A 114,737-nucleotide genomic window follows, 5' to 3' on the forward strand; every position below is an offset into this window, starting at 1 on the left:
AGCGCGGCGGCGATCAGCAGCGCCCAGGTGCGCATGAGACTGTCGGGATTGCGCGAATGAAGGTGCGCGCCGCACCGTGAACAGTGCTGCGCCGTGACGGAACGAATGCGCGGCTCGACGCGTCCGCACGCATGGCAGCTGACGAGACCCGCGCTTCTCGCGGTAACGTATTTCATGGCGTGCTCACCCTCGACGTGGTGCCGGCGGCACGACCGGCGGCAAGGCGGACGGTTCCGCGCCAAGCACCTCGGGCGGCGCGGGCGGTCCCGCGACCGAGTTGAGCGCGGCCGCCGCGCTGTCGGCGGAAGTGCGCGGCAGCGGCCGTTGGTCGCGGGCGCCCAGTTCGTCGGCGAGGTCCCACAGAATGCGCGGATCGAACGTGACCACCACGGCGAGCATCAGCGTGAGCACGCCGAACGCAAACAAGGCCGCTTCCGGAATCACGCGCGCGAGACTCACCATCTTCACGATGGTGATCAGTATTCCGAGCATGAAGACTTCGATCATGCCCCACGGGCGCACGAATTGAATGGCGCGCAGCACCCGGTTGAAGGCGTGCGGCACATAGCCGGCGCGTAACGGGATCAGCACGTAGAGCAGCGCGACGAGTTCGGTCAGCGGGAACAGAATGGTCGAGCAGAACACCATGACCGCGACGATCTGCATGTCCTCGTCCCATAGCGCGATGAGCGCGCCGAACAGCGTGGTCTGCGAGGTGATGCCGTTGGTTTCGAGTTCGACGATCGGGAAGCCCTGCGCGATCAGGAAGGTGATCAGCGCGCCCAGCGTCATTGCGCTGACGGCGTCGAGCCGGCGGGAGATGCCGCGATAGAGCGTGGCCCCGCAACGCGGACAGCGCGCGACCGTGCGCCCGACGAGCCGGGGTTTGCGGAACAGCGTATCGCATTCATGGCACGCAATCAGGTTGTCATGTTCCATAGGGCAGAGGGCTGACAGTGTGAGGGGAAGCGTGCAATGCCCGTTTCTTTGGCAGGTCTGATCAAAGTGTGGAGCAATAGTACCAAACGCGCCCGGCCGTCGCATCGGCCATTGTGCTGAGCCGCGTGGCGAGCTGCGATCGTGAACCGCGGCGGCTTTCGGGCGACGGTCAATGCTACATCGTGCGGCATCGAACCGGTATAGCTCTGACAATCTCCGTCCCTAATTGTTCAATGTGCGCGGCAGATGCGGCGAATTCCCAGGGAGGCGTCTCCGGCGACCCTCTGCCAGTTTTTTCCGATTGGGGTAGCATGGCCGCCTTGGTGCGTGCCACGGCAGGCAGGATGCTGCCGTCTGTGCCGATGCCTTACGCATGGCCAGCCGGAATATCCGCGCGGGCTGCGCCGTTAACCTCTCTTAGCTTGCGTCGACCTGTCATGGCACTCAATCCTTCATTCGGCAGCCGGGAGTCGTACACGCGGACTGCCATTGCCTTGCACTGGCTGATCGCGTTGCTGATCGTATGCGGCTTCGCGCTCGGTTGGGTGATGACCGATATCCCGGGTTTCACGCCGACCAAGCTGCGCTACTTCTCGTGGCACAAATGGATCGGCGTGACGGTGTTCGCGCTCGCCGTCCTGCGCATTCTGTGGCGCGCCACGCACTCGGCCCCTGTGATGCCGCGCCGCATGCCGGCCTGGCAGCGCGGCGCCGCGCATGTCGTGCATCTGCTGCTGTACGTGCTGATGATCGCGATCCCCGCGTCGGGCTACCTGTACAGCTCGGCGGCCAACGTGCCGGTGGTCTACCTCGGGCTGATTCCGCTGCCGCGCCTGATCGCGCCGGACCCGCACCTCAAGGAACTCCTGAAGAACGTGCATATCACGCTCAATTACACCTTGCTCGTGCTGGTCGCGCTGCATGTCGCGGCTGCGCTCAAGCATCAATGGCTGGATCGCGACGGCCTGCTTTCGCGCATGCTCCCTTTCCTCAAATAAGGACAACCATGAAGGTCTCGTTTTATCGCTACATGCTCGCCGCCTTCGCCGCGGCCTCGTTGACCGTGGCCGGCAGCGCCCTCGCGCAGGTGGACGTCGCGAAAAGCTCGGTGACTGCGACGTCGAAGCAGATGAACGTGCCGGTGGAAGGCAAGTTCGGTAAATTTACCGCGCAGGTCAGGTTCGATCCGGCAAAACCGGCCGAGGGTTCGGCGCAGTTCAGTATCGACGTGGCCAGCTACGATCTCGGCGACGAAAGCTACAACGACCAGGTGCGCGGCAAAGACTGGTTCGACGCCAAGACCTATCCGAGCGCCACCTTCGTCTCCAGCGCGATTGCGCCGGCCGGCGGCAACCAGTTCAAGGTGACCGGCAAGCTGACCATCAAGGGTAAATCGCAGACGGTGGTGGTACCGGTCACGGTAGCCCAGCAGGGCGCAATGCAAATTTTCGACGGTTCGCTGCCGATCAAACGCTCGCAATTCGATATCGGCACCGGCGAATGGAAGGACACCTCGGTGGTCGCCGATGAGGTGGTCATCAAGTTTCATATCGTTGCAGCACGCAAGTGACGCTTGCCGCGCCACTCGGGCGCGCGGCTTTTTTCAGGAACCTGGGAGCACGAATTGAAAACATCCATGTTGATCGCCTTCGGGGCGCTGGCTTCTTCTTTCTCATTGGGCGCGTTCGCGGCCGCTGATACCTATCAGCTCGATCCGACCCACACGTATCCGAGCTTCGAGGCGGATCACTTCGGCGGCCTTTCGGTGTGGCGCGGCAAGTTCACCAAGAGCTCCGGCACGGTCACGCTCGACCGCGCGGCGAAAACCGGCACGGTCGACGTGACGGTCGATCCCGCCTCGGTTGATACGGGCAACGGCAAGCTCGACGAGCATCTGAAGTCGGACGCGTTCTTCGACGTCGCCAAATATCCGTCGGTAACCTACAAGGGCACCGATATCAGGTTCGACGGCGACAAGCCGGTGGAAGTGATCGGCAACCTGACGATTCGCGGCATCACCAAACCGCTGAATCTGAAGATCGAGTCGTTCAAGTGCATGCAGCACCCGGTGCTCAAGCGCGAGGTGTGCGGCGTGGAAGCGAGCGCGCATTTCAACCGTGCCGACTACGGCATGGATTTCGGCGTCAAATATGGCTTCAGCATGGATACCAAACTGCATATCCAGTCCGAAGGCATCAGGCAATAGGCGCTCAGTGCTTCTATCGCGTTCGGCTGCCGGATCGCGCGGCCGTTGCGTCGCAACAAAAAAACCGCTTCGAACTCGCTTTGGCGACGAAGCGGTTTTTTGTCGTTCGCACGAAACGCCGGAAGCCTTATGCAGCGGTGCCGCGCAATTTCGCACTCGCGCCGTATTAATTTTTCGGGTACATAGAGCGCAGGCACCGCATTGGTTGTGCGCGCATCCAGTCGGGCATTCAGGCGTGAAGCCGACATCAATAATATTTTCGCGCGAATCGGAGATCTGCATGAACGCAACGACAGCAGCAAGCCTCACGGGAAGCCGGCAGAGTTCGTGGCGCGCGGTGGTCGCGGCCTCGATCGGCAACGCGTTGGAATGGTTCGATCTGGTGGTGTACGGTTTTTTCGCGGTGGTGATCGCGAAGCTGTTTTTCCCGGCCGGTAACGACACGGTCTCGCTGCTTCTCACGCTCGGCACGTTCGGCGTGTCGTTCTTCATGCGGCCGCTCGGCGCGATCGTGATCGGCGCCTATGCCGACCGTGCCGGCCGCAAGGCGGCGCTCACCCTGTCGATCCTGCTGATGATGGCCGGCACGCTGATCATCGCGATTCTGCCGACCTATCAGAGCATCGGTCTCGCCGCGCCGGTGATCCTCGTGTTGGCGCGTCTGATGCAGGGCTTTTCGGCGGGCGGCGAGTTCGGCAGCGCTACCGCCTTTCTCGCGGAACACGTACCGGGGCGGCGCGGTTTTTTCGCGAGCTGGCAGGTGGCGAGCCAGGGGCTCACCACGCTGCTGGCCGCCGGCTTCGGCGTGCTGCTCACCGGCCAGCTCTCGCCGGAGCAGATGAGTTCCTGGGGTTGGCGCGTGCCGTTCTTCTTTGGTCTGCTGATCGGGCCGGTCGCCTGGTATATCCGCACGAAGCTCGACGAGACGCCTGAATTCCTCGCGGCCGAAACGACCACGACGCCGCTGCGCGATACCTTCACCAGCCAGAAATTGCGCCTGCTGATCGCCATCGGCGTGGTGGTGCTCGGGACGGTGTCGACCTATCTGGTGCTGTTCATGCCGACTTTCGGCGTGAAGCAGTTGGGACTGGCGCCCTCGGTGGCGTTCGCGGCGATCGCATTGACCGGCTTGATCCAGATGGTGTTCTCGCCGCTGATCGGCCATCTGTCGGACCGGCATGGGCGCACCACGATCATGCTGGCTTCGGCGTTGCTGCTGCTTGTCCTGATCTACCCGGCTTTCGTGTATCTGGTTGCGCATCCGACCTTCGGCACCCTGATCGTCATGCAGATCGTGTTCGGCTTTCTGATGACCGGGTATTTCGCGGCGCTGCCGGGTCTGCTTTCGGAGATGTTTCCGGTGCAAACGCGTACGACCGGCATGTCGCTCGCCTATAACATTGCCGTGACGATTTTCGGCGGTTTCGGGCCGTTCATCATTGCGTGGCTGATCAGCGTGACGGGCTCGAAGGCCGCGCCGAGTTATTACCTGATTTTCGCCGCGGCCGTGAGCCTCGTTGCGCTGATCGCGGCGCGGCGCAAGCTCGGCTTTCGCTGAGGCCGGCGCCGTGCGTTGCGGCTGCGAGATGGCGCAGCGCGACGGCTGAGCAGGGCCGGAGGGCGGCGGTAAACGCAAAAGGCCGGTTCAATCATGAACCGGCCTTTTTTGTTGCGAGGTCTGACGCTACAACAGGATCAGACTTGCGCGCCTGCGTTCGGATCGTCCGCGTCGGTGCGTTCCTTCCTGTCCTTGATCAGATCTTCGCGCTTCACGCCGAACCACATGGCGAGCGCCGCGGCGACGAACACTGACGAGTAGATACCGAACAGAATACCGACCGTCAGCGCGAGAGCGAAGTAGTGCAGCGTCGGGCCGCCGAACAGGAACATCGAGAGCACCATCATCTGCGTACAGCCGTGGGTGATGATGGTTCGCGACATCGTGCTGGTTATCGCGTGGTTGATGACTTCGATCACGCTCAGCTTGCGTTCGCGGCGGAAGGTCTCGCGAATCCGGTCGAAGATAACGACCGATTCGTTCACCGAATAGCCGAGCACCGCAAGCACCGCGGCCAGCACCGACAGCGAGAACTCCCACTGGAAGAACGCGAAGAAGCCGAGAATGATGATCACGTCGTGCAGGTTCGCGATCACGCCGGCCACCGCGTACTTCCATTCGAAGCGGAACGACAGGTAGATCACGATGCCGATCACCACACAGGCGAGCGCAAGCAGGCCGTCGGTGGCGAGCTCCTTGCCGACCTGCGGGCCGACGAACTCGACACGCTGCAGTTGCACCTGCGGGGTATCGGCCTTCAGCGCGCTCATCACCTGGTCGCTCTGTTGCGCGGACGTATAGCCCTGCTTGAGCGGCAGACGGATCAGCACGTCGCGCGAGGTGCCGAAGTTCTGCACCTGGGCGTCGGCGTAACCGAGCTTGCCCAGCGTGCCGCGCACCGGTTCGAGCGGCGCGGCGCCCGGATACTGCACTTCGATCACCGTACCGCCGGTGAACTCCACCGACAGATGCAGCCCGCGATGCAGCAGGAAGAACACAGCAGCAAGGAACGTTAGCAGCGAGATGGCGTTGAAAATCAACGCGCGCTGCATGAACGGAATGTCTTTGCGGAAACGGAAAAATTCCATGGTCTTGTTTTCTCCGGGACTCAGCGGGACGAACCCGGTTTCTGCGGTGTATTCGTGGAACCCGGCGATGAACCCGGCGTACCGGTCGACGACCCCGGCGCATTGCGGCGGCGTACGGTCGGCTTGCCGGCGCGTGCCTGCGCGACCGCGGCTCTCGCCTTCGACGGCTTGGCGGCGACCGCGGCGACGGCTTGCGCGGTGTCGGTGGAGGCGTCTTCGCTACCGAGGTAAGCCGCCGAGCCTGCGGGCGCCGTATCCGGACGCCACACCTGGCCGATGGCCAGCGACTTCAGCTTCTTCTTGCCGCCGTACCAGAGGTTGACGATGCCGCGCGAGAAGAACACCGCCGAGAACATCGACGTGAGAATGCCGATACAGTGCACGATCGCAAAGCCGCGCACCGGCCCCGAGCCGAATGCGAGCAGCGCGATACCGGCGATCAGCGTGGTGACGTTCGAGTCGAGAATCGTTGCCCAGGCGTGCGCGTAGCCGTTCTGGATGGCCAGTTGCGGCGGCGCGCCGTTGCGCAGTTCCTCGCGCACCCGCTCGTTGATCAGCACGTTCGCGTCGATCGCCATACCGAGTGCGAGCGCGATAGCGGCGATACCCGGCAGGGTGAGCGTGGCCTGCAGCATGGACAGCACCGCGATCAGCAGCAGCAGGTTGACCGACAGGCCGATCATGGAGATCACGCCGAACAGCATGTAGTACGCGATCATGAAGACGGCGATCGCCGCGAAGCCCCACACCACCGAGTGGAAGCCCTTCCTGATGTTGTCCGCGCCGAGGCTCGGGCCGATCGTGCGTTCTTCGATGATGTCCATCGGCGCGGCCAGCGAACCAGCGCGCAGCAGCAGCGCGAGGTCGGCGGCGCCTTGCGGCGTGGCCTGGCCGGTGATCTGGAAGCGGTCGCCCAGTTCCGACTGGATGGTCGCCACCGTCAGCACTTCGCCCTTGCCCTTTTCGAACAGCACCATCGCCATAGGCTTGCCGATGTTGTCGCGCGACACGCTGGCGACCGCACGGCCGCCGGCCGAATCCAGACGGATGTTGACGGAAGGACGTTGATGCTCGTCGAAGCCCGCCGACGCGTCGATAATCCGGTCGCCCGTGAAGATGATCTGCTTGCGCAGCAGTACCGGCGTCTGGTTGCCCTGCGTGAACAGTTCGTCGCCCGGCGGCACCGGATCGGACGGGTTCGGATGCGTGTTGACCGGGTCGGCCAAGCGCGCTTCGAGCGTTGCCGTGCGGCCGATGATGTCCTTCGCCTTCGCCGTGTCCTGCACGCCCGGCAGTTCGACCACGATACGGTCGGAGCCTTGCTGCTGGATCACCGGCTCGGCCACGCCGAGTTCGTTCACGCGGTTATGCAGCGTGGTGATGTTCTGCTTGAGCGCGGCGTCCTGCACGGCTTTCTGCACTGTCGGCGTGAACGTGCCGACCAGTTGCACGCCGCCGTCGGGACCGGTTTGCGAGGCCCACTGGAGTTCGCTGATGCTGCGGCCCAGTTGCTTCGATGCGATGTCCGCCGTCGCCTGGTCGGCGAAATTGATCACCACCGTCTGGTTCACGCGGTTCACGCCGCCGTCGCGGATATTGCTGTCACGCAGGAGCGTGCGCGCGTCCGAAGCGTCCGAATCGAGCTTCTTGTTCAGCGCGCCGGCCATGTCGACCTGCAGCAGGAAGTGAACGCCGCCGCGCAGATCGAGGCCGAGGTACATCGGCAGCGCGTGCAAGGCGGTCAGCCAGCGCGGCGACGCGCTTTGCAGATTCAGCGCGACGATGTACTGCGGGTCGCTCGGGTCGCTGTTCAGCGACTTCTGCAGCAGGTCCTTCACGCGCAGCTGCGTGTCGGTGTCCGGCAGACGCACGCGGATGTTCGCGTTGGTCGCCGAGTTGTCGAACGTGACGTCGTCCGGCTTGATCTGATTCGCGGCGAGCGCGGCTTCGACAGCCGACAGCGTGGTCGAGTCGAGCTTGACCGTTGCCTTGCCGCTCGACACCTGCACCGCCGGCGCTTCGCCGAACAGGTTGGGCAGCGTGTACACGAGGCCGATGACCAGAGCCACCAGCATCACGGCATATTTCCAGAGGGGGTAACGATTCATGAGTGGTCCAACGGGAAGGTTGGCTTGGAAGCGATGCGTCCGGCGATGAGCGCGGGTGATTCAGCGTTGTTCCGCCAGAACCGCCGGCGAGGCCGCGCCGGACGCGAGAGAGCAGGCCTTACAGCGACTTGATCGTGCCCTTCGGGAGAATCGTCGTGACCGACGCTTTTTGCACGGTGATTTCCGTGCCTTCCGAGATTTCGACGCCGACGTAAGCTTCGCCCACCTTGGTCACCTTGCCGACGATGCCGCCGTTCGTCACCACTTCATCGCCTTTGGCCATCGCGGCGAGCATGTTGCGATGTTCCTTCTGGCGCTTCATTTGCGGGCGAATCATGATGAAGTACAGCACGCCGAACATCAGGATCAGCGGCAGGAAGCTCATCAGGTTCGATTCAATGCCACCTGTTGCTGTGCCTTGGGCGAAGGCATTGGAAATGAACGACACGTTGGTCTCTCCGTTATAAGTCAAAACGATCAAAAAAATCAGCCGGTTATTCTACCACTGGCCCGACGCGCGTCGGCGCGGCGAATCGGCTTTGCGATCAACCGTTTAAAGCCTGCTTCGCCGTCTTTACCGCCGTCCGCGAAAGTTAATTGTAAGGTTTTCTTCGCGAGGCCGACGGATTCTTCGGCTGAATCCGTTACCCCGCGCTGTTACGGCGCCTCGGCGGTGCCGCGCGCGCGGTTCTCGTGAAAGCGTTTGCGGAACGGCTCGAACATTTTCGCGTCGATCGCGTCGCGGATTTCCTGCATCAGTTCGAGGTAGTAGTGCAGGTTGTGGATCGTGTTCAACTGCGCACCGAGGATTTCCCCAACACGATGCAGATGATGCAGATAGCCGCGAGTGAAATTTCGGCACGTGTAGCAGCCGCATTGCTCGTCGAGCGGGCGCAGCGAATTCCTGTGCGCGGCGTTGCGGATCTTGATGTCGCCGAAACGCGTGAAGAGCCAGCCGTTGCGCGCGTTGCGGGTCGGCATCACGCAGTCGAACATGTCGACGCCGGCGGCGACGCCCGCCACCAGATCTTCCGGCGTGCCGACGCCCATCAGGTAGTGCGGCTTGTTGGCCGGCAGCTTCGGACCGATGTGGTTCAGCACGCGCATCATGTCTTCTTTCGGTTCGCCGACCGACAGCCCGCCGATCGCCAGACCGTGGAAATCCTTCTCCGCGAGTCCGGCCAGCGACTCGTCGCGCAGGTCTTCGAACATGCCGCCCTGAACGATGCCGAACAACGCGTTCGGATTGCCCAGCCGGTTGAATTCGTCGATCGAGCGCTGTGCCCAGCGCATCGACATGCGCATGGAATCGGCCGCCTCCTGGTGCGAGGTCGGCACGTTATGGGTCGCGTACGGCGTGCATTCGTCGAATTGCATGACGATGTCCGAGTTCAGCACTTTCTGGATCTGCATCGACACTTCGGGCGACAGGAACAGCTTGTCGCCGTTGATCGGCGACGCGAACGTGACGCCATCTTCGGTGATCTTGCGCAGATCGCCGAGCGAGAACACCTGGAAGCCGCCCGAGTCGGTCAGGATCGGCTTCTTCCAGCCCATGAAGCCATGCAGGCCGCCGTACGCTTCGATCGTTTCCAGCCCCGGACGAAGCCACAGATGGAAAGTGTTGCCGAGGATGATCTGCGCGTGCATTTCCTCCAGCTCGCGCGGCTGCACCGCTTTCACGGTGCCGTAGGTGCCGACCGGCATGAAGATCGGCGTTTCCACCACGCCGTGATTCAGGGCGACGCGGCCGCGGCGGGCCTGGCCGTCGACGCCGAGCAGTTCGAATTTGAGGCCGTTTTCGGGACGCTCGTGGGTCGCATCTTGCGACAGATGACCGTCGGTCATGAAATAACTCCTGTGCAACCGGAGAACAGTCCGGCGCAAATGTTGAACGCCGCCGGAAGGTTCGCGGCGGCAGAGGGAACGACGAAAACCTTGAAGCGGCCTGGTCCGCTGCCGCGCGTCACGCGTCGCGCCGCGTGAGCAGCATTGCGTCGCCGTAACTGAAAAAGCGGTAACGCGCTTCGATCGCGTGGCGGTACGCCTCGCGAATCGTCTCGACGCCGGCGAACGCCGACACCAGCATCAGTAACGTCGACTTGGGCAAATGGAAATTGGTCACCAGCCGGTCGACCACGCGGAATCGATAGCCCGGCGTGATGAAAATGTCGGTTTCCGTACTGGCGGCGGCAAGCGGCCGGCCCGCGGCTTCGGCGTCGCGCGCTGCGGCTTCGAGCGCGCGCATCGAGGTCGTGCCCACCGCGATCACGCGGTTGCCGCGCGCGCGGGTCGCCGCGATTTTGTCGGCGAGCGATTGCGGCAGGTGATACCACTCGCTGTGCATCTTGTGCTCGGCGAGGTTTTCGACCCGCACCGGCTGGAATGTGCCCGCGCCGACGTGCAGCGTCAGCGTTGCGCGCTCCACGCCGGCGGCGTCGAGGCGCGCGAGCAGCGCCTCGTCGAAATGCAGGCCGGCGGTCGGCGCTGCGACGGCGCCGGGATTTTGCGCGAACACCGTCTGATAGCGGGTTTCGTCGGTCGCGTCGGGATCGTGCTCGATGTAGGGCGGCAGCGGCAGGCGGCCGAATTGCTCGATCAGCGTCAGGCAGTCGGCGGGGAAATGCAGCGTGTAGAACGGCTCGACGCGCTCGCCGACCGTGACGTCGAAAGCATCCGCCAGGCGGATGGTGGTGCCGGGCTGCGGGCTCTTGCTCGCGCGAATCTGCGCGAGCGCCGTGCGTTCGCCGGTGAGGCGCTCCACCAGCACTTCGATTTTGCCGCCACTGGCCTTCTGGCCGAGGAAGCGCGCCTTCAGGACTTTGGTATCGTTGAAGACCAGCAGGTCGCCGGCTGCGATGCAGTCGGGCAACTCGGCAAAGCGGCGGTCGATCAGGCGCGCCGGGCCGGTGGCGCCGGCCGGGTTGTCCACCTCGAGCAGACGGCTGGCGCTGCGCTCGGGCAGCGCGACTTGCGCGATCAGCTCGGGAGGCAGATCGAAATCGAAATCGGAAAGCGTCAACATGCGAACGACTGGGAGCGAATTGGGACTGAATTGAGCCGAAGGCGGAGCCGGGCGGCTATGATTGCGGGACGCCTGAGCGGCCCGCGAGAGTGCGCGCCGTATGGCGGCGAACCCTTTGACAGCCGATATTGTACTTGCGAAGCAGCCCATGCCTTTGTCCGACCGCCGATTGCCCTCCGCTAACGATGAAGTGAGCGCCGAGCCCAAGCGCCGCGTCTCGCGAGGCAAGACGGTGGCTGCCCAGGCGGGCGATGTTGGCGCGGGGGTGGTGGTGGACCGCGAAAAAGCCGCGCGTGAAGGTGAAAAATCCGGCATCCATCCGGCTGACAAGCCGGCTGACAAACCGGCCGATGAACCGACCGACAAGCCGACCGACAAGCCGACCGACAAGCCGGACAACATATTCGGCGACAAACCCGCCGGCAGATCTGCCGCGAAAGCCGCCGCGAAAGCCGCCGCGAAATCAGCAACGAAGCCCGCAGCGAAGTCCACCGACAAGCCGGCCGCCAAACCCGCCGAAAAAACCGCCGACAAGCTCGCCAAACTCGGCCTGACTCGCGACATCGATCTGGTCCTGCATCTGCCCATGCGTTACGAGGACGAGACCTCGCTGACGCCGATCGGGCATCTGCTGCCCGGCGGCATTGCGCAGACCGAAGGCGTGGTGTTCGACAACGAGATCGCCTATCGTCCACGCCGCCAGTTGCTGGTGAAACTGCGCGACGACGCCGGTGACGAACTCGTGCTGCGCTTCCTGAATTTCTACGGCTCGCAGGTCAAGCAGATGGCGATCGGCGCGCGGCTGCGGGTACGTGGCGACGTGCGCGGCGGTTTCTTCGGCATGGAGATGGTGCATCCGGCCGTGCGCGTAGTCGACGAAGACACGCCGCTGCCGCAGGCGCTGACGCCGGTCTATCCCAGCACGGCAGGCGTGACGCAGGCATATCTGCGCAAATCGATCGACAACGCGCTGTCGCGCACCTCGCTGCCGGAGTTGCTGCCCGAGCCGGTCGCGCGTACGTGGTTGGAGCCGCTCGGCGTGCCGTCGCTGATGGACGCCGTGCGCACGCTGCATCATCCGGGTGTGCAGTCCGACGAGACGGCGTTGATCGACGGCACGCATCCGGCCTGGGTGCGTATCAAGTTCGAGGAACTGCTCGCGCAGCAGATGTCGCTCAAGCGCGCGCACGAGGAGCGCCGCACGCGCGCGGCGCCGGCCATGCCGCGCCGCAAGCTCGGCGACGAATCCGCGCTGGTGGCGCGCTTGCTGAAGGCGCTGCCGTTTTCGCTGACGGCGGCGCAGGAGCGTGTGGGCGGCGAGATCGCGCTCGACCTGACGCAGCCTCATCCGATGCAGCGGCTCCTGCAGGGCGACGTCGGCAGCGGCAAGACGATCGTCGCCGCGCTGGCCGCGGCCCAAGCTATCGACGCCGGCTATCAGGCCGCGCTCATGGCGCCGACCGAAATTCTCGCCGAACAGCACGCGCGCAAATTGCGCGGCTGGCTGGAGCCGCTCGGCGTGAGCGTCGCGTGGCTGGCCGGCAGTCTGAAGACCCGGGAAAAGCGCGCCGCCATCGAAGCCGCCGCGCTCGGCACGGCGCAACTCGTGATCGGCACGCACGCGATCATTCAGGACGCGGTGGAGTTCGCGCGCCTCGGGCTCGTGATCGTCGACGAACAGCACCGCTTCGGCGTGGCGCAACGGCTTGCGCTGCGCGCCAAGGCGCAGAACGCCGCCGACGGCGCGCGCGACTTCCAGCCGCATCAGTTGATGATGTCGGCCACGCCGATTCCGCGCACGCTCGCGATGACGTATTACGCCGACCTCGACGTTTCGACCATCGACGAATTGCCGCCCGGGCGCACGCCGATCCTGACCAAGCTCGTATCCGACGCGCGCCGCGAAGAGGTAATCGGGCGCGTGCGCGAGGCCGCATTGACGGGGCGCCAGGTGTACTGGGTGTGTCCGTTGATCGAGGAAAGCGAGACGTTGCAGTTGCAGACCGCGGTCGAGACTTATGAGACGCTGGTGGCCGCGTTGCCCGAGCTGAAGGTCGGTCTCGTGCATGGGCGTCTTGCGCCGGCCGAGAAGGCTGCGGTAATGGATGCGTTTACGCGCAACGAGGTGCAGTTGCTGGTGGCGACTACGGTGATCGAAGTGGGCGTCGATGTGCCGAACGCGTCCTTGATGGTGATCGAGCATGCCGAGCGGTTTGGGCTTGCGCAATTGCACCAGTTGCGCGGGCGGGTGGGGCGTGGCAGTGCGGCTTCGGTTTGCGTGCTGCTTTACACCGGGCCTTTGTCGATGACTGCGCGGGCGCGGCTTCAGACCATGCGTGAGACGACCGATGGTTTTGAGATCGCCCGGCGGGATCTGGAGATTCGTGGGCCGGGGGAGTTTTTGGGGGCGCGGCAATCGGGCGCGGCGATGCTCAGGTTTGCCGATCTTGAGAACGATCAGTGGCTGATTGAACCTGCGCGGGAGGCGGCGGCGGCTTTGCTCGAGAAATATCCGGAGGTGGTGATGCAGCATCTGGCGCGGTGGTTGGGGGCGCGGGAGCAGTATTTGAAGGCATGAGGTTTCCGGTCGCTCTTTTGCCTGCGCGGCGTTTTTTTGAGTGTGTTTCTTTGGTTCTGGCCGAGAGAGAGCACACCCAGAGGCCCCCCACTCCCCCAAAAAGTTGGCGAACCGACCCTATAGGTGTATAACTAGAACCTATCAAACTCACCGCACTGATTGGTCCCCCAATGACCCTCACCGAACTGAAATACATCGTCGCGGTTGCCCGCGAGCGGCACTTCGGCCGGGCCGCCGAAGCGTGTTTCGTCAGCCAGCCGACCTTGTCGGTGGCCATCAAGAAGCTCGAAGACGAGCTCAACGTCCAGATCTTCGAGCGCGGCACCAGCGAAGTGAGCGTCACGCCGATCGGCGAACAGATCGTCACGCAAGCTCAACGTGTCCTCGAACAGACGCTCGCCATCAAGGAAATCGCCAAACAGGGCAAAGACCCGCTGGTCGGGCCGCTGCGCCTCGGCGTCATCTACACGATCGGGCCGTACCTGCTGCCCACGCTCGTCAAGCAGATGATCAAGCGCGTCCCGCAAATGCCCTTGATGCTGCAGGAAAATTACACGCTCAAGCTGATCGAACTGCTCAAACAAGGCGAAATCGACGTCGCCATCATGGCGCTCCCGTTTCCGGAAACCGGCCTGATGCTGCGCCCGCTGTACGACGAACCCTTCGTGGTCGCGCTGCCGTCCGGTCATGCCTGGGAAAACCGCCAGAAGATCGACGCCGACGATCTGAAGCAGGAAACCATGTTGCTGCTCGGCAGCGGCCACTGTTTCCGTGATCACGTGCTGGGCGTCTGTCCGGAACTGATGCGCTTTTCGCAAAACGCGGACGGCATCCAGAAGACCTTCGAGGGCTCGTCGCTGGAAACCATTCGCCACATGGTGGCGAGCGGTGTCGGCATTACCGTGCTGCCGCGCATGTCGGTGCACGAAGTCAAGCCGCATGCCGGCGGCATCGACGCCGGGCTGCTCAGCTACGTCGCTTTCGACGAACCCGTGCCGGATCGCCGCGTCGTGCTGGCCTGGCGCAAGAGCTTCACGCGCATGCCCGCTATCGACGCCATTTGCGACGCCATCAACGCCTGCGATCTGCCGGGCGTCAGGAAGCTCGACTTGCCCGTCGCCGTCAACTGACGGCCGCGCCCGCATCCGGCCGGTTCGCCGCGCATCGCCAGGCGGCAACCGGTCCGAGGCCATCCGGGCGTCGATAGCCGCCATCCCTATCGAATAGATAAAATTAATCAAACACGTTAATTCGATAGCGTTGTTATAGTGTCCTCCAGGGATCACCCGATTCCACAAGACCCGGAGGAAATCATGACGCAACCGAACCCGCAGCAAGTCCAGGCCCTCGCCGCCCAACCGGCCGCCGCGTCCGGTGGTTTCGCCATGTCGATGCTCAGCGTGCGGACCGTTGCGTTGTCCCTGCTGGTCGATCGGGCCTTGTCCGCATGACGCATCACGCTTGACGCGTGAGCCTCTGGCATCAGTGCACAGCGCCTCTTCCACACTCTGTTTCGATAAAAGCCATCCAGGAGTCACGCATGTCCGAACACAAGCTCACCAATGCCGCCGGCGCACCCGTCGCCGACAACCAGAATTCGATGACCGCCGGCGCGCGCGGTCCGGTCGTCCTGCAAGACGTCTGGCTGCTCGAAAAACTCGCTCACTTCGACCGCGAAGTGATTCCGGAACGCCGCGTTCACGCCAAAGGTTCGGGCGCGTTCGGCACGCTGAAGGTCACGCACGATATCTCGCGCTACACGAAGGCGAAGGTGTTCGCGCAAGCCGGCAAGGAAACGCCGCTTTTCATGCGCTTTTCGACGGTTGCCGGCGAGCGCGGCGCGGCCGACGCCGAACGCGACGTGCGCGGCTTCTCGATCAAGTTCTACACGGAAGAGGGCAACTGGGACGTGGTGGGCAACAACACGCCGGTGTTCTTTATCCGCGATCCGCTGAAGTTTCCGGACTTCATCCACACGCAAAAGCGCGACCCGTACACCAACATGCGCAGCAATGTGGCCGCGTGGGATTTCTGGTCGCGTCATCCGGAGTCGCTGCATCAGGTGACGATTCTGATGAGCGACCGCGGGATTCCGCAGAATTTCCGTCAGATGCACGGCTTCGGCTCGCACACGTACTCGTTCATCAACGCCAACAACGAGCGTTTCTGGGTGAAGTTCCACTTCAAGTCGATGCAAGGCGTCGAGAACTTTACCGATGCAGAAGCCGCACAGGTGGTCGCGCAGGATCGTGAAAGCGCGCAACGCGATCTGCTCACGAACATCGACCAGGGCAACTTCCCGAAATGGCGCTTCGCCATTCAGGTGATGCCGGAAGCGGAAGCCGCCACGTATCGCTTCAATCCGTTCGACATCACGAAAGTGTGGTCGCAGAAGGACTATCCGCTGATCGATGTCGGCACGATCGAGTTGAATCGCAATGCCGCCAACTATTTCGCGGACGTGGAGCAGGCGGCGTTCACGCCGGCCAACGTGGTGCCGGGCATCGGTTTCTCGCCGGATCGTCTGTTGCAGGGGCGTCTGTTCTCGTATGGCGACACGCAGCGCTATCGCCTCGGCGTGAATCACCACCAGATTCCGGTGAACGCCTCGCGTGTGGCGAGCCCGCATTCGTTTCATCGCGACGGCGCGATGCGCACGGACGGCAACCTCGGCGGCAACGTGAATTACGAGCCGAACCGCTTCGGCGACTTCGCGCAGGACGCCAACGCGTCCGAACCGCCGCTCGCGGCGGGCGCGGTGGATCGCTACGATCATCGTCTGGACGACGACTACTACACGCAGCCGGGCATGCTGTTTGCGCTCTTCGATGCGGCCCAGCGCGAGCGTCTGTTCGGCAACATCGCACGCCATATCAACGGTGTGCCGCAGGAGATCGTCGCGCGTCAGATCGAGCATTTCCGCCGCGCCGATCCGGCATACGCGGAAGGCGTGATCGCAGCGATTGCCAGGCTCGCGGAAGGCGAGACGAAGTAAGCGCATCGAGCAGTTGAAGCGATGCAGCAACGCGGGACGCATCTGCGTCCCGCCGGTATCGATACGAACCGAAGGAGCACGATCATGATGCAGATGATGATGGCCACGCTGGGCGGCACTTCAGCCGCACGCGGCGCGCAACAGCAGTACGCTTTGATGGCGCGCAAGGCAGTGGGTTTCGCGATCGTCACGAGCGGGCTCGCAGTGATCGCCGCGCAGGCGCTGCAACACGCCCTGGGCGGTTGATGCAGGCCATGCCGCGGGTGCGGCAAGTGGCCACGCGTCATACGGGCGCAGCAGCTTTCTACGCTAAACTGTCGGGCGTTCGCTATGCCGGGTTTGCTATCCGCAGACCGTCACTTGCCGATCGGTTCGTATCACTCTTCAAAGGAGTCATCATGGCCAAAAAAGAAGCTTCAGCAGCGGTACAGCACGTCAATATCGGGATCAGCGACAAGGATCGCAAGAAGATTGCGGAAGGTCTGTCGCGCCTGCTCGCCGACACCTATACGCTGTACCTGAAGACCCATAACTTCCACTGGAACGTGACGGGTCCGATGTTCAATACGCTGCACCTGATGTTCGAAACGCAATACAACGAGCTGGCGCTCGCGGTCGATTCGATCGCTGAACGGATTCGCGCGCTGGGCGTGCATGCGCCGGGCAGCTACAAGGAATTCGCCAGGCTGTCGTCGATTCCGGAAGCGGACGGCGTGCCGGCGGCGGAAGAAATGATCCGCCAGCTGGTGGAAGGTCAGGAAGCCGTGGTGCGTACCGCACGCGCGATTTTCCCGTCGACGGAAGCCGCCAACGACGAGCCGACCGCCGACCTGCTGACGCAACGCATGCAAACGCACGAAAAGACCGCGTGGATGCTGCGCTCGATGCTGGCTTAAGCATCAACCTTAAGCATCAAGCGCACCGGGCATCTCGCCCGGATTTCAGCGTGGCGCGTCGCTCCGGCGCGGGCGTCGAGACGTCATGCAAACAAAGCCTCCCTGCGCGGGAGGCTTTTTTTCTGCGCAGCCTTGTCCGACCTGCTTGCGTCGCGGCGGCCCGCCGTCCGCATCCCGTAAAATAGCCGCACCGTCTCGCACTTTCACCGACTCCGCCCATGTTCGCCCGACTTCCCCTGTATCTGCGCCTCGTGCGCATGGACAAGCCGATCGGCAGCCTGCTGCTGCTATGGCCGACGCTCAACGCGCTGTGGATCGCGTCGGACGGTCGCCCGTCGTTGCCGCTGCTGGTGATCTTCACGGTGGGCACGGTGCTGATGCGCTCGGCGGGTTGCGCGATCAACGACTACGCCGATCGCGATTTCGATCGTTACGTGAGGCGCACGGAGAACCGTCCGATCACGTCGGGCAAGATCAGGGCGTGGGAAGCGGTGGCGCTGGCGGCCGCGTTGTCGCTGCTGGCATTTCTGCTGATCCTGCCGCTGAATGCGCTGACTAAGGAACTCTCGGTGGCGGCGCTCTTCGTCGCCGGTTCGTATCCGTTCACCAAGCGCTTCTTCGCCATTCCGCAGGCTTATCTGGGCATCGCGTTCGGTTTCGGCATTCCTATGGCGTTCGCCGCGATTCAGAACCACGTGCCGATGCTCGCGTGGGTGATGCTGCTGGCCAATGTGTTCTGGTCGGTCGCGTACGACACCGAATATGCGATGGTCGACCGCGACGACGACATCAAGATCGGCATCCGCACTTCGGCGCTGACGTTCGGCCGCTTCGACGTGGCCGCGATCATGCTCTGCTACGCGGTGACGCTGGGGATCTACGTGGGCATCGGCGTGCTGCTCGGTTTCGGCGCGCTGTACTGGCTGGGCTGGGCGGCGGCCGCGGGCTGCGCGATCTATCACTACACGCTGATCCGAAATCGGGAACGGATGGCGTGCTTCGCCGCGTTCCGGCATAACAACTGGCTGGGCGGCGCGCTGTTCGCGGGTATCGCCGCGCATTACGCGGCGACGTGGTTCTAGTTTTTCCGCAGGGCTTTGCGCCGGCTTTGCGCCGGCTTTGCGGTGCTTCATCACTAACGCCGCGGCGGCCTGAATCGAAGCGCCGCGGCGTTCAGTCCTACTGTGCTGCCTGCGCGCTTACTGCTTGCCGAATTCGTCGCCCATTTCCCGCGCACGGGCATTGGCCGCGAGCGCGCCGCGCACGATCGCATCCTTGATGCCGCTCGCGTCGAACGACGCCAGCGCCGCCGCCGTGGTGCCGCCCTTCGACGTCACGCGTTCGCGCAGCACGCCCGGCGGCTCGTCGGAATTCGCCGCCAGTTGCGCCGCGCCGGTGAAGGTCGCGACGGCGAGCGCACGGCCCTGCGCTTCATCCATGCCGAGCTGGCGGGCGGCTTCCTGCAACGCTTCGATGAAATAGAACACGTAGGCGGGCCCGCTGCCCGAGATTGCGGTGACGGCGTCGATCTTCGCTTCGTCGTCGAACCAGACCGTTTCGCCGACTGCGCCCAGCAGTTGCGACGCGAGCGCGCGGCCCGCTTCGTCCACGCTGCCGGTTGCCACGAGACCGGTCACGCCCATGCCGATCAACGCCGGCGTATTGGGCATGACGCGCACGATACGGCTGTGACCGTTCAGCCAGCGCGACATGTCGCCCATGCGAATACCGGCGACGATGCTCACGACCAGTTGCGACGCGTTCAGATGCGGCGCCACCGCCTCGGCGACGCTCTTCAGGATCTGCGGCTTCACCGCCAGCACGACGGCGTCGTACGCGGCCAGCGCGGCATCCGCGGCGGCGCCGGTCCGGATGCCGAACTGCTGCTCATTGCGTTTGCGCGCCTCTTCGTTGGGATCGATTGCGTAGAGGTCAGCGGCTGCGACGCCACGTTTGATGAGGCCGCCGATCAACGCGGCGGCCATGTTGCCACCGCCGATAAAAGCAATTTTCATGATGTTCCGGATGAAGTGCCGTGAAGAGCCAACGGAGCCTGAAAAGGTTCGCGAAGCTCAGTTAGAGTAATCTCGCGCGCCGAAGATCGCGGTGCCTACGCGCACGATGGTCGCGCCTTCCAGTACGGCGGCCTCGAGGTCGCTCGACATGCCCATCGACAGCGTATCGAGTGCGAGTCCGCCGTCGCGCAGACGCTCGAACAACTCGCGCAACTGCCGATGCGGCACGCGTTGCTCGTCGATGCTCCCGGCCGGTTCGGGAATCGCCATCAGGCCGCGCAGCTTAAGCTTCGGCAGTGCGGCGATCGCCTGCGCGACCTGCGCCGCCTCGGCAATGCCGACGCCGCTCTTCGACGCCTCGCCGCTGATGTTGACCTGTAGACACACGTTCAGCGGCGGCAGATTGTCCGGCCGCTGCTCCGAAAGCCGCTGCGCGATCTTCAGCCGGTCGACCGAGTGCACCCAGTCGAAATGCTCGGCGACGGGGCGCGTCTTGTTCGATTGCAAAGGGCCGATGAAATGCCATTCGATCGTGGCGCGCAGATCGGCGAGCGCCTCGATCTTGGTGATGGCTTCCTGCACGTAGTTCTCGCCGAACGCGCGCTGGCCGGCAGCGTAGGCGGCGCGCACGTCTTCGGCGGGGAAAGTCTTCGAGACCGCGAGCAGATGGATCGAACGTGTATCGCGTCCGGCCACGTGCGCGGCCGTGGCGATGCGCTGCCGCACCGCTTCGAGGTTGTGAATCAGATCGGGCATGACGGATCCGGAAGTCCAGCGAAAGTCGATTACCCGATTATACGGACAGCATGTGCTCGACCAGTTCGATCCAGTGCGCAACCGGCGTGGACGTGCCGCTTTGCAGATGCGCAATGCAGCCGACGTTCGCCGACACGATCACCTGCGGCTCCTGCGCCTGCAGCCGTTCGAGCTTCTGATCCCGCAACGCATACGAAAGCTTGGGCTGCGTCAGCGAGTAGGTGCCGGCCGAGCCGCAGCATAGATGATTGTCGGTGGGCAGTCGCACTTCGACACCCAGCGCGCCGAGCAGGTGCTCGACCTTGCCGCGTATCTGCTGGCCATGCTGCAGCGTGCAGGGCGGATGAAACGCGACCGTATGCACCGAGCGGCGCCGCGTGACGGAAACCAGCGATTCTTCGAACTCCGGCAGGATCTCCGCGATGTCGCGCGTCAGTTCCACCACGCGGCGCGCTTTTTCCGCATACGCCGGATCGTCGCGCAACAGGTGCGCGTATTCCTTGACGGTCGCGCCGCAGCCGGACGCGTTCATCACGATCGCTTCCACGCCCTGTTCGACGTACGGCCACCATGCGTCGATGTTGGCGCGCAGGTCGTCGAGGGCGTCGTCGTTGTAGCCCAGATGCAGACGGATCGCGCCGCAGCAGCCGGCATCCGGCGCGATCAGCGTTTCGATGCCGAGCGCGTCGAGCACGCGCGCGGTCGCGACGTTGACGTTCGGCATCATCGACGGTTGCACGCAGCCCGCGAGCAGCAGCATCTTGCGCGGATGCTTCGCGGTCGGCCATTCCAGCGGACGCTGCCGCGCGGGCACCTTGTCGCGCAGCTTCCTCGGCAGCAACGGCCGAAAATGCTGACCGATACGCATGGTCGGCGTGAACAGCGCGCTGCTCGGCACGAAGCTCGCGAGCATCCGGCGCATCAGCCTCTGGCCGAGCGGACGCGTGACTTTTTCTTCGGTGATCTTGCGGCCGATCTCCACCAGCCGGCCATATTGCACGCCGGAGGGGCAGGTCGTTTCGCAGTTGCGGCAGGTCAGGCAGCGGTCGAGGTGGACCTGGGTGCTGCGCGTGACCGGTGCGCCTTCCACCATCTGCTTGATCAGATAGATCCGTCCGCGCGGGCCGTCGAGTTCGTCGCCGAGCAGCTGATAGGTCGGACAGGTAGCCGTGCAGAAACCGCAATGCACGCAGTTGCGCAGAATGCCGTCGGCTTCGTCGCCATCGGGCGTGTTGCGCATGAAGTCCGCGAGGTTGGTTTGCATCGCGTCGCTCAGAAGTCGGGGTAGAGACGGCCGCGATTGAAGATGCGGGCCGGGTCGAAAGCGGCTTTCAGGCCGCGATGGATTTTCATGAGCGGCGCGGGAAGCGGGGTGAACACACCGGCGCCACGGTCGTAGCCGTGACCGGTCCGGAATATCGTCGCGTGGCCGCCCGCCTGCTTGGCGCTGATGCGCACGGTTTGCGCGTCGGTGTCGGTGATCCACCAGCGCTGGCCGCCGCCCCATTCCATGAGTTGCGCACCGGGCAGTTGCAGCGGCTCCGTGATGGATGGCAGCGCGAGGCGCCACAGCGCCGCTTTCGGCGGAATGGCGGAGAAAAACGAATCGGTCTGTTCGCGCAGGCCGGCCCAGAAGCGCTCCGCTTCGACCGCATCGACCACTTCGCCGCCCAGCGAGGTACGCGCCGACTTGACCGCGGCCTCGGCGCCCGCGAGGCGCACGGCCAGCGTGCCATGACGCCAGGCACTCGCGGTAATCGGCAGCGGCCGGCCGCCCCATTCGTTGAGCTTGCGGACCGCGTCGGTGCCGTTCATGTCGAATTTGAGCGTGGCTTCGGCCTGCGGCAACGGCAGCACCTTGATCGACAGTTCGAGGATCAGCCCGAGCGTGCCGAGCGAGCCGGCCATCAGGCGCGAGACGTCGTAGCCGGCGACGTTCTTCACCACCTGGCCGCCGAAATGCAGCGTTTGCCCCTGGCCGTTCATGATCACGGCGCCGAGCACGAAGTCGCGCGCCGCACCGGCCGACGGGCGGCGCGGCCCGGCAATGCCCGCCGCGATGCAGCCGCCGAAGGTGGCCTGCGGCCCGAAGTGCGGCGGTTCGAAGGCGAGCATCTGATGGTGGTCGGCGAGCGCGGCCTCGATCTCCAGCAGGGGCGTGCCCGCACGCGCGGTGATGACCAGTTCCGCCGGATCGTACGCAATGATGCCGCGATAAGCGCGCGTGTCGAGGATGTCACCTTCGAGCGTCTGGCCGTACCAGTCTTTGGTGCCGCCGCCACGGATGCGCAACGCGCGCCCTTCGGCGCTGGCCGAACGTACACGTTCCGACCAACCGGCGACGATGTCGTCCTCTTCCATGGTGTCCTGCTTCGTTGTGTTTCGGTTGATTGTACCGGGCGGGGGCGCTCTCGCAACCCGGAGCGGACCCGTATCGGGTAATCAGGGTGAAAGCAGGAACAGCGGCACCGGCGCGGGTTATGCGCAATGCGTCGGCGGGTACGGCAATGTTAGAAACGCGGCAGGTCCGGATGCGGCAGCAAGCCGCCGCGTACGTGCATCTTGCCGTATTCGGCGCAGCGGGCGCGCGTGGGAATGCCTTTGTCGGGGTTCAGGAGGCCAGGCGCGTCGAAAGCCCGCTTGACCGCGTGGAACGCGTCGCGCTCTTCGGGCGAAAACTGCACGCACATGGAATTGATCTTCTCGATGCCGACGCCGTGCTCGCCGGTCACCGTGCCGCCCAGTTCCACGCATGCTTCGAGAATGTCGCAACCGAACGCTTCGGCCCGGTGCCACTCGTCCCGGTCGTTGCCGTTGAACAGGATCAGCGGATGCATGTTGCCGTCTCCCGCGTGGAAGACGTTGATGCAGCGCAAGTTGTAGATCTTCTCCATCGCCTCGATGCGCGTGAGCAGCGGGCCAATACTGCGGCGCGGCACGGTGCCGTCCATGCAGTAATAGTCGGGTGAAATGCGCCCGGCGGCCGGGAAGGCGTTCTTGCGCCCCGACCAGAAGCGCAGCCGTTCGTTTTCCGAGCGCGAAATCTGGATGCGCGTGGCGCCGTGTTCGCGCAGCACCGCGGTCATGCGCACGATCTCGTCGGCGACTTCGTCGGGCGTGCCGTCCGATTCGCACAGCAGGATCGCCGCCGCGTCGAGATCGTAGCCCGCGTTGACGAATTCCTCGACGGCGCGCGTGGCCGGCTTGTCCATCATTTCCAGACCCGCCGGGATGATGCCCGCCGCAATGATGCCGGCAACCGCGTCGCCGCCTTTCACGACGTCGTCGAAACTGGCCATGATGACCTGCGCCGTTTGCGGCTTGGGGATCAGCTTGACGGTGACTTCGGTGACGATCGCAAACATGCCTTCGCTGCCGATCAGCACCGCCAGCAGATCGAGGCCGGGCGCATCCGGCGCGAGCGAGCCGAACTCGACGATTTCGCCTTCCATCGTGACGGCGCGCACGCGCAGCACGTTATGCACCGTCAGACCGTATTTGAGGCAGTGAACGCCGCCGGAATTCTCCGAGACATTGCCGCCGATCGTGCAGGCAATCTGCGACGACGGGTCCGGCGCGTAATACAGGCCGTAAGGTGCGGCGGCTTCGGAGATGGACAGGTTGCGCACGCCCGGCTGCACCGTGGCGGTTCGCGCGTACGAATCGACCTCGACGATCTTGCGCAAGCGCGCGAGCGACACCACCACACCGTGGCGGATCGGCATGGCGCCGCCGGACAGGCCGGTGCCCGCACCGCGCGGGACGATCGGCACGTCGAGGCGGTGGCAGATCTGCACGATGCGCTGCACCTGCGATTCCGTCTCCGGCAACGCGACCGCGAGCGGCAGACGCCGGTAGGCGGCGAGACCGTCGCATTCATAGGCGACGGTGTCTTCTTCGCGATACAGCAGACAGTGGGTCGGCAACACGGCCATCAGCGCCTGCACGACTTCGCGCTGGCGCTGGGCGAGTACCTCGGCGGTCAGTTCAGCGGGTGCGTTCATGTGACCTGTCTCCTCATGCCTTTCAAGTCCGGCGCGGCCGGCTTTCTGATGCAGCCGCGCCTGACCATGCCTCAAGCCGCCCAGGAGAAGATCTTGCCCGGGTTCATCAGATTGTGCGGATCGAGCGCGTGCTTGATCGAGCGCATGGTGTCGACCGCGACTTCACCGTGTTCTTCGAGCAGGAAGCCCATCTTGTGCAAGCCGACGCCATGCTCGCCCGTACAGGTGCCGTCCATGCGCAGCGCGCGCTCCACGATGCGATGGTTCAGGCGCTCGGCTTCGACCAGTTCTTCCGGCTTGTTGGGATCGATCAGGATCGCAACGTGGAAGTTGCCGTCGCCGACATGGCCGACGATCGGGCAGGGCAGAGGCGACGCCTTCAGGTCCTGTTCCGTTTCCTCCACACATTCCGCGAGGCGCGAGATCGGCACGCAGACGTCGGTCGTGACCGCGCGGCAACCGGGCTTCAGTTGCAGCATGGCGAAATAGGCGTTGTGGCGCGCATTCCATAGACGGCTGCGGTCTTCCGGACGCGTGGCCCATTCGAAGCCCTCGCCGGCATTCTGCGCGGCGACCTCCTGGACGAGTTCGGCCTGCTCTTTTACGCCGGCCTCGGTGCCGTGGAACTCGAAGAACAACGTGGGCGCTTCACGCAGCGTCAGATTCGAGTGGCGGTTGATCGAGCGGATGGCGAGCGAGTCGACGAATTCGACGCGCGCAATCGGTACGCCGATCTGGATCGTTTCGATGACCGCGCGAACCGCGTCGCCCATCGACGGGAACGTGCACACCGCCGCGGACACCGCCTCCGGCTGCGGATACAGGCGGACTGTGATTTCCGTAATCACGCCGAGCGTGCCTTCCGAGCCGACGAACAGGCGCGTGAGGTCGTAACCCGCGGACGACTTGCGGGCCCGCGTGCCGGTTTTGATCACGCGGCCATCGGCCAGCACCACGGTCAGCCCGAGCACGTTTTCGCGCATCGTGCCGTAGCGCACAGCGTTGGTACCCGACGCGCGCGTGGCCGACATGCCGCCGATGCTCGCGTCCGCGCCGGGGTCGATCGGGAAGAACAGACCCGTGTCGCGCAACGCCTCGTTCAACTGTTTGCGCGAGATGCCGGGCTCGACGGTGACGGTCAGGTCTTCGGCGTTGATCGACAGCACCCGGTTCATTTCCGACAGATCGATCGATACGCCGCCTTGCACGGCGAGCAGATGCCCTTCCAGCGACGAGCCGTTACCGTAAGGAATGACCGGGACGTTGTACTGGCCGCACAGTTTGACGACGTTCTGCACGTCTTCGGTAGTGCGTGCGAACACGACTGCGTCGGGCAGTTGAGGGTCGAACGGCGATTCGTCGCGGCCATGATGGACGCGCACGGCTTCGGACACGGACACGCGCTCGGCGAACGCGGCCTTGAGCGCGCTCAGCAGCTCGGCGGGAAACGGACGGCGCAACGGGGCCGGCGGCACGGGATGGTTCACGCATGTCTCCTGATATGTGGGGCGATACCGGTTTGCAGCAAGTGCTTCATTTTACGCCGATCGCCCGTGGGCCGGCGTTGAAGCCGGTCGACGCTTCTATAATGGCGGCGACTTCACGATGCGCGCAATATGGATAAACGCGGTGCCGGATGAGCCACACCGGGGCTGGGCCGGGGCCGCGATGGGCCTGCGTTAGGCAGGTGGGCCGCGTTGGTCACCGCCTCTGCCGCATTGAACCGCGTATCGTCACTGAATGCATGGGAGACATGATGGGCAACCGCTTGAGCAAGATCGCCACCCGCACGGGTGATGACGGCACCACGGGCCTCGGCGACGGGAGCCGTGTGCGCAAAGACAGCGCGCGGATCGCCGCGATCGGCGACGTGGACGAACTCAACTCGAATGTCGGTGTGCTGCTGTGTGAAACCTTGCCGGACAAGGTGCGGGCAGCGCTGGTCACGATCCAGCATGACCTGTTCGACCTGGGCGGCGAGTTGTGCATTCCCGGCCACACCATGATTACCGACCGGCAACTCGCGCAACTCGACGACTGGCTCGCCGACTACAACGCGGCGTTGCCGCCGCTGAAGGAGTTCATCCTGCCTGCCGGCTCGCGCGCGGCCTCGCTCGCGCATGTGTGCCGCACCGTGTGCCGGCGTGCTGAACGGGCGATCGTTGCGTTAGGCGAACACGACACCATTAATGCCGCGCCGCGCCAGTATGTGAACCGGCTGTCCGACCTGTTGTTCGTGCTCGCGCGCGTACTCAACCGCGCGGACGGCGGTACTGACGTGCTGTGGCAACACGAGCGCCGCGCAGGCTAGCGCCGAGCCGTGGCAATACGCGCGTGACAGTGCGACGACGCATGCACGATCACATGCATTGGTGAGTCTTGCACGTCAGCCGACTGCCAGCGTGACCGGCTTGCCGATCCGGCTCATCATTTCCACGAGCGTGTCGATGGTGAATTTGGTGGTTTTCTTGTTGACCACGTCGGACACGCGCGGGCGCGACACCATCAGAATCTCGGCCGCCTCGGCCTGCTTCAGATGATGCTGCTCGATCCAGGTGGACAGTTCCGTCATGAGCTGCTCCTTGAGCAGCCGCGTGTCATTGATCTGTTTTTGCGACGCTGCATGCAGTTGCTTCGCCTCTTTGGCGGAAAAGCCGAGTTCGAGGAACAGATTGGCACCGGGCCTGGTTACGTGACGAATTTTGGTGTCGATCGTCATTTTTCAGTTTTCCTATTGTTAATGATGGCGCGATACCGCGTTTCGGCAATCTTCCTGTCGTGCGGACCCAGCCTTTGCGTTTTCTTCTGGAAGCAATGCAGCACGTAAAGCGCTTCCACGAACTTGGTCACGTACATGACGCGAAAAACACCGTCTGCTTCCCTGATGCGAATCTCGCGTGTTCCGGGGCCGATCGAGTCAAACGGTTTCCAGTCGTCAGGGTCGAGGCCAGCCTGAATCTTGCCGAGTTGAAACCCCGCTCGACGACGCATTTCCTCGGGAAAGGCGAGTAAATCGTGATAGCTGGAGCCGAGCCAGCGAATTTCTTTTTCCTGCTCCATAGCCGCCTTTCATGTACAAAATTTTATACCCAACATTCATCCCGGTCAAGTCGTACTCGACCCGGCCATGAGTCGTTACGGTACAGAGGCGGTTAAGGGAGCGCCATTCGTCCGTTCGGCCAATAAAAAACCCGGCTCGCCGAGCCGGGTTTTTTTGCATCCACTGCTGCAATCAGCGCGGCTTCAGTTGCCGCTGCCGCGTGCCACACGGCGCTGCTTCACCGCGTCGGCGAGGCCTTCCAGCACGGCGACACTTTCGTCCCAGCCGATGCACGCGTCGGTGATGCTCTGGCCGTACGTCAGCGCGCAGCCTTCCTGCAGATCCTGGCGGCCCGCCACCAGATTCGATTCCACCATCACGCCGACAATCCGTTCGTCACCCGAAGCAATCTGGCGGCCGATATCCGCGCACACCGGAATCTGATTCTCGTGCTTCTTCGAGCTGTTCGCGTGGCTCGCGTCGATCATCAGGCGCGCGGCGAGACCGGCCTTGCCGATGTCCGCGCACGCGGCGTTGACGCTGTCCGCGTCGTAGTTCGGCGTCTTGCCGCCGCGCAGGATGATGTGGCAGTCCTCATTGCCCGCGGTCGACACGATTGCCGAGTGGCCGCCCTTCGTGACCGACAGGAAATGGTGCGGCTGCGAGGCGGCCTTGATCGCGTCGACCGCGATCTTGACGTTGCCGTCCGTGCCGTTCTTGAAGCCGACCGGGCACGACAGGCCCGAAGCCAGTTCGCGGTGCACCTGCGATTCGGTGGTCCGCGCGCCGATTGCGCCCCACGAGATCAGGTCGGCGATGTACTGCGGACTGATCATGTCGAGGTATTCGGTGCCGGCCGGCAGGCCGAGTTCGTTGATGCGCAACAGCAACTCGCGCGCGGTGCGCAGGCCTTCGTTGATCTTGAAGCTATTGTCCATGTACGGGTCGTTGATGAGACCCTTCCAGCCAACAGTTGTGCGCGGCTTTTCGAAGTACACGCGCATCACGATTTCGAGCTCGCCGGCAAAGCGCTTGCGCTGCTCGACCAGACGGCCGGCGTATTCCATCGCCGCCTTCGTATCGTGAATCGAGCACGGTCCGATGATCACGATCAGGCGATCTTCCATGCCGTGCAGAATGCGATGCATCGAGGTGCGCGAGTTATAGATCACGTCGGACACCGTTTCGTCGCAGGCGAATTCACGGATCAGGTGAGCGGGCGGCGTGAGTTCTTTCAATTCGCGGATGCGGACATCGTCGGTGTTGTGCGGGGGCATGTTGTTCTCCAATCGGTTCGTAGCGTGTTCGCGCAGGCAGTCAGGATTGCGATGAAGCGGCGATGCCAGAGCGGACAACCATCAAAAATAAAGTTTCAAAGGCATGAGGCGAAAAAAAACCGCCAGACTGGCTGGCGGTTTTTCGGGAATTCTCGGTGTTCTGCGTGCACTAACACCCCTCTCGATCCGCCAGCGGTCTGAGATGCCAAAAAAAGTAAAAGTAAAACTTGGCGGACATGACGAATGAGGTCGCAGGTCAAAAAGGGTGAGTGACTTTATAACCCGGTCAGGCTGCACTTGCAAGCTACCGGGCATAAAAATGCGGGAAATCCGCATACTTCGCGCAATGTATGCACGAAGTATGCGTTTGTAACGAATCAGGCAGTGCCGCCAACCGTCATCCGGTCGATCCGCAGCGTGGGCTGGCCGACGCCCACCGGCACGCTCTGGCCTTCCTTGCCGCACACGCCCACGCCCGAATCGAGCTTCATGTCGTTGCCGATCATGCTGACGTATTTGAGCGATTCCGGACCACTGCCGATCAGCGTTGCGCCCTTCACCGGATACGTGACCTTGCCGTCTTCGATCATGTACGCCTCGGAAGCCGAGAACACGAACTTGCCGTTGGTGATGTCGACCTGGCCGCCGCCGAAGTTCACCGCATACAAGCCGTTCTTCACGGAGGCGATGATTTCCTGCGGATCCTTGTCGCCATTGAGCATGTACGTGTTGGTCATGCGCGGCATGGGTAGCGCGGCGTACGACTCACGGCGCGCATTGCCCGTGACCGGCATCTTCATCAGACGCGCGTTCAGCGTGTCCTGGATGTAGCCCTTCAGGATGCCGTCTTCGATCAGCGTGGTGCACTGGGTCGGATTGCCTTCGTCGTCGATATTGAGCGAGCCGCGGCGGTTCGGCAGCGTGCCGTCGTCCACCACGGTCACGCCCCTGGCGGCCACCTGTTCGCCGATGCGCCCCGCGAATGCCGACGAACCCTTGCGGTTGAAGTCGCCTTCCAGACCGTGGCCGATCGCTTCGTGCAGCAGTACGCCGGGCCAGCCCGGTCCGAGCACGACGGTCATCGCGCCGGCCGGCGCCGGACGGGCTTCGAGGTTCACCAGCGCCGCATGCACCGCGTCGTCGACATAGCCTGACAGCACCTCGTCGGTGAAATAGGCGTAGTCGAAGCGGCCGCCGCCGCCGCCGCTGCCGATTTCGCGGCGGCCGTTCTGCTCGGCGATCACCGTGACCGACACGCGCACGAGCGGCCGGATGTCGGCCGCGAAGCCGCCGTCGCTGCGCGCGACCAGCACTACGTCGTATTCGCCGGCGAGACCCGCCATGACCTGCTGGATGCGCGGATCGCGGCCGCGCGCCATCTTTTCGATGCGCTCGAGCAGCTTGACCTTGGCGGTCGCGTCGAGCGAATGCAGCGGATCGGCCGGCAGATACAGATCGCGCCCGGCAATGCCGGTCAGCGACGAGGCCACCTTGATCTTCTGCTTGCCGCCGCCCGCCCTGGCGATCGAACGGGTGGCGAGCGCCGCCTGGCGGATCGCTTCGGGCGACAGGTCGTCCGAATAGGCGAACGCCGTGCGGTCGCCCGACACGGCGCGCACGCCGACGCCCTGGTCGATGCTGAAGCTGCCGGACTTCACGATGCCTTCTTCGAGACTCCACGCTTCGCTGCGCGTGTACTGGAAATACAGGTCGGCGTAGTCGATCTTGTGCGTGAAGATTTCGGCGAGCGTGCGGGTGAGCAGGGCTTCGTCGAGACCATAGGGCGTCAGGAGGATGTCCTTGGCGGTGGCGAGATTACGGATACCGGGTTCGATGATGTTCATGCGAAGTATGTTCTGCTCGATACGAAGGATTCGGTTAGCGCGTCTGTCACTCACAAATGAGTCCAGGGCGCCGCACTTTCAATGTCACACGAGTGGGTTGATCAATTGGGTCAGGTGAGTCAACTGAGCACACGATGACGCCAGGCGGGCAGACTCTGTCGCACTTCGTCGATGCGCGCACGCTCGAGATTGCCGGCGACCACGCCTGCGCCCTCGTCGCGCAGCGCGACGATTTCGCCCCACGGGTCGATCAGCATGCTGTGGCCCCACGTACGGCGGCCATTTTCATGTTTGCCGCCTTGCGCCGCGGCCAGCACGTAACACTGGTTTTCGACCGCCCGCGCGCGCAGCAGCATTTCCCAATGCGCGCGGCCGGTCGTGTAAGTGAACGCCGACGGCACCACGATCAGCGCGCAGTCGCCCATGCGCCGGTACAGCTCCGGAAAGCGCAGATCGTAGCAGACCGACAGACCCACGCGGCCGAACGGCGCCTCGAAGCTGCGCACTTCGCCGCCGGGGCAGATGGTGCGCGCTTCGTCGAACGATTCCGCGCCCTTTTCGAAGTTGAACAGGTGGATCTTGTCGTAGCGCGCGGCCTCGTTGCCCTGCGGGTCGAACACCAGCGTGGTGTTCAGCACGCGCGAGGCTTCAGGCGACATCAACGGCAGCGTGCCGCCGATCACCCAGATCTGGTGGCGGCGCGCGGCGTCGGCGAGAAAGCGCTGGATCGGTCCGTCCTGATAGGGTTCGCGCACGGCGAGCTTGTCCGTGTCCTTGAAGCCCATGAAGCAGAAGTACTCAGGCAGCAGGACGAGTTGCGCGCCTTCGGCGGCGGCCTCGGCGATCAGACGCCCGGCTTCGGCGAGATTGCGCTCGCGATCCGGTGTGCTCACCATTTGCAGCGCGGCGACACGGAAGGCGCTTTCCAGGGAACCGCTGGACACGGTTGAAGAGACCTGTGTTTCGCTCATGAGCGTTTCGGAAAACTCCCGGCAAGGCGGCGGCGCGAACCGCTTGCGCCGCGTACGTCGTTCAAGACTGGCTGGGCCGCTCGTGCGGCACGGCGCCCGTCTGACCGGGGAAAGGGTCGGATACAGGCTCAGTGCGCTTCCACGGTCGAAGCCGGAGCGTCCATCTTACCGCGATCGCCCTTCACCCGCTCGACGTGCGGTTTCGACCACGAGCCGGTGATCGCATACTCCCGCGCGAACGCGTGCGAGACCGACTGGCTGAACGCCAGATCGGCCACCAGCGCGCCCAGCCCGAGCAGCGGATTGATGACCGTGGCGGCGATCACCGCAGCGCCGGCGCTGACGGTCGGCACGATCTGGACGTGCAGATCCTGGGTCTCCTGGGCGAGATCCACCGAGCCTTTCATCTCGGCCCGCGCCGGCGCGGTGACCATCTCGAAGTTCTCGGTGCGGCCAATGCCGTTGTGAATCTGCGCGGTGCCGGTAACGTGCTCGAACGGCAGGCCTTCGCCGATCACGTCGCGGAAGTTCAGCGTGGCGAAGCGCGCGAGGCTTTGCAGGCTGAGCACGCCCAGCAGCTTGGCGACGCCCGGATCGACCTTGAGGATCTGGCCGTGGCGCAGATCGACGGCCAGATTGCCGTTGAGCGTCGGGTAGTCGATCCGGGTCGGGCCGCCTTGCCACACCATCTTGCCCGACAGCGAGCCAGCGCCCGCCTTGAGCGTGCGCGGCTGGCCGAACCGTTCGAGCAGCGCGCCGGCGTCCTTGATGTCGAGCTTGAAATCGAACACGGTGCGCCGCGCTGTGGCTTCGTCGGCGCTGCTGCCGAGGTCGGTCGAGGTGCGCCAGTTCGCGGTCGCGCTGAGCGTAGCCGCCGGGTTGGTGATGTCGAGCTTGTCGAGTTGCCAGACCGGCACGCCGTCTTCGTCGAAGTTGTGCGCGTCGACTTCGAGACGGCCGACGTTGTGGTCGCGCACGATCAATTCGTTGACCACCAGATCGATGGACGGCATGTTCTGCGCCGGCGCCGACATGACCTCGCCGAGCAGGTCCTTGTCGGTGGCCGACGGAATCACCACGCGGGCAAAGCGCGCCTGCAGCGTGCCGGGCGACTCCCTGGTCGGGCCCGGCAGCCAGGACACGTGGCCGGACACCTGATTCGACGCGATGTTCGCCTGCCACGTGCGATCCGCGTGCGAGGCGCCGACGATCACGCTGTCCCAGTGACGCTTGAGCAGCGTCAGCGTGCCGACGTGCAGCGCGAAGCGGCTCGGCAGGAATTGCGCGACGGTTGGATTCGGCGTGGCCGGCGCCGGCGTGACGGAGGCCGGAGCGGGCGCGTCTTTGGTGCGTATTTGCGTGACCAGCGCACGCCAGGCGTCCGCGTCGAATGTGTCCAGATCGACGGCGGCGATCACGCCTTCGGACGGCAGGTCGGCGGGCCGGTTCACGCCGACCGCGCCGCGCACCACGGTCGGCGGCGTTTTCGGCTGGTAGCGCAGCAGATAGGCGGCGGCGAGCGGGCCGAAGGTGAGGTCGGCGCGCTCCAGTCCCGCTTCGCCCGGCGCGGCGGACGGGCTGACGGCGAAGCGCAGCGGCATCGGCGCGCCGACCGGCTTGTTGAACGGCGCGGGGAAGTCGAGCGCAAGGCCGGTCAGATCGGAATTCGCCGTCACTTCGGGCAGCCGTCCCTTCGCGCCGCGCACGTTGAGCGCGTAGGGCGCGCTGCCGCTCATGCGCGTCAGCACCTGTGCGCCCGGGCCGTGCAGATCGAGTCCGCGCGCCGCGTCGACGGCGATATGGCCGCCCAGGTCGAGCGCATAGGTGCCGTCCTGCTTCAGGCCGCCGTTCGCATGCACGTCGCCGCCGAGGAATTGTCCCGAGAGCCGGTCCACCTGCGCCGTGTGCTCGGTAAACCGCACCTTGCCTTTCAACTGCGACAGCGGTGGCACGTTCTCGACGCTCAGGCGGTTGTTCTGGAAGCCGACCGCGCCCTCCACGCCGATATGCGGCTTCGGCGTGCGCGGCACGGTCAGCTTGAGCGCGAGCGAGGCGGGCCCTTCGGCGCGCACCTTGTCGGTCTCGTGCTTCGCCATGATGCCGAGCGAGCTGGCGTTCACGTAGTCGAGCATGTCGGCGAGCGGCCCGTGGCCGTCGCCCTTGATGACGAGGCTCGACGCCCGGGTGCCGAGGTCGTCGATCCTGCCGTTGACGCCGGTGAGCGCGACCTGCTTGTAATGCGCCCGGTCGATGTCGAAGCGCATCACGTTCTGCCTGAGTTCGAATACGCCGTCGATGCCGTCGAGCGCCGGCCATACGTTCGGCGTGCCGTTCCTCATCTTGCGCGGCGGGTACGGCGTCGGATCGAACTTGCCGCCCTTGAACGGCGCGACGATATGGAACAGTCCGGCGCTCGGGTCGCGCGAATAGGGGAATTTGGTCAGGTCGCCGTGCACCTCGATGGTCGCGCCGTGCGACATGCCGGCCTGCAAGCCGTGGCCCAGATAGATGCGCAGCTTTTCGCCGATGCTGGTCGGCAGATAGCGGGCGATGCGCGTCACCTGAGCGCGCTGGAAGTCGGCTTTCAGATCGAGCGAACCGCGCCCGTGGCCCGGGTTGCTGTAGTCGGCGGTGGCGGTGGCCGCGACGTCGGCGTTCGAAACGCCGAAATCGGCCAGCTTCACGGTGAAGGCCGGGTGGTTCTCGCCCGGCGCCTTCGGCGTGATGGTCCAGTCGGCGCGGCCATGCAGACGGTCGAGCTTCAGACGCGGGTCGTCGAACACGCCCGGCAGCGTAATGGCGACGTTGGAGGTGTCGAGCAGGGCGGTGCCGTGGGTTTCGTCGGCGTCCACGCTGCCCCACAGATTCTCGATGCCGGGAATGCCCGCGCGCGGGTGATTCAGCGGCGTGAGCCCCGGCGGCGGTTCCTGGGCGGCGACACTGATGCCTTGCAGATCGCCCTTGAAGCGATAGCGCTCGATCGGCTCGGCGCCGCTCGGCTGATGGTCGCTGCCCGCTTCGCCCGACTCCGGTTTGGCGCGCTCGACTTCGATCAGATAATTGGCCACCAGGCCGCGCGGGTTGTAGCGCACGAGATTGTTCAACAGACGCCGCGACAGCGGCAACGCGCGGCTGAATTCCGCGAGGATGCCCAGGTCGACCCGGTCGCCGCTTACGCTGACCAGTTGCCCGTGTTGCTGCGAGGCGGTCCGGTAGCGTCCGTTCAGCGTGGTGAGCGCGAGCGTGCGCGTGAGCGGCGTGCCGTCGTCGAGCGGCGGCTGGCCGAGTTCGGCGTGAAACTGGCTCAGTTGCAGTTTGTAGTCGCCTGCCTCGGCTTCGAGGCGCCACATGAAACTGGCGACCGGCACGAGCAGCTTCGGCTGGGTCGGACGCACCCGCATGGCGACGTCGGCGCCGGTGAGTTGCCCGCTTGCCGACTTCATGCGGCCATCGGCGAAGTCGATCCAGATTGCATTGTCGATGCGGCCGGCAAACGTCTCGATCGGGAAATTGACGTAGCGCGCGAGGGTCGGCAGATCGACCGGGCCGGTCGACACGTACACCTGGCCAGTCCAGTTGATCGGCTTGCCGATTGCGGAGAGCGGCGCGTGTCTGAAATGCGTGCGGAAATCGAGCGGGCCGTTCAGAACATGCCCTTCGGCGGGCGCCTGCAGCGCCAGCCGGTGATCGTAGCCGTCGTTGAGAATCGCGATCCGGATATCGCGCAGGGCCAATTCCGGCGCGGCGTGCTCCGCATCGCGCCAGCGCAGCACGCCGCCGCGCACCACGATCGCCTGTTGGCGCAACAGCCAGGTGGTCAGCACGTCGTTGCCGCTGTGGCGCGTGGGCACCGGCACGCCAGCTACCGAGAGCACGCCGTCGCTGCTACGTGCCACCAGCACGTCCGGCTGATCGACGATCAGGCTGGACAGCGCCGGATGAAACTGCCAGAGCGACTTCCACGAGAGCGTGGCGGTGGCGTGCGGAATCGTCAGCGCGGTCTTGCCGTCGCGGTCGCGGATCACGAGATTGGTGACGTCGAGGCCGGGCTGGAAGCCGCTCCAGTACGGCGCGAGCTTGCCGATGCTGAACTGCGCGTGCAGTTTCTCCGAGACGATGGCTTCGATGCGCGGGCGGAACGAGTCGGCGCGCGGCAGCACCACGTAACGCAACGCGAGAAACAGCCCGGTCGCTACAAAGTACAGCACGAGCGCGATCGCGAGGACCACGTGAAAGGTCCGGCGCAGCACGATGTGGTCGCTTCCGCTCACAGGCCGGACCTGCCCGGTTTCGTGAGGGTCGGCGGATTCGTTTCGCTCGGACATGCTGCGGCGGGTGGGCGTATGGTAGTTTTGCAAATTGACGACGAAATGTAACACACGGGAAAGCGTAGACGGACTTCCTGCAAACCCTGTCTGCATGCCGTCTCGCGACGTGCGCGAGGCTGCTGCGCCGGTGTGCTACTGCGAATTGAACAACGCTTATCAAGCAACGAGCGAGCCAGACCCTTGAAGACCGACGCCACTCTCCTGAGTTCCAGCTATTCACACTACGCGGCGCGCGCCGCCGCCGCCCGCCCGCAACTCGTGGCGCAGGTGGCGGCGCTCGCGTCCGCGCCGCTGACCCGCGAGCGTATCGACGCGCGATTCGACGCGTTGTGCGCCGAGGCCGCCGGCGCGAGCGGTGCGCCATTGAGTGAAGATGCACTCAAACGGGCGTTGCGCCAATTGCGCACGGAGGTATTTTGCGCCGTGATGGAGCGCGACCTGGCGGGCGAGGCGGACGTCGCCGAAGTCACCGGCGCGATGACCGATCTGGCGGAAACGACGATCCAGCGGGCGCTCGCGGTTCTGTCCGCCGAACTCGAAGTGCTTTACGGCGAGCCGCGCGGACCGCACGGCGAACGGCTCTCGCTCGGCGTGGTGGGCATGGGCAAGCTGGGCGGGCGCGAACTGAACGTGTCGTCGGATATCGATCTGATCTTCATTTATGAAGAAGATGGCGAGACCGCGGGCGGCCACCGCTCGCCGATCGCCACGCAGGAGTTTTTCACGCGCCTCGGCAAGCGCCTGATCGGCGCCCTCGCCGAAGTCACCGCCGACGGCTACGTGTTCCGGGTCGACATGCGGCTGCGGCCGAACGGCGACTCGGGTCCGCTCGTTTGCAGCCTGGGCATGCTCGAAGAGTATTTCTACGTGCAAGGCCGCGAGTGGGAGCGCTACGCGTGGATCAAGGGCCGTCTCGTGTCCGAAGGTACGAGCGACGCGGCGCAGCGGCTGCAGAAGCAGCTCGACGCGATCGTCACGCCGTTCGTCTACCGCCGCTATCTCGACTTCGGCGTGATCAGCGCGATTCGCGCGCTGCATCTGCAGATTCGCCAGGAGGCGCAGCGCCGTGCCTCCATGCGGCCCGACAAGGCCGACGACATCAAGCTCGGGCGCGGCGGCATCCGCGAAATCGAATTCAGCGCGCAGGTGTTCCAGTTGATCCGCGGCGGCCAGGACGCCGGCTTTCGTGTGCGGCCGACGCTCGCCGTGCTGCGTCACGCGGCCACGCACGGGCTGATCGACACGTCGGTCTGCGTGAAGCTCTCGCAGGCCTATCGCTTCCTGCGCGAACTCGAACACCGTCTGCAATACCGTAACGACGCGCAAACCCATGCCATGCCGGTCGATCCCGAAGAGCGTGTGGCGCTCGCTCACGCAATGGGTTGCGACGACTACGCGGCGCTGATGGCAAAGCTCGATGCGCATCGCGAATTCGTCGAACAGCAGTTCGATCAGATTTTCGCCGACAAGGTGAGCGGCCGCGACGGCTGCGGCGCACCCGAAGACGGCGCCGCCGCGTGGGTGTGGAGCAGCGCGCTTGCCGACGACAGCGCGGATGATGTCCTGCAGGCGCGCCTCGTCGAACTCGGCGTGGCCGAGCCGGGCGAACTGCTCGCGCGGCTGCGCGCGGTGTGGCAGTCGTCGCGTTATGCGGGGCTGGCCGAGCGCAGCCGGCAACGCTTCGACATCGTCGCGCAACGCGCGCTCGAAGCCGCGCGCACGCTGGAGCCTGCCGAGCGGCGCGGCGATACGGTGGCGCGCTTCTTCGACCTGCTCGAAGCGGTGAGCCGGCGCGGCGCCTATCTGGCGCTGCTGACCGAATATCCGCAGGCATTGCACCACGTGCTGTCGGTGCTCGGCGGTTCGCGTTGGGCGGCCGGCTATCTGATCCGCCATCCGCAACTGCTCGACGAACTGCTCGACGACGAAGCGATGGACAGTCCGTTCGACTGGCCCGAATTCAAGCGCACCTTGCGCCTGCGTCTGGCCGCCGCCGACGGCGTGGAGCAACAGATGGATCTGCTGCGCCACGCGCACCAGGCCGAAGTGTTCCGCATTCTGCTGATCGATCTGGCCGGCAAGCTGAGCGTCGAGCATGTGAGCGACCGCCTGTCCGAACTCGCCGACGCCGTGCTCGACGTTACGCTCGAAGCCGTCTGGAGGCAGTTGCCCAAGCGCCATCGCGACGTGCCGCGTTTCGCGGTGATCGCGTACGGCAAGCTGGGGGGCAAGGAACTGGGCTACGCATCCGACCTCGACGTGATCTTTCTCTACGACGATACCGACGAAGCCGCAGCCGAGGTCTACTCCACCTACACCCGCCGCCTGATCACCTGGCTCACGACCGCGACCGGCGCCGGCACCCTGTTCGACGTGGACTTGCGGCTGCGGCCGAACGGCGAATCGGGCCTGCTCGTCACCGATCTGGACGCGTTCCGCCGTTACCAGCTGCGCGAAGGCGACGCGGCCAATACGGCGTGGGTGTGGGAGCATCAGGCATTGAGCCGCGCCCGTTACTGCGCGGGCGACGCCGGGATCGGCGCGAAATTCGAGGCCATCCGCGAACAGGTGCTGACCACGCCGCGCGAGGCGGCGCCGCTCGCGAAGGAGATCGTCGAGATGCGCGAGCGCGTCGAGGCCGGCCATCCGAACCATACGGCGCTGTTCGATCTGAAGCATGACCGCGGCGGGATGGTGGATATCGAATTCACCGTGCAGTACTGGGTGCTGTTGCATGCGGCAAGCGACCCCGAACTGATCCGCAATACCGGCAACATTGCGCTGCTGCGCGAAGTGTCGCGCTTCGGCCTGATGAGCGAGGCGGAAGCGGAGACGGTCGGCGCGGCTTATCGCACCTACCGCAAGCTGCAGCACAAGCTGCGGCTGGACGGGATGGAGAAGGCGCGGGTCGAGCCGGCGCTGGTGGCCACGGAGCGTGAGGCCGTGCTGGGGTTGTGGAAGCGCGTGTTCGGGTGAGGGCGCGGGTTGATCCGCGCCCGGGCGGCGGGGATATCCCCCGTCCCGTGAACGACTAGGCCGCGAGCATTTCCTTCGCGTGCTTGCGGGTGGTCGGCGTGATCTCCAGGCCGCCGAGCATCCGCGCCACTTCTTCGATGCGGCTCGCCTTGTCGAGCGAGGTCACGCTGCTGATAGTGCCGCCTTTGCCGTTGCCCGCCTTGGCGACCTGGAAATGATGGTCGCCGCGCGCGGCGACTTGCGGCAAGTGCGTCACGCACAGCACCTGGCGCTGCTGGCCGAGCTGATGCAGAAGCCGTCCGACCACTTCGGCGACGCCGCCGCCGATGCCCGTATCCACTTCGTCGAAAATCAGCGTGGGCGTGGGACTGGCGGCGCTGGCGATCACTGCCAGCGCGAGGCTGATCCGCGCCAGCTCGCCGCCCGAGGCGACTTTGGCGAGCGGCCGCAGCGGCACGCCGGCATGACCGGCGACACGGAATTCGACCTGTTCGAGCCCATGTGCGCCACCTTCGGGCTGCGGCACCAGCGCGACTTCGAAGCTGCCGCCTTTCATCGACAGTTCCTGCATGCCCGTGGTGACCGCCGCGCCCAGCGCCTTGCCGGCCTTGGCGCGCGCCTTCGACAGCTTCTTCGCTTCGGTCAGGAAGTGTTCTTTGGCTTTGGCTTCGGCCGCGTGCAGGCTGTCGAGGTCGGCGGCCGCGTCGAGCGCGGCCAGTTGCGCGCGGCGTGCCTCGTGTTCCTCCGGCAGCGTTTGCGGCTGTAGACGGAATTTGCGCGCAGCCGAGTGCAACGCGTCCAGACGCTTTTCGACTTGTGCCAGCCGGTCCGGGTCGAGTTCGAGCTTTTGCGCGTAATGACTCAGCGAGTAGGCCGCTTCCTGCAACTGGATTTCGGCCGGTTCGAGCGCGGCGAGTACATCGTTCAAGGCCGGATCGACTTCCGCCAGATCGCGCACCTTCGAGACGATCGAGGACAGATGCGTGATCATCGCCTCGTCCGATTCGGACAGCGCACCGAGCGCGCCTTGCACGCCGTCGATCAGATTGGCCGAATGCGACAGCCGCCGGTGCTCCGAATTGACCTCTTCCCACTCGCCCGGCTGCGGCGCGAGCTTGTCCAGTTCGGCGAGCTGCCAGGCAAGGCGCTCGCGTTCCAGTTGCAGCTCGCGGTCACGCGTTTGCGCGTGCTCGACCGCCTGAACCTTCTCGCGCCATGCCCGCCATGCCCGCGTAACGGCGGCTGCCGTGTCGGACAGTCCGGCGTGAGTGTCGAACAGTTCGCGTTGCGCGTCTGGGCGCATCAGCAACTGGTGCGCGTGCTGGCCATGAATATCCACCAGCATTTCGCCGACCTCGCGCAACTGCGCGAGCGTCGCCGCGGTGCCGTTGATGAACGCCCGCGAGCGGCCGTTGCCATCCACCACGCGCCGCAGCATCACGGTGCTGCCGTGATGCCCGTCGCTGCCCGTCGTGCCGAGCGCCTGCTCGTCGAGCCATTGCTCGACCTGCGCATGGGTCTCGAATTCCGCCGTGATGTCCGCGCGGCTTTCACCGGTGCGGACCACGTTCGCATCGGCACGGGCGCCGAGCGCGAGCGCCAGCGCGTCGATCAGGATCGACTTGCCGGCGCCGGTTTCGCCGGAAAAAACAGTGAAGCCGCTGTCGAATTCGAGATCGAGCGCGGCGACGATGACGAAGTCGCGTATCGAGAGGTGGCGAAGCATGGAGGTGGTCTGATGAGCTTGGTGGTCAGGGTTCGGCAGCGGCGGCGTTCGCGTTCCGGTGTCCTCGCCGCTCAGGGCTTGGGGTCTTCTTCGTGCGACGGGTATTCGTTCCAGTGCAGCTTCTTGCGCAGCGTGGCGAAATAGCTGTAGCCGACGGGGTGCAGCATCGGCACCGTATGACGCGAGCGGCGCACTTCGATCGTGTCGCTCAGTTCGAGCGAGGTGAACGACTGCATGTCGAAATTGACGTTCACTTCGCGCCCCGAGACGATCTGGATGCTCACCTTGGAATCGTCCGGCAGCACGATCGGACGGTTCGACAGCGCGTGCGGAGCAATCGGCACCAGCACGATGCCCTGCAATTGCGGATGCAGAATCGGCCCTTGCGACGACAGCGCATAAGCGGTCGAGCCGGTGGGCGTGGCCACGATCAGACCGTCCGAGCGCTGGTTGTACATGAAGCGGCCGTCCACCGAGACATGCAGCTCCGCCATGCCCGAGAAGCCGCTGCGGTTGACCACCACGTCGTTGAAGGCCAACGCGTGATAGATCGGATTGCCGTCGCGCATGATGCGCGCTTCGAGCAGCACGCGTTCTTCGCGTTCGAAATTGCCGGCCAGCATTTGCGGCACGATCTCGCGCATGTCGGAGATCGGAATGTCGGTGATGAAACCAAGCCGCCCGTGGTTGATGCCGATCAAAGGCGTGCGATACGGCGCGAGCTGGCGGCCGATGCCGAGCATGGTGCCGTCGCCGCCCAGCACCACGGCCACATCTGCGCGCGCGCCGATCTCGGCGGGGCGCAGCGCCGGGTAGTCGGTGACGCCGATCTCGGCGGCGGTGTCCGCTTCGAACACGACCTCGAAGCCGCGCTTCGCGATGCACAAGGCGAGCGCGGTCAGCGGCTCGGCGATACCCGGCGTATTGTTGCGCCCGACGAGCGCGACGGTCTTGAACTGGCTGGTCACTTGCATGCCGGCATTACACCATAGGTGGGGCCTGAAAAGAACCGCAGACAGACCCGGTGGCGGCCCGGCGTGCGTGGGCTGCCGGCGCGTCTCGCGATTATCGTTAGAATGGTGAAGCCTTGATGACATGCGCGCCGGTTAAAGTGCGGCGGGGTGCCGGCAACCGGGCGGCCCGCAAGGTGGTCCGCGGCGCGCCGGGCTGAACGCCGGCCATTGTGCCGGACCGGAGGCAACGTGCCGCAGCGGCAAGCGGCGGCGCGTTCGTCAGGGATGGGCGCCCCTAGCGCTCGCGGTAGTCGTGCCCTTGAGCTAAAATTTTCCGTCATGCTAGATCCTCGCGCACAAACCCTCCTCAAAACGCTGATCGAGCGCTACATCGCCGAAGGTCAGCCGGTCGGCTCGCGCACGTTGTCGCGCTATTCGGGCCTCGAACTGAGTCCCGCAACGATCCGCAACGTAATGTCCGACCTCGAGGACCTGGGGCTCGTGATCAGTCCGCATACTTCCGCGGGGCGCATTCCCACGCCGCGCGGCTACCGCCTGTTCGTGGACACCATGCTGACGGTGGAGTCCGCCGCTGACGAAGAAGCGGTGATGCGTACCGTCAAGACCACGCTGCAGGCGGGCGAGCCGCAGAAAATCGTTGCCGCGGCGGCCAGCGTGCTGTCCAACCTCTCGCAGTTCGCCGGCGTGGTGCTCACGCCGCGGCGCAGCCACGTGTTCAAGCAGATCGAGTTCATGCGTTTGTCCGACAAGCGCATTCTGCTGATCATCGTCACGCCGGAAGGCGACGTGCAGAACCGCATCATGGCGACCCAGCGCGATTTTTCGCCGTCGCAGCTGGTTGAAGCCTCCAACTACATCAACGCGCACTTCGCGGGCCTCTCGTTCGACGACGTGCGCCGCCGCCTGCGCGAGGAAATCGACGAACTGCGCGGCGACATGACCACGCTGATGCATGCCGCCGTCACGGCCAGCACGGACGAAGCCGACACGGGCGAGACCGTGCTGATTTCCGGCGAGCGCAACCTGCTCGAAGTGGCCGACCTGTCGTCGGACATGGCGCGCTTGCGCAAGCTGTTCGATGTGTTCGACCAAAAGACCAGTCTCCTTCAGTTGCTCGACGTGTCGAGTCACGCGGCGGGCGTGCAGATTTTCATTGGCGGCGAGTCGAATCTCGTGCCGATCGAGGAAATGAGCGTGGTCACCGCGCCTTACGAGGTGAACGGCAAGATCGTCGGCACCCTGGGCGTGATCGGACCGACCCGCATGGCCTACAACCGCGTGATTCCGATCGTGGACATTACCGCGCGCCTGCTTTCGCTGACCCTCAGCCAGCAGTAAATAGTTTCGGCTTCCGGTGTCGGCTGTTCCAGCCACGAATAATGCGTGACGGCGCACGGCTTGCCAATTGGCCGAATGGCCAGGGGTGTCCGGCGGACCGGTGCATGCACCACGCCGCTATAATGGTTCTCACCTGAACCGACACTCCGCCTGAGCGGGTTACCTCTGCTGCCTATGCGCTTCGACCTCGAGCGGCCTTCACAGAACGCCACGTCACACCGTGTCGCCGTGCTGCTGATCAATCTCGGCACGCCCGACGCGCCGACGCCGCGCGCGGTCCGCCGCTATCTCGCGCAGTTTCTGTCCGATCCGCGCGTGGTCGAAATTCCGGCGCTGCTCTGGCAGATCATCTTGCGTCTGCTGATCCTGCCGTTCCGGGGCAGTGCCTCGGCCAAGAAGTACGCTGCGGTGTGGATGCCCGAAGGCTCGCCGCTGCGCGTGTATACAGAGAAGCAGGTGGAGGGCTTGCGCCATCTGCTGCAACTGAACGACTACACGGTGCTGGTCGATTACGCGATGCGCTACGGTACGCCGGGTATTCCGGCCATGCTGAACCAGCTCAAGCTGGCAGGCGCCGAACGCGTGCTGCTCATGCCCATGTATCCGCAGTATTCGTCGTCCACCACCGCCACCGCTTTCGACGACGCCTTTTCGGCGCTCAAGCGCATGCGCAATCAGCCGGAAATTCGCACGGTGCGCCAGTACGCCGATCATCCGGCCTACATTGCGGCGCTTGCCGCACAGGTGCATCAATATTGGCATCAGCATGGCCGGCCGGATTTCGCCGCGGGCGACAAGCTGGTGCTGAGTTTTCACGGCGTGCCCAAACGCACGCTGGATCTCGGCGACCCATACCATGAGCAATGCCAGCAAACGGGCGCGCTGCTGATGCAGGCGCTCGAACTGACGCCGGTGGAGTGCCGCATTACGTTCCAGTCGCGTTTCGGCAAGGCCGAGTGGCTGCAGCCGTATACGGCGCCCACGCTCAAGGAACTGGGCGCGGCGGGCGTGCGGCGCGCCGATGTGTTCTGTCCGGGCTTTACTGCCGACTGCCTTGAGACCATCGAGGAAATCGGCATGGAAGTGCGCGATGAATTCCTGCACGCGGGCGGCAAGGATTTTCATCGGATTCCCTGCCTGAATGCGTCGCAGGCCTGGATTGCCGCGCTGGGCGAAATCGTCGCGCAGAATCTCCAGGGCTGGCCGGTGCAGGCGCTGCCGGTGCCGCATACGACAGGAGCTTGAACAGGCTCATGAATTACGGGATCTCAACCGAAGCGGGCGCGAAACTGCGCATCGACAAATGGCTTTGGGCCGCGCGCTTTTTCAAGACGCGTTCGCTCGCGGCGGCGGCCGTCGAGAAAGGGCATGTGCGCATTGAGGGCGCCAGCGTCAAGCCGGCCAAAGACGTGCGCGTCGGCGACCTGGTCGAGATCGAGATCGAGCGGATTGTGTGGCAGGTGGCGGTGCTGGGCGTGTGCGACGTGCGCGGCCCGGCGAGCGTCGCACAGACGCTTTATGCGGAAACCGAAGAGAGCAGGGTGAAGCGGCAGGTCGAACAGGAGCGGCGCAAGACGTATCGCGAACCGGCGGCCGCATTGCACGGCCGGCCGACCAAGCGCGACCGGCGCACTATCGACAAACTTTCAGGTGGGGGTTGAACAGCTGTTCCATGGTCGCGTGCACGCCGCCGTATTCGGTAGTGTGATCGTTGACAGCCCCGGACATGCAGATGGTCGTGGTGCCCGCAATCAGTACCAATGCGACCACCGAAATTGCAAAGGTCAGTTTCACGGTGCTCCCCTAAGGAGATTCAGGATAAAGACGGGCGAATCGGGTGGAATTGCAATATGTCGGAAAGGCTTACGTCAGATTAGGGTTAACGCGTCTTTTCCGATGCTTTGTTGGAGCATAGGCCACTTGCAGTCCGCACTCAATCTCAATCTGATTGCGCCGCAATAATGGTTGTAACCGGGCATTTCCGCCGTCCGGCCGTGATACGAAAAGATCCGGGAGAACCGCTTGAAATGGTCCTTTCCGGCCTCATCTGCCGTGTTGATTTGCGGTGACTCGCGAAGTTGTCTGTCGCGATTTTGCAACGCACAAACCGCGCCAGGTTTTTGCGCTGCCGTTACTGCCGGCTTTTATCTCGCTTTCACTTTTTAACGACTTTCAGCGACATGGAAAACACGCAAGAGAACCCGACGAGCCAGAATCCCAAGCCCGCCGAAGAAACCGCGCGCCAGGCCGCCGAGGCCGCGGCACCTCAACAGGAAGCAGCGGCGAACGCGGCGACCGACTCGCCGGCGAGCGCCGAGCAGGCTGCACTCGCCGAGGCCCAGGCGAAGATCGCCGAGCTGCAGGAAAGCTTCCTGCGCGCCAAGGCGGAGACCGAAAACGTGCGCCGCCGCGCTCAGGAAGACGTCGCCAAGGCCCACAAGTTTGCGATCGAGAGCTTTGCCGAGCATCTGCTGCCGGTGATCGACAGCCTCGAAGCAGCCGTCGCGCACTCGTCCGACGATCCTGCGAAGGTGCGCGAAGGCGTCGAACTCACGCTGCGCCAGCTTACCGGCGCGCTGGAAAAGGGGCGCGTCGTCGCCCTGAATCCGGTGGGCGAGAAGTTCGACCCGCATCGCCATCAAGCCATTTCCATGGTGCCGGCCGACCAGGAGCCGAACACCGTGGTGGCCGTGCTGCAAAAAGGCTTCGTGATCGCGGATCGGGTGCTGCGTCCGGCACTCGTGACCGTCGCGGCCCCGAAGTAAGCGCCGCCGGTCTTTCGTAAGCCGTTTCGTCCGGCAGGCGCCGTCATGGCCAACATTCCCGTCGACTCCACCGCGTTCGCGGTGTTCGGCATGCAGGAGTTGAGCGCCGCGTCATTCGACGCCGCGCTCGCCGAAGCAGGGGATGAACTGGCCGTGGTGTTTTTCTGGGGTCTCGACTGCTTCAACTGCGAGATCGCCAAGAAGGCCATGCTGGCGCAGCCGGACGCGATTCGCGCACTCGGCCTCAAATGGTTTCACAGCAACGTTTACGAGCATCGCGAACTGGGCCGGCGCTTCATGCTGCATGGCGTGCCCACATGGTTCTTCTTTTATCGCGGCAAGCGGCTCGGCCGGGCAACCGGCTGGCACGGCCTCGGGCAATTCCAGGCCGCGGTCGCGGCCGCGCGGGAGAAGATCCGGGCAGGCAATGCAGCAAATGCTGCCGGTGGGCACATTGAGGCGGCAGATTCGGGCGGAAGTTCGCCCGATTGAAAAAAATTAAAGACCGCATCGCAAAAGAGGTCTTGAAAACGATGCGGACGCACTTATGTTGAGTGCAGGTTAGGAATTGAGAGCGGATCGCCTTACCGCCAGCTGGGCAAACAAGGCGATTCCCGCAGCGATCAAAGTCAGGAGATTAGTAAAAATGGGCAAAATCATCGGCATCGACCTCGGCACGACCAACTCGTGCGTGGCGATCATGGAAGGCAATTCGGTCAAGGTGATCGAGAACTCGGAAGGCGCGCGCACCACGCCGTCGATCATCGCTTACATGGAAGACGGCGAGATTCTCGTCGGCGCGCCTGCGAAGCGCCAGTCGGTCACGAACCCGAAGAACACGCTGTACGCAGTCAAGCGCCTGATCGGCCGCCGTTTCGAAGAAAAAGAAGTGCAGAAAGACATCGGCCTGATGCCGTACAAGATCATCAAGGCCGATAACGGCGACGCATGGGTCGAAGTGCGCGACCAGAAGCTCGCTCCGCCGCAAATCTCCGCGGAAGTGCTGCGCAAGATGAAGAAGACCGCTGAAGACTATCTCGGCGAGCCGGTCACCGAGGCGGTGATCACGGTTCCCGCGTACTTCAACGACAGCCAGCGTCAGGCAACCAAAGATGCAGGCCGCATTGCCGGTCTGGAAGTGAAGCGGATCATCAACGAACCGACCGCCGCTGCTCTGGCTTTCGGCCTCGACAAGAACGAAAAGGGCGACCGCAAGATCGCGGTGTATGACCTGGGTGGCGGTACGTTCGACGTGTCGATCATCGAAATCGCGGATGTCGACGGTGAAAAGCAGTTCGAAGTGCTGTCCACGAACGGCGATACGTTCCTCGGCGGTGAAGACTTCGACCAGCGCATCATCGATTACATCATCGGCGAGTTCAAGAAAGAGCAGGGCGTCGATCTGTCGAAAGACGTGCTCGCGCTGCAACGCCTGAAGGAATCGGCTGAGAAGGCCAAGATCGAGCTGTCGTCGAGCCAGCAAACCGAAATCAACCTGCCGTACATCACGGCCGACGCATCGGGTCCGAAGCATTTGAACCTGAAAATTACGCGTGCGAAGCTGGAAGCGCTGGTTGAAGAGCTGATCGAGCGCACGATCGAACCGTGCCGCGTGGCGATCAAGGACGCAGGCGTGAAGGTCGGCGAAATCGACGACGTGATTCTGGTCGGCGGTATGACCCGCATGCCGAAGGTGCAGGAAAAGGTCAAGGAGTTCTTCGGCAAGGATCCGCGCCGTGACGTGAACCCGGACGAAGCCGTGGCCGTTGGCGCCGCGATCCAGGGCCAGGTGTTGTCGGGCGACCGCAAGGACGTTCTGCTGCTCGACGTGACCCCGCTGTCGCTCGGCATCGAAACGCTCGGCGGCGTGATGACCAAGATGATCAACAAGAACACCACGATCCCGACCAAGCACTCACAGGTCTACTCCACGGCCGACGACAATCAGGGCGCCGTGACGATCAAGGTGTTCCAGGGCGAACGCGAAATGGCAGCCGGCAACAAGCTGCTGGGCGAGTTCAACCTGGAAGGCATTCCGCCGGCACCGCGCGGCACGCCGCAGATCGAGGTGAGCTTCGACATCGACGCGAATGGCATTCTGCACGTCGGCGCGAAAGACAAGGCGACCGGCAAGGAAAACCGCATCACGATCAAGGCGAACTCGGGTCTGTCCGAAGCCGAAATCGAGAAGATGGTGAAGGACGCCGAAGCCAACGCCGAAGAAGATCACAAGCTGCGTGAGCTGGCCGATGCCCGCAATCAGGGCGACGCGCTGGTCCACAGCACGAAGAAGGCGCTCACCGAATACGGCGACAAGCTGGAAGCCGGCGAGAAGGAAAAGATCGAATCCGCGCTGAAGGATCTCGAAGAAACGCTGAAGAGCGGTTCGAGCGACAAGGCCGCGATCGAAGCCAAGATCGAAGTGGTGGCCACCGCCTCGCAGAAGATGGGCGAGAAGATGTACGCGGACATGCAGGCTGCGCAAGGTGCTGAAGCCGCGGCAGCGGGCGCGGCGGGTGCGGGCGGCGCGGGTGCATCGGCGGGTGGCGCGAGCCAGCAGCAGGACGACGTGGTCGACGCCGAGTTCAAGGAAGTCAAGAAAGACTAAAGCCAGGTCGCATTTCGACCGTAAAGCCGCACACGGCAACGTGTGCGGCCCGGCTGCGCAAGGGAGTGCGCCCAACCGGGCGACACGAACGTGCGAAAGCGGTTATCGCGCCTGGCGAGCCTTTCGGGGCTCTCCGGGCACATTTGTTTTATGGAGGGCGTTGTTTTCAGGCCGTGTCGAAGGGGCCTGATACAGCGGCCGGACGAGTCGTGAGACTCCAGCATTCAAGAGGAGCCACCGCGTCGCATTGCGCGAGTGGCGTTGAACCGATATGGCGAAACGGGATTACTACGAGGTTCTGGGCGTCGCAAAGAACGCGAGCGACGACGAAATCAAGAAGGCTTATCGCAAGCTGGCGATGAAGCACCACCCTGACCGCAATCCGGGCAACAAGGATGCGGAAGGGCATTTCAAGGAGGTGAAGGAAGCCTATGAAATGCTCTCGGACTCGCAAAAGCGTGCCGCGTACGATCAGTACGGCCACGCGGGTGTCGATCCGAACATGGGCGGTGCCGGCGCACAAGGTTTTGGTGGTTTTGCCGATGCATTCGGCGATATTTTCGGCGACATCTTCGGCCAGGCGGCCGGTGGCGCCGCACGCGGCGGTGGCGGCCGCGCGGGCCCGCAGGTGTATCGCGGCGCCGATCTGCGCTACAGCATGGAAATCACGCTGGAACAGGCCGCGCACGGCTACGACACGCAGATTCGCGTGCCGAGCTGGGTGTCGTGCGAGGTCTGCCACGGTTCGGGCGCCAAGCCCGGCACCAAGCCGGAAACCTGCCCGACCTGTAGCGGTTCGGGTTCGGTGCGGATGTCGCAGGGTTTCTTCAGCATCCAGCAAACCTGCCCGAAGTGCCACGGCACCGGCACCTACATTCCCGACCCGTGCGGCCATTGCCACGGTGCCGGCAAGGTGAAGGAAACCAAGACGCTGGAAGTGAAGATCCCGGCAGGTATCGACGACGGCATGCGGATCCGTTCGGCCGGCAACGGCGAGCCGGGTATCAACGGCGGGCCGTCGGGCGATCTGTACGTCGAGATTCACATCAAGCAGCATTCGGTGTTCGAGCGCGACGGCGACGATCTGCACTGCCAGATGCCGATTCCGTTCACCACTGCGGCACTGGGCGGCGAGATCGAAGTGCCGACACTCGCGGGCCGCGCCAGCTTTACCGTGCCGGAAGGTACACAATCGGGCAAGACGTTCCGTCTGCGTGGCAAGGGCATCAAGGGGCTGCGTTCGAGTATTGCCGGCGATCTGTACGTGCATGTGCAGGTCGAAACGCCGGTCAAGCTCACCGAGCCGCAGCGCGATCTGCTCAAGCAGTTCGAAAAGGCGCTCGTCGAGGGCGGCTCGCGGCATAGTCCGCAAAGCAAAAGCTGGTTCGACCGGGTGAAGAGCTTCTTCGATTAATGACAGTTTGAACTTGGCGGTCGGTATGACGGCAGATGAGCACAGCGCGGTTTTTGCGTTGCTCGACGATTGCGACGCAACGGCGGCGCGCCCCTCGAGTCGTCTGTACACGGGTTTTGTGCATGAATGGGTGTGTACGCAAGCCGCGCAGCTCGAAGCCGTATGCGAGAGCGTGGCTGCGCAAACGCGGCGTGGCTTGCATGCCGTCGTACTGGCCGACTATGAGTTCGGACGGAATCTTCTCGATATAAAGTCGCACCGGTCTCCGAAAACGCAGCGTGGCGATGCCACGCTGCGTTTTTTATTGTTCGAACATTGTGAAAAGCGTTCGCGCGAACAGGTCGACGCGTGGCTAATGGCGCGCGACGAAGGCGCGGCCGAGCCTTCGGTGGCGGGCACGGCCAACGTGCGCGCAAGCGTCGATCCGGCGCAGTTCAACGCGGCGATCGGCGCGATCCACGCGGCGCTGGAGGCGGGCGATTCGTATCAGGTCAACTACACGTATCGGCTCGGCTTCGATGTATTCGGCTCGCCCACCGCGCTATACCGGCGGCTGAGGGCGCGTCAGCCGGTCCGGTACGGGGCGCTCATCGCATTGCCGGACGGTGACTGGGTGCTGTCGTGCTCGCCGGAACTGTTCGTTGAAAAGCAGGGCTCGGTGTTGCATGCGCGGCCGATGAAAGGCACGGCGCCGCGCTCGGACGACCCGGCGGTTGACCGGAGCACGGCCGAATTCCTCGGCAACGATCCGAAAAACCGCGCCGAAAACGTGATGATCGTCGACCTGTTGCGCAACGATCTGTCGCGCGTGGCCCAAACCGGCTCGGTCAAGGTGCCGGCGCTCTTTTCGGTCGAGCCCTATGCGACGGTCTGGCAGATGACCTCGACGGTGCATGCGGAACTGCGGTCCGGCACCTCGTTTGCCGGGCTGCTGCGCGCGCTGTTTCCCTGCGGATCGATCACGGGTGCGCCGAAGCATCGCACGATGCAGTTGATCGATGAACTCGAAAGCACGCCGCGTGGGCTCTATACCGGCGCCATTGGCTGGCTGGATGGGCACTCGGCGGCCACCGGCGCCACGGGCGCACACACACCCGCTTCCGCTGCGAACGAAACCGCCTGTGGCGATTTCTGCCTGTCCGTCGCGATTCGCACGTTGACGTTGAGCCGCTCGGCGCAAAACGGCCAGCTGGAGGGCAGAATGGGCATTGGTGCGGGCATCGTGCTCGACAGCGTCGCCGCCGACGAATACGCGGAGTGTCAATTGAAAGCCCGATTTCTGACCAACGCCGAGCCGGGCTTCGAGCTCTTCGAAACGATGTATGCAACACGCGAAGAGGGCGTGCGGCATCTATCGCGCCATCTGGCGCGACTCGCGTCGAGCGCTGCGGCGCTCGGCTTCAAACTCGAGGATGCAAACGTCATGGGTGCAGAGATCGCGGCGAAGTGCGCGTCGCTGCCCGCGAATATTCCGCATCGCATGCGCGTTGCGCTGAGCAAAAACGGCACGGCGCAAATCACCGCGGCCGTGCTGGCGCCGTTAGGTGAATCGACTGTAGGCGTGTTGCTTGGGCCCGATCATGCGTTCCCGGCAACCGACGCCGGCGACCTGCTGCTGCGCCACAAAACCACTCGCCGCGCCGAATACGATCGCGGCTGGCGCGAAGCCGAAGCGAAGGGCGCGTTCGACACGCTGTTCTTTAACGCGCAAGGCGAGTTGACCGAGGGCGGCCGGTCGAATGTCTTCGTGAAGTTGGCGGGGCGCTGGTGGACCCCGCCGCTTGCGTCGGGCGTATTGCCCGGCGTGATGCGCAGCGTTCTGCTCGACGAGGCGTCGGACCTGCACGCGGCCGAACGTGTGTTGACCCGCGCCGATCTGCAAAACGCGGAGGCGCTGATGGTGTGCAACGCGCTGCGAGGCGCCGTGCCGGCGCGGCTCGTGGACTGACTGAAAGCGTATTAGACGCTGCGGGCGGACGGCGCAGGCCTCGCCCCGCCAGCGTTTCAGCCACGAAGAACCTGTAGCAGTCGGTTCATCCAACCGGTCAGACGCGCGTGCCATGTGGACTCCCGCACGTCATGCGGTACCGTGGCGTGGTCGCGGATTTCCGCGACGTCGATCAGGCAGAACGGGCTCATGGTGCTCTCTCCTCTCCTCGGCTCGCGGACGGCGCCGCGTTAGAAGGTAGACGAAGAAAGACGGCCGGCTTTGCATGAGATGAGATCCCGGATGCAAACCAGAACGGGCGCGAACATGCCCGTTTTGTCCGATTCCCTATCGATTGAAACTCAGAACGTGTGCTCCGGTCCAGGAAACGAACCGTCCTTCACTGCGGCGACATACGCTTCCACGGCCGCCAGAATACTCGGCTGCCCCTGCATGAAATCCTTGACGAAGCGCGGCCGTTTGCCGGGGAAAATGCCTAGCATGTCGTGCAGCACCAGCACCTGACCCGAGCAATCCAGACCCGCGCCAATGCCGATCGTCGGAATGCGCAATTGCTTCGTGGCGTCGCTGGCGAGCAGCGTCGGAATCGCTTCCATCACGATCAGTTGCGCGCCGGCCGCCTGCACGGCGAGCGAGTCGCGCAGCAACTGCGTCGCGCCCGCCTCGGTCTTGCCTTGCACCTTGAAGCCGCCGAATGCGTGCACGGATTGCGGCGTCAGGCCGACGTGCGCGCACACGGGAATCGAGCGCTCCACCAGGAAGCGCACCGTGTCCGCGAGCCATTCGCCGCCTTCGAGCTTCACCATCTGCGCGCCGGCCCGCATCAACTCGACCGAGCTTCTGAAAGCATCTTCCGGCGTGCCGTAAGTGCCGAACGGCAAGTCGGCCACGATCAGCGCCGCGGGCCGCGCGCGCGCTACACTAGCCGTGTGATAAGCGATGTCGGCAAGCGACACGGGCAGGGTAGTGGTCTGGCCTTGCAGCACGTTGCCGAGCGAGTCGCCGATCAACAGCACGTCGACACCCGCGCGATCCAGCAGCGCGGCGAAGCTCGCGTCGTAACAGGTGAGCATGGCGATTTTTTCGCCGGCGTCGCGCATTGCCTGCAGTTTCGGCACGGTGACGGCGTTCCGGCTCGCTTCCTGCAAATAGGTCATGGGTCAATCCGTTGAGAAAAAAGAGGTGGCCGTGCCGCTCAGAGCGACGTGCCTTTGACAAAGAATTCCTTGCGGCCGCGCATGGTCTCGATGCGTTCGGCAAGCAGCGCAAGGTCCGCGTCCGAGTCGAGCGGATTCAGGTGTTCGGCGTTGACCGTCAGCACGGGCGTGCGGTCGTAGTGATAGAAAAATTCGTTGTACGCATCGCACAGGGCGTGCAGATAGGCGTCGGAAATCTGTAGCTCCATCGGCACCGCGCGCTTCTGGATGCGCGCGAACAGCACCTCCGGGCTCGCCTGCAGATAGACCACGAAGTCCGGCGCCGGCGCGCTGACTTCGAGCCGCGCGGCAAGCGCGCGATACAACTGCCACTCGTCTTCCTGTAGCGTCAGACGCGCGAAGATGTCGTTCTTCTGCGTCATGAAATCGGCGATCAGCGGCGTGCCCGACAGGTGCGCCGCGCTCACGTCCTGAGCCTGCTGCGCGCGTTGCAAGGCGAAGTGCAATTGCGTGGGCAACGCGTAACGCACGGTGTCGCGGTAAAAGCGTTCGAGAAACGGATTATCTTGCGGCCGTTCGAACATTTCCTGCATCGACCAGCGCTGCGCGAGGCGCCGTGCGAGCGACGTCTTGCCGACGCCGATCGGGCCTTCGATCGCGAGATAGCCGAACGGCGGCCGCAGCTGCGGCGCCGTGACGGTGAGCGGCGATGAATTCATTCGCAGCGGCCCTTGCCGGTTTTGTCTTCACCGACGGTCAACGCGTTGAGCATAGGACACTGGCAAGGTCCTTTCACCTTCTCGATGCGTTGATCGCTCACCTTGCTGAGCAGCGCCTCGGCGCGGCCGTGTTGCGGAATGATCAAGGCGGAGTCGATCTCGACGAGCGGCACGAGCGCAAAAGCGCGTTCGATCAGGCGAGGATGCGGCACGATCAGATCGGCTTCGTCGATCGATTGATCGCCGAATAGCAGGATGTCCAGGTCGAGCGTGCGCGGCGCGTTGCGAAACGGCCGTTCGCGGCCGAACTGATGTTCGATCTTGTGGCATAGCGCAAGCAGATGCCGCACGGGGAGCGTCGTATCGACCTTCACGACGCAGTTGAAATAATCGTCACCGCCCGCGTCGATCGGGGCAGTGCGATACAGGCTCGACTTGGCGAGCACGGTGATGGTGTGCTGTTGTGCGAGGCACACCACCGCGTCTTTCAGGGTCTGGCGCGCGTCCCCGAGATTCGCGCCGAGGCCGAGATAAGCAACCGTCATGGCATAACTTCCTGCAACTGTCGTTCGACGGCTTCAGCGAACGCTGTGTCAGTCTTCGCGCGGGCCGTCATGGCCTGCTTCGTCGGCTGTGCGTTCGGCTGGCGTGCCGCCCTCCAATCCGTCGCCCGGTTTGCGGTTTCTGGCGCCACTGCTGCGCCGCCGTCGTTTTCTGGGGCTTCGGTCCTTCCCGCCTTGCGTGAGCAATGTCTCACGTGCGGCGACGTCTCCTTCTATGAACTCCGTCCACCACGCACCGACCGACTCATCGAGTTCGCCTGATTCGCAGCGCAACAGGAGGAAATCATACCCCGCTCTAAATCTTTGGTGTTCCAGCAGCTTCACCGCACTTCTTCCGGAGCGTTTCTCGAGGCGCAACTGCAAACCCCAGATCTCGCGCATGTCCGACGAGAAGCGCTTGTGGATCGCGAGTTTCTCCGTTTGCATGTCGAGGACTTCGTCCATCGCACGATGCAGGGCGGGAACCGGATATTCGCCGTTCGCTTCAAATTTTTGCCAGCGCTGCTGCACGTCGTGCCACAACAGCGTGGCGAACAGGAAGCCCGGCGACACCGGCTTGCCGGCGCGCACGCGGGCGTCCGTATTGTTCAGCGCGAGCGTGATGAATTTCTCGCCGATGGGCTGTTCGAGCACCACGTCGAGCAGGGGCAGCAGGCCATGATGCAGACCTTCCTGGCGCAGACGCTTCAGACACGCGAGCGCATGGCCCGAGAGCATCAGCTTCAACATCTCGTCGAAGAGACGCGCGGCGGGTACGTTGTTGATCAGATCGGCCATGCCGGCGATCGGCTCGCGGGTGCTGTCCTCGATCTCGAAGTCGAGCTTCGCCGCGAAACGCACCACGCGCAGCATGCGCACCGGATCTTCGCGATAGCGCGTAGCCGGGTCGCCGATCATGCGCAGCAGGCGCGCGCGCATGTCGGCCATGCCGTTGTGATAATCCAGCACGGTTTGCGTCGCCGGATCGTAATACATCGCGTTGATCGTGAAGTCGCGGCGCGTGGCGTCTTCGTGCTGCTCGCCCCACACGTTGTCGCGCAGCACGCGGCCGCTCGCGTCCACCGCATGCGTGCGGCGGTCGAGCTCGTCGCGCTTCAGGCGGCGCGCCGGAGGCGCGTCGGCCGCGGGCGGATCGACCAGCGCGCGGAACGTGGAGGTCTCGATGATCTCCTGGCCGAACTGCACATGCACGATCTGAAACCGCCGGCCGATGATGCGCGCGCGGCGGAACAGCTTCTGCACCTGTTCGGGCGTGGCGTCCGTGGCGACGTCGAAGTCTTTCGGCTTGATACCGAGCAGCAGATCGCGCACCGCCCCGCCGACGATGAACGCGCGGTGCCCCGCCTGTTGCAGACCCTCGGTCACGCGAATCGCGTTCCTCGAGATCAGCGCCTGGTCGATGCCGTGCACGTCGTGCGGAATGATGACCGGCACGTCCGGATCGCGCACGGTTTTCGCGGGCGCGCTGGAGCGGGCCGGCTTGCGACGCGCTTTGCTCGCGCCTGACGGCGTGCGCGCCGGTGCGTTGCCGGTTTCGTCTGCTTCGGCTTCGGCGGGCAGGGTGTCGTCAGCGGGTGCCGTGTCCTGGCCGAATAGCTTGCGGATAAATTTTTTGATCACGAGGGTTGGAAGAGTTCGAGGATGCGCCAGCCTTTGGCCTGCGCATGGGCACGCAATGTGTCGTCGGGATTGGTCGCGATCGGGTCCGTGACTTTTTCGAGCAGCGGGATGTCATTGTGCGAGTCGCTATAGAAATAGCTGTGCTCGAAGTCGCTCCACGTCTTGCCGAGCGAGGCGAGCCACGCTTCGGTGCGCACGATCTTGCCTTCCTTGTAGCTCGGCGTGCCGGTGGGGCGGCCGGTGTACGGCGAATGCGGCTCGCCGTCGACGGTTTCCGCTTCGCACGCGATCAGCGTGTCGACGCCGAATGCCTGCGCGATCGGCCGGGTGATGAATTCGTTGGTGGCGGTGACCACGCAGCACAGGTCGCCGGCTTCGCGGTGCTGCTTCACCAGTTCCAGCGCGGCGGGGAAGATTGCCGGCTTGATGACTTCGTGCATGTACTGCGCGTGAAAGTCGGCGAGCTGCGCGCGCGTGTATCTGGAAAGCGGCGTGAGCATGGCGATCAGATAGGCGTGAATGTCGAGCTTGCCGGCTTTGTAGTCGGCAAAAAAGCGGTCGTTTTCACGGGCGAAGTTTTCGGCGTCGACCATGCCGTGTTTCACCATGAAGCGGCCCCATTCGTGGTCGCTGTCGGTGGGGATGAGCGTGTGGTCGAGATCGAAGAGTGCGAGGTTAGCCATGGGGGCCTATTTTACTTGAAGCGGCGGGTGAAGCGGATGAGGCCGCCGAGCCCGGCGCGGCGCGCCGTTCTTCGGCGTCGGGCGAGGCCAGCATGGTGCGCAGCAGCGGCAGCGTGACCGCGCGTTTCTGTTCGAGCGAAAAGCGGTCGAGCGCGTCGAGCAGCGCCATCAGGCTCGGCATGTCGCGGCGAAAATGCGTGAGCAGATAGGCCGGCACGTCGTCGGCGAGCATGATGCCGCGCTCGCGCGCCGCGTGCTTGAGCACCGCGGCCTTGTCTTCGTCCGGCAGCGGTGCGAGATGGAATACGAGACCCCAGCCGAGGCGCGTGCGCAAATCCTCGCGCACCGTCATGCCAATGGGCGGCGCGTTGCCCGCGGCGACCAGTGCGCTGGTGGGATGGGCGCGCACTTCGTTGAACAGGTTGAAGACGGCGATCTGCTGCGCCGCCGACAGGGCGTCGCAATCGTCGATCGCATAGAGGGCGACGCGCGGGTCGAAGCCGAAGGCGGCGAGGCTGCTCTGCGGGCCGGCAAAGCGTGCGTGCCCCGGCGGCGCTTCGTGCACGAGCGCCTGCAGCAGGTGCGTGCGGCCGCTGCCGGACTCGCCCCAGATGTAGAAAGTGCGATCGGCGACCGGCCCGGCCGCAAGCGCGTTGTCGAGCTCACGCAGGCGCGTGACCAGCTCGGCGTTGGCGCCGGCGAAGAAATTGTCGAATGTCGATGGCGGCGGGGTGCCGAGATCGAGCGTCAGTTGACGAAGCACAGTAGGTGAATGCCGAAAATGAGGCTTGGGCCGCAAGCGGCCCGCAGCACGGGCCGGAATAGTCAACAGGCAGTCAGTTTTTATAAAGCGAGCTCGCCAGATAGCTTTGCCGCAGCTCGCGCGTGGCGACCGACAGAATCGCGCTGACCGGCAGTGCCAGCAAAACGCCGAAAAAGCCGAACAGTTGCCCGAACGCGAGCAACGCGAAAATCACCGCGAGCGGGTGCAGGCCGATCCGTTCGCCCACGAGGCGCGGCGTGAGAAAAAAGCTCTCCAGGATCTGGCCGACGCCGTAGATCAGCGCAACCGCGCCGAAGCCGTACCAGTCGCCGAATTGCAGCAGCGCCGCGAGGAGCGCCAACGCGAGACCGGTCGCAAAGCCGATGTACGGGATGAACACCGCGAGCCCCGTAAAAATGCCGACCGGCAACGCGATCTCGAAGCGCGCGAGGCTCAGCGCGATGGCGTAATACGCGGCGAGCACGCCCATCACGAGCAACTGGCCGCGCAGGTATTGCGACAGCATCTGGTCCATGTCGTGCGCGAGTTGCAGCGTCTTGTCGAGCCAGCGGCGCGGCACCACGGTCTGCATGCGGGCGAGCATGCGGTTCCAGTCGTACAGCAGGTAGAACAGCACGAGCGGCACCATCACCACGTTGCCGACCACCGTTATCATCACATTGCCGCTCGTGCGGATGGAGGTCCATGCATACAGTGCCACGGTCTGCGCGCTGCCTTCTAGCTGCCCCATCACCATATCGCGGATGCTGGCGAAATCGAGCGAATCGGCCAGTCCCAGCAAGGCCAGCTTGGGTTGCAGCCACGCATTCGCATGCGCGAACAGCACGGGCACCTGCTGCCGCAGTTGCGGCCCTTCTTTCTGCACGACGGCCAGCACCAGCAGGACGAGCAGCGTCATCAGCAACGTGAAGAACAGCATCATCACCAACGCCGCCAGACCGCGCGGCACGCGCCGGCGCACCATCCACGCGACGCCCGGCTGCAGAATGTACGCGAGAATCGCACCGAGCAGAAACGGCGTGAGGACCGGACTCAGCAGCCAGAGCAGAATGCCGATGCCCAGCGCAATGGCCAGCCAGGTGAAGGCGCGGCGCTGGACCGGCGTCAGAATCGAGGAGTTCTCTTGCAAGGTTGTTTCCCAGGTGTCGTCGGGACCGGATGATTCAAATTCCAGCCAGTGGGCCGGCATCGGGTAAAATCGCATTTTACCCGAAAAGCACTTAAGTAACTGATTTTTAAGCGTATTTTCAGGTAAAACTCGGGACTGGGTAGCCAATTAGGTAGCCAATGTCCACCATCAACACCCAGCACAACCCGTCATTTTACAGTGGCAAGACTGCCACGCGCTCACACTACCGCCTTACTACCAATAGGCATGGGACATACACCCTTCGCCTCGTGGTCCCTAAGTCCCTACAATCGCTTATCCAGACCAAAGAACTGAAGAAAAGTCTGCGTACAAGGGACTTTCAGAAGGCCAGAATGCTAGCAGGGCATCTGTCCTATCAGTTCGACCTCATGCTTGCTACTCTTATGAAGAAAAAGCTATCTGACTTTAATCTTGATGTTATTAACAACATTCATAAAGATTTGAGTGTTACGTTTAATAACGTTCAATATGATTTCGATATAAATAACGAATTTGAGCGAGCCGAGTACCTCGACCTTAAGGCTCGCATTGAAAAGCATCACGCTGATGTGGGTGAAGTGCAGAAGAATGTTGTTGTTGAGTCTTCCGCAACTCAAAATTCGGATAAAAAATATCAATCAAACTTCAAATTTGTTGAAGTCAAAGATGCTTTTGTAAAAGAAAGAATGATTAAAGCTGGTGGAAAAATGACCAAATCCATTGATATTTATATGGCAAGTATCAATGAGTTTTGGAATAAAATTTTAAGCGGGACCAATCCACCCATTACAGCTATTAACAAATTAAACGCGCGCTCGTTCAAAGAGCATCTGATTGGAACTGGAATCACTGCCCAAACTGTGGATAACAAAGTTGCTCACCTACAAGCTTTTTTCACATTTATTATCAAAAATTACGACTATCCTTTTAATAACCCATTTGAAGGACTGAAGATATTAAACAGGGCTGAATTGAAAAAAGTCACTAACTCATTCAAGCCCTTCACAATGGATGAGTTAAAAATAATTTTTGATGTTGAGCGCTATAGAGCTTATTACAAGAAAAATATTCAACTCTACTTTGTACCACTGATACAGCTATATAGCAGTATGCGAGTTGAAGAAGCCAGCCAACTGCATTTGGATGACATTAGGCAAGAAAATGGCATTTATTATTTTAATTTAAACGACGATGAAGATAAGAGCCTAAAGACAATCAATGCCTTCAGGAACATTCCCGTGCATAGTAAATTGATTGAAATTGGTCTCATCAAATACTATGAAGAAAGAAAAAAATTAGGCAAAAGGACGCTTTTTGATAATCAAGGTGAGTATGTCACAACTGAATTTGGTGCATATCTCAAAAAGCTTGAAATTAAAAAAACGGCTCGCGTGCATGGTACGCATTCACTCAGGCAAAACTTCAATAACGCACTCATTGATAAAGATGTGATATCTGATGTGCGTTGTAGGCTGTGCGGTCATGAATTGGTAGGCACAAATGCTACAGTTTATGGAAAAGACTACAAGGTTGAAGAACTGAAGCGCTACATAGAACTTGTGCAATTTCCAATTTAAGAAAACTGCCACCTTCAATTTATAAGTAAGTAAACACCACTCACTTATAAATTAAAGGGACTTTTCATTGCTGTATGATAATTATCGCGTAGCAAGATTATTTGCATTTTAGAAAATAACAATCATAATATATAAAAAAGAGGCGATATAATTATGAAAAATTTACTAAGGTATGGATGCGAGTTGATTCAAGAGGCAAGTGACGATGAGTCTGGTATTAACACTAATTACAAAAAACTAGAAAGCTTAATCAAAGAAAACCCACATCTTATTGCTTCATATGATATACAAACGAAAAATTCACTATTATTTACTGCAATTCAAGAAGAATCTATCGAATTTGTTAAATTAATTAAATTTTACGCAGAGGATAAAGACCTAACTGCGGTTGTTGACAATGGCTCCAGCCCGTTGTCTGATGTGGCAATGAGAAATATGATTCATAATTTAGATAGATTTGGGCAAGATGCCATCGAGACAGATAACTCATTACAAATATTCAAATCTGTCGGTGAATTAGGTGGCCGTTTGTCAAAAGGTCTGGTGTTGGAGTTGGAGCAAGATATCGCAGGTGCTAATAGTCTAATAAAAAATGCAGTTGAATACGATTCAGTGTTAAAAGAAAAAGATGCTTTATTTAGTAAGGCCTCTACTGCTAAAGAAAAAGGTTTTTATAATAAGCTAAAGCAAAAAATTGAAAATTTCAGAGTTCATCTACTGGCTTTAAAAGATTCTGCTGATAGTGATGGTCCTGATGCCTTAAAAAATCAAAAAAAGGGAAGGAAAGATAAGGTATAAGCTTGACAAAAATATAAACTCCATTATTTTGATGTAAAGGAGTTTTTATGTTATCAATTGTAGATGAAATTTTAACGCAGTACGATGCACTCGGACTTTTTATTAATTTTCAAATTTCAAAAATTAATTTAGAAATGTCAAAGATTCTTCAATTGATGGCGGAAGGTAAGACACCTCAGCAAGTCACCATTAAAGTTGGTGGCACATACCCAAACCACGTATTTTTGGTAATGTATTTGGTTGATGGGAGGCTGGAAGCAGAAGAAGTAAGTGAAGCGCTATGTGATGAACTGGCTTCAAAGATAAGTGGAATCAACCAAGAAGAGTTCTTGGCTTATAAGCTCACAAAAGTTAAGACTAAAGCCTTAAAAATGAGGAAAGATGCTGAGGATAAGCCACCTACTGGCAATGAGCCAAAGTAGAATAATTACTTGATGGGAGTGCCAACACGACCCTTCAAAACGAGCTATAGCAGGCTCGTGCAATGCAGTTGGTATGTTTGTATAGGTGAAACAGAGAAGCGCTCCTAGCCCTCAAATCTCGCCAATGACGGTTTGAGGTGCTATTCCACATGCCTCACACCACTCAATAAACTCCAGTAGCTCCACAAACTGTTCCCCGCGCTCAAGCTTGGAGACATAGCTTTGCCCCTTGCTCAATTTTTGGGCAAGTTCGATTTGGGTGAGGTTGGCTGACACGCGCACGCTTTTCAGAACCTTCCGCACGCGCTCATAGCGTTGACCATAGAGCATCAACTGATGCTATAGTCTAGTCCAGAATATTCGATTCGAGACTATTTCTGCTGGGTGATTAGCTCGGAAGTGTGCGTAAGGAGACCAACTTGTATTCAAATATGAGATATAAATGCAACACTATAATTTATTAATTAAGCATTTATATTGACGATTTAATAAAATACTAATACAATGAAGTTATTTTATTAAATTTTGGCTTTGCAATTCTAATTTATTTTAATCATTTTAGCTTAAGTTTGAATCTGAGTCAACAAAAGGATACTAAAAATGTTGGAACATTTTCACTACTCAGCAGCAGATAATTTTCGTGATCAGTTGACTAACATTAAAACTGCTCATGAGAATTTGCAAGCTCAAAAAGATGATTACATTAGGCAATTGGAAGCCCAAGCGCGCCAAATTATTTCCGAGCGCGACCAAACTATTGCTAAACAAAGTGGTCAAATTAATGAAAAAAACGAATTAATTAATAATAATCAAGAAACAATTCATGATTTGGTTAAGCGCAATATTCAATTGCAAGAAGCCATGAAGCAACAGCAAGCACTTATGGAAGAATTTTTGGCTAGGCAAAAAGCGTTTCAGGCATTAGCAATAAAGTATGGACATAAGTTGAATCTCTCCTCTGATGAGAAAAAAGAAAATTATGAAATGGCAAAAAAGCAAGTCATTGAAGGGGTTGAGCCAACAAATGTTCAAATTAAAAATATTTAAATAAAAGGCACTCATCTGAGTGCCTTTTATTTTGTCGTTTATTCTACATTTTCATCGCTGTTAGAAGTTCCTAATCCTGCAATTACTTGTGTTGCATGATTTTGTAGATGTTGAGACATTGAAGTATTGGTATCCACTTGGCTAGCCTCCAATGTTTTACTATTCATGGTTCCTAGCATTGCAGCCTGTGAGGATGAATCTACACCAGCATTATTCATGGCGCCCATCAATGATTTGTAGGTTTGAGCAGTGTTACCAACTTGGGTTCTACTAATAGAACCATCTTGCTTTGTAGCAATGGCACTAGTGATAGCTGTAGCGCCGCTTCCATATGCATGGTCCATTGAGCTAACAAGTGCAGAATTTGACTGATGTGCCATTTGGCCTTTATTCATGAAAGGATTGGCTTTAATTGCTTCAGCTAAATTTTCACTGTATGCTTGAGAAGCTTGTGATTGTGAGCCACCTAACATTGAGTGCGCTTGGTCAACCATTGAATTAAAGCCAATAGCAGAATCTTTTCGTTCTTGAGAATTTCCAATATTACTCATAACACCAGACTCAGAAAAAGCTTCTGCTAAATTAGGTGAGTGTTCAGCCATACCACCTAATGTTTCATCAGTTTTTGAATCATTTTGACTGTTTTCCATCGCTGATAGTGTTGAGCCAGAATTAGAACTTCCTTCTGTTTTTTGTTGAGTTGTAGAACTTGACAATAAATTTGGTGGAGTTTGTGTTGTGTTAGGTATTGCTCTAGCCATAGCACCACCACCAATGTTTCTTAATTGGTTAGCTGCTGAACCAATGTGCGTATTAAGTTGCATCATGCCAGCAGTCAATTTGCTAGAAGCAGATTCTAAACCCACTGGACTTCCACCAATCCAATTGAATAATTGATCTGGAATTTGTGTAATGGCTCCAAATAATTTTTTAATTAATAAAAATGCCATTACATCATAGACAAGTACGCCAGCACCAGCACCCAAAATTGCTACTAATATATTAGAACTACTTTGGCTCATTACCCAAACTGAACTAAAAATATGATTAAGTAATGTGCCCATTACTTGAATTAAAATAATTGATGCGGCTAAGCCAAAAATCATGACGGTTGGTCTTAACATTAAATTAAGAACCATCTGAAGCCCACGCTTTTGCTCGCCTAGTAAGCCATTAGCTTGTGGATTGAGTAACATCACGCACCATAAAGGTGCTGCTATCACTGCTTCAACACATAAAATGATATAAGCAGTCACGATGCCAAACCACATAATAAATGGCATTACAGGAATGATGTAAGAAGAAATGAAACCCAAGCAAATCAAAAACATAATGATTGGGCTTAATACTATGGTAATAAGATCGCTGATACCCACAAAAGATAAAACCTTGCCTACAACACCTGCTGTAGTGGCTATTTTTACAGTGGCTAGTGCTCCAGCTACTGTAATCATCCAGTCACCCAAGCGCTTTACAGTCATGACAGGATTATCGTTATCATTAATTGAAAAATTAAGCGCTTTTCCAACTAAACGAGTGACAGCAGCACCCATGTCTCCATCTTTGACGAATGATTGCTTGTTAGCATCATCAGTGATGCCATAATCACCTGAAACGCTTGAATTAGACGCTAAGATATTCAATCCACTCATATAAATACTACCTAAATCCCCCATCATGTCGGAAGGAATACTATTAATGGCGCTTGAAGTAGGAACGTTTGCTATTGCTTGTTGGGTTCTATCTTGTAAATACATAAATTTCATAAACCACGCACCAGCTAGTGCCCAACCATCTTGTTGTGCTTCAGCAGAGATATCACTAAAAGACACAGCACTATTCATCGCATTTGCTGCTGCTGCATGAACAGTTTGATTGTAGTGGCCAATCATGGTATCGATTGATGAATTAAAGCTTTGAATGTCAGAACCCGTTAAAGAAATTCCGTTTTTTGAATCTGAATAAATTGTTTGGGCAGTAGTGGACACTAAGCTTTGTGCATCACTAATCATCGTTTGAATGGCTTGTGATTGCGCCTGATTAATATTATTTATATTTTGTTGAGTGTAAGGACCAGTAGCACCAATACTCCAAGCCAAACTTTGAGAAGTTGAACTTGTGTTGGCTGTAGCACTCGCTATAGTCATTGGTGTGACAGTCACTGTTCCACAATAATCAACTGAAATTCCACCAGCACCTGTTGAGTTACCAAATTTATAAATAGTTGATGTAATTGATGAGGCAGGAGCACCATTAAACATATCAGCAGGCGCCGAATCAGTTGAAGTTACTGGGGTTACAGCCATGTTGATTCCAGCTTGTGGCAATAGGTTTGGATTGCCACCTTGTTCAGCAGGGCTATTATAAAAAGTATTGATTGCAGCCATGCACATTTCAGCTTTTACTATGTCATGTGCTAATTTATTAACGTCTGGTCCATTGTAGCTAACTGATACCATGTTTGATAAATTAGAAGAACTAGTAAAAGTAGCCCATACTGCATCGGCTAAACCTACACCTTGTAGAACACACCACATGACTAACACTTGAATAGTGCAGTAGCCATTAAATACTGGAAGTATTAAAGCTGAGCCAATGGCTGTTCTAATGGGATACCAAACAGAATGAATTGAACGCCCAGCTACTTCGCCTTCATGTGCAGTCATCACAGTTCCAGTTAAGATACCGTAAGCTGCTAACACGCCTCCTACTATCAACACTAGCTGATTGAAAGTTGCAATTGGCTGTTGGAAGGCATCTGTACCAGCACCACCCAAGCTGGGAAGTGCTCCAAACAAGGATTTGAGGATACTGGCTGATACATCACCTGAAGGAACAGTGAACAAATCAGTTAGGTTGTTTAGGTCTAAAGCAAATGCACTTGTTGAGCAAAAAATCGTCAATATGAATATTGAGAATGCAAACAAGGACTTTTTATTTATTATTGTTTTTATCATAAAGTCTCTCTTTTAAATTGTTGTCTTTTTATTTTATTGTCATAATGTACTTTGTCAATAGTAAAAGTATTTGACTTTTATAAAATTGAACCTAATATAAAGAGGTAGTGTAAAAAACTACATCTTTTAAAATTGTTGGCTGTACAGAAAGCGCTCACATCATCCAGGGCGCTTTTTTGTTGCCCGTTGCCCAAGAAGCGACCCATCAAAACCGGCCGTAACAGGCTCCAGGCCTATGGTTGGTGCTTTGGTATGTATGGGAGGGAAGCAGCCTGTAGAGGCTATGGCGCGTGATTGTTCGCGTGGCATGTCGACATAGCACCTGTGTGTGTGGATACTGTGTGCTTCCCCTCCACCCACTTATATGCTCAACATGGAAGACCTTGATAAGGATGTTCAGGACTACTTTAACCACCTGATCAAGATAGGCTTTTTCACATCTACCATAGAAAAAGACAACTCACTACCTGGGCCAGTTTGGTATAAATTTCACTTTTCTCAGTTTGTTATTGATAATTTAGATGTTGGAGAAAAGAAGTTTATTGAATTTAATGAGGAAAGCATAAAAATATTAACGGATGATTGTGAATTCGTTCCAAAGTTGTGCTTTATGAGAGATTTGGGTGAGGGTGAAATATATGCAGTATTTTCAGAATTAAACAATATCAGAAATCAAAAAAATCATTTTGAAAACCTGATTGGCGAAGCTAAACCAGCAAAGAAAGATAGATTTTGATTTTTGCTCTTTTATTTATTATAATTAAAATATAAATAAAAGACGAAACTATGAATAAACAGGACCACGAAAATAAAGTTGAAAATGGGAAGACTATCGATGAGCGAGGTGTAGAGCGTTGGTTTAGAGATGGGCTGCTTCACCGTGATGATGGACCAGCCAAAATATTTCCTGATGGCTCAAAGTGCTGGTATTCACATGGAAAGCCTCACCGCGAAGATGGAGCAGCTTTTGAGGTATATAGGCATGGGGAATTGATTGAAGAGCACTATGTTCATGGTAAGTGGATACGTCCTGATATGATGAAAGCAGTCATATCATTAAACTTGATGATTAAAGCCAAGCCTAGTAAAAACAAAGTGAAACTATGATGTACAAAACAAAAAAGCCACCCAAAGGTGGCTTTTTGCTTTTCTACATTAACTATCAGAAATTTGACAAATCAAAAAAATCTGTTAGTTTCTACTCTGTTAAAAATGAAAAATCGGCAAGCAGGACGTGGAAATCTAAACTTACCGATATTATCAACAAAACTCTAGCGAAGTTTCAAAGTTAATAATATCGTAAAATAGAAAATTGTCAATACTTGCCATAAAAATAAAAAGGCAACTATATGGCAAATCAAGTATTAGACACATTCAATGAGCATCTACTCAATAAAACATATTCAACCAACTCATTTGAAGAAGGTTTGAAGGTACGAAAAAAGCAAGATGCTATTAGCTACAACTATGTTGGACTCAATAAACCACTTACAAAGTACATTGCCCTTGATTTGGATAAGGGGGTTGAATCCACTTACATGTTTGAAAAAAAGAATCTACCTGTTCCTACGTTAATCGTTATCAATCGAGAAACGGGAAACTGTCACTATCTGTATGGGCTAAAAAAGCCAGTATCTTTTTATAAAAATTCTCGATTACGCCCACAAAGCTACCTCAAACAAACAACCTTAGCACTAACGCATGAACTTGAAGCTGATATTGCATATGCGCATACAATTGTAAAAAATCCCAATTCTAAATATTGGAAAATACTTGAAAACGATGTTTATTACGATTTGGAAGATTTTGAAGAGTATTTAGATATTAATAAATTTGACGCAAAACAATCAGTTGTATTTGATGTGGCTGTAGGTGGGCGAAATGTTGCTTTATTTGATAATTTAAGGTTTTGGGCGTATAAAGAAATTAATATTGTAGATTACTTAAGCTATGAAGCTTGGCTTGACAGTGTAAGTGCAAAAGCAACCCAACTAAACAACTATGAAGCACCACTAGACCTAAAGGAAGTAGGGCACACAGCCAAATCAGTTGCTAAATGGGTTTGGAGGAACCAGGATAGGGTAAAGGGTGGTGTTAATCGTGGCGTCATGTCTCACCTAGGTTTAATCAATGATGGGATGAGCCTTGAGCAAAAGCAAAGTGCCTCAGCATTGTTCACCAATGACTCTAGGAAATCTGGCACGCGAGGAAAAATCACTACTGCAATAATTAAATTAAAATGTAATGGTGCAAAGATTACACAAGAATCCATTTCAATAACTTCTGATGTATCGGTTCGCACCATTAGAAAATATTGGGATGAATTTTTGCCAATGATTAATGAATGAAAACTTATGTAAAAAAGAGGAAGTACGGTGTACATCAGATAATTACTTTTATAGTTCGCTTTTATGCCTGTCAGCAGACAAAGGCTAAGAAAGCGAGACTGACTGTAAAAGTAAAAGGTAGGAAGTATGAAACCTAAGGTTTCATTTTTTGGTACTTTTTAAATTACTATTGACATTGGTTCGAATTTTGATAATGTAGTGCAAATGACAAAATAATGAAGATATTGTCCTGCTTGTCAGGGCATTGGTAAAAGCAGGGCAAGCTAAAGCTAAAATTCGGCTTTTAACTTTGCTTCAGTTCGAGTCTCTTTCGTCATATGAAGCACTTGAACATCTACGCCTCTTTTGTGAGAGATTGAGGCACATAGTAGCAATGCGAGTACCACAGCTATTCCTTTATTTTTGTTCATTCTATATCCTTGGTTTAGTGAAGCACTACACATGCAACGTGAGAAATTGCATGCGTTTTGTGTTTCACATTTGACTATAAGGATAGTGAACGACTCGTCAATGCCCAAATTGAAAATAAAATACTTGACGTAATGTGCTTTCTTCCCATAATTAACGTCGAAAAAATAATATTAGATTTCAAATTTTGTTTGGCTTCAATGATTCGGTCGATTCTTCAAGTGCTTGATCCAAATTATATCTTTCTAGTAAAACGTTATAGTAGTTTTCAATCTCGCGATCATTGACAAAACCTAAAAAATTGTCGTTCATGCACATTAAAAAATTATCAATATCGGTAATATAATACTCAAAAGTTGACATGTAGTGACCATCAGGATATTCCTCAGCCATATCATTTTGAAGTGACATTCTAAGGAAATCGTAACTCAACTCAACACGGGCGTTTTGTATTTTTGAAAGAAAGGAGCCTGCAAAAATAAAATCTTCAATAAGGCCAATTTTCTTCAGTTCACCTAGGAAATTGGCCGATTTTAAAAATTTGTTTTCTTTAATATCGGTATTGTTCATAATGCTCCTCTTATAGTTAAAACGAATATAGCTAGTTAATTTTGTTTGTCAATAATGGTATTGACATTTAACGTAATTCTGCTAAAAAATAATTATTATGTAGCAGGAGTGATTAACTATGTCAGATGATTTTCATGTGGAAAATGGGCGAAAAGGTGGGGAAGCTAGGGCAAAAAAATTCTGGCCAAAGATAAAACATTCAATTATTTTATTTATTCGATTTCCTGAACTAAATCAAGATGAGATTGCAAAACGTGTAGGTGCTTCACAAGCGTTTGTTAGTAAGCATACTAGCTACAACGCGCTAAAAATTGCTCGTTTGTCTGCTCAAAGTGATTCAATGAGTGAAGATGAGCTTGAGGCGTTGCTTGAAAAAATTAAGCTAGAAGTTGAGCTAAAAAATGAAATTGTGAAGCCTAAACGCAGTAAGTTATGATGCTACGTGATGTTTATCATGTAGCAGGATGCCAAAAAGAAAAGCACTCAGTTGAGTGCTATTTTTTTTAGATAAATTTTTGGACGATGTAGAGGCAAATTAAGTAATCGATCGCACCAACCATCAAGACAAGTAAGCAATATTTAGGGAAGTCACTGTGAGCTAACCTGAGTAATTTCCCTAAAAATTTGTTCGCTACCATCATGCTTGACCTACTGTTTCATGTTTCTTCAAAAGAGCCAACTTTTCTTTAGTTGTATCTATTTGCTTTCTAAGTTCATGAGCTTTTGCCAATTCATTTAGTTCAGAATGAGTGACGATACCATGTATGAAATCATCAAAATCTTCTCGACTAACTAAAGTTGGTTTGTGTGTAATTTTTGAAAAATTTTCAGCTAAAAATTGTCGAACAAGCTCCGCAGTGAAAGTAGTTGGGTTCATATTTTTTGGAATAATTGATTTATAGGCATCAAAAATATCACAATTTAAACTCAAGTCAATGCGTTTTGTTTTTCGTAAAGTTGAAACTTTATTTTTATTTTTCATGAAAAATTCTCCTAGATTGTTGTCTTTAATTAATAAAAAAATTTTCCAAAGTCAACAGAGATTTTCTTTAAATGTGTTGCTTACGCTATGAAAATGTTAAGCGGATTTTGATGAAAAACGAGTGGGGCGATAGCCAAAAACGCTCACTCAAGTGTGTGGGTTTTGAAGTTGATTTTGGCTTTATATTAGGCTATGGGCTTAACATCAGTTCGAATGCCAAAGCTAACAGTGTCAAGCAAGGACAGTGACATTGCAAAAAGTCCTTATATGATGAGGTGTTACATCAACACCCTAAGCAAAAAAACCTGAAAATCTAAGCGAGTGTACTCAATTAGCGGTCTGTAAGACCGCTAAATTGTATTAATGGGTTTTCTTCGAAAAGTTTTGGCTCGGCCTTGTGTTTGTAAAGTAGTCCGATATACTTAAATTGTGACCTAAAAACTTATAACTATAAAAAAGGTGATAATGTGGCTAAAACTAACAAATACAAATATGTGCTAAACATCCAAGTCGATGAACCAATCTACAAAAAAATTTTGGCTAGGTTCGAAGAAGAAAACGATGAAAACTTCTCTGCATTTGTGCGAAGAATTGCAACCAAAAAAATCAGTTTAGACGTTGAAGTTTATGAAAAAGTAACAGCCTCATTGAATGAAATTGGGCGTCAAATAAATTCGATAGTGAAAGATTTGCACGAAAAAACTGAAGTGACTTTTATCACTTTGGAAGAATTTAAAATAAAAAAGCAAGAGCTAGAAGTGCTTCTAGTTTTTCTTGATGAGTGGGTCAATAGGCGTAACAAAATGGTTGATTTTGACTTTGATGGGTCAGAGAAAATTGATAGGCCTGCTGTTAAAAAACGTATCTATGTAATGCTTAGTGAGCAAGAAAACCATGCATTGATGGAAAGCATGGAAAAGCTCTGTTTTAATAAAAAAGCAGACTTTGTTCGGTGCCTTTTATCCAATAGTCGTTCTCTTTATGTGCCACGTTGGAAAGCAATTTTTTATGCTGAAATAAGAATAAAAAACAATCTTTCTCAAGTTAAGCGTCACATTAATGAGGCTAATTTACTTCATATGTCACTTTTACATGAGGTAAGTGACATAGCAAAAACGCTCAAGCAGTTGAGGAAAAACTTTGATAAAGGTGTTGAGATTTAAGGATGCTAGCGAACTGTTTTGATTCTGGAACCAGTGGAGGTGATGCACCTGTTCGATATCTTTTAGGCAATAAAGACCATAAAGGAAGCGAACGAAGTGTTAAGCCAAAATTATTTCGAGGCGATCCAGAATCCACGAAAGACTTGATAGATAGTATAAATAATAAACAAAAATATACTTCAGGAGTCCTTGCATTTCGTGAAAATGAAGTCCCTTCTGTCAAACAAATGCACCAAATTTGTGACGAGTTTGAGCGCTATATGTTTGGTGGGTTAAGTAAAGATAGAGTTAATATTTTATGGGTGCTTCATAATGATAAGGGTCGTCCTGAATTGCATTTTGTTGTGCCAAAAATAGACCTAAAATCGGGTAAGCAACTAAACATTTCTCCACCTGGTAAGCAAAATCAAGACTACTATCGATTGTTTGGTGCTTACATTAATGACAAGTTTGGATGGGAGCAAGTTAGTCCAAAAAAGAAGTGGGATTTGAAAGCTGCTGAGTATAAAAGTGAAACTGTTCCAGCTTTATACAAAAGAGCACTTTGCAAGCAAATCAACAATAATTATGAAACAGGGATGTTTAAGGATAGAAATGATTTGATCAAATGGCTTGAGCAAAATAAAATTCAGGTTCTAAAGCAAGCTGATGACTTCATAACAATTGGAGTGGGTGGCAATAAACTACGCATGTATGGGGAAATATTTAAGCAAAATCCAGATATGTCAGTAGGGAAACCCTATGTGTTCAATCAACATGAAAAAAACAGATTGGAGCATTATAGAGTTGAGCGCGTAGCTTACTTTGATAAGCGTTTTAATACTCCCCCAAAACCTAGATTTACAGCATCTCCACAAGGCAAAACAACTGTAAAGCCTCAAGTTTTCCAGACTGTAGCCGATAGAATTAAGGAAAGAGAGGTCGCTAGCATGGTTCAAAACATGGCTAGCATTGGGGGTGATGTAGCTGATGTGATGCCAAAAGAGCAAAAGCCATCATCTGGCGTGTCTTCTGGTGGGGGTTCTTCTGGTGGGGCTGATACTTCACTTCAAAAAGTAGCGCTTTCTTTAAGAAGAAACGATATTTTGAGGCAGTTAATTGATGCAACGCCTTCCCAAGTGGCTGAATTGCAAAATGAGCTTACTAATATAGATATTGCTTTGGGACGCTTGAAATTGCAGGAAATGGAAGAGGCTGGGCGTGAAATGGATAAACTTTATGAGTTATATAAAAAGCCTCAGATAGATGAGGCACCTACTTAAAATGTAATAAATTGCGACTAAATAGTGACATATCATGTTCACGATGTAAAATATACATGCATACTAATAAAGGAGAAAAAAATGCACAATCAAGCTCAGCCAAACAATGTTGCTATCGTTATGCAGGAAGTTATAAAAGAGTTGCGTGAAATAAAAATGGAAATTGAGTGTATTAAGATTGATTCGATGAAAGACAGAAGGATGGTAAAAATCCTAAATGGGCGTATTGAAAATATTTTACCGTATGCAATCGAAGGTAGAAGTGGGTCGCGAAGCATTTCTATTAAATAAGCAACTTTAACTTGACTTTTGTTTATTATTTAATAGAATAGTTTTGATATTTGAAGCGTCACTTCTTCACTTATTATTTTTATAGTTGGAAAGCACCTCGTCACAAGGTGCTTTCTTTTTTGTAATGTTCGATTGTTTCATTGATTGATAAAATCAATTGTACGACAAATGATATTGTTGCTATCCTACTCACAGTTAAACAATTAGATTCCATCACTCACTTGGGGAACAGGATGGCTGAAGATAAGCAACTTGGTGCACAGCTTGATGAGTTGTTGAAAAAAGTGGCATCAGGTAAAGCAACACCCACAGAAAAAATTAAGCTCTCTACACTTTTGAACGAAAGTGCAAAAGTTGAGGCTCAACAAGAAAAGCAAGAAAAGATTGATAAAGTGTTGGCGTTGATTGATGAGCTTGAATTGTCTCGTAGCGAAGTAGCAGAAGCTCTTAATGGTCCTGCTGAAGTGCTCATTCGTTATGTTGATGACACTGGGCAAGTGCATGAACGTTATGATGGGGAAACAGCTACCAATAAGTGGCTTAAGGCTTTAAAGGAAGCTGGCACCCACAATTTTGCTCAAGCCAAAGAACTTATTGTGGCTAAAAGTGCAGATGGGAAAGCCAAGGCAACCAAAACACTTGACCGCCTGTACCACCCGGAGAAGTACGCAAAACCTGCCAAAGCGTAAGCTGGCGTGAGCAGAATTAAAGGGACCCTGTTGTCCCTTTTTTATTGCCTTGCGCTCAGATATTACAAAATGTAATTATTCATTATGGTAGAATTTTGCCCCTCATTGGGTATCCGCTTTGGTAGCCGATAATCGGGTAAAATCCTGAGGTCGTTCGAAGCGTAAGTACCTGTTTTAATTGCGATTTTCTACTTTTCCCAGTATCATCTCATTTTACCGACCTTCGAGCTCGTCCTCATGAATCAACCGAAATCCGCCCCGAATTCAACTGATTCGGCCCAAGGTTTGTCGTATCGCGACGCCGGCGTGGACATCGACGCGGGCGACGCCCTTGTCGACGCAATCAAGCCGTTTGCCAGAAAGACGATGCGCGACGGCGTGCTGGGTGGCATCGGCGGGTTTGGCGCGCTGTTCGAAGTGCCGAAGAAGTACAAGGAGCCGGTGCTGGTGTCCGGCACCGACGGCGTCGGCACCAAGCTGCGTCTCGCCTTTCAGCTGAACAAACACGACACCGTGGGCCAGGATCTGGTGGCGATGAGCGTGAACGACATTCTCGTGCAGGGCGCGGAGCCGCTGTTCTTCCTGGACTACTTCGCCTGCGGCAAGCTGGACGTCGGCACGGCGGCCACGGTCGTGAAGGGTATCGCATACGGCTGCGAACTGTCGGGTTGCGCGTTGATCGGCGGCGAGACGGCGGAAATGCCGGGCATGTACCCGGACGGCGAATACGATCTGGCGGGTTTCGCGGTCGGCGCGGTGGAAAAGAGCAAGATTATCGACGGCAGCACGATCGCCCCCGGCGACGTGGTGCTGGGCCTGGCTTCGAGCGGCATTCATTCGAACGGGTTTTCGCTGGTGCGCAAGATCATCGAGCGTGCGCAGCCTGATCTGAACGCGGACTTCGACGGCCGCTCGCTTGCCGACGCGTTGATGGCGCCCACGCATATCTATGTGAAGCCGCTGCTGGCGCTGATGCAGCAGATCGCCGTGAAGGGCATGGCGCACATCACGGGCGGCGGGCTGGTCGAGAACATTCCGCGCGTGTTGCGTGAAGGCCTGACGGCTGAGCTGGATCATCGCGGCTGGCCGTTGCCGCCGCTGTTCTCGTGGCTGCAAAAGCACGGCGGCGTGGCGGACGCGGAAATGCACCGCGTGTTCAACTGCGGTATCGGCATGGCCGTGGTGGTGTCGGCCGCGGATGCCGATGCGGCAATCGGTCTGCTGTCCGCAGCCGGCGAGCAGGTCTGGAAGATCGGCGTGATTCGCGAAAGTGCGGCCGGTGAGGCTCAGACCGTAGTGATCTAAAAGCTTGTCAGACCGCGCGGCGTGCGGTTAGCCGGCGCCGCGCGGGTTTGAAGCTTCAACGCATCAGAGTTTCAAAGCGTCAAAGTTTCAAAGCAACGCTTCAATCGCTTCAAGCACCCGCGCCGTCGCGTGCGGATCGCAGCAGTCCACCACCACTCGCTCTGTCATGCTTCGCAGCCATGTGAGCTGCCGCTTGCACAACTGCCGGGTCGCAAAGACGCCCTTATCGCGCATGGTCGAATAGTCGACGGCGCCGTCCAGATATTCCCAGACCTGCCGGTAGCCCACGCAACGCATGGACGGCATCTCGGGCGATAAGTCGCCGCGTTCGCGCAACTTCACCACTTCATCGACGAAACCGTTGGCCAGCATCGCATCGAAGCGTTTCTCGATGCGCGCATGGAGCACGCCACGATCGGACGGCTCCAGCGCAACTGGCACGAAGCGCCACGCGGCGGCGGCATCATCCACCCGCGCGGGCGCCGCCAGCAACGCCGACATGGCCTGTCCGGTCAGCATGAAAACTTCCAGCGCCCGCTGAATCCGCTGCGAATCGTTCGGCGCCAAGCGCGCGGCCGTCACGGGATCGACTGCGGCAAGCCGCGCATGCATGGCCGGCCAGCCCTCGCGTGCGGCGTCGGCGTCGAGTGTGGCGCGCAGGTCGGCGTCGGCGGCGGGCAGATCGTTGAGCCCCTGGGTGAGCGCCTTGTAGTACAGCATGGTGCCGCCGACCAGCAACGGCAGGCGCCCACGCGCGTGGATCTCGCCGGTCAGCCGCAAGGTGTCGGCGCGAAACTGTGCGGCGGAATAGCTGTCCGTGGGATCGACGATATCGATCAGATGATGCGGCGCCACCGCACGCTCTTCGGCGGTGGGTTTGGCGGTGCCGATATCCATCTCGCGATAGACCAGCGCCGAATCGACACTGATGATTTCCACCGGGTGCCGGGCGGCCAGCGCGAGCGCAGCGGCGGTTTTGCCGGATGCAGTCGGGCCGAGCAGACACGGGACGGTGGTAGGCGTGCGTGAAGTCATGGGCAGGCGGGCGTGCGTTGCAGCGGCGGTTGCAGCAGCGTCACGTCACTGACCACGCATGAACAGCCGATCGAGATCGGACAGCGTCAACTGATACCACGTGGGACGTCCGTGATTGCATTGATCGGCGCGCTCGGTGGCTTCCATCTGACGCAGCAGCGCGTTCATTTCGTCGAGCGTCAGACGCCGGTTCGCGCGCACCGCGTGATGGCAGGCGAGCGTGCCGAGCAGTTCGTGCTGACGTTCGGTCAGTACGCGCGAGCCGCCGAATGCATGCAGGTCGGAGAGGACCGCGCGCGCCAGCGCCTGCAGATCGGCGTCTTTCAGCAGCGCCGGTACGGCGCGGATGGCGAGTGTGGTCGGCGACAGCACGGCGAGATCGAAGCCGAGTGCGTCGAGTGTGTCGCGCTCTTCTTCCACCGTACCGATTTCGACCGGATCGGCCTGCATGGACTGCGGGATCAGCAGCGGTTGCACGGCGATCGTGCGATCGGCCAGCGCGTTCTTGAACTGCTCGTACAGAATGCGCTCGTGCGCGGCGTGCATGTCGACGATCACCAGACCGTGCGCGTTCTGGGCCAGCACATAGATGCCGTGGATCTGGCCGAGCGCGAAGCCGAGCGGTTGCTCGTCGGCGGCATGGAAAGCGGGCGCCGGGTACGGCGCGGACGCGTTGTACGGTGACGGTGCTTCGGCGGCCGAATCGCGCGCCTCGAAAAGCGTGGCGCCTTCCGCCGTGCCCGCGTTCGTATCTTTGCGGCCGAAGAGCGCGTCGTAAAACGCGAGCGGTTGGGCAACCGGCAGCGTGCCTTGCGTCATGCGCGCCTGGCGCATCCAGGTATTGCCGGGCTGCTGCGACGACGATCCGAAGCCGCCGCCCGATGCGCCACCCAAGCCGCCACCGATGCCGCCAGCGCCGTTGCCAGCACCGAAGCCGACGCCGCCGACGCCCGCGCCGCCCAGTGGCGTCGCGCCAAACGAAGCCGGCCCGCTAACGGAAGGCGCCAGATGCGCCGCATGCCCGCCCGCCGTCGTTTCCGGCGATGCGCCCGCATGCCGCGCCAGCGCGCGCTGCACGGCGTGGAAGACGAACTGGTGAATCGAGCGCGAATCGCGGAAGCGCACCTCGATTTTCGACGGATGCACGTTCACATCGACCGCTTCAGGCGGCAGGTCGAGGAACAGCACGTAGGACGGATAGCGCTCGCCATGCAGCACGTCTTCATAAGCGGCGCGCACGGCGTGCGTGAGCAGCTTGTCGCGCACGAAGCGGCCGTTGACGAAGAAATACTGCTGATCGGCACGCCCGCGGCTCGCGGTCGGCAGACCCGCGCAACCGTAGACCGCAAGCGGTCCGGCGGATTCGTCGAGCGGCAGATGAGCGGTGGCAAACGTGTCGCCGAGAATCTTCGCGACCCGCACGGGCGGCTCGCTGGCGTTCCAGTGTTCGACCGCCTTGCCGTTATGCAGCACCGAAATCGCGACATCCGGCCGCGCCAGCGCGGCGCGGCGGATCTGTTCGAGACAATGGCCGAGTTCGGTCTGCTCGCTCTTCAGAAATTTACGGCGCGCCGGCGTATTGAAGTACAACTCGCGGACTTCGATCGTGGTGCCCTGGGTGCCGGCCGCGGGACTCAGCACGCCGGTTTGCGCATCCACGCGCACCGCGTGCGCCGCGTCGGCCGTGCGGCTCGTGATGGTCATCTGCGCGACCGAGGCGATCGAGGCCAGCGCCTCGCCGCGGAACCCCAGCGTAGCGACCGCTTCCAGTTCGGCGAGCGAGCGGATTTTGCTGGTGGCGTGACGCATCAGCGCCAGCGCGAGTTCGTTCTCGGGGATGCCGCAGCCGTCGTCGGTGATCGAGATGCGTTTGACGCCGCCTTCGTCGAGCAGGATGCGCAGCGACTGCGCGCCCGCGTCGAGTGCATTTTCCAGCAGCTCCTTGACGACCGAAGCGGGCCGCTCGACCACTTCGCCGGCGGCAATCTGACTGATCAACTGATCGGGAAGGGGCTGGATCGCGCGCAACGGGCGCGGCGCGGGCGTGGCGGCGGAAACCGCGGGCGCGGCTGCGGTGTCGAGGCCGGCAGGCGTTTCGGAGAATTCGGACATGGCGAAATTATAGCGATTCGGCGCGGCAAGCTCGCGGCGCGCGCAAGCGCACCGTGGCGCGGGAGATTTTTAAATGCCGCCGGGCACTTTCTGTATCATGACGCGGTCAATTTCCGGCGGCGAGTGTGCGCCTGCCGCCCTCGCTAACGGGTCCGCTGGTACGGCCGTTTCCGCCACCGTCACATTCGCTTAATAAAGGATTCTCTTTGGACACGTTGCTACATTTCGTCAACCTTGTCTTGCACATCGACAAGTTCCTCGGAGACTTTATTCATGTGTACGGCGCGTGGGTCTACGCGGTGCTGTTCCTGATCGTGTTCTGCGAAACCGGGCTGGTGGTGCTGCCGTTTCTGCCGGGCGATTCGCTGCTGTTCATCGGCGGCGCGTTTTGCGCGACCGGCGAAATGAATATTGGTTTGCTGATCGTGTTGCTGCTCGTGGCGGCCATCAGCGGCAATACCGTCAATTACATGATCGGGCGAGCCATCGGACCGCGGGTGTTCAATTCGCACATTCCTTTTCTCGAACGCTTTCTCGATCGCAGCGCGCTGCAGAAGACCCACAACTTCTATGAGAAGCATGGGGGCAAAACCATCGTGCTGGCGCGTTTCATCCCGGTGGTGCGGACCTTTGCGCCGTTCGTTGCGGGTGCATCCGAAATGACCGTGAGCCGGTTCCAGTTGTTCAACTTTGTCGGCGCGCTGTTCTGGGTGCTGCTGCTGACGTTGCTCGGTTATTTCTTCGGCAACATTCCGTTTATCCGCCAGTATCTGAACGTGATCGTGCTGGTGGGTATCGGCGCAGCGGTGGTGCCGGTCGTGCTCGGCGCGTTGTGGAAGATGATGCGCAAGAACGCCTCGAGCGCGGGCAGCCGCTGACGTTTCACTGCAATACCCGGCCACATGAGAAAACGGCGTCGCGAATTTCGCGACGCCGTTTTCGTTCTGCACCTCTGATTGTGGATTTAACAATTGACGACACGATGAAGCCGCGTCGTTCAGTTGGGCGCGACTTCCATCAAACGACGATACTCACGTCACCGCGCGCGGCGCCAGCGGTGTTTCCGGCGTCGGGTAGCCGGCTTCCTTGAAAGTCTGGATGATCGCGCGATTGGTGTCGAAGTAGACCTGCCAATAGTTCGCATTGTGCGTGTACGGCCGCACGCAAAGCAGCGGACCTTCCGGCGTGAAGCCGAGTACTTCGATGTCCGGTGCGGGACTCTCGGCCACGTTCGGAATCTGCGTGACGGCCGCCTTCAACCGGTTCATCGCATCCGTCGGATCGACGCCGTTGGCGATCTTCGCCGTCAGCTCGACGCGGCGCACGGGCAGGATGCTGTAGTTCGAAATCGTGTCGGAGAAGATCTTGTTATTGCCGACGATAGTCGTCACGTTGTCCGGCGTCACGATGGTGGTGCCGAACAGGCCGAGTTCCGAGACCGTGCCGGTGACGCCGCCCGCGGTGACGAAATCGCCGACCTTGAACGGCCGCAATACCTGCATGAATACGCCTGCGGCGAAGTGGGCAAGCAGGCCGCCCCAGGCGGTGCCGATTGCGAGGCCGAGGCCGGCGAGCAGCGCGGCGAACGAAGTGGTTTGCACACCGAACACCTGCAGGATCGCGAGGATCAGGAGCAGGTTCAGCAATGCGCCGAGAATCGAACCGAGATAATGCGCCAGCGTGGGATCGACCCGGCCGTTGCGCGACAACATCTTGCGCAGCAAGCCGGTGATCATGCCGATGAGCCAACGGCCGACGATCCACAAGACGATCGCCCCGACGACCTTGGTGCCGAGGTCGATACCTCGGGTCATGATGAAGACGCGTACGGTTTCGAGATCCAAGATGTTCCTCGCTGGGTGAGTTGCCTTCGACTGATTGGACTGCGGTGGTGCAATACAGCGGCAAATGCCCGGCGACGGGCGCAAACGGTAACACTCGGTCTTCGGAAGTTATAGGCGACGGCGCGCGCATGCGCAAGGACCGTTCCCGTTGCCTGATGGCTTATGCGGCGGCAAAAGTCAGCCGCTTCGGCGCAGGGTTCGAACGATTGCGATTGTTCTGCCTCACATGGGCAGATGCGATTTGGAATACGGCGAAGTGTGGATGACGAGAGCCTCGCCGCGACCGACTTTCGCGGGGCGCGAGCGGCGTGCCGCACGACGTAAGGCGAGCGCGGCGATGATCGCAAGCCAGTACGCGCAGGCGCGCTCGAAAAACGCCGTTGATGTGCTGAGGTGGCCGTAGCGGTTCTGCGAGTCGGCGAATACCAGAAAGGTCAGCGCGGCATCGAGCATGAATGCGATACACGCCAATGCCGCGAAGATGAGCGAACCGTCGAGCGACGCGCCGGGTATGCGGCGATTGCACAGATGACACGCGGCCAGCACGAAGGCCAGCAAAGCCAGGTTCGAGAAGAGATCGAACAGAAAATTGATCATATTGATGGAATGAAAGCCGGGGGGAGCTGTGGCGTGGCCAAAGCGTCTGCTCACGCAGAGTCACAGTGCGTCTTGCTGGACCGGCGGCGATCATTGCACGTCTTTATGTCTCAATAAATGTTCAGATTCGGAGTCCGTTGTTTCCTGTCTATTCGATAGAGACTGGCCTCAGAAATTGCTTAACGGGTCGTGCGAAATGGTGGAAAGCATTTTGTGAAAAATCTGTGATTACGCTTTCCTACGCAGTGTGGATCGACACCTGCGCTTAAAGATTCATGTCAGCCGCTGCGGCGAAGCGGCGAAAGGCGACGCTTCGCCGCACGCGTGCCGAGACGCCGGAAGCGCTCCTTCTTATGCTCTTCGTCGAAATGCGCGAGCGACGGTTTCACCAGGTCGCTGCGCGCCACGATGCCGACGATTCGCAGCGTGTTCATGTCGCTCACCACGGGCATGCGCTCCAGGCCATGAACCGCGAGGCGTGTTGCAACGAGCCGGCAGGTCTCGCCGGGCAACGCGACGACAGGCGCGCGCGTCTCCATCAGTTCGAGCAATGTAGTCGCGCCGGGCTGGCGGTCGCGAGTGCGAGGAATGCGTTCGAGGGCCGCGCGGTCGATCACCCCGGTCACCGCGCCGTCCACGATCACCGGATACGCGCGATGCGTTTGCCCAGGGCCGAAGTACCGCGTCAGCGTTTCGTCGACTGTCGAGTGTGCGTCGATCGTTTCGACGTCGCGTGTCATGACTTCGTCGACGTAATGGCGCTCCAGTGGATCGACGCCGTATTCGCGGTAGATGTGATACCCGCGGCGCGCGATTTTCTCGGTCATGATCGAGCGTCGCATCACGACCGTCGCGAAGCCATGTGCGACCAGCGTGGCGGCGAGTAGCGGCAATAACGCGTTGCTGTCGTTGGTCAGGCCGAACGCGAACACGATTGCGGTGAGCGGCGCCCCAAGCGTCGCGCCGAGCGTGGCGGCCATGCACACGAGCGGCCACAGTGCCGGATCGCCGCCCGGCATCAGATGGCTCAACACCACGCCGAGACCGGCGCCGAGCATCAGCAACGGCGCCAGCACGCCGCCCGACGTACCCGAGCCGAGCGCGACGACCCACATGACGGCCTTGACGAGCAGCAACGCAAGCGCAATCTCCAAGGCCAGATGCAGATGCAGCAGGTCACCGATGACGTCGTAGCCGACGCCCAGCGCACGCGGCTCGATAAAGCCGCCAATGCCGACCACCAGTCCGCCGAGCGCGGGCCACCACATCCAGTGGATCCTGAGTTTGCCGAACAGGTCTTCGGTCTTGTAGAGCGCGGCGGAGAGGCCTGCTGCCAGCGCTCCCGAGAGCAAGCCGGCAATCACGCAGGTGAACAGCGAGAGCGCGCCAGGCGGCGCCGTTTCGAGCGGAAACAACGGTCCCGCGCCGAACAGGGCGCCGCGCGCAAAGCCGGCCACCGCACAGGCGAGCGCGACCGGCAGAAAGCTGCGCGGCCGCCATTCGAACAACAGCAGCTCGACCGCAAGGAGCACCGCCGCGACCGGTGTGCCGAACACCGCGGTCATGCCGGCCGCGGCGCCGGCGACCAGCAGTGTTTTGCGCTCCGCCGCGCTCACGCGCACGCACTGCGCAATCAGCGAACCCAACGCGCCGCCCGTCATGATGATGGGACCTTCCGCGCCGAACGGCCCACCGCTGCCGATCACGATGCCGGAGGACAGTGGCTTGAGGATCGCTACCTTCGGCGACATGCGGCTCTTGCCGAACAGAATGGCTTCGATCGCTTCCGGAATGCCGTGGCCGCGAATCTTCTCCGAGCCGAAGCGCGCCATCAGCCCGACGATCAGACCACCCGCCACCGGCACCAGCACGACCCAGGCGCCGAGCGTGTTTTGCGCCGGCGAGCGTTCCGCGAACGAAAGCCCGCCGAAGAAAAACAGGTTCGTGAACAGGTGGATCAGATTCAGCAGCACGAAAGCAGCCAGCGTGCTGATTACGCCGATGCCCGCTGCCAGCAGAGCGATGCCGGGCAGGCGGCGGTTTTCGGCGAAGTCGCGCTTATGGGTGTCGGCTGTCATTATCGAGACAAGGTTGAGGTGAGTAGCCAGTGAGCGGCGTGCCGCCCGCTAGAGATCGATCTGCGGCACGTTGAACGCGCCTTCGAGCGACTTCAGTTCGGCGCGGTGCAGCGCGGCCAGTTTGGCCAGCGTCTTTTCGCCGAGTTTTTGCAGGTGCACTTCCACCTGGCGGCGATCGGTCTCGCTGACTTTGCGTTTGACGAGGCCAAGCGCTTCGCAACGCGACACCAGTGCCACGATGCCGTGATGCTGGGCCTGCAGCCGTTCGGCCAGCTCGCCGATAGTCGCCCAGTCCCGCTGCGGATAGCCTTTGATGTGCAGAAGCAGCAGATATTGCAAAGGCGTGATGCCTTCGGTTTGGGCGGCCTGTTCAGAGAAGCGTTCGAATCGCCGCATCTGATAGCGGAACTCGGACAACTGCTCGAAATCGGACTTTTCCAGTTCGCGGCGTTGGGTTTTCATTGGGGCTTGCGTGAGAGAAATGCTGTTTATATCACAACATGAGGTATATGGATGTGGCGAGGTTCGAGGGAATCATGATGGCGTTTCAGGCCGTGCGCTGCGACGCTTGCATTGACGTATTGGGCTGGCGGTATAACCCGGCGATCAGATTTGCCTGAGTCACCATTCCCGCGAGCTGCCTCGTGCGGCTGTCGAGCACCGGAATGTGATGGTGTCCGAAGTCAGCGAAGAGCGGCACCAGGTCCGCGATGGGCGTGGTGGTGTCGACCGTGTGGACGTGGGTTGTCATCAGCGTGCCGACGGTGGGCTCGTTGGCACGGCGCCGGCCGGGCAACCGGCGTAGAAGCCTGGTGAGCGCGCCCGGTTGGCGCACACCGCCGAGGTCGGCGCGCGTGACGATTCCGACTACGTGCCTTTCCTCGTTCGTGACCGGAAGTGCCTTCACGCCGTGGCGTTGCAGAATGCTCCATGCGGTTGCCGCCCGCGTGTGCGCCGACACGGTGATTACGCCACGCGACATGATGCTCGCGCAGGTGAGCTCGTCGAAGCTGCGCGCGTAGGTTTGCAACTGCAAGGCCCGCAGCAGGGATTCGAGGTCGTCAGGTGCAATGTCGAGCAATTCGCTTTGCCCTTTGAGCACGGCGTCCAGATCCGCGCGCGTGAAGCCGGGCCGCGACCGGGCGGCTGGGTCTGACCGGCTCGTGGTTTGCCGTGCTGAATGGGGATAGCGGTGCCCGGTGAGCGCGTGATACACGATGGCGGCGCAGAGGAGCGCCGCGGACTGAAGCGCGATCGGCGCGAGCACGAAACGGTAGCCGAGCGAATGCACGGCCGGTCCGCCCAACACCGCCGTGAGCGCCACCGCTCCGGATGGCGGATGCACGCAGCGCAGCGCGAACATGGCGCAGATCGCGGCCGCCACGGCGAGCGGCGCCGCCTGTAGCGGATCGCCGATCCAGCTCGCGCAGGCAACGCCCACCGTCGCCGAAACGAGATTGCCGCCGATGATGGACCACGGTTGCGCAAGCGGACTCGCCGGCACCGCGAACAGCAGCACGGCCGACGCGCCCATAGGCGCGACCAGCAACGGGATATTGCCGCTCGAACCCAGCAGCAGATGCGTGATGGCCCCGGTGAACGCAATGCCGACCAATGCACCGACGCACGAACGCAAACGCTCCTTCCACGCGAGGGCGATGGGCGGCGGTGCGAGGCGGGCGAGCCAGCGAGCGACGGCGGAGCGAGGCAAGATCGGGTTGAGTCGTGTGAGCGTTTGTGCGGCGGCGCGAAGGTTTCAATGGGCAGGCGCGTGGCCGCGGTCGGGTGATTATATGTGATTGTGATATAAATTGTCGCGGGTGCGCATCAGGACCTCGAGTCGCGACGTGCGCTGCCGGCCGCCATAGGCCACGCTATATGGCCTGCTTGAGGCAGATCAATGGAAGGGTTGGACCTTCCATTAGTCTTGGCATGACCACTGAGCGCATTTGCCGGCCTGAAGGCCGCAGCGCCGCTGAATTCGCACCCGGCCTGTCCGGTTTCGTCGAACGCTTGCCGAACCGGCTTTCCCGAGAAGATAAACCTCGAAAGAAAGAACATCATGAAGGATGACGTATCCGCACCCTCTCGCTACCGGCCTTCGATTTTCGCAGTGCCATTCCAGCGGCACGGCGACGGGACGGCGGTCGAATTGCTATCCCCGTCCGAACAGGACGCGCTGATCGCCATTTCCCGACTCGTCACGGTCCGGCGGCATACGGTGCTTTATCCGGAAGGCGGTGACGCGCGTTTCGCCTACAACATCGTTAGCGGAGTCGCGGAAACCTATCAGCTCCTTCCGAACGGAGACAAGCGGATCACCGCGTTTCTTTTTCCGCGGGATCTGATGGGACTCAGCGAAAACGGCGCCTATGTGGCGACCGCCCAGTCGCTCACGCCCCTGGTCGCGTACAGGATACCGGTCGAGGCGCTCGCGGAGATTCTCGAACGCGATCCGCGTCTGGACATCGGGCTGCTCTGCAAACTGTGCCATGAACTGCGGCGCTCGCAACATCACACGATAACGGTATCGAAAAACGAGGCGCCAGCCAGGCTGGCCAGCTTCCTGGTCTGGATTCAGCACGCCTACCCCGAGGAGGGGCGCGCCGAGGGAGAAGTGATGTTGCCGATGTCCCGGCACGACATTGCCGATTACCTCGGTCTGTCGGTTGAATCCGTCAGCCGCGGCCTACATGTTCTGGAGGCGCAGGACGCGGTGCGCCGCAAGGGGCCGAGGCTCGTAACGGTGCTGGACCCCGCGAAACTTCGCAGGTTGGCGGGACAGGATTGAGTCCGCCGTCCCCGGCCGCCGGTCGTTTCCCGACCGCAACCACGGAGCCGGCGCACTATCAGAACGAAGTCGCCACCATCGCCAGCGTGATCAGCAGCATGACCGCCGTGGCGAGCCAGCCCAGTATGCGCAGGCTGCCGCCCGCCACGAAGCGGCCCATGATATCCGTGCGCGAGGCGATCAGCATCATGACGAACATGACCGGCACGGCGACCACGCCGTTGACCACGGCACTCCAGTACAGCGCCTTGATCGGGTTGACCGACGTGAAATTCACGATCATCCCGACAAGGGTAGCAATCGCGATCGTGGCGTAAAACGCCTTTGCTTCCTGCACTTTGCGGGTGAAGCCGACCGGCCAGTCGCGTGCTTCACCAATCGCATAGGCGGCCGAGCCGGCCAGCACGGGTACGGAAAGCAATCCCGTTCCGACGATGCCGGTTGTGAAGAAAAGCGCCGCGAACGAGCCGGCTATCGGGCGCAACGCCTGGGCGGCCTGTGCCGAAGTCTGGATATCGGTAATGCCGCCGACGTTGAGCGTGGCGGCGGTGGTGGCCAGAATGGCGAGCGCCACCAGGTTCGACAATCCCATACCCACTACCGTATCGACTTCGATCCGGTGTAGCGCGGCCGGTCCTTGCTGGGGTGCGTCGAACAGGTCCTGGCGTCTCGGATGGACATTCATGTCCTCCACTTCCTGTTCGGATTGCCAGAAAAAGAGGTAGGGGCTGATGGTCGTGCCGAAGACCGCGACGACGGCGGTCAGATAGTTCGATGTCCAGTGCAGGTGGGGACGAAAAAGTAGCGCGCGAGTTGGCCCCAGTCGATATGCACCACCGCCAGCACCGCGAAATAGGCGAACAGCGACAGCGTGAACCACTTGAGCACGGCCACATAGCGTGTGTACTGCAGCAGCAACTGCATGCTCACGCAGATCGTCGAGAACAGCAGCACATACAGCCACTTTGGGCCCGGCAGCAAAAGCGCCATTGCATCGGCCATCGCACCCAGGTCGGCGCCCAGATTGATGATGTTGGCGATGAGCAGGAGCACTACAACCCATTGCAGCAGCCAGCCCGGATAGTGCCGCCGCAGGACGCCGGCAATGCCGTGCCCCGTGGTGCGCCCAATTCGCGCGCTGATGATCTGGATCGCCACCATGAGCGGGTAGCTGAACAGCAGCGTCCACGAAAGACCGTAGCCGAACCCGGCGCCGACCTGGCTGTAAGTGGCGATGCCGCTTGGATCGTCGTCCGAGGCGCCGGCGATGAGACCGGGTCCCAGCACGCCGAAAAGCCGTGGTTTGGACGGACCGATTACCGGGTCGGGCCCTTCGGGATCGTATTCTTCAGGAGCGCGTTCCATGATGGCTTTATTGGATCATCCGGCGGAATTGAACAAGTCACCTGCGAGCACCACGGCGATCCGACCGGCGACGCGATCGTAGCGAGAATGCTGGGCAGACGTATACATACGGATGTCATCAGGCAGTGTGTCGAAATGATCGATGCCGGACGCGGCACGCACTTTCACCACGCCGGCCATCATGGCATAGATACGGATGGGATAGGCGGCGCCGTCGCATGGGATCGGCATTCTGTCCGCCTGAATTTGCCAGGATTCGGACGCCGTTCTTTTCTGAGAGGCGGAATGCGGAATTACGCGGCTCCTTCCGGGCTCGAGGGCTTTCGCTCGACGGCGTCCAGTGGAAAGATGAGGGTAAGACGAAAACCGCGGCCGGGCGCGCTGTCGATCGACATCGTGCCATTCAGGTGATGAACTCGCTCACGCATGCCCAGCAGGCCGAAAGAGGTCGGGCGCGAAGGCGCCGCCGGCGTCATTCCCTGCCCGTCGTCCGTAACGCGCAATACACAGGTGCGGCCGTCGCGCGCCAGATCGATCGTCACCCGGTCGGCGTGCGCATGCCGGGCCACGTTGGTCAGTGCTTCCTGCACGATATGGAACAGGCCTTCGTCAGCCGCTTCGCTCAGCTTCATGTCATCGGCCTCGATCCGTGCCTCGACGGCAATGTCGTACCGCTGCATGAAATCGTCGATGAGCCATTCGAGTGTCGGGATGAGCCCCAGCGTCTCCAGCATGACGGGACGCAATCCGGCTGCGATTCGCCGTAGCGAGGCGACCGTCGCGTCGATCAGTTGATGCATGTCCGCAATGTGAGGCGCGGTGCGTGCGGCGCCTGCCTCCTGGTCGCGAACGATGCTGTCGAGACCCGCAAGCGCCATCTTGAGCGCGGTGAGTTGCTGGCCTATGTCATCGTGAAGTTCGCGGGCGATGCGGATCTGCTCTTCCTCGCGAGCGGCCTGAATGTGCGCGGCTAACGCTCTGAGTTGTTCGAATTCTTCCAGCCGTTTTCGTTCGGTCAGGTCCTGCGTCACCTTTGCAAAACCGCGGAGCTCGCCGGTAGGGGTGCGGACGGTTGTGATGACAACGTTCGCCCAGAATTTCGAACCGTCCTTGCGAACGCGCCAGCCCTCGCTCACCACTCTGCCTTGCGCGACCGCTGCCGCGAGCAGAAGACCGGGCTGGCCTGCTGCAACGTCCTCGGGCGTGTAAAAGACCGAGAAGTGGCGGCCGATGATTTCATCGACCTCATACCCTTTCATCTTCCGTGCGCCGGTGTTCCAGTTCACGACGTTGCCTGATGCGTCCAGCATGAAGATTGCGTAGTCGTCGATTGCTTCGACTAGCAGGCGGAAGCTCTCCTCGGTGTGAATGGGAGCTTCGCGCATTGTGTTACCCCGCGGTCCAGCATCTGCCTTACCCGTCATCGTTTTCTCCGACCCGAGAGCCCGATTGGCACGAACCGAAAAGGTTGAGCCCCCGACCTGTGGTTGAAAAGCCTGAGCTCCCGAGGCGCCTGTCTGGCATCTCATCGCTGCCAGAGCGCTCTGCCCGCCATTGTCGTCGGTTGAAACTTGGACCAACATTGATTCAAATCAAAATTGACCTCATGGGGCAGAGGGTTGGCTGTCTGGTGGTTGCTTGCGCAACCAGTGCTCTCCAGGCCATTCAATCGTGATCCGCTCATTCGGAATCTTAATCGTTCCGGGCGTCGTCGCGTTCGAGGGAGAAGCAGGTGCGATCCCGTGCGTTGCGGCGAAACGCTCGGCAAATCGTGGCGCGCGATTGGATCATGCGGGTATCGTGAACACGGTGCGGCGCTGAAAAAGAAAAAGGGCTTGCGACGCTGACGCGTGCAAGCCCTTGAATCTTTTGGTAGGCCGTACGGGATTCGAACCTGTGACCAACGGATTAAAAGTCCGCTGCTCTACCAGCTGAGCTAACGACCCAAAAGAGAAGCGAAATTATAGCGATAGCGGCAGCTTACTGTCAACCCACCGCGACCTCGGCGCCACCGGCACTTCAGATAGTGAAAAGCCCGGGCATTGCTACCCGGGCTTTTCAGCGAGAGGCGCGCGTGGCTATGAAATCGGACACTGCGCGTTTGCTGCGAACGGCTTAACCGAGCCCTGTTACTTGATCTGCGAAAGCTTGCTTTGAGCCGATTGCGCGACGTCCGAGCCGCTGTACTGCGCGACGATCTGCTCCAGCGTCTTGCGGGCCGCAGCCTTCTGACCCTGCTCGAGCTGATTGTTCGCAATCGCAAGCAGCGCTTCCGGCGCACGCGGATGCTGCGGATAGTTCTTCACCACGCCTTGCCAGATCGCCGTCGAGCCCTTGTAGTCGCGCAGCGCATACAGCGCGTTGCCCAGCCAGTACTGCGCTGTCGGCTGGTAAGGGCTGTTCGGGAACCTGGAGATGAAAGTGCGGAACGACGCCGCCGCATTCTTGAAGTCGCCATTGCGGAATTGCTGCGAAGCCGCGTTGAACGACTCGGTCTCACCCGGCTGCACCTCGCCCTGGACGCCGTCCACCGTTTGCTGCTGCGGCTCGAATTTCTTCAGGCGCGTATCCAGATCGGTGTAGTAGTCCTTCTGCTGCTTTTGCAGCGTGGCGAGCTGGTTGCCCAGGTCCTCGTTCTGTCCGCGCAGCGTAGCGACCTGCTGGTTCAACTGGTCGAGACGGTTGGACTGATCGAGGATCGTGCGTTGCGCGGCCGACAACTGACCCGACAGGCTATCGGTCTTCGAGCGCAGATCGAGAATGGCCTGACGGGCCTGATCGTCGTCGAAGATGCCCGCATGCGCGGGCACGGCCGCGAAGGCCGTGCCCGCGACACAGGCCGCTGCGGCAAACCGCAGCCAGGAGAAACGATGCGTCATTCGGCTCATCACCCGTTACTTACTGTTGGTACACGAGGTCGGCGCGGCGGTTTTGTGCCCACGACGATTCGTCATGACCCGTAGCTTGCGGCTTTTCCTTGCCGAGGCTCACGGCTTCCATTTGCGAGTCCGTCACGCCCATCAGCGACAGCGAACGGCGCACAGCCTCAGCACGCTTCTGGCCGAGTGCCAGGTTGTACTCGCTGGTGCCGCGTTCGTCGGTGTTGCCCTGGATCAGGACGTGGCGTTGCGGATGGCTCTTCAGGTATTGCGCGTGTTGTTGCAGCAGCGATTGATAGTCGTCTTTCACCGAGTAGCTGTCGAAGTCGAAGTAGATGCTGCGCTTGGCGAGCGGGCTATTCGGATCGTTCAGCGGGTCGACGTTGACCGTTGCGACATCGTTCGGGTTCGGCTGTGCCGAGACCGAACCACCCTTGTTAGCGTTTTCGTCGAGCTTGACGCCCGAGTGGCACGCGGCCAGCGCACCGACCATCAATACAGCAAAAGCAAAGCGAAGTTTTGACATCATTTGGTTACTCTCCTTGTGTTATTGCATCAACGTTATTGCATAAACGGGCCCCAGGACGGCTCGCGTACGCTGCCACCCTGAACGGACAGGACCTGCCGAGTGCGACCGTCGGTCGATACTGCGGCCAACACGCCACGGCCGTTCACCTGTGTGGCGTAAAGAATGTACTGACCGTTCGCCGCGAAGCTCGGCGATTCGTCATGTGTCGTGTCCGTCAGGCCTGTGGCGGTGTTACCCTGCAGGTCCTGGATATAAAGCTTGAACCCGCCGCCGACGCGCGAGATATAAGCGAGCTGCTTGCCGTCCGGGCTCACGCGCGGGCTGGTGTTGTAGCTGCCCGTGAACGTGACGCGCTGTGCGGCGCCGGCGTTTTCGCCCTGGGCCGACATCTTGTAGATTTGCGGCTGGCCGCCACGGTCGCTGGTGAAATAGATCGACTGGCCGTCAGGCGAGAAACACGGTTCGGTGTCGATCGAGCTGCCTTGCGTGAGACGCCGCAGGCCGCTGCCGTCTGCATTGACGGCGAAAATCTGTGTGTTGCCGGTGCGCGAGAGTGCGACCGCCAGCGTGCGTCCGTCCGGCGACCAGGCCGGCGCGCTGTTGTTGCCTTTCTGGTCCGACACCACGATGCGGCGCCCCGTGGGCAGATCGTGGATATAAACGATCGGCTTCTTCTTTTCGAACGAAACGTAAGCGACCTTGGTGCCGTCAGGCGACCATGCCGGCGAGATGATCGGCTCGGGGCTCGACAGCGCGATGTGCGCGTCCTGGCCGTCCGAATCGGAGATCTGCAACTGATAACGGCCGCCCGTCTTGATGACGTACGACAGGCGCGTGGCGAACACGCCGCGGCCACCCATCAGCTTCGCGTAGATATAGTCCGCGACCTTGTGCGCGCTCATGCGCAAGCCGCTTTCCGGGCTCACCAGCACGAGGCCGCCGAGGCTCTCGCCCTTGACGGTGTCGTACAGCTTGAAGCGCACTTCATACTGGCCGTTCGGCAGGCGGTTCACGCTGCCCGACACGAATGCGTTGGCGCCCTTGGCCTTCCAGCTGCCGAGGTCGACGGAATCCGTTTCGGACACCGGCGTGGCGCCCGCGTCGATGTTCGTGAATTTGCCGCTGCGTTGCAGATCCTGACGCACGATCGTGCTGACCTGCTGCGGCGAGTTCGCTTCATTGGCAAAATTCGCCGTTGCGATCGGAAACTGGGTGGACCCGACGCCCGTCACGAGGACGTTGAGTTGTGCGTTGGCGGCACCGCCGACGGCGATCAGGCACGACGCTACAAGTGTCCGCAGGCCTAGCTTGGTCATCAAACTCATGCTGTATGGATTCCCCAAAAACGGTTTTACTAACGCTTCAAGACAGCAGACAGACCCGAAAAGAACTAATTCGTTCCCGAGCGCGCCCTGGTGGGCGGGGCGCCGTGTCTGCTGTCAACTGACTGTCAACTACTGGAATCAACCGGCCGGGCGCAACGTAATCAGGAAGCTGGTCGGGGTCTTGCCATTGATGTCCTGAGGCATCGGATCGGTACGCTGGACGGCCCGCAGCGCCGCGTCGTCCCACGCCGGGTTGCCGCTGCTGCGCGAAATCGTTGCGCCAAGCAAGGTGCCGGTCGGCGAGCAACGCACGGAGACCACTGTCTCCAGGCCGCTCGTTTCACCGCCCCAGGTGATATTCGGGCGCACCGCACGACGCACCTTGTCGGAGTAACCCGGCGACGTCGCCGTGCCACCCGAGCCGCTGCCCGTGCCGCTCTTTCCGAGCCCATCGCTCGTGGTCGAGCCGGTGCCGGTGGCGGCGAGACCCTGCATCTGCGCGAGCCGCGCGCGGCGCTCCGCATCCAGTTTCTTCGCTTGCGCCGCGGCGTCCGCCTGCGCCTTGGCCTTCGCGGCTTTCTGCGCGTCGGCCTTCTTCTGCGCCTCAGCCTCGGCCTGCTTCTGTTGCTGTTCCTGCTGCTGTTCTTTCAACTGCTGCTGCTTTTGCTGCTCGGCCAATTGCTGTTGCTTCAGCTTGCTGGCCTCCTGCTGCTGTTGCTGTTGCTGTTGCTGCTGCTGTAGCTGTAGCTGTTTCTGTCTGGCCGCCGCGGCCTTCTGCGCGGCCTGGTCCGCGGCCAGTTGCTGCTGACGCTTCGCCTCGGCTTCCTGCTGGGCCTGCAGTTTCTGCTGACGCTGCTGTTCGGCCAACTGAGCCTCGCGAGCCGCTTCCTGTTGCTGACGCTTCTTTTCCTGCAGCGCGATGTCGGCCTGTTCGTCCCGCATCGGCGGAGCAGGAGCCACCGGCACCGGTACCGGCGGCGGAACCGGGCGCGGGATCGACGTATCCGGCACTTCGGTCCACAGCTCCGCTTCCGCGCCTTCGGGCGTACTGTTTTGCCACTGAATGCCGTGATACAGGAAGAACCCGAGCAGCGCGTGCATCACGAGAGCGAACACAAAGGCTCGCCCGGTGCCGCGTTCACGCGGTGGCTGGAGCGGGTATTCGGAATTCTTGCGGATCATTGCGATTTGACGAGCAATCCAACGCGCTTGACGCCGCGAGCTTTCAGTTCGGACATCACATTCATCACGACTTCGTACTTGACCGTTTTGTCGGCGGCGATCACGACGGGCTGATCAGGATGCGATTGCGCGCGCTCGGCGATGAAGCTGTTCAGATCGGCCTTGGTCATGTCTTCCTGCTGCTGCGCACCCGAATCGTCCTTGTATTTGACGCTCATGTTGCCGTCCGCGCGAATGTTCACGATGACGGGCGGCGTTTGCTGCTGCGGCGCTGCGCCACCGACGGTCGGCAGATTGACGATCGACGGAGCAACGAGCGGCGCGGTCACCATGAAGATCACGAGCAGCACGAGCATCACGTCGATATACGGCACGACGTTGATGTCGGCCATCGCGCGGCGCGAGCGGCTGCCGCGCATGCTGGAGGAACGAGAGCCTGCCATCGTGGACTCCTTACTGTGCCTGGCGCTGCAGGATGTTCGAGAATTCTTCGATGAAGGTCTCGAAGCGGATCGCCAGACGGTCGATGTCGTGCGCGTAGCGATTGTAGGCAACTACGGCCGGAATCGCAGCGAACAGGCCAATTGCGGTAGCGGTGAGTGCTTCGGCGATGCCCGGCGCGACGTTCGCCAGCGTGGCCTGCTGCACGTTGGCGAGGCCGCGGAACGCATTCATGATCCCCCACACCGTGCCGAACAGACCGATATACGGGCTGACCGAGCCGACCGACGCGAGAAATGCGAGATTGGCTTCGAGCACGTCCATTTCACGCTGGAACGCGGCACGCATGGCGCGCCGTGCGCCGTCGAGAATCGCGCTCGGATCGTTCAGGCGCTTTTCCTTGCCTTTCAGGAATTCGCGCATGCCGGACTCGAAAATCCGTTCCAGTGCGCCGATGGTATGGCGATTGTTCGCGGCGCTCTGATAAAGCGCCTGCAGGTCGCCGCCCGACCAGAAATCGCGTTCGAAACGCTCAGTTTGCGTGCGCGCCCGGCGGATCGCAAACCACTTGCGGAAGATGAAAGTCCACGACAACAGCGACAACAGCAGCAGCAGAGCCATGACGGCCTGCGCCAGCAGGCTCGCATTGAGTACGAGGGAAACGATCGACAGATCTTGTGTAGTGTTCATAAAGGTTCGTTTTAACGTCCCGGGAAGGGGGCGTCCGGCTGCAAGGCCCATCGAAGCTTGCCGTGGGCAAAACGGAAGCGTCGGCGATATTGCGAGCCGAACCATGCTTTGTGTTGCTGGATCGTTACGAGTTCACTGGCCCCGTAACAACGGGGTTCAGTCGTTGTCCGTTGACACACCGCTTGCGCTCGCGCCCGGTCCGCGCCGCAAAGCGGCGAGGACCGGGGGAGGAATCGCGGCCGGCCGCAGTGCAATGCGGTCGACGCAGCCTACCCGGATGGATCCCGTAGCAAGCAGCGTGCCTTCCCGCCATGCCTCCTGCGCGAAATCGACCGACGCCCGGCCCAGACGCTCGATCCGGCAGACTACGCTGACCACGTCGTCGAGCCGGGCCGGCGCCCGGTAATCGACCGCGGTGCTGCGGACGATGAAAATCGCGCCCGTTTCTTCCGCGAGCCGATTCTGGTCGACGCCACATGCGCGCAGCCATTCGGTGCGCGCGCGTTCAAAAAATTTCAGGTAATTCGCGTAAAACACGATGCCGCCGGCGTCGGTATCTTCGTAATACACGCGGATGGGCCACGTGTACCCGATTTCCGCGCTGGGCTGGCTGGTCGATATATTCATGCGGTGCATTTTACCGGATCGCACCCCCCAGGTCTGTTTCAAGATGTGCGCCCCGTCTGGCCGGCTTCAGCCGCGATAAACGGTCAAACCGGCGAACGATTGAGCCACCGGCATCAGCTCGATCGTGTTGATATTGACGTGCGCCGGGCGGGTGGCGATCCAGTAGATCGAGTCCGCGATGTCTTCGGGTGTGAGCGGTTGCACGTTTTCGACCATTCTGGCGGCGCTGGCGTCTTTGCCGCAAAAACGCACGTTCGAGAACTCGGTGCCGCCGCACAGGCCCGGCTCGATGTCGGTCACCCGAAGCGCGCTTCCTGCCAGATCGGCGCGCAGATTCAGGCTGAACTGACGCACGAACGCCTTGGTGGCTCCGTAGACGTTGCCGCCCGCGTACGGCCAGTTGGCCGCTGACGAGCCCAGATTGAAAATGTGGCCGCGATTGCGTTCCACCATGCCGGGCAGCAGGGTGTGCGTGACCTGTACGAGACCTGTGCAGTTGGTCTCGATCATGGCGGTCCATGCGTCGAGACTCGCTTTTTGCGCCGGCTCCATGTCCGGTGCGAGGCCGGCATTGTTGACCAGCACGTCGATGGCGGCAAAGTCCGCGGGCAGCGCGGCCGGCACGGCTTCGACGGCGGCGCGGTCGCGCACGTCGAGTTCGTACGGCAGAAGCGCGTCGCCGAGTTCGTCGGCGAGCGCCTGCAGACGGTCTTTGCGGCGTGCCGCGGCGACGACACGATGGCCGCCCTTGACGAAGGCGCGCGCGATAGCGGCGCCGAATCCCGCGGACGCGCCGGTGACGAACACGATCATGGCAGCCGTTTCCCGGCCGGCGGGAGAGAAAGATCCCAAACTCACTTCCACGGCGGCGCTGCGGCAAGGATGAACCAGCCGTACGAGAGGCTGCGGCAGGGACACGCAGCGGGCTCTCATCGGGCTTTGGCCGGACGTTTGCGCGCCGCCCGGGAGAGCTCTGCAGGCGGTACGGCGGGCACCGGCGGCAGCGGCCGGAAGCTGGTTGCCTATTCGATCCGCTTCCAATAAACTAACGCGCTCATCCCTGCGTGACTGGCGATAGAACCGGTTCAAACAACCGGATTCAAGGTGGAGCAACCCACCGTGAAGCGCAGGGTGCCGTTTTGCCGTTCGCCTGGGCAGCCGTGATCCGCGCGCATTGATCTGCGCTGACGGTGGCTGTCCTGCCTCGCGTGTGCGGCGACTCTCCATCCGCCACGTCAGGGCTGGCCCAGCCGCCAGCAGCGCTGCGTACCCTCTACGCAAGATTCGGCACACGATCCGGTCAACCTGAACCCATTCAACGGAATCCGTATGTTTGACAGAGCCCAAAGCACCATCGCCAACGTCGATCCTGAACTCTGGAAGGTCATCGAGCAGGAAAACCGCCGTCAGGAAGAGCACATCGAACTGATCGCGTCGGAAAACTACACGAGCCCGGCTGTCATGGCTGCGCAAGGCTCGCAACTCACGAACAAGTACGCCGAAGGGTATCCGGGCAAGCGCTATTACGGCGGTTGCGAGTACGTGGACATCGCCGAGCAGCTGGCGATCGACCGTGTGAAGCAACTGTTCGGCGCCGAAGCCGCCAACGTGCAGCCGAACTCCGGCTCGCAGGCCAACCAGGGCGTGTTCTTCGCCGTGCTCAAGCCGGGCGATACGATCATGGGCATGAGCCTCGCGCACGGAGGCCACCTGACTCACGGTTCGCCGGTCAACATGTCGGGCAAGTGGTTCAACGTGGTGAGCTACGGCCTGAACGAAGCCGAAGACATCGACTACGAAGCCGCGGAGAAGCTCGCTCAGGAACACAAGCCGAAGCTGATCGTGGCGGGCGCCTCCGCGTTCTCGCTGCGTATCGATTTCGAACGCATGTCGAAGATCGCCAGGTCGGTCGGCGCGTATTTCATGGTCGACATGGCGCATTACGCCGGTCTGATCGCCGCGGGCGTCTATCCGAATCCGGTGCCGCACGCCGATTTCGTCACCACCACCACGCACAAGAGCCTGCGCGGCCCGCGCGGCGGCGTGATCCTGATGAAGGCGGAGTTCGAAAAGCAGATCAACTCGGCCATCTTCCCGGGCATTCAAGGTGGACCGTTGATGCACGTGATCGCCGGCAAGGCCGTCGCGTTCAAGGAAGCGCTCTCGCCGGAGTTCAAGGCGTATCAGCAGCAGGTCGTCGAAAACGCGCGTGTGCTGGCGGAAACGCTGGTCAAGCGCGGTCTGCGCATCGTGTCGGGCCGCACTGAAAGCCATGTGATGCTCGTCGACCTGCGTGCAAAGAAGATTACCGGCAAGGCTGCGGAAGCAGCGCTGGGCACGGCTCACATCACGGTCAACAAGAACGCGATTCCGAACGATCCGGAAAAGCCGTTCGTGACGAGCGGCGTGCGTCTCGGCTCGCCGGCCATGACCACGCGCGGCTTCGGCGTCAAGGAAGCCGAGCAGGTGGGTAACCTGATCGCCGACGTGCTGGACAACCCGGAAGACGCCGCCACGATCGAACGTGTGCGCGCGCAGGTCGCCGAGCTGACCCAGCGCTTCCCGGTTTACCGTTAAGCCGCCATGCACTGCCCCTTCTGCCGTCACGCCGATACGCAGGTTGTCGACTCGCGCGTATCCGAAGACGGCGCAACGATTCGCCGGCGCCGCCGCTGCCCGGCCTGCGACAAACGTTTCACGACGTATGAGCGGGTCGAGCTGGCGTTGCCGTCGGTCGTCAAGAAGGATGGCAGCCGCACGGAATTCGACCGCCGCAAGATCGTCGCGAGCATGCAACTGGCGCTGCGCAAGCGCCCGGTGGCGGCAGACGCGATCGAAGCGGCGGTTGCCCGCATCGAGTATCAGTTGCTCGGTAGCGGCGAGCGCGAAGTGCGCAGTGAGCGCCTCGGCGAACTCGTGATGAACGAGTTGCGTGCGCTCGACACCATTGCCTACGTTCGTTTCGCTTCCGTTTACCGGCGCTTCGAAGACGTCTCCGAATTCGAAGACGTGATCGAAGAATTTCGCCGCGCCTCTTCTCCTCCCAAGCCTTCCCGCAAACGCTGAACGCAGTCGCATCTGACGCATCTGGCGTTGCGTTCGGGCAGCCGTTTTTCCCTGCGTAGTTTTTTCGCGCATCCACATCTCCCCGCCGTTATGGTCGTCGCGTGCATTTTTGCGCGGGATAGCGTCTGAGCGCCACCTGGCCATTCGGCCGATTGTTGAGCGCGTTGCAAGTCGCTAGATTGGCTGCATTCTTCGAATCGATCAGGGGTGCAGATGAAATGGAATGCAGTCGGTTGGCCGCGGTGCCGCGGCTTCACGCTTGTCGAAACGCTGGCCGTCGTCGCGCTGCTGGCGGTGATCGCCGTGATGAGCACGCCGTCGTTCGTAGCGTGGTACGTGCGCGATCAGGTCGACGCCCGTGCGAAGGCGCTTGTCGCGACGCTCGCTTATGCGCGCAGTGAAGCGCTACGGCAGGGCGCGCGCGTCACTGTGTGCCGGACCGACGGGGCGCGGCATTGTCTCGCGGCGGGACAGCCGTGCGGCAATGGTATCGCTGACTGGTCCTGTGGCTGGGCGGTTCTGGCCGAACGAGGCGGCGCGTTATCGCTATTGCGTGCGCAGCCGCTGCTTGCTGCCGTGAGCATTGCCGGCACGCAGACCAACCTCACGTTCACGCCGCCGGCGGGACAATTGATCGGCACCTTCCGCAGTTTCGATATTGCGCCGCGCGCGCCATCGAGAGCTACGCAAGGAGCCAGGTGGCGTCGCTGCATTCGTATCGCAGCGGGCGGTCGCGCGCGGATCACCGAGGGCGCATGCGGAGCGGCATCATGAGCCGGTCTTTGCAGAACCCATACTCGCGCCGCTGCGAATCGAAATGTCGCGGCAGTTCATTAATCGAGGTCATGCTGGCTGTCGCGTTAATGGCCGTCACGGCGTTGGGGCTGATCGCCGGTCAATTATGGACGGCGCGCGAAGCCCGCGCGATGGCCATGCGCGAACACGCCGCGTGGATAGCCGATTCCGTTGCGGAGGCGATGTGCGTGCCCTCCGCGGGCGATTCCGCAATCCGGCAATGGAGCGCGCGGGCAGCGCTGGTTTTGCCGCACGGCGAAGCCTCGGTGCGTGACAACGACGGCGTGTCCGCTGCGCGGGTCACATGGGCGGCGTTGCGCGACATGCCGTATTCCGACGACGTGATCGACAAACCCGCGCCCTGCGGCGGAGCGGATCTTCCTGCGGGCTCCTCATGCGTAGCGCTGGCGTTTGCAAGATGATGCGGCGCTCGAATCCTGCATGCGGTCACACGCTGGTCGAATTCGCGATCGCAATGGCGCTTGGGCTGCTGGTGACGGCGGGGGCCGTCTCGCTCTATACGACGCAGCGGAGCGCATTCGAACACGCGAGCGATGCGATGCGGATCCGCGAAGCCGGGCTGATCGCGCTGACGCTGATTGGCCAGCCATTGCAAATGGCCGGCTTCGTACCCGCAGACGTCTCACGGTACAACAGTCCCGCACCGCTGTTCGGTTGCTCGGGCGGCCGGCCGACCGGCGCCGACGATAGTCTCGCCTGCGAGAACTTGCCCAGTCATTCGGACGGTGTCGCGGTCCGCTATGTCGGTGACAACGTCTCCACCTGGCCATCCGCCAGTGGGCAAACAACGGACTGCCTCGGCCAGGCCGTGACCGGCGGCGGCGCGGCGCTCGGCGACAGGGGCGTGCCGGTCGTCAACCGGTTTTTCGCCAGAGTCAGTGCTTCGACCGGTGAGCCGGAGCTTTACTGCGAGGGCAACGGCAAGACGGGGTCCGCGCAGCCGCTTGTGGAAGGTGTCGAGCGCGTGCGGATCAGGTACTGGCTGGCCGGCGCGCCGGCGGCAATCGACGCGTCGGCGGTGATGGCCGATCAATGGGCGAAGGTCGTCGCCGTCGATCTCTGTGTGCTCGTGCGTGGCGCGCCGCAGGGCCAGCGCTCGCGCTATGTCGATTGCGACGGCGTGAGCGCTCTCGCCGCCGATTCACGGCCGCGCCAGGCATTCTCGCGGCGTGTGGCGCTACGCAACCACACGGAGGATTCGAAGTGACGAAACGACGCATCGAACGGCAGCGCCGCGCAGACCGAGACGGACAGTGCGCTCTACGCCGCGATCACGCCGCAAGCTTTGCACGCGCAAGACGAACCGGGTGCAACGGTTCACGCGCCCGGCAACTCGGTGTGGTCCTTCCGATCGTCCTGTTGATTTCAACGATGATGCTGGCCACTTCCGCTGCCTGGTTCGAGACCTCGCTGGCGGCCGCGCGTGGCGCTATCAACGTTCGCGAGTACCTGCAGGCTTTTCATGCCGCGGATTCGGCGCTGACTTTGTGCGTCCGCAATGCTATCGCGGCGGCAGCCGTCCAGACCTCGGCGCCGCCGCCGATCGCATCCGGCGAGCCGACCCAATGGAAACTCGAAGCCGCGTTCGAAGCTGGCGCCATCTTGCCCGTGGCGCAATGGCCCGGATCGCTGCGGCCGCCTCAGTGCCTGATTGAGGCCTGGCGTCTTGCCAGTCGCGCCGATGCTCGAGCGTACTTATTGACGTCGCGCGGCTTCGGCCGAACGAGGGAGTCTCAGGTGTGGTTGCAGATCGAGTTGGTGATAGACGGAGACAAAATTGAACGTCATTGGCGCCACGTTGCCAGCAGGCCTTTTTGACGGAGGCGCCATGAAGCCGCATACATCCGCTTTCACGTTGCTCGAATTGATGATCACGCTGGCAATCGCTGCCGCGCTGGCCGTGTTCGCCGTGCCTTCGTACCGCAGCCATGTCGCGCGAACGCATCGAATCGATGCGGCATCCGCGCTCTATCGCGCAGCCCAATTCGTCGAGGGAGCAACGAGCGACAGCGTTCCGGCATTGCCACCGGGCCTCGATCAGGCGCCGCAATTCGGCACGCCTGTCTATCGCCTGCACGCGCTGCCCGCGGACGACGCCAACGGTGGCTACGCGATAGAGGCAGCGCCGAGTGAATCCGGCCCGATGCGCGACGACCCCTGCGGCATTTTCACGCTCGATGCAACAGGATTACGTGGCAACAGAAGCCGGACAAGCGGTGAGACCGGCGGCCGAGCAAACAGTGGGTCGAACGCATCGACTCCTGCCAGCGGCGATTGCTGGAATACAACCTAGCGAACCGGCAGGCCACAAACCGTAGCCCGCAACGGCACCCCGCAACGGCACCCCGCAACGGCACCCCGCAACGGCACCCCGCAACGGCACCCCCCATCAAACCTCAATAGCCGCTATCCGTCGAGTCCGGCCTGTTGTCAGACGACGCAGCAGATTCCTGCTTCATCTGTTGCCAGATCCGATACGCTTCCCACCCGGCAAGGCCGAGGCTGCCCCACTTGAGCAGCGGTTTGGCGCCGGCTGCGACCGTTGCGCGCAGCGGCTTGGCGAGGATGAGCGAAGCGATAGAACTGACGATCGGATACTGTTTGAGCAGGGCACCGATGGTCCCCGCGTTGATAAAGCCCGCCTTCGGGCCCTTGCCGACTTGCATGCCGCCGAAGCCCGGCAGAATGAACTTGAGCCAGCTGAAGTGGGTAACCGCTTGCCGCAATTCGATGGTCGCCTGCGCGAGTTCCATACGCTCGACGTCCGCGCGCACCAGCAGCAGTTCCTTGCGCAGCGCTCGCAAATGAGGTGCGCTCAGGTCTTTGGCCTGGTGGCGTTTGTTACGGAATGCGGTATCGGAGTGGATCTGGCTCATGGCGTGTCGGCGGCAGTGAAGGTGGGACGGTAGAACGGCGCTGCAAATCGCGCGAGATTCTCAAGGGCAGACGCAGGGCACGCCGTTGCGTCTGCCGGGTCACGGTTTGCGGAACACGTCGCGGTCTTTTTCGAACTCGGCAATGGTCGCTTCGAACACCATTGGCGCGTTGCGCAAGCCGCTGCGCGCTTTCAGCGCACAGGCTAATCCCGCGATCGCATAGACCGCGGTGATGCCGGCGAGCGCTTGCCAGCGGTAGGTGTCCCAGAATGCAATGGCGATCAGTGCTGTCAGCGCGATCAAGGCCATCGTGGCGAGCATCATGGCCGCGAGGCCAAGGAACAGCACGCCGAGCAGACGGTCTTTTTCTTCGGCGAGTTCAATGCCGACCAGTTCCAGCCGCGTCTGCAGAATGGCAAACACGGAACCGATTATGCGGCGCAAGGGACTATGTTCTCCGCGCTGCGATTGTGTGTCGATCGTCATGGCTGTGGGCGTTGCGCGTGAAGGCCTGAACGGCGCGCGCGCGCGCCAGGAAAAGCGGACCGGCCAAACCTGCGCCGGTCAACCCGATTCGCTGGTGGGCCGGGCGGGTTACGCCCGGCGCCTTGGCCAGCTTTACTTGCGGTTGATCAACAATCCAAGCAGCACACCGGCGCCCGCTGCAATGCCGATGGATGCCCACGGATGCTCGTGCACGTAATCGTCGGTAGCGCGGGCCGCTTTCTTGCCTTTTTCGACCACGACGACCTGAACGTCAGCCGCCTTTTCCCTGGCCTGTTTCAGGCGCGTCAGCGCTGTTTCACGAAGTTCCGAAGCGCGCTCGCCGGTGGCGCTCGCGGCCTGTTTCAGCAGATCTTCAGCGTCCGCGAGGACGGTTTTGATATCCGACATCAATCTCTCCTTGTTGATTTCCGACATTGACAGCTCCCCTTCGTCTCACGCCACGCGTGAATCGTAACCAAAGAAACGGCCGCTGGCGAGCGCAGGGCTCGGTTGGTTCACAACTTCGCACGAACCGTTCCCGGTTGAAGCATAGCCACAAAAAACTCCGCCGCCCGCACTGTGTGAGGCAAAGTTTGCCTGAGATGGAGTTGATCTGGCCCGCAAAGTTTCCACTAAATCAGTGAAAATTACAAAAACGCATAAAGTAGTGACGCGATGTTCGTTCGTCATATACCGTCGCTCCCGTATGCTTTATCTTTGCAGAGCGCCGTGGGTGAATGCTCGCGCGGCAATGTCCAAACCTTCAGGAGATGCATGATGAGTCTACGTCTTGGCGATATCGCGCCGGATTTCGAACAGCAGTCGAGTGTCGGCCCGATCAGATTCCACGAGTGGCTGGGCGATAGCTGGGGCGTGCTGTTTTCGCATCCCGCTGACTTCACGCCTGTCTGCACCACCGAACTCGGCCTGACCGCGAAGCTGGCCAGCGAATTCGAGAAGCGCAACGTGAAGACGATTGCGTTGTCGGTGGACAGCGCCGAGTCGCACAAGGAGTGGATTAAAGACATTAACGAGACTCAGGCCGCCAATGTCGGCTTCCCGATTCTCGCGGACGGCGACCGCAAGGTTTCCGAGCTGTACGACATGATCCACCCGAATGCGAACGAAACGCTGACCGTGCGCTCGCTGTTCGTGATCGACCCGAAGAAGAAGGTGCGTCTCATCATCACCTATCCGGCCAGCACGGGCCGTAACTTCGACGAAGTGCTGCGTGTGATCGATTCGCTGCAGCTGACCGACAGTCACTCGGTTGCCACGCCGGGCAACTGGAAGCAGGGCGATGACGTGGTGATCGTTCCGTCGCTGAAGGACGAGGAAATCATCAAGCAGAAATTCCCGAAGGGCTATAAGGCGCTGCGTCCGTATCTGCGCATGACGCCGCAGCCGAACAAATAAGCGTTCGATGAACCACGAAGCGCGCCGATAGCTGCGTCGCCGCGTCGAAGGAAAACAGAAAAGCCAGTCCGCAAGTGGACTGGCTTTTTTTCGTACTGCGCAAACCCGCCACGGCCGGCGGAATCAGCGTATCCCAGCGTTCAGAAGAAAGCCTGAATACCTGTTTGTGCGCGCCCCAGAATCAGCGCGTGAATGTCGTGCGTGCCTTCATAGGTGTTCACCACTTCCAGATTCACCAGATGCCGCGCGACGCCGAACTCGTCCGAGATGCCGTTGCCGCCGAGCATGTCGCGTGCAAGCCGCGCAATATCCAGCGCCTTGCCGCATGAATTGCGCTTCATGATCGAGGTGATCTCGACAGCCGCGGTGCCTTCGTCCTTCATGCGGCCGAGACGCAGCACGCCTTGCAGTCCGAGCGTGATCTCGGTCTGCATGTCGGCGAGCTTCTTCTGGATCAGCTGGTTCGCGGCGAGCGGCCGGCCGAACTGCTTGCGATCCAGCACGTACTGGCGCGCGGTGTGCCAGCATGCTTCGGCCGCGCCGAGCGCGCCCCAGGCAATGCCGTAGCGCGCCGAGTTCAGACAGGTGAACGGACCGCGCAAACCGCTGACTTCCGGGAAACGGTTCTCTTCCGGCACGAACACTTCGTCGAGCACGATCTCACCGGTGATCGAGGCGCGCAAACCCACCTTGCTGTGGATGGTCGGCGCCGACAGCCCTCTCCAGCCCTTCTCCAGAATGAAGCCGCGAATCGCGTCCTTGCCGTTTTCTTCGAGCTTTGCCCACACCACGAACACGTCGGCGATCGGCGAGTTGGTGATCCACATTTTCGAGCCCGACAGCGAATAGCCGCCGTCGACCTTTTTGGCCCGCGTGACCATGCTGCCCGGATCGGAGCCGTGGTTCGGCTCGGTCAGGCCGAAGCAGCCGATCCACTCGCCGGTGGCGAGCTTCGGCAGGTATTTCTGCTTTTGCGCTTCGGAGCCGAATGCGTGGATCGGCACCATGACGAGCGACGACTGCACTGACATCATCGACCGGTAGCCGGAATCGACGCGCTCCACCTCGCGCGCAATCAGGCCGTAAGCGACGTAGTTCAGGCCGGGACCACCGTATTGTTCGGGAATGGTCGGGCCGAGCAGCCCGAGCTCGCCCATCTCGCGAAAGATCTCGATGTCGGTCTTCTCGTGACGGAATGCTTCGAGCACGCGCGGCTGGAGCTTGTCCTGCGCGTAAGCCGCGGCGGCGTCGCGCACCATGCGTTCGTCTTCGGTGAGTTGCTGATCCAGCAGCAACGGGTCTTCCCAGTGAAACTGCGCGGCCTCGGCCATGACTTATCTCCTGATTTCTTGCTTGACGAAACGTGCGTGAGCTTGACTTAAGTTCCGCTATGCGAAACAATGTTTTGCAAACACGTCCGAGTGTACCACCCCATGACGCCTGCATCCACTCTCTCTGAACCGCTCGACGAGCGCAAATTCGTTGTCGCCCTTGCACGCGGGCTGGATTTGCTGCGCGCGTTCAAACCGGGCGAAACCATGCTCGGCAACCGCGATTTCGTCGAGCGCACGGGCTTGCCGAAGGCCACGGTCAACCGTCTTGCCTACACGCTGACCGTGCTCGGCTATCTGCGGTTGGACGAATCCCTGGGTAAATATGCGCTCGACGCCGGCGTGCTGTCGCTCGGATTCGCGCTGCTCTCGGGCACGGACACGCTCGAACTGGCACGCCCGCATATGCGCACGTTCGCGCGCGAGGTGGGCGCGGCGGTCTCGCTCGGTTGCCGCGACGGGCTCGACATGATCTATCTGGAGACGATCCGCAGTGAAACCGCGCTGACGCTCGGGCTGGCATCGGGTTCCAGACTGTCGATGCTGACCAGTTCGATGGGGCGCGCCTATCTCGCCGTGCAACCGCTCGACGTGCGCGCCGCGTTGCTGGCGGAACTGCGCAAGGCGGCGGGCAACGAAGGCGACGCGCTGGTCGCCGACGCGGAGAAAGAGATCGCCGCGTTCGCCGCGCAGCGCTGCTGCTATTCGTTCCGGGCGTGGCACGACGACGTCAATGCGGTCGCGGTGCCGTTTCGCGAGCCGCGTGAAGGTCGCTGGCTGGTGCTGAGTTGCAGCGGGCCGGCTTCATCGATGGGCGAAGAGGTGTTCCGTGACAACGTCGCGCCGCGGCTGATGGCGCTTGCGCGGCGGTTAGGCGATACGGGCTGAAGCGGCGGCGGCGCGAGCGGCCGCTTCGCCGGGCTCAATCCACGTGCCTCAAACCGCCCGGTCGTGATAATGCGCGTTGAACAGCGGCCCTTGCACGAAGCGCACGTCGTACTGCTGCAAAGCCTCGAACTGCGCTTCATCCACTACACGATTGAAGATCAACGGAATCCGCAGGCGGCCGGCGTAACCGACCAGCGGTTTGACCGTCGCGTCGCGCAAAGCGGTGCCCGCATCCATCTTGAGGAAGTCGAGCCGCGCGGTTTCCGAGACCGACAGAATCTGCCCCGCGTTGGAGAGGTTGCCGGCCACCTTGAAGCCATAGTGCTGATAGCTCTTGGTCAGATAGCCGAGAAAGGTCTTGTGCGCGACCGCCGCCGCCGGCAACTCGATCACCACCCGCGACGGGTTCAATCCGAACGACACCAGCACGGTCGAAAAATGCCGGCCGTGGTCGTATTTCACACTCTTGAGCAGCCGCTCGTGCACACGCAGAAAGAGCAGCCCATGCCGCTGCGCGCCGAAGAAATTGATGGCGTGCAGCGCGCGTGACATGCGGTCGAGCGCGACGAGATCCCGATCGTCGGCGATCCGGTCGAACGGATCGAACACGTCGGACGGCGCGGCGTCGAGCCGGTGCGTGACGGCCTGAAAGCCGAGTTCGTCGCCGAAACGGTCCACACCTTCGACCCCCGACGAGAGCGACTGCGCGAGCGCATGCACGCTGATATCGAAGATCGGCTCATAACCGCTGGCCAGTTCGAGGCCGTTGAACTGCGCCAGCGCGACGTCGTGATGCAAGCCGTGCCCCATCATCAGATGCGCGCCGAGAAACGGATGATCGGCGGCGCGGGTAATGAGGTCGGGGATGGTCGGCGGAATCATGTAGACGTGTAGATGGCGGTAGAGAGGCGTTCGGCAACCCGATCGATTGCCGCATCCAATGATGGTAGCAGTCCGCACCGCGCTCACATGAACAAATTGCTCATAACGTTATCCGCCCGCCCCTTGTATCTACGGGCGGTCCCGCGGTTTTGAGACGGGTTTTCAGGGTATACGTTAATTTCACTATGCGTAATTAGTTTTACCATACGTAAATTGTGGCGCGGCTGCGGTCGCGGGAAAGTGTGGGTGCCGCATGCACCGTGCGCACCGCATGCGCCGACCTCCGGGGTTCTCCGGGCGTTCGGGCCGCACGCCACTCAACAATCCAGTCAGCAGGAGGGGACGACCCAATGAGCGCGAAACCGGCCGCGGCCGCCACCAATGTGATCGAAGTCGAGCGCGTGCTCGCCGAAACGCATCACCCGGCATTCCAGTTGATGCTGCTCGTGCTATGCGGGCTGTGCCTCGTGATCGACGGGTTCGACGCACAGGCTATGGGCTACGTCGCGCCGAGCGTGATCGGCGAATGGCACGTCTCGAAAGCCGCGCTCGGTCCGGTGTTCAGCGCCAGTCTGTTCGGCATGCTGCTCGGCGCGCTCGGGCTGTCGGTGCTGGCTGACCGCGTGGGCCGCCGGCCGGTGCTGATCGGCTCCACGTTCTTCTTCGCGCTGGCAATGCTTACCACGCCTTTCGTCACGACGATCCCCGCCTTGATCGCGCTGCGCTTCGTCACCGGTCTCGGGCTCGGCTGCATCATGCCGAACGCGATGGCGCTGGTCGGCGAATTCTCGACGCCTGTGCATCGCGTCAAGCGCATGATGCTGGTGTCGTGCGGCTTTACGCTGGGCGCGGCGCTCGGCGGCTTTATCAGCGCCGCGCTGATTCCGGCCTATGGCTGGCGCTCGGTTTTCTGGGTCGGCGGTGCGGCGCCGTTGCTGCTGGCGCTGGCGATGCTCGTCGCGCTGCCGGAGTCGCTGCAATTCCTGGTTCTCAAAGGCCACAACGAGCGCGCGTTGCGCTGGCTCGCGAAGTTCAACCCAATGCTGCCGATCGACGCGAACACGCGTCTCGTCGTGCGTGAAAAGGGCAATGACGGCGCGCCGGTGGCCGAACTGTTCCGCGCCGGCCGTGGCCCGGTGACGTTGATTCTGTGGGCGATCAGTTTCATGAACCTGATCGATCTGTACTTCCTGTCGAACTGGCTGCCCACCGTGATGCGCGACGCCGGCTATTCGCCGAGCACCGCCGTGCTCGTCGGCACGGTGCTACAGACGGGCGGCGTGGTCGGCACCTTGCTGCTCGGCTGGTTCATCGAACGGTTTGGCTTTGTGCGCGTGCTGTTCGTGTGCTTCGCGGGCGCGGCGCTGGCAGTCAGCACGATCGGCACGGTGGCGCATATGCTGCCGTGGCTGCTGATCGTCGTATTCGCGGGCGGCTTCTGCGTGGTCGGCGGACAGCCGGCGGTCAACGCGCTGGCCGGCCATTTTTATCCAACCGCGCTGCGCTCGACGGGGATTGGCTGGAGCCTTGGCATCGGCCGGATCGGTTCGGTGATCGGACCGCTGATCGGCGGTCAGCTGATCGCGCTCAACTGGTCGAATGCTTCGCTGTTTCATGCGGCGGCGGTGCCGGTGCTGTGCTCCGCGCTGCTGGTGATCGGACTGGCCGCCGCGACGCGCCAGCGCGGCCGGCCGTCCGAGCCGCGCACCGCCTGAGATGACGAGATCGAGTATCAACGGAGAACCTTGCATGGATACCCAAACACGTACGCCGAACACTGTCAGTTCGCGGCTCGAGATCGAGCCCGGCTATCAGTCGGGTTTCGCGAACGAATTCGCGACAGAGGCGTTGCCGGGCGCGTTGCCGGAAGGCCGCAACTCGCCGCAACGCGTGGCCTATGGTCTGTACGCCGAACAGGTGTCGGGCACGGCGTTTACTGCGCCGCGCGCCCACAATCGCCGTTCGTGGCTGTACCGGATTCGTCCGGCGGCGGTGCACAAGCCGTTCACGCCGCTGCCCTCGGAGCGGCTCGTCGCCAACTTCGCCGAGGTGCCGCCCACACCGCCGAACCAGTTGCGCTGGGACCCGCTGCCGATGCCGGCCGAGCCGACCGATTTCATCGACGGCTGGGTGACGATGGCGGGCAACGGCGCGGCGGAATCGATGAGCGGTTGCGCGATTCACCTGTACGCGGCGAACCGCTCGATGCAAGACCGCTTCTTCTATAGCGCCGACGGCGAATTGCTGATCGTGCCGCAGGAAGGGCGTCTCGACATTGCCACCGAAATGGGCCGGCTCGAAGTCGAACCGTTCGAGATCGTGGTGATTCCGCGCGGCGTACGCTTCGCGGTGAGCCTGCCGGACGGCGCGGCGCGCGGCTACATCTGCGAGAATTTCGGGGCGTTGCTGCGTTTGCCGGACCTCGGACCGATCGGCTCGAATGGGCTCGCCAATCCGCGCGATTTCCTCACGCCGCATGCGGCCTACGAGGATCGTGAGGGCGACTTCGAACTCGTCGCCAAGCTGAACGGCAACCTGTGGCGCGCGGATATCGGCCATTCGCCGCTCGACGTGGTGGCGTGGCACGGCAACTATGCCCCATACAAATACGACCTGCGCCGCTTCAACACGATCGGCTCGATCAGCTTCGACCATCCGGACCCGTCGATTTTTCTGGTGCTGCAATCGCAAAGCGATACGCCGGGCGTCGATGCGATCGACTTCGTGATCTTCCCGCCGCGCTGGCTGGCGGCCGAAGATACGTTCCGGCCACCCTGGTTCCATCGCAACGTCGCGAGCGAGTTCATGGGCCTCGTGCACGGCGTGTACGACGCGAAGGCCGAGGGCTTCGTGCCGGGCGGAGGGAGTCTGCATAACTGCATGTCGGGTCACGGCCCGGATGCGGACACGTTCGAAAAGGCTTCGCATATCGATACGTCGAAGCCGGCGAAAGTCGGCGACACGATGGCCTTTATGTTCGAGACGCGCACGCTGATCAAGCCGACCCGTTTCGCGCTCGAAACCGCGCAATTGCAGGCGCATTACTACGAGTGCTGGCAAGGCCTCAAGAAACATTTCAATCCGGAGCAACGATGAACGCATCGAGCGATCTTCAGGCGACGCTCGATCCGTCGCGCAAAAGCTGGGTCGAGTCGGCCAACAATCCGACCGGCGATTTTTCGATTCAGAATCTGCCGTTCGGCATTTTCAGCGACGGGCTGAATGCGACGCGCCGCGTGGGCGTGGCGATCGGCGACAGCATCGTCGACCTGGCCGCGCTCGAAAGCGCGGGTCTGCTGAGCGTGCCGTCAACGGGCGCGGGCGACAGCGTGTTCGTGCGCGACGCGTTGAACGATTTCATCGCCCTCGGCCGTGACGCATGGCGCAGTGTGCGTGTCCAGTTGAGCAGGCTGTTGTCGCGCGACGACGCAACGCTGCGCGACGACGCCGAGCTGCGCGGCCGCGCGCTGATCCGTCAGGCCGACGCGCAATTGCATCTGCCGGTGCAGATTCCGGGCTACACCGATTTCTATTCGTCGAAGGAGCACGCAACGAATGTCGGCTCCATGTTCCGCGATCCGAAGAATGCGCTGCTGCCGAACTGGTCGGAGATGCCGATTGGTTACAACGGACGCGCGTCGTCGGTGGTGGTGAGCGGCACGCCCGTGCGTCGTCCTAACGGACAGCTGAAGCTGCCGGATCAGGAGCGTCCGGTGTTCGGCGCGTGCCGCAAGCTGGATATCGAACTGGAAACGGGCTTCGTGATCGGTGCGGGCAATGCCCTGGGCGAGCCGGTTACATGCGCGGATGCCGAAGCGCATATCTTCGGCATGGTGCTGCTGAACGACTGGAGCGCGCGCGATATCCAGCAGTGGGAATACGTGCCGCTCGGGCCGTTCAACGCGAAGACCTTCGCGACCACGATCTCGCCCTGGATCGTGACGCTCGACGCGCTCGAACCGTTCCGCGTCGCGCAGCCCGCGCAAGATCCGCAGCCGCTCGCTTATCTGCGGCACGACGGCGAACATGCTTTCGACATCACGCTGGAAGTGACGCTACGCCCGCAGCAGGCGAAAGAGGCGAGCACGATCACGCGGACCAACTTCAAACACATGTACTGGACGATGGCGCAGCAACTCGCGCATCACACGGTATCGGGCTGCAACACGCGCGTGGGCGACCTGATGGGCTCCGGCACGATCAGCGGGCCGACGGAGGATTCCTTCGGCAGCCTGCTCGAATTGACGTGGAACGGCAAGAAGCCGCTGGAGTTGCGCGAAGGCGGCACGCGCAGTTTCATCGAAGACGGCGACGAGTTGACGCTTGCCGGCTGGTGCCAGGGCGAGGGTTATCGGGTGGGCTTCGGCGTGTGCGCCGGGGAGATTTTGCCGGCGTTGAAGTGACGCTGGCAACGCGCCGTTAGCGTGTGTACGGAAGGCGCGCGATAAAAAAACGGGGAAGCCATTTATCGTGGCTTTCCTGTTTTTCTATTTGCGGATCGCCATGCTGGGGCCCTGTGACAAGACCTGCCGATCAACCCCCAACCCGCACCGGCGCCCGTCGCTTTTCCCACCAAACCGCAGCAAGAAACGCCACCGCCGCCACGAGCAGCACACCGACCACCGCATCGTTGCCCACGCCCTTCATCAGCGCACCGGCCACCAGCGGGCCGCCGAAACTGGCCGCGCTCCACGACGCGCCCACCAGCGAACTGGCCGACACCAGCGCGACACCGCGAAAGCGCTCCCCGCAGGCCACCAGCGACAGCGTGTAGATCGCGCCCGCCGCCGCGCCGAGCACATAGAGCAGCGGCCAGCAAAGCCACGGCGAGGTGACCGCCCACGGCAGCACTGGCAGCAACGCCACGACGAGCACGCCGCAACCGATATGCACGCGCTCGCGCCCCAGCCGATCAGCGAGCCAGCCGATCGGAAACTGCATCGTCGTATCGCCGAGCAGCAGAGCCGACGCGAACAGCACGGCCACCTCGCTCGCAATGCCGTGCGACATCGCGAAGAGCGGCAGCAACGAGAGCGCGATCGTGTCGAACAACGCGAAGAACCCGGTGCCGATCACGAGCGCCGGCATCTGCGGCAAAACATGACGCCAGCCGCCGTGCGCCGCGTGCTCGTCGCCGGACGCTTGCGGCGTCGCGCGGATCGTGGCGAGCATCGGCAGCGCCAGCAGGAAGATCGCGCCGCACATCAGGAAACGCCAATGCGTGAAGCCGGCGATCTGACTCACCAGCACGGGCCCGGCCATCTGGAACAGCGTGAAGTTCGTCGCGTAGATGGCGATCACGCGGCCGCGCGAAGCGTCGTCGGCCAACTGGTTGACCCAGGCTTCGCCGATCGTGAAGAGCAGCATCAGCGCCGCGCCGCACAGCACGCGCAACACGGCCCAGAGCCAGAGGTTCGAAGTGAGTTGCATCAGCGCGGTGGCGAACGCCACCACCAGCACCGCGCCGACGATCACCCGGCGGCCGCCAAAGCGCGCCGCGATCCAGCCGGCGAGCGGCACGATGGCGAGGCCGCCGCCTGCTTGCGCGGCGGTCAGCAGGCCGACCACGTCGGTGCCATAGCCGGCTTGTGTGAGCGAGAGGGCGGTAAGAGGAAGTGTCGCGCCGCTGCCGAGTCCGACCACGGCGACACTGAGGATCAACGCGAGGAAATCGCGGGTGAGGATAACTTTCATCGGCCGAGATGCTACTACGGCCGCGAGTCATGCGCATCCGCGGGGGGCGCATGGATGCTGGCGGCTAGCCCGCCACGGCGACCCGCTGCGCGCGCCGCTCGATCGACACCGACCACAGCGTCAGCGCCAGCGCGCCGATCGCGGTCGCCACGCCGACCCACGGCAGCGTGGTGAGCGGTGCGCCCGCGCCGATCGCCATGCCGCCCAGCCACGCGCCCGTCGCGTTGCCGAGATTGAAGGCGCCCTGGTTCAAGGTCGAAGCCAGATTCGGCGCATGGCTCGCGCGGTCGACGATCAGCATTTGCAGCGGCGGCACGATGGCGAAGGCCAGAACGCCCCACGCGAAAATCGTGATCATCGCCGGGATCTCCGAGTGCATGGTGCCGGCGAAGATGGTCAGAATCACCACGATGGCCAGCAGAAACGCCACCAGCGAAGGCATCAGCCGCCAGTCGGCGAGCTTGCCGCCGAGCGTGCTGCCCACCGTCAGGCCGAGCCCGAACAGCAGCAGCACGAGGGTGACCGCATGCGGCGTGAATCCGCTCACGTCTTCGAGAATCGGCGTGATGTACGTGAAGGTGGAAAAGAGACTTGCCGACGCGAGCACGCTGATGCCGAGCACCATCAGCACTTGCGGGTTCTTCAGCACGCTGAATTCGTGGACGAGGCTCGCCTTCTGCATCTCGATCTTCGCCGGCAGGCACACGGCGAGCGCGGCCGCCGCGACGAGACCGATGCCCGTTACCGCCCAGAAAGTGGCGCGCCAGCCCACCGCCTGGCCGAGCGCGGTGCCGAGCGGCACGCCCAGCACGTTGGCGAGCGTGAGGCCCGTGAACATCAACGCGATGGCTTGCGCGCGGCGGTTCGGCGCGACGAGGCCCGCAGCCACCACCGAACCGATACCGAAGAACGCGCCGTGGCAGAACGCCGTCACGATGCGCGCGGCCATCAGCACCGCATAACCCGGCGCCACCGCGCACAGCAGATTGCCGACGATAAACACGCCGATCAGACTCATCAGCGCCTTCTTGCGCGGCATGTTGGCGACCGCGATCGCGACGATCGGCGCGCCGATCGTGACGCCGAGCGCATACGCCGACACCAGCATGCCGGCCGCGGGAATCGAAACGGCCAGGTCGCGCGCCACGTCGGGCAGCAGTCCCATGATCACGAATTCGGTGGTACCGATTCCAAAAGCGGCAACGGCAAGGGCGAGCAGGGGCAAAGGCATGATGAAGAAGCGTGAATCGGCGCGACGGGAGCGCCGCGCGGCCGGCGCGCGTTTTCGGGGCGAGCACGCGTGCGCCGTACAAAGAAGTGAAACAGTAGGGGATTCTACCTAAGTCAAAACAGCCTTGCTGATCGTAAGGGCGGTTGTTGTTTTTCGCTGAAAACGGCGGCGTGCCCGGCGCCGACGAGTGTCTAGCGTGTGCCGCCGCCGGCATCGAGCGTCTTGCCGTGACGGCCTGTGCCTTCGGCAAAACGCGCCGCGCCGGCGATACCTTCTTCAAAGACGGCTCGATAGCCGCCAGCGCCTTCACGACGCAGCGCTTCGGCGAAATCGTCGAGCATGCTGTTCTCGAGCACGGAGCGGCGGTCGGCGAGCAACGTCGCCTGCGGCAAGGCCGCCAGCTCGGCGGCCAACTGTTCGGCTGCGGCGCGAGCCGTGCCTTTGGCCACCACGCGATTGGCGAGACCGAAGCCGAGCGCTTCCTGCGCGCTCACCGCGCGGCCCGTCAGAATCAGATCCAGTGCGCGTGACAGACCGATCAGACGCGGCAGGCGGATCGTGCCGCCGTCGATCAGCGGAATCCCGACGCGCCGGCAGAACACGCCGAGCACGGCGTCTTCTTCGACCACTCTCAGATCGCACAGCGCCGCCAGCTCCAGACCGCCCGCAACCGCATAGCCGGCAATCGCGGCGACCACCGGCTTGCTGAAGCTCGTGCGCGTCGGTCCCATCGGGCCGGGACCGCTGCCGTCGGCGTGCAGTTCGTTGCGACGGGTGTCGTCGGCGAGAGCGGTCAGGTCCGCGCCGGCGCAGAAAGTGCCGCCCGCGCCGAACAGCACCGCCGCGCGCCAGGCCGGCTGGGCTTCGAAGCAGGCGAACGCGGCGCTGAGCGCTTCCGCGACAGGACGATCGACGGCATTGCGGCGCGCGGGCCGCTCAAGGACGATCGTGGCGACGCCGATATCCTCATTAGCTTCGATGCGCACGTGGTCATTGAAATTTTGCGTGGTTACCATCGTTGTCTCCATAGCGGTCCGCGTTTGCCTGTTCATCCGGGTTTTCGCGCAGTGTGTTCATGCAGCATAGTTAATACCGTGGCCTGTCATGCTTCTTACACAATCGGCTCGTAGCTTTAGCGCTCTTCTAACGCGCTGGCGATTTTTCGCCAGCTTATCGAGCCTGCCTTTGCCCTTGTCCAATTCATCGTCAACCGCCGCGCCGGCTTGTGCCGAGACGGTCTGGATCGTGCCGCTGCAAGAGCATTCATGGTACGACCATGTGCGCCTGAAACGCGTCTTCGTTACGGACGGCACGCGGCACCAGGTGGTACTCGTCGACGTGCGCAAGCTGCTCGTCTGTGCCGATCGCGACAACACCGATTATGTTTTGAAGCCGGTTGCCGAATGGCATTCCGGCAAGGTGCGCGGCATTCGCGAGTTCCTCGATCCGGACAATACGCGCGTTCCGCAGATGCCGTACGTGACCATCTCGACGCGTCGCGCGCCGGGTCTGCTCGGCTGGGTCGGACTGGAGCGCGAAGGCGTGGTGGCGTTCCGCAACGGCCAGCATCGCGCGCGTTATCTGGCCGAGGCGGGCGCGCGCTGGTTTCCGGTGGAAGTGCACGAACGCGAGGCGCTGTTGCTGCGCGAACTCTGCGGCGCGGCGGACGACGCGCGCACGGTGGTCCGCGCGACTTCGCTGAACAGCGGCGGCGGCGTCTAAACGGGCGCGCGCACCACGTTGCGCGGTGTGCCGTTGCGCCATGCCGCGACGTTCGCGAGCGTGGTCTGGGCGATCTCGCTCATCGCCTCACGGGTGAAGAACGCCTGATGCGCGGTGACGATCACGTTCGGGAACATCAGCAGACGCGCCAGTACGTCGTCCTGCAAGGGCAGGTTCGAGTGATCCTCGAAGAACAGGCCGCCTTCTTCCTCGTACACGTCGAGCCCGAGGTGGCCGAGCTGACCGTCCTTCAATGCGCCGATCAGCGCATTGCTTTCGACGAGGCCGCCGCGGCCCGTATTGATCAGCATCGCGCCGCGCTTCATTCTGGCGAGCGCGGGACCGTCGATCAGATGGTAGGTGCCGGCCACCAGCGGACAATGCAGGCTGACTATGTCGGACCCGGCGAGCAGTGTGTCGAGCGGCACGTAGCGGGCGCCTAGCGCGAGCAGGTCGTCGGCGGGCGTGCCGGGATCGTGCGCGAGCACCTGCATGCCGAAGCCCGCCATGATGCGACCGAACACGCGACCGATCATGCCGGTGCCGACCACGCCCACGGTCTTGCCATGCAGATCGAAGCCGAGCAGCCCGTGCAGCGAAAAGTCGCCTTCGCGCGTGCGTGCGGCGGCGCGCGGCAGGCGCCGGTTCAGCGCCAGAATCAGACCAACCGCATGCTCGGCCACCGCATGCGGCGAATACGCGGGCACCCGCGCGACCGTGATGCCGAGCCGCGCGGCCGCGTCCAGATCGACATGATTGAAGCCCGCCGAGCGCAATGCGATCATCCGCGTGCCGCCGGCGTGAAGCCGTTCGAGCACCGCCGCATCGACGTGGTCGTTGACGAACGGGCACACCACTTCATAGCCCTGGGCGAGAACGGCAGTCTCGCTATCCAGGTGCGATTCCTGGAAATGCAGTTCGTAGCGGTGCGATGCATTGGCTTCGGTAAAGGTGTCGCTGTCGTACTGGCGGCTGCTGAAAAG

The 114,737-nt window shown here is 60.5% G+C and carries 109 protein-coding genes, 1 tRNA gene, 1 pseudogene and 1 riboswitch (2 of these 112 cut by a window edge); of the genes and pseudogenes, 49 read left to right on the top strand and 62 right to left on the bottom strand.

Annotated features, from left to right (window positions below):
• Both BXE_RS02315 and BXE_RS02320 read right to left on the bottom strand, forming a co-directional pair.
• On the bottom strand, positions 1–176 hold the start of the coding sequence (locus BXE_RS02315) for a paraquat-inducible protein A (RefSeq protein WP_007179294.1). It extends 475 nt beyond the left edge of the window; only the first 176 of its 651 coding nucleotides appear in the window; it begins with the start codon at positions 174–176; its stop codon lies off the left edge, out of view.
• 7 nt (positions 177–183) lie between these two features.
• Positions 184–939: a paraquat-inducible protein A gene (locus BXE_RS02320; protein ID WP_011486824.1), complete on the bottom strand. Its 756-nt coding sequence runs from the start codon at positions 937–939 to the stop codon at positions 184–186.
• A 437-nt stretch (positions 940–1,376) separates the two neighbouring features.
• On the opposite strand from BXE_RS02320, the gene BXE_RS02325 reads away from it, so the two are divergent.
• From BXE_RS02325 to BXE_RS02340, 4 genes are all read left to right on the top strand, one after another.
• On the top strand, positions 1,377–1,937 hold the full coding sequence (locus tag BXE_RS02325) for a cytochrome b (RefSeq protein ID WP_011486825.1): 561 nt from the start codon (positions 1,377–1,379) through the stop codon (positions 1,935–1,937).
• Between the two features lie 8 nt (positions 1,938–1,945).
• Positions 1,946–2,509 (top strand): YceI family protein, encoded by a 564-nt coding sequence (locus BXE_RS02330; RefSeq protein WP_011486826.1) that lies wholly within the window; start codon positions 1,946–1,948, stop codon positions 2,507–2,509.
• A 66-nt stretch (positions 2,510–2,575) separates the two neighbouring features.
• On the top strand, positions 2,576–3,145 hold the full coding sequence (locus BXE_RS02335) for a YceI family protein (protein ID WP_011486827.1): 570 nt from the start codon (positions 2,576–2,578) through the stop codon (positions 3,143–3,145).
• Positions 3,146–3,425: 280 nt separating this feature from the next.
• On the top strand, positions 3,426–4,703 hold the full coding sequence (locus BXE_RS02340) for an MFS transporter (protein ID WP_011486828.1): 1,278 nt from the start codon (positions 3,426–3,428) through the stop codon (positions 4,701–4,703).
• Positions 4,704–4,840: 137 nt separating this feature from the next.
• Here the strand turns inward: BXE_RS02340 and secF are convergent, their stop codons facing one another.
• The 5 genes from secF to queA all read right to left on the bottom strand — a co-directional run bounded on the left by secF (position 4,841) and on the right by queA (position 10,924).
• On the bottom strand, positions 4,841–5,791 hold the full coding sequence (secF, locus tag BXE_RS02345; RefSeq protein WP_011486829.1) for a protein translocase subunit SecF: 951 nt from the start codon (positions 5,789–5,791) through the stop codon (positions 4,841–4,843).
• Positions 5,792–5,811: 20 nt separating this feature from the next.
• Complete coding sequence (secD, locus tag BXE_RS02350; protein WP_011486830.1) at positions 5,812–7,899, bottom strand: protein translocase subunit SecD; 2,088 nt, start codon at positions 7,897–7,899, stop codon at positions 5,812–5,814.
• Between the two features lie 118 nt (positions 7,900–8,017).
• The gene (gene yajC / locus BXE_RS02355) at positions 8,018–8,347 is read right to left on the bottom strand and encodes a preprotein translocase subunit YajC (protein WP_007179286.1); all 330 of its coding nucleotides are present in this window, start codon (positions 8,345–8,347) and stop codon (positions 8,018–8,020) included.
• A 209-nt stretch (positions 8,348–8,556) separates the two neighbouring features.
• Positions 8,557–9,747 (bottom strand): tRNA guanosine(34) transglycosylase Tgt, encoded by a 1,191-nt coding sequence (gene tgt / locus BXE_RS02360; RefSeq protein WP_011486832.1) that lies wholly within the window; start codon positions 9,745–9,747, stop codon positions 8,557–8,559.
• A 118-nt stretch (positions 9,748–9,865) separates the two neighbouring features.
• Complete coding sequence (queA, locus tag BXE_RS02365; protein WP_011486833.1) at positions 9,866–10,924, bottom strand: tRNA preQ1(34) S-adenosylmethionine ribosyltransferase-isomerase QueA; 1,059 nt, start codon at positions 10,922–10,924, stop codon at positions 9,866–9,868.
• Positions 10,925–11,072: 148 nt separating this feature from the next.
• On the opposite strand from queA, the gene recG reads away from it, so the two are divergent.
• The 7 genes from recG (at position 11,073) to ubiA (ending at position 18,475) form a co-directional block, all read left to right on the top strand.
• Positions 11,073–13,502, top strand: coding sequence for an ATP-dependent DNA helicase RecG (gene recG, locus BXE_RS02370; RefSeq protein WP_038458362.1), 2,430 nt, complete (start codon positions 11,073–11,075; stop codon positions 13,500–13,502).
• Positions 13,503–13,672: 170 nt separating this feature from the next.
• Positions 13,673–14,632 carry a LysR substrate-binding domain-containing protein gene (locus BXE_RS02375; protein WP_011486835.1) on the top strand — a complete coding sequence of 320 codons (960 nt, stop codon included), beginning with the start codon at positions 13,673–13,675 and terminating at the stop codon, positions 14,630–14,632.
• Positions 14,633–14,815: 183 nt separating this feature from the next.
• Positions 14,816–14,953, top strand: a complete 138-nt coding sequence (locus tag BXE_RS46345) for a hypothetical protein (protein ID WP_167540868.1) — start codon at positions 14,816–14,818, stop codon at positions 14,951–14,953.
• Between the two features lie 89 nt (positions 14,954–15,042).
• Positions 15,043–16,497, top strand: a complete 1,455-nt coding sequence (locus BXE_RS02380; RefSeq protein ID WP_011486836.1) for a catalase — start codon at positions 15,043–15,045, stop codon at positions 16,495–16,497.
• An 84-nt stretch (positions 16,498–16,581) separates the two neighbouring features.
• Positions 16,582–16,743, top strand: coding sequence for a hypothetical protein (locus BXE_RS46350; protein ID WP_007179279.1), 162 nt, complete (start codon positions 16,582–16,584; stop codon positions 16,741–16,743).
• 152 nt (positions 16,744–16,895) lie between these two features.
• Positions 16,896–17,393, top strand: coding sequence for a Dps family protein (locus BXE_RS02390; protein ID WP_011486838.1), 498 nt, complete (start codon positions 16,896–16,898; stop codon positions 17,391–17,393).
• Positions 17,394–17,611: 218 nt separating this feature from the next.
• Complete coding sequence (ubiA, locus tag BXE_RS02395; RefSeq protein ID WP_011486839.1) at positions 17,612–18,475, top strand: 4-hydroxybenzoate octaprenyltransferase; 864 nt, start codon at positions 17,612–17,614, stop codon at positions 18,473–18,475.
• Between the two features lie 117 nt (positions 18,476–18,592).
• Here the strand turns inward: ubiA and proC are convergent, their stop codons facing one another.
• From proC to BXE_RS02425, 6 genes are all read right to left on the bottom strand, one after another.
• Positions 18,593–19,408: a pyrroline-5-carboxylate reductase gene (proC, locus tag BXE_RS02400; protein ID WP_011486840.1), complete on the bottom strand. Its 816-nt coding sequence runs from the start codon at positions 19,406–19,408 to the stop codon at positions 18,593–18,595.
• Between the two features lie 57 nt (positions 19,409–19,465).
• Entirely contained in the window at positions 19,466–20,164 is a 699-nt protein-coding gene (locus BXE_RS02405; RefSeq protein WP_011486841.1) for a YggS family pyridoxal phosphate-dependent enzyme, read from the bottom strand.
• Between the two features lie 37 nt (positions 20,165–20,201).
• Positions 20,202–21,428, bottom strand: coding sequence for a glycolate oxidase subunit GlcF (gene glcF, locus BXE_RS02410; protein WP_011486842.1), 1,227 nt, complete (start codon positions 21,426–21,428; stop codon positions 20,202–20,204).
• 8 nt (positions 21,429–21,436) lie between these two features.
• Positions 21,437–22,525: a glycolate oxidase subunit GlcE gene (glcE, locus tag BXE_RS02415; protein ID WP_011486843.1), complete on the bottom strand. Its 1,089-nt coding sequence runs from the start codon at positions 22,523–22,525 to the stop codon at positions 21,437–21,439.
• Positions 22,526–22,674: 149 nt separating this feature from the next.
• A complete protein-coding gene (locus BXE_RS02420) occupies positions 22,675–24,168 on the bottom strand; it encodes an FAD-linked oxidase C-terminal domain-containing protein (protein ID WP_011486844.1) in 1,494 nt (497 codons plus the stop codon).
• 71 nt (positions 24,169–24,239) lie between these two features.
• Positions 24,240–25,655: an FAD-linked oxidase C-terminal domain-containing protein gene (locus tag BXE_RS02425; RefSeq protein WP_011486845.1), complete on the bottom strand. Its 1,416-nt coding sequence runs from the start codon at positions 25,653–25,655 to the stop codon at positions 24,240–24,242.
• Between the two features lie 269 nt (positions 25,656–25,924).
• Between BXE_RS02425 and BXE_RS02430 the strand changes: the two genes are divergently transcribed.
• Entirely contained in the window at positions 25,925–26,479 is a 555-nt protein-coding gene (locus BXE_RS02430) for a cob(I)yrinic acid a,c-diamide adenosyltransferase (protein ID WP_038456974.1), read from the top strand.
• A 75-nt stretch (positions 26,480–26,554) separates the two neighbouring features.
• Here the strand turns inward: BXE_RS02430 and BXE_RS02435 are convergent, their stop codons facing one another.
• The 6 genes from BXE_RS02435 to BXE_RS02460 all read right to left on the bottom strand — a co-directional run bounded on the left by BXE_RS02435 (position 26,555) and on the right by BXE_RS02460 (position 35,625).
• On the bottom strand, positions 26,555–26,887 hold the full coding sequence (locus BXE_RS02435; protein ID WP_011486847.1) for a helix-turn-helix domain-containing protein: 333 nt from the start codon (positions 26,885–26,887) through the stop codon (positions 26,555–26,557).
• Positions 26,884–27,228: a type II toxin-antitoxin system RelE/ParE family toxin gene (locus BXE_RS02440; protein ID WP_011486848.1), complete on the bottom strand. Its 345-nt coding sequence runs from the start codon at positions 27,226–27,228 to the stop codon at positions 26,884–26,886. The genes BXE_RS02435 and BXE_RS02440 overlap by 4 nt, the downstream gene beginning before the upstream one ends.
• A 183-nt stretch (positions 27,229–27,411) precedes the next feature.
• Positions 27,412–28,485: a 3-deoxy-7-phosphoheptulonate synthase AroG gene (aroG, locus tag BXE_RS02445; protein ID WP_011486849.1), complete on the bottom strand. Its 1,074-nt coding sequence runs from the start codon at positions 28,483–28,485 to the stop codon at positions 27,412–27,414.
• Between the two features lie 377 nt (positions 28,486–28,862).
• Positions 28,863–30,329: a metalloprotease TldD gene (gene tldD / locus BXE_RS02450; RefSeq protein ID WP_011486850.1), complete on the bottom strand. Its 1,467-nt coding sequence runs from the start codon at positions 30,327–30,329 to the stop codon at positions 28,863–28,865.
• Positions 30,330–30,448: 119 nt separating this feature from the next.
• Complete coding sequence (locus BXE_RS02455) at positions 30,449–31,300, bottom strand: carbon-nitrogen hydrolase family protein (protein WP_038456972.1); 852 nt, start codon at positions 31,298–31,300, stop codon at positions 30,449–30,451.
• Positions 31,301–31,428: 128 nt separating this feature from the next.
• On the bottom strand, positions 31,429–35,625 hold the full coding sequence (locus BXE_RS02460; protein ID WP_038458359.1) for a YhdP family protein: 4,197 nt from the start codon (positions 35,623–35,625) through the stop codon (positions 31,429–31,431).
• Between the two features lie 132 nt (positions 35,626–35,757).
• On the opposite strand from BXE_RS02460, the gene glnE reads away from it, so the two are divergent.
• Positions 35,758–38,604: a bifunctional [glutamate--ammonia ligase]-adenylyl-L-tyrosine phosphorylase/[glutamate--ammonia-ligase] adenylyltransferase gene (gene glnE / locus BXE_RS02465; RefSeq protein WP_011486853.1), complete on the top strand. Its 2,847-nt coding sequence runs from the start codon at positions 35,758–35,760 to the stop codon at positions 38,602–38,604.
• A 55-nt stretch (positions 38,605–38,659) separates the two neighbouring features.
• Here the strand turns inward: glnE and recN are convergent, their stop codons facing one another.
• Together recN and BXE_RS02475 are read right to left on the bottom strand one after the other, a co-directional pair.
• Positions 38,660–40,330 (bottom strand): DNA repair protein RecN, encoded by a 1,671-nt coding sequence (gene recN / locus BXE_RS02470; RefSeq protein ID WP_011486854.1) that lies wholly within the window; start codon positions 40,328–40,330, stop codon positions 38,660–38,662.
• A 71-nt stretch (positions 40,331–40,401) separates the two neighbouring features.
• Positions 40,402–41,304 (bottom strand): NAD kinase, encoded by a 903-nt coding sequence (locus tag BXE_RS02475; RefSeq protein WP_007179206.1) that lies wholly within the window; start codon positions 41,302–41,304, stop codon positions 40,402–40,404.
• Positions 41,305–41,622: 318 nt separating this feature from the next.
• Between BXE_RS02475 and hrcA the strand changes: the two genes are divergently transcribed.
• The 3 genes from hrcA to BXE_RS02490 all read left to right on the top strand — a co-directional run bounded on the left by hrcA (position 41,623) and on the right by BXE_RS02490 (position 44,303).
• On the top strand, positions 41,623–42,642 hold the full coding sequence (gene hrcA / locus BXE_RS02480) for a heat-inducible transcriptional repressor HrcA (RefSeq protein WP_011486855.1): 1,020 nt from the start codon (positions 41,623–41,625) through the stop codon (positions 42,640–42,642).
• 174 nt (positions 42,643–42,816) lie between these two features.
• Positions 42,817–43,887, top strand: coding sequence for a ferrochelatase (gene hemH / locus BXE_RS02485; protein ID WP_011486856.1), 1,071 nt, complete (start codon positions 42,817–42,819; stop codon positions 43,885–43,887).
• Positions 43,888–43,895: 8 nt separating this feature from the next.
• On the top strand, positions 43,896–44,303 hold the full coding sequence (locus BXE_RS02490; protein ID WP_011486857.1) for an RNA-binding S4 domain-containing protein: 408 nt from the start codon (positions 43,896–43,898) through the stop codon (positions 44,301–44,303).
• On the opposite strand, the gene BXE_RS46355 is transcribed toward BXE_RS02490, so the two are convergent.
• On the bottom strand, positions 44,275–44,436 hold the full coding sequence (locus BXE_RS46355; protein WP_012431795.1) for a hypothetical protein: 162 nt from the start codon (positions 44,434–44,436) through the stop codon (positions 44,275–44,277). The genes BXE_RS02490 and BXE_RS46355 overlap by 29 nt on opposite strands.
• A gap of 386 nt (positions 44,437–44,822) precedes the next feature.
• Here BXE_RS46355 and grpE point away from each other — a divergent pair, with 386 nt between their 5' ends.
• The 5 genes from grpE to pabB all read left to right on the top strand — a co-directional run bounded on the left by grpE (position 44,823) and on the right by pabB (position 51,377).
• Positions 44,823–45,407, top strand: a complete 585-nt coding sequence (grpE, locus tag BXE_RS02495; RefSeq protein WP_007179202.1) for a nucleotide exchange factor GrpE — start codon at positions 44,823–44,825, stop codon at positions 45,405–45,407.
• Between the two features lie 45 nt (positions 45,408–45,452).
• Positions 45,453–45,899: a thioredoxin family protein gene (locus BXE_RS02500; RefSeq protein ID WP_011486858.1), complete on the top strand. Its 447-nt coding sequence runs from the start codon at positions 45,453–45,455 to the stop codon at positions 45,897–45,899.
• Between the two features lie 154 nt (positions 45,900–46,053).
• Positions 46,054–48,015 carry a molecular chaperone DnaK gene (gene dnaK, locus BXE_RS02505; protein ID WP_011486859.1) on the top strand — a complete coding sequence of 654 codons (1,962 nt, stop codon included), beginning with the start codon at positions 46,054–46,056 and terminating at the stop codon, positions 48,013–48,015.
• Positions 48,016–48,286: 271 nt separating this feature from the next.
• A complete protein-coding gene (dnaJ, locus tag BXE_RS02510) occupies positions 48,287–49,429 on the top strand; it encodes a molecular chaperone DnaJ (protein WP_007179199.1) in 1,143 nt (380 codons plus the stop codon).
• Positions 49,430–49,454: 25 nt separating this feature from the next.
• Positions 49,455–51,377, top strand: coding sequence for an aminodeoxychorismate synthase component I (gene pabB / locus BXE_RS02515; protein WP_011486860.1), 1,923 nt, complete (start codon positions 49,455–49,457; stop codon positions 51,375–51,377).
• A gap of 56 nt (positions 51,378–51,433) precedes the next feature.
• On the opposite strand, the gene BXE_RS47820 is transcribed toward pabB, so the two are convergent.
• The 8 genes from BXE_RS47820 to BXE_RS02550 all read right to left on the bottom strand — a co-directional run bounded on the left by BXE_RS47820 (position 51,434) and on the right by BXE_RS02550 (position 58,032).
• On the bottom strand, positions 51,434–51,568 hold the full coding sequence (locus tag BXE_RS47820; protein ID WP_267886367.1) for a hypothetical protein: 135 nt from the start codon (positions 51,566–51,568) through the stop codon (positions 51,434–51,436).
• A 150-nt stretch (positions 51,569–51,718) separates the two neighbouring features.
• A complete protein-coding gene (panB, locus tag BXE_RS02520) occupies positions 51,719–52,534 on the bottom strand; it encodes a 3-methyl-2-oxobutanoate hydroxymethyltransferase (RefSeq protein WP_011486861.1) in 816 nt (271 codons plus the stop codon).
• A gap of 38 nt (positions 52,535–52,572) precedes the next feature.
• Positions 52,573–53,253 carry a deoxynucleoside kinase gene (locus tag BXE_RS02525; protein WP_011486862.1) on the bottom strand — a complete coding sequence of 227 codons (681 nt, stop codon included), beginning with the start codon at positions 53,251–53,253 and terminating at the stop codon, positions 52,573–52,575.
• Complete coding sequence (folK, locus tag BXE_RS02530) at positions 53,250–53,798, bottom strand: 2-amino-4-hydroxy-6-hydroxymethyldihydropteridine diphosphokinase (RefSeq protein WP_011486863.1); 549 nt, start codon at positions 53,796–53,798, stop codon at positions 53,250–53,252. The genes BXE_RS02525 and folK overlap by 4 nt, the downstream gene beginning before the upstream one ends.
• 48 nt (positions 53,799–53,846) lie before the next feature.
• Complete coding sequence (gene pcnB / locus BXE_RS02535) at positions 53,847–55,436, bottom strand: polynucleotide adenylyltransferase PcnB (protein WP_011486864.1); 1,590 nt, start codon at positions 55,434–55,436, stop codon at positions 53,847–53,849.
• Entirely contained in the window at positions 55,433–56,119 is a 687-nt protein-coding gene (locus BXE_RS02540) for an HAD family hydrolase (protein WP_011486865.1), read from the bottom strand. The genes pcnB and BXE_RS02540 overlap by 4 nt, the downstream gene beginning before the upstream one ends.
• Positions 56,112–56,882 (bottom strand): DnaA regulatory inactivator Hda, encoded by a 771-nt coding sequence (hda, locus tag BXE_RS02545; RefSeq protein ID WP_011486866.1) that lies wholly within the window; start codon positions 56,880–56,882, stop codon positions 56,112–56,114. Before hda ends, BXE_RS02540 begins: the two co-directional genes overlap by 8 nt.
• Positions 56,883–56,955: 73 nt before the next feature.
• Positions 56,956–58,032 (bottom strand): AI-2E family transporter, encoded by a 1,077-nt coding sequence (locus BXE_RS02550; protein WP_038458356.1) that lies wholly within the window; start codon positions 58,030–58,032, stop codon positions 56,956–56,958.
• Positions 58,033–58,190: 158 nt separating this feature from the next.
• Between BXE_RS02550 and BXE_RS02555 the strand changes: the two genes are divergently transcribed.
• From BXE_RS02555 to BXE_RS02560, 3 genes are all read left to right on the top strand, one after another.
• Entirely contained in the window at positions 58,191–59,609 is a 1,419-nt protein-coding gene (locus BXE_RS02555; protein ID WP_011486868.1) for a site-specific integrase, read from the top strand.
• Between the two features lie 153 nt (positions 59,610–59,762).
• Positions 59,763–60,407 (top strand): hypothetical protein, encoded by a 645-nt coding sequence (locus BXE_RS45605; RefSeq protein ID WP_011486869.1) that lies wholly within the window; start codon positions 59,763–59,765, stop codon positions 60,405–60,407.
• A gap of 47 nt (positions 60,408–60,454) precedes the next feature.
• Complete coding sequence (locus tag BXE_RS02560; protein WP_011486870.1) at positions 60,455–60,829, top strand: hypothetical protein; 375 nt, start codon at positions 60,455–60,457, stop codon at positions 60,827–60,829.
• Positions 60,830–60,940: 111 nt separating this feature from the next.
• Here BXE_RS02560 and BXE_RS02565 read toward each other — a convergent pair whose 3' ends face one another.
• Complete coding sequence (locus tag BXE_RS02565) at positions 60,941–61,159, bottom strand: helix-turn-helix domain-containing protein (RefSeq protein WP_038456963.1); 219 nt, start codon at positions 61,157–61,159, stop codon at positions 60,941–60,943.
• 270 nt (positions 61,160–61,429) lie between these two features.
• On the opposite strand from BXE_RS02565, the gene BXE_RS02570 reads away from it, so the two are divergent.
• The gene (locus BXE_RS02570; RefSeq protein ID WP_011486872.1) at positions 61,430–61,876 is read left to right on the top strand and encodes a hypothetical protein; all 447 of its coding nucleotides are present in this window, start codon (positions 61,430–61,432) and stop codon (positions 61,874–61,876) included.
• A gap of 38 nt (positions 61,877–61,914) precedes the next feature.
• Here the strand turns inward: BXE_RS02570 and BXE_RS43775 are convergent, their stop codons facing one another.
• The gene (locus BXE_RS43775; RefSeq protein ID WP_011486873.1) at positions 61,915–64,833 is read right to left on the bottom strand and encodes a DotA/TraY family protein; all 2,919 of its coding nucleotides are present in this window, start codon (positions 64,831–64,833) and stop codon (positions 61,915–61,917) included.
• A gap of 373 nt (positions 64,834–65,206) precedes the next feature.
• Here BXE_RS43775 and BXE_RS45610 point away from each other — a divergent pair, with 373 nt between their 5' ends.
• The 3 genes from BXE_RS45610 to BXE_RS43780 all read left to right on the top strand — a co-directional run bounded on the left by BXE_RS45610 (position 65,207) and on the right by BXE_RS43780 (position 67,181).
• Positions 65,207–65,569 carry a hypothetical protein gene (locus BXE_RS45610; protein ID WP_148222888.1) on the top strand — a complete coding sequence of 121 codons (363 nt, stop codon included), beginning with the start codon at positions 65,207–65,209 and terminating at the stop codon, positions 65,567–65,569.
• Positions 65,570–65,619: 50 nt separating this feature from the next.
• The gene (locus BXE_RS45615) at positions 65,620–65,940 is read left to right on the top strand and encodes a hypothetical protein (RefSeq protein ID WP_038456961.1); all 321 of its coding nucleotides are present in this window, start codon (positions 65,620–65,622) and stop codon (positions 65,938–65,940) included.
• 242 nt (positions 65,941–66,182) lie between these two features.
• Positions 66,183–67,181, top strand: a complete 999-nt coding sequence (locus BXE_RS43780) for a replication initiation protein (protein WP_011486875.1) — start codon at positions 66,183–66,185, stop codon at positions 67,179–67,181.
• Positions 67,182–67,769: 588 nt separating this feature from the next.
• Here BXE_RS43780 and BXE_RS02580 read toward each other — a convergent pair.
• Positions 67,770–68,159 (bottom strand): hypothetical protein, encoded by a 390-nt coding sequence (locus tag BXE_RS02580; protein ID WP_011486877.1) that lies wholly within the window; start codon positions 68,157–68,159, stop codon positions 67,770–67,772.
• Positions 68,160–68,277: 118 nt separating this feature from the next.
• Here BXE_RS02580 and BXE_RS45620 point away from each other — a divergent pair, with 118 nt between their 5' ends.
• A complete protein-coding gene (locus tag BXE_RS45620; protein ID WP_011486878.1) occupies positions 68,278–68,595 on the top strand; it encodes a hypothetical protein in 318 nt (105 codons plus the stop codon).
• Positions 68,596–68,796: 201 nt separating this feature from the next.
• On the opposite strand, the gene BXE_RS45625 is transcribed toward BXE_RS45620, so the two are convergent.
• A complete protein-coding gene (locus BXE_RS45625; protein ID WP_148222889.1) occupies positions 68,797–69,141 on the bottom strand; it encodes a hypothetical protein in 345 nt (114 codons plus the stop codon).
• A 467-nt stretch (positions 69,142–69,608) separates the two neighbouring features.
• Between BXE_RS45625 and BXE_RS45630 the strand changes: the two genes are divergently transcribed.
• From BXE_RS45630 to purM, 5 genes are all read left to right on the top strand, one after another.
• Positions 69,609–70,304: a hypothetical protein gene (locus BXE_RS45630; RefSeq protein ID WP_011486880.1), complete on the top strand. Its 696-nt coding sequence runs from the start codon at positions 69,609–69,611 to the stop codon at positions 70,302–70,304.
• 2 nt (positions 70,305–70,306) lie between these two features.
• Entirely contained in the window at positions 70,307–71,566 is a 1,260-nt protein-coding gene (locus tag BXE_RS43785) for a relaxase/mobilization nuclease domain-containing protein (RefSeq protein WP_011486881.1), read from the top strand.
• An 81-nt stretch (positions 71,567–71,647) separates the two neighbouring features.
• Entirely contained in the window at positions 71,648–71,857 is a 210-nt protein-coding gene (locus tag BXE_RS45635; RefSeq protein WP_148222890.1) for a hypothetical protein, read from the top strand.
• A gap of 140 nt (positions 71,858–71,997) precedes the next feature.
• A complete protein-coding gene (locus BXE_RS45640; protein ID WP_148222891.1) occupies positions 71,998–72,546 on the top strand; it encodes a hypothetical protein in 549 nt (182 codons plus the stop codon).
• A gap of 237 nt (positions 72,547–72,783) precedes the next feature.
• Positions 72,784–73,851, top strand: a complete 1,068-nt coding sequence (gene purM, locus BXE_RS02590; protein ID WP_011486883.1) for a phosphoribosylformylglycinamidine cyclo-ligase — start codon at positions 72,784–72,786, stop codon at positions 73,849–73,851.
• An 87-nt stretch (positions 73,852–73,938) separates the two neighbouring features.
• Here purM and miaA read toward each other — a convergent pair whose 3' ends face one another.
• Positions 73,939–74,886 carry a tRNA (adenosine(37)-N6)-dimethylallyltransferase MiaA gene (miaA, locus tag BXE_RS02595; protein WP_011486884.1) on the bottom strand — a complete coding sequence of 316 codons (948 nt, stop codon included), beginning with the start codon at positions 74,884–74,886 and terminating at the stop codon, positions 73,939–73,941.
• A gap of 45 nt (positions 74,887–74,931) precedes the next feature.
• Positions 74,932–76,998, bottom strand: coding sequence for a DNA mismatch repair endonuclease MutL (gene mutL / locus BXE_RS02600; RefSeq protein WP_011486885.1), 2,067 nt, complete (start codon positions 76,996–76,998; stop codon positions 74,932–74,934).
• Between the two features lie 206 nt (positions 76,999–77,204).
• Here mutL and BXE_RS02605 point away from each other — a divergent pair, with 206 nt between their 5' ends.
• Positions 77,205–77,876, top strand: a complete 672-nt coding sequence (locus BXE_RS02605) for a DedA family protein (RefSeq protein WP_011486886.1) — start codon at positions 77,205–77,207, stop codon at positions 77,874–77,876.
• Between the two features lie 153 nt (positions 77,877–78,029).
• On the opposite strand, the gene BXE_RS02610 is transcribed toward BXE_RS02605, so the two are convergent.
• The 5 genes from BXE_RS02610 to BXE_RS02630 form a co-directional block, all read right to left on the bottom strand.
• Positions 78,030–78,842, bottom strand: coding sequence for a mechanosensitive ion channel family protein (locus BXE_RS02610; protein ID WP_011486887.1), 813 nt, complete (start codon positions 78,840–78,842; stop codon positions 78,030–78,032).
• Between the two features lie 222 nt (positions 78,843–79,064).
• Positions 79,065–79,439 carry a hypothetical protein gene (locus tag BXE_RS02615; protein ID WP_011486888.1) on the bottom strand — a complete coding sequence of 125 codons (375 nt, stop codon included), beginning with the start codon at positions 79,437–79,439 and terminating at the stop codon, positions 79,065–79,067.
• Positions 79,440–79,717: 278 nt separating this feature from the next.
• A complete protein-coding gene (locus BXE_RS02620; RefSeq protein WP_011486889.1) occupies positions 79,718–81,517 on the bottom strand; it encodes a chloride channel protein in 1,800 nt (599 codons plus the stop codon).
• 48 nt (positions 81,518–81,565) lie between these two features.
• Entirely contained in the window at positions 81,566–81,979 is a 414-nt protein-coding gene (locus BXE_RS02625; protein ID WP_011486890.1) for a MarR family winged helix-turn-helix transcriptional regulator, read from the bottom strand.
• A gap of 85 nt (positions 81,980–82,064) precedes the next feature.
• Positions 82,065–83,228, bottom strand: coding sequence for an HPP family protein (locus tag BXE_RS02630; protein ID WP_011486891.1), 1,164 nt, complete (start codon positions 83,226–83,228; stop codon positions 82,065–82,067).
• 351 nt (positions 83,229–83,579) lie between these two features.
• On the opposite strand from BXE_RS02630, the gene BXE_RS02635 reads away from it, so the two are divergent.
• Positions 83,580–84,308 (top strand): Crp/Fnr family transcriptional regulator, encoded by a 729-nt coding sequence (locus BXE_RS02635; protein ID WP_011486892.1) that lies wholly within the window; start codon positions 83,580–83,582, stop codon positions 84,306–84,308.
• Positions 84,309–84,366: 58 nt separating this feature from the next.
• Here BXE_RS02635 and BXE_RS02640 read toward each other — a convergent pair.
• The 12 genes and pseudogenes from BXE_RS02640 to BXE_RS02695 form a co-directional block, all read right to left on the bottom strand.
• Positions 84,367–85,673, bottom strand: a pseudogene (locus BXE_RS02640) (NRAMP family divalent metal transporter).
• Positions 85,674–85,688: 15 nt separating this feature from the next.
• Entirely contained in the window at positions 85,689–85,904 is a 216-nt protein-coding gene (locus tag BXE_RS02645; protein WP_038456958.1) for a hypothetical protein, read from the bottom strand.
• A 62-nt stretch (positions 85,905–85,966) separates the two neighbouring features.
• Positions 85,967–87,097 (bottom strand): PAS domain-containing sensor histidine kinase, encoded by a 1,131-nt coding sequence (locus tag BXE_RS02650; protein ID WP_038456956.1) that lies wholly within the window; start codon positions 87,095–87,097, stop codon positions 85,967–85,969.
• 446 nt (positions 87,098–87,543) lie between these two features.
• Positions 87,544–87,619 (bottom strand) — tRNA-Lys (locus BXE_RS02655).
• A 183-nt stretch (positions 87,620–87,802) separates the two neighbouring features.
• Entirely contained in the window at positions 87,803–88,552 is a 750-nt protein-coding gene (ybgF, locus tag BXE_RS02660) for a tol-pal system protein YbgF (protein ID WP_011486895.1), read from the bottom strand.
• Positions 88,553–88,571: 19 nt separating this feature from the next.
• Positions 88,572–89,081 carry a peptidoglycan-associated lipoprotein Pal gene (gene pal, locus BXE_RS02665; protein ID WP_007179123.1) on the bottom strand — a complete coding sequence of 170 codons (510 nt, stop codon included), beginning with the start codon at positions 89,079–89,081 and terminating at the stop codon, positions 88,572–88,574.
• Between the two features lie 32 nt (positions 89,082–89,113).
• Positions 89,114–90,406 carry a Tol-Pal system beta propeller repeat protein TolB gene (gene tolB, locus BXE_RS02670; protein ID WP_011486896.1) on the bottom strand — a complete coding sequence of 431 codons (1,293 nt, stop codon included), beginning with the start codon at positions 90,404–90,406 and terminating at the stop codon, positions 89,114–89,116.
• 138 nt (positions 90,407–90,544) lie between these two features.
• Positions 90,545–91,588, bottom strand: a complete 1,044-nt coding sequence (tolA, locus tag BXE_RS02675; RefSeq protein WP_011486897.1) for a cell envelope integrity protein TolA — start codon at positions 91,586–91,588, stop codon at positions 90,545–90,547.
• Positions 91,585–92,031 carry a protein TolR gene (gene tolR, locus BXE_RS02680; protein WP_011486898.1) on the bottom strand — a complete coding sequence of 149 codons (447 nt, stop codon included), beginning with the start codon at positions 92,029–92,031 and terminating at the stop codon, positions 91,585–91,587. The genes tolA and tolR overlap by 4 nt, the downstream gene beginning before the upstream one ends.
• A 10-nt stretch (positions 92,032–92,041) precedes the next feature.
• Entirely contained in the window at positions 92,042–92,719 is a 678-nt protein-coding gene (tolQ, locus tag BXE_RS02685) for a protein TolQ (RefSeq protein ID WP_011486899.1), read from the bottom strand.
• 156 nt (positions 92,720–92,875) lie between these two features.
• On the bottom strand, positions 92,876–93,355 hold the full coding sequence (ybgC, locus tag BXE_RS02690) for a tol-pal system-associated acyl-CoA thioesterase (protein ID WP_011486900.1): 480 nt from the start codon (positions 93,353–93,355) through the stop codon (positions 92,876–92,878).
• A gap of 57 nt (positions 93,356–93,412) precedes the next feature.
• Positions 93,413–94,159, bottom strand: coding sequence for an SDR family NAD(P)-dependent oxidoreductase (locus tag BXE_RS02695; RefSeq protein WP_011486901.1), 747 nt, complete (start codon positions 94,157–94,159; stop codon positions 93,413–93,415).
• A gap of 241 nt (positions 94,160–94,400) precedes the next feature.
• Positions 94,401–94,509, top strand: a riboswitch (ZMP/ZTP riboswitch).
• A gap of 166 nt (positions 94,510–94,675) precedes the next feature.
• Here BXE_RS02695 and glyA point away from each other — a divergent pair.
• The 7 genes from glyA (at position 94,676) to BXE_RS02730 (ending at position 99,521) form a co-directional block, all read left to right on the top strand.
• Positions 94,676–95,923, top strand: coding sequence for a serine hydroxymethyltransferase (gene glyA / locus BXE_RS02700; RefSeq protein ID WP_011486902.1), 1,248 nt, complete (start codon positions 94,676–94,678; stop codon positions 95,921–95,923).
• A 6-nt stretch (positions 95,924–95,929) separates the two neighbouring features.
• On the top strand, positions 95,930–96,412 hold the full coding sequence (gene nrdR / locus BXE_RS02705) for a transcriptional regulator NrdR (RefSeq protein WP_007179115.1): 483 nt from the start codon (positions 95,930–95,932) through the stop codon (positions 96,410–96,412).
• Between the two features lie 213 nt (positions 96,413–96,625).
• Positions 96,626–97,186: a GspH/FimT family pseudopilin gene (locus BXE_RS02710; RefSeq protein ID WP_011486903.1), complete on the top strand. Its 561-nt coding sequence runs from the start codon at positions 96,626–96,628 to the stop codon at positions 97,184–97,186.
• Positions 97,183–97,629 carry a type IV pilus modification PilV family protein gene (locus tag BXE_RS02715; protein ID WP_038458353.1) on the top strand — a complete coding sequence of 149 codons (447 nt, stop codon included), beginning with the start codon at positions 97,183–97,185 and terminating at the stop codon, positions 97,627–97,629. The genes BXE_RS02710 and BXE_RS02715 overlap by 4 nt, the downstream gene beginning before the upstream one ends.
• Positions 97,626–98,435: a type IV pillus assembly protein gene (locus BXE_RS02720; RefSeq protein WP_011486904.1), complete on the top strand. Its 810-nt coding sequence runs from the start codon at positions 97,626–97,628 to the stop codon at positions 98,433–98,435. The genes BXE_RS02715 and BXE_RS02720 overlap by 4 nt, the downstream gene beginning before the upstream one ends.
• Positions 98,436–98,566: 131 nt before the next feature.
• Positions 98,567–99,046, top strand: a complete 480-nt coding sequence (locus BXE_RS02725) for a pilus assembly PilX family protein (protein ID WP_322787378.1) — start codon at positions 98,567–98,569, stop codon at positions 99,044–99,046.
• 10 nt (positions 99,047–99,056) lie between these two features.
• A complete protein-coding gene (locus BXE_RS02730) occupies positions 99,057–99,521 on the top strand; it encodes a type IV pilin protein (protein ID WP_011486906.1) in 465 nt (154 codons plus the stop codon).
• A 103-nt stretch (positions 99,522–99,624) separates the two neighbouring features.
• Here BXE_RS02730 and BXE_RS02735 read toward each other — a convergent pair whose 3' ends face one another.
• The 3 genes from BXE_RS02735 to BXE_RS02745 all read right to left on the bottom strand — a co-directional run bounded on the left by BXE_RS02735 (position 99,625) and on the right by BXE_RS02745 (position 101,025).
• Positions 99,625–100,104: a DUF3318 domain-containing protein gene (locus tag BXE_RS02735; protein ID WP_011486907.1), complete on the bottom strand. Its 480-nt coding sequence runs from the start codon at positions 100,102–100,104 to the stop codon at positions 99,625–99,627.
• A 99-nt stretch (positions 100,105–100,203) separates the two neighbouring features.
• Positions 100,204–100,590: a phage holin family protein gene (locus BXE_RS02740; RefSeq protein WP_011486908.1), complete on the bottom strand. Its 387-nt coding sequence runs from the start codon at positions 100,588–100,590 to the stop codon at positions 100,204–100,206.
• A 132-nt stretch (positions 100,591–100,722) separates the two neighbouring features.
• Complete coding sequence (locus BXE_RS02745) at positions 100,723–101,025, bottom strand: DUF883 family protein (RefSeq protein WP_011486909.1); 303 nt, start codon at positions 101,023–101,025, stop codon at positions 100,723–100,725.
• Between the two features lie 342 nt (positions 101,026–101,367).
• Between BXE_RS02745 and BXE_RS02750 the strand changes: the two genes are divergently transcribed.
• Complete coding sequence (locus BXE_RS02750) at positions 101,368–102,006, top strand: peroxiredoxin (RefSeq protein WP_038456953.1); 639 nt, start codon at positions 101,368–101,370, stop codon at positions 102,004–102,006.
• A gap of 140 nt (positions 102,007–102,146) precedes the next feature.
• On the opposite strand, the gene BXE_RS02755 is transcribed toward BXE_RS02750, so the two are convergent.
• Entirely contained in the window at positions 102,147–103,337 is a 1,191-nt protein-coding gene (locus BXE_RS02755) for an acyl-CoA dehydrogenase (protein ID WP_011486911.1), read from the bottom strand.
• A 102-nt stretch (positions 103,338–103,439) separates the two neighbouring features.
• On the opposite strand from BXE_RS02755, the gene BXE_RS02760 reads away from it, so the two are divergent.
• Entirely contained in the window at positions 103,440–104,225 is a 786-nt protein-coding gene (locus BXE_RS02760) for an IclR family transcriptional regulator (protein WP_038456951.1), read from the top strand.
• Between the two features lie 48 nt (positions 104,226–104,273).
• Here BXE_RS02760 and BXE_RS02765 read toward each other — a convergent pair whose 3' ends face one another.
• Positions 104,274–105,107 carry an EAL domain-containing protein gene (locus tag BXE_RS02765; protein WP_038456949.1) on the bottom strand — a complete coding sequence of 278 codons (834 nt, stop codon included), beginning with the start codon at positions 105,105–105,107 and terminating at the stop codon, positions 104,274–104,276.
• A gap of 350 nt (positions 105,108–105,457) precedes the next feature.
• Here BXE_RS02765 and BXE_RS02770 point away from each other — a divergent pair, with 350 nt between their 5' ends.
• The 3 genes from BXE_RS02770 to fahA are packed head-to-tail and all read left to right on the top strand — an operon-like array spanning position 105,458 to position 109,510.
• Positions 105,458–106,822, top strand: coding sequence for an MFS transporter (locus BXE_RS02770; protein ID WP_011486914.1), 1,365 nt, complete (start codon positions 105,458–105,460; stop codon positions 106,820–106,822).
• A gap of 34 nt (positions 106,823–106,856) precedes the next feature.
• Positions 106,857–108,203, top strand: a complete 1,347-nt coding sequence (gene hmgA / locus BXE_RS02775) for a homogentisate 1,2-dioxygenase (RefSeq protein WP_011486915.1) — start codon at positions 106,857–106,859, stop codon at positions 108,201–108,203.
• Complete coding sequence (gene fahA, locus BXE_RS02780) at positions 108,200–109,510, top strand: fumarylacetoacetase (RefSeq protein ID WP_011486916.1); 1,311 nt, start codon at positions 108,200–108,202, stop codon at positions 109,508–109,510. The genes hmgA and fahA overlap by 4 nt, the downstream gene beginning before the upstream one ends.
• Positions 109,511–109,640: 130 nt before the next feature.
• Here fahA and BXE_RS02785 read toward each other — a convergent pair whose 3' ends face one another.
• The 3 genes from BXE_RS02785 to BXE_RS02795 form a co-directional block, all read right to left on the bottom strand.
• Complete coding sequence (locus tag BXE_RS02785) at positions 109,641–110,801, bottom strand: MFS transporter (RefSeq protein ID WP_011486917.1); 1,161 nt, start codon at positions 110,799–110,801, stop codon at positions 109,641–109,643.
• Between the two features lie 64 nt (positions 110,802–110,865).
• Positions 110,866–112,032: an MFS transporter gene (locus tag BXE_RS02790; RefSeq protein ID WP_011486918.1), complete on the bottom strand. Its 1,167-nt coding sequence runs from the start codon at positions 112,030–112,032 to the stop codon at positions 110,866–110,868.
• Positions 112,033–112,223: 191 nt separating this feature from the next.
• A complete protein-coding gene (locus BXE_RS02795; RefSeq protein WP_011486919.1) occupies positions 112,224–113,048 on the bottom strand; it encodes a crotonase/enoyl-CoA hydratase family protein in 825 nt (274 codons plus the stop codon).
• Positions 113,049–113,136: 88 nt separating this feature from the next.
• Here BXE_RS02795 and BXE_RS02800 point away from each other — a divergent pair, with 88 nt between their 5' ends.
• Positions 113,137–113,754, top strand: a complete 618-nt coding sequence (locus tag BXE_RS02800; protein WP_038456946.1) for a plasmid fertility inhibition factor family protein — start codon at positions 113,137–113,139, stop codon at positions 113,752–113,754.
• On the opposite strand, the gene BXE_RS02805 is transcribed toward BXE_RS02800, so the two are convergent.
• Positions 113,751–114,737: the 3' portion of a 2-hydroxyacid dehydrogenase gene (locus BXE_RS02805; protein WP_011486921.1), read on the bottom strand. It continues 12 nt past the right edge of the window; the window shows 987 of its 999 coding nt (coding positions 13–999); its start codon lies off the right edge, out of view; the stop codon is at positions 113,751–113,753. The two genes, BXE_RS02800 and BXE_RS02805, sit on opposite strands and share 4 nt — an antisense overlap.

The sequence above is a fragment of the Paraburkholderia xenovorans LB400 genome (genome assembly GCF_000013645.1).
GTDB classification, from domain to species: Bacteria; Pseudomonadota; Gammaproteobacteria; order Burkholderiales; family Burkholderiaceae; genus Paraburkholderia; species Paraburkholderia xenovorans.

Coding starts and splice junctions, on each gene's coding strand:
- BXE_RS02320 (WP_011486824.1), bottom strand. CDS start 939: ATGGAACATGACAACCTGATTGCGTGCCATGAATGCGATACGCTGTTC.
- BXE_RS02325 (WP_011486825.1), top strand. CDS start 1,377: ATGGCACTCAATCCTTCATTCGGCAGCCGGGAGTCGTACACGCGGACT.
- BXE_RS02330 (WP_011486826.1), top strand. CDS start 1,946: ATGAAGGTCTCGTTTTATCGCTACATGCTCGCCGCCTTCGCCGCGGCC.
- BXE_RS02335 (WP_011486827.1), top strand. CDS start 2,576: ATGTTGATCGCCTTCGGGGCGCTGGCTTCTTCTTTCTCATTGGGCGCG.
- BXE_RS02340 (WP_011486828.1), top strand. CDS start 3,426: ATGAACGCAACGACAGCAGCAAGCCTCACGGGAAGCCGGCAGAGTTCG.
- secF (WP_011486829.1), bottom strand. CDS start 5,791: ATGGAATTTTTCCGTTTCCGCAAAGACATTCCGTTCATGCAGCGCGCG.
- secD (WP_011486830.1), bottom strand. CDS start 7,899: ATGAATCGTTACCCCCTCTGGAAATATGCCGTGATGCTGGTGGCTCTG.
- tgt (WP_011486832.1), bottom strand. CDS start 9,747: ATGACCGACGGTCATCTGTCGCAAGATGCGACCCACGAGCGTCCCGAA.
- queA (WP_011486833.1), bottom strand. CDS start 10,924: ATGTTGACGCTTTCCGATTTCGATTTCGATCTGCCTCCCGAGCTGATC.
- recG (WP_038458362.1), top strand. CDS start 11,073: ATGCCTTTGTCCGACCGCCGATTGCCCTCCGCTAACGATGAAGTGAGC.
- BXE_RS02375 (WP_011486835.1), top strand. CDS start 13,673: ATGACCCTCACCGAACTGAAATACATCGTCGCGGTTGCCCGCGAGCGG.
- BXE_RS46345 (WP_167540868.1), top strand. CDS start 14,816: ATGACGCAACCGAACCCGCAGCAAGTCCAGGCCCTCGCCGCCCAACCG.
- BXE_RS02380 (WP_011486836.1), top strand. CDS start 15,043: ATGTCCGAACACAAGCTCACCAATGCCGCCGGCGCACCCGTCGCCGAC.
- BXE_RS46350 (WP_007179279.1), top strand. CDS start 16,582: ATGATGCAGATGATGATGGCCACGCTGGGCGGCACTTCAGCCGCACGC.
- BXE_RS02390 (WP_011486838.1), top strand. CDS start 16,896: ATGGCCAAAAAAGAAGCTTCAGCAGCGGTACAGCACGTCAATATCGGG.
- ubiA (WP_011486839.1), top strand. CDS start 17,612: ATGTTCGCCCGACTTCCCCTGTATCTGCGCCTCGTGCGCATGGACAAG.
- proC (WP_011486840.1), bottom strand. CDS start 19,408: ATGAAAATTGCTTTTATCGGCGGTGGCAACATGGCCGCCGCGTTGATC.
- BXE_RS02405 (WP_011486841.1), bottom strand. CDS start 20,164: ATGCCCGATCTGATTCACAACCTCGAAGCGGTGCGGCAGCGCATCGCC.
- glcF (WP_011486842.1), bottom strand. CDS start 21,428: ATGCAAACCAACCTCGCGGACTTCATGCGCAACACGCCCGATGGCGAC.
- glcE (WP_011486843.1), bottom strand. CDS start 22,525: ATGGAAGAGGACGACATCGTCGCCGGTTGGTCGGAACGTGTACGTTCG.
- BXE_RS02420 (WP_011486844.1), bottom strand. CDS start 24,168: ATGAACGCACCCGCTGAACTGACCGCCGAGGTACTCGCCCAGCGCCAG.
- BXE_RS02430 (WP_038456974.1), top strand. CDS start 25,925: ATGGGCAACCGCTTGAGCAAGATCGCCACCCGCACGGGTGATGACGGC.
- BXE_RS02435 (WP_011486847.1), bottom strand. CDS start 26,887: ATGACGATCGACACCAAAATTCGTCACGTAACCAGGCCCGGTGCCAAT.
- BXE_RS02440 (WP_011486848.1), bottom strand. CDS start 27,228: ATGGAGCAGGAAAAAGAAATTCGCTGGCTCGGCTCCAGCTATCACGAT.
- aroG (WP_011486849.1), bottom strand. CDS start 28,485: ATGCCCCCGCACAACACCGACGATGTCCGCATCCGCGAATTGAAAGAA.
- tldD (WP_011486850.1), bottom strand. CDS start 30,329: ATGAACATCATCGAACCCGGTATCCGTAATCTCGCCACCGCCAAGGAC.
- BXE_RS02455 (WP_038456972.1), bottom strand. CDS start 31,300: ATGAGCGAAACACAGGTCTCTTCAACCGTGTCCAGCGGTTCCCTGGAA.
- BXE_RS02460 (WP_038458359.1), bottom strand. CDS start 35,625: ATGTCCGAGCGAAACGAATCCGCCGACCCTCACGAAACCGGGCAGGTC.
- recN (WP_011486854.1), bottom strand. CDS start 40,330: ATGCTTCGCCACCTCTCGATACGCGACTTCGTCATCGTCGCCGCGCTC.
- BXE_RS02475 (WP_007179206.1), bottom strand. CDS start 41,304: ATGCAAGTGACCAGCCAGTTCAAGACCGTCGCGCTCGTCGGGCGCAAC.
- hrcA (WP_011486855.1), top strand. CDS start 41,623: ATGCTAGATCCTCGCGCACAAACCCTCCTCAAAACGCTGATCGAGCGC.
- hemH (WP_011486856.1), top strand. CDS start 42,817: ATGCGCTTCGACCTCGAGCGGCCTTCACAGAACGCCACGTCACACCGT.
- BXE_RS02490 (WP_011486857.1), top strand. CDS start 43,896: ATGAATTACGGGATCTCAACCGAAGCGGGCGCGAAACTGCGCATCGAC.
- grpE (WP_007179202.1), top strand. CDS start 44,823: ATGGAAAACACGCAAGAGAACCCGACGAGCCAGAATCCCAAGCCCGCC.
- BXE_RS02500 (WP_011486858.1), top strand. CDS start 45,453: ATGGCCAACATTCCCGTCGACTCCACCGCGTTCGCGGTGTTCGGCATG.
- dnaK (WP_011486859.1), top strand. CDS start 46,054: ATGGGCAAAATCATCGGCATCGACCTCGGCACGACCAACTCGTGCGTG.
- dnaJ (WP_007179199.1), top strand. CDS start 48,287: ATGGCGAAACGGGATTACTACGAGGTTCTGGGCGTCGCAAAGAACGCG.
- pabB (WP_011486860.1), top strand. CDS start 49,455: ATGACGGCAGATGAGCACAGCGCGGTTTTTGCGTTGCTCGACGATTGC.
- BXE_RS47820 (WP_267886367.1), bottom strand. CDS start 51,568: ATGAGCCCGTTCTGCCTGATCGACGTCGCGGAAATCCGCGACCACGCC.
- panB (WP_011486861.1), bottom strand. CDS start 52,534: ATGACCTATTTGCAGGAAGCGAGCCGGAACGCCGTCACCGTGCCGAAA.
- BXE_RS02525 (WP_011486862.1), bottom strand. CDS start 53,253: ATGAATTCATCGCCGCTCACCGTCACGGCGCCGCAGCTGCGGCCGCCG.
- folK (WP_011486863.1), bottom strand. CDS start 53,798: ATGACGGTTGCTTATCTCGGCCTCGGCGCGAATCTCGGGGACGCGCGC.
- BXE_RS02540 (WP_011486865.1), bottom strand. CDS start 56,119: ATGGCTAACCTCGCACTCTTCGATCTCGACCACACGCTCATCCCCACC.
- BXE_RS02555 (WP_011486868.1), top strand. CDS start 58,191: ATGTCCACCATCAACACCCAGCACAACCCGTCATTTTACAGTGGCAAG.
- BXE_RS45605 (WP_011486869.1), top strand. CDS start 59,763: ATGAAAAATTTACTAAGGTATGGATGCGAGTTGATTCAAGAGGCAAGT.
- BXE_RS02560 (WP_011486870.1), top strand. CDS start 60,455: ATGTTATCAATTGTAGATGAAATTTTAACGCAGTACGATGCACTCGGA.
- BXE_RS02565 (WP_038456963.1), bottom strand. CDS start 61,159: ATGCTCTATGGTCAACGCTATGAGCGCGTGCGGAAGGTTCTGAAAAGC.
- BXE_RS02570 (WP_011486872.1), top strand. CDS start 61,430: ATGTTGGAACATTTTCACTACTCAGCAGCAGATAATTTTCGTGATCAG.
- BXE_RS43775 (WP_011486873.1), bottom strand. CDS start 64,833: ATGATAAAAACAATAATAAATAAAAAGTCCTTGTTTGCATTCTCAATA.
- BXE_RS45610 (WP_148222888.1), top strand. CDS start 65,207: ATGGAAGACCTTGATAAGGATGTTCAGGACTACTTTAACCACCTGATC.
- BXE_RS45615 (WP_038456961.1), top strand. CDS start 65,620: ATGAATAAACAGGACCACGAAAATAAAGTTGAAAATGGGAAGACTATC.
- BXE_RS43780 (WP_011486875.1), top strand. CDS start 66,183: ATGGCAAATCAAGTATTAGACACATTCAATGAGCATCTACTCAATAAA.
- BXE_RS02580 (WP_011486877.1), bottom strand. CDS start 68,159: ATGAACAATACCGATATTAAAGAAAACAAATTTTTAAAATCGGCCAAT.
- BXE_RS45620 (WP_011486878.1), top strand. CDS start 68,278: ATGTCAGATGATTTTCATGTGGAAAATGGGCGAAAAGGTGGGGAAGCT.
- BXE_RS45625 (WP_148222889.1), bottom strand. CDS start 69,141: ATGAAAAATAAAAATAAAGTTTCAACTTTACGAAAAACAAAACGCATT.
- BXE_RS43785 (WP_011486881.1), top strand. CDS start 70,307: ATGCTAGCGAACTGTTTTGATTCTGGAACCAGTGGAGGTGATGCACCT.
- BXE_RS45635 (WP_148222890.1), top strand. CDS start 71,648: ATGCACAATCAAGCTCAGCCAAACAATGTTGCTATCGTTATGCAGGAA.
- purM (WP_011486883.1), top strand. CDS start 72,784: ATGAATCAACCGAAATCCGCCCCGAATTCAACTGATTCGGCCCAAGGT.
- miaA (WP_011486884.1), bottom strand. CDS start 74,886: ATGACTTCACGCACGCCTACCACCGTCCCGTGTCTGCTCGGCCCGACT.
- mutL (WP_011486885.1), bottom strand. CDS start 76,998: ATGTCCGAATTCTCCGAAACGCCTGCCGGCCTCGACACCGCAGCCGCG.
- BXE_RS02615 (WP_011486888.1), bottom strand. CDS start 79,439: ATGATCAATTTTCTGTTCGATCTCTTCTCGAACCTGGCTTTGCTGGCC.
- BXE_RS02620 (WP_011486889.1), bottom strand. CDS start 81,517: ATGACAGCCGACACCCATAAGCGCGACTTCGCCGAAAACCGCCGCCTG.
- BXE_RS02625 (WP_011486890.1), bottom strand. CDS start 81,979: ATGAAAACCCAACGCCGCGAACTGGAAAAGTCCGATTTCGAGCAGTTG.
- BXE_RS02635 (WP_011486892.1), top strand. CDS start 83,580: ATGAAGGATGACGTATCCGCACCCTCTCGCTACCGGCCTTCGATTTTC.
- BXE_RS02645 (WP_038456958.1), bottom strand. CDS start 85,904: ATGCCGATCCCATGCGACGGCGCCGCCTATCCCATCCGTATCTATGCC.
- BXE_RS02650 (WP_038456956.1), bottom strand. CDS start 87,097: ATGACGGGTAAGGCAGATGCTGGACCGCGGGGTAACACAATGCGCGAA.
- ybgF (WP_011486895.1), bottom strand. CDS start 88,552: ATGACGCATCGTTTCTCCTGGCTGCGGTTTGCCGCAGCGGCCTGTGTC.
- pal (WP_007179123.1), bottom strand. CDS start 89,081: ATGATGTCAAAACTTCGCTTTGCTTTTGCTGTATTGATGGTCGGTGCG.
- tolB (WP_011486896.1), bottom strand. CDS start 90,406: ATGAGTTTGATGACCAAGCTAGGCCTGCGGACACTTGTAGCGTCGTGC.
- tolA (WP_011486897.1), bottom strand. CDS start 91,588: ATGATCCGCAAGAATTCCGAATACCCGCTCCAGCCACCGCGTGAACGC.
- tolR (WP_011486898.1), bottom strand. CDS start 92,031: ATGGCAGGCTCTCGTTCCTCCAGCATGCGCGGCAGCCGCTCGCGCCGC.
- tolQ (WP_011486899.1), bottom strand. CDS start 92,719: ATGAACACTACACAAGATCTGTCGATCGTTTCCCTCGTACTCAATGCG.
- ybgC (WP_011486900.1), bottom strand. CDS start 93,355: ATGCACCGCATGAATATATCGACCAGCCAGCCCAGCGCGGAAATCGGG.
- BXE_RS02695 (WP_011486901.1), bottom strand. CDS start 94,159: ATGATCGTGTTCGTCACCGGCGCGTCCGCGGGATTCGGCGCCGCTATC.
- glyA (WP_011486902.1), top strand. CDS start 94,676: ATGTTTGACAGAGCCCAAAGCACCATCGCCAACGTCGATCCTGAACTC.
- nrdR (WP_007179115.1), top strand. CDS start 95,930: ATGCACTGCCCCTTCTGCCGTCACGCCGATACGCAGGTTGTCGACTCG.
- BXE_RS02710 (WP_011486903.1), top strand. CDS start 96,626: ATGAAATGGAATGCAGTCGGTTGGCCGCGGTGCCGCGGCTTCACGCTT.
- BXE_RS02715 (WP_038458353.1), top strand. CDS start 97,183: ATGAGCCGGTCTTTGCAGAACCCATACTCGCGCCGCTGCGAATCGAAA.
- BXE_RS02720 (WP_011486904.1), top strand. CDS start 97,626: ATGATGCGGCGCTCGAATCCTGCATGCGGTCACACGCTGGTCGAATTC.
- BXE_RS02730 (WP_011486906.1), top strand. CDS start 99,057: ATGAAGCCGCATACATCCGCTTTCACGTTGCTCGAATTGATGATCACG.
- BXE_RS02735 (WP_011486907.1), bottom strand. CDS start 100,104: ATGAGCCAGATCCACTCCGATACCGCATTCCGTAACAAACGCCACCAG.
- BXE_RS02740 (WP_011486908.1), bottom strand. CDS start 100,590: ATGACGATCGACACACAATCGCAGCGCGGAGAACATAGTCCCTTGCGC.
- BXE_RS02745 (WP_011486909.1), bottom strand. CDS start 101,025: ATGTCGGAAATCAACAAGGAGAGATTGATGTCGGATATCAAAACCGTC.
- BXE_RS02750 (WP_038456953.1), top strand. CDS start 101,368: ATGAGTCTACGTCTTGGCGATATCGCGCCGGATTTCGAACAGCAGTCG.
- BXE_RS02755 (WP_011486911.1), bottom strand. CDS start 103,337: ATGGCCGAGGCCGCGCAGTTTCACTGGGAAGACCCGTTGCTGCTGGAT.
- BXE_RS02760 (WP_038456951.1), top strand. CDS start 103,440: ATGACGCCTGCATCCACTCTCTCTGAACCGCTCGACGAGCGCAAATTC.
- BXE_RS02765 (WP_038456949.1), bottom strand. CDS start 105,107: ATGATTCCGCCGACCATCCCCGACCTCATTACCCGCGCCGCCGATCAT.
- BXE_RS02770 (WP_011486914.1), top strand. CDS start 105,458: ATGAGCGCGAAACCGGCCGCGGCCGCCACCAATGTGATCGAAGTCGAG.
- hmgA (WP_011486915.1), top strand. CDS start 106,857: ATGGATACCCAAACACGTACGCCGAACACTGTCAGTTCGCGGCTCGAG.
- fahA (WP_011486916.1), top strand. CDS start 108,200: ATGAACGCATCGAGCGATCTTCAGGCGACGCTCGATCCGTCGCGCAAA.
- BXE_RS02785 (WP_011486917.1), bottom strand. CDS start 110,801: ATGAAAGTTATCCTCACCCGCGATTTCCTCGCGTTGATCCTCAGTGTC.
- BXE_RS02790 (WP_011486918.1), bottom strand. CDS start 112,032: ATGCCTTTGCCCCTGCTCGCCCTTGCCGTTGCCGCTTTTGGAATCGGT.
- BXE_RS02795 (WP_011486919.1), bottom strand. CDS start 113,048: ATGGTAACCACGCAAAATTTCAATGACCACGTGCGCATCGAAGCTAAT.
- BXE_RS02800 (WP_038456946.1), top strand. CDS start 113,137: ATGCTTCTTACACAATCGGCTCGTAGCTTTAGCGCTCTTCTAACGCGC.